At 41.2% G+C, this 88,139-nt stretch carries 80 protein-coding genes, 1 tRNA gene, 1 other RNA gene and 2 riboswitches; of the genes, 65 read left to right on the top strand and 17 right to left on the bottom strand.

All coding sequences use genetic code 11. The features are described from left to right. Positions 1–17 precede the first annotated feature (17 nt). The 6 genes from BM232_RS06660 to trxA form a co-directional block, all read right to left on the bottom strand. On the bottom strand, positions 18–887 hold the full coding sequence (locus BM232_RS06660; protein WP_091712640.1) for a DMT family transporter: 870 nt from the start codon (positions 885–887) through the stop codon (positions 18–20). Between the two features lie 2 nt (positions 888–889). Further along, positions 890–1,399, bottom strand: a complete 510-nt coding sequence (locus BM232_RS06665; RefSeq protein ID WP_091712643.1) for a DUF411 domain-containing protein — start codon at positions 1,397–1,399, stop codon at positions 890–892. Then, positions 1,400–1,651: a hypothetical protein gene (locus BM232_RS06670; RefSeq protein WP_091712646.1), complete on the bottom strand. Its 252-nt coding sequence runs from the start codon at positions 1,649–1,651 to the stop codon at positions 1,400–1,402. Further along, on the bottom strand, positions 1,648–2,757 hold the full coding sequence (locus BM232_RS06675; RefSeq protein ID WP_091712649.1) for a TRAP transporter substrate-binding protein: 1,110 nt from the start codon (positions 2,755–2,757) through the stop codon (positions 1,648–1,650). Before BM232_RS06675 ends, BM232_RS06670 begins: the two co-directional genes overlap by 4 nt. Before the next feature lie 16 nt (positions 2,758–2,773). Beyond that, on the bottom strand, positions 2,774–4,942 hold the full coding sequence (gene uvrD / locus BM232_RS06680; protein WP_091712852.1) for a DNA helicase II: 2,169 nt from the start codon (positions 4,940–4,942) through the stop codon (positions 2,774–2,776). A gap of 175 nt (positions 4,943–5,117) precedes the next feature. Continuing rightward, on the bottom strand, positions 5,118–5,444 hold the full coding sequence (trxA, locus tag BM232_RS06685) for a thioredoxin TrxA (protein WP_091712651.1): 327 nt from the start codon (positions 5,442–5,444) through the stop codon (positions 5,118–5,120). A gap of 98 nt (positions 5,445–5,542) precedes the next feature. Here trxA and rhlB point away from each other — a divergent pair, with 98 nt between their 5' ends. From rhlB to BM232_RS06700, 3 genes are read left to right on the top strand one after another with little or no spacing between them, the layout of a single operon-like run. Next, complete coding sequence (gene rhlB / locus BM232_RS06690; protein WP_091712653.1) at positions 5,543–6,847, top strand: ATP-dependent RNA helicase RhlB; 1,305 nt, start codon at positions 5,543–5,545, stop codon at positions 6,845–6,847. Next, positions 6,831–7,178 carry a hypothetical protein gene (locus BM232_RS06695; RefSeq protein ID WP_091712656.1) on the top strand — a complete coding sequence of 116 codons (348 nt, stop codon included), beginning with the start codon at positions 6,831–6,833 and terminating at the stop codon, positions 7,176–7,178. Before rhlB ends, BM232_RS06695 begins: the two co-directional genes overlap by 17 nt. Next, complete coding sequence (locus tag BM232_RS06700; protein ID WP_091712658.1) at positions 7,165–7,857, top strand: hypothetical protein; 693 nt, start codon at positions 7,165–7,167, stop codon at positions 7,855–7,857. The genes BM232_RS06695 and BM232_RS06700 overlap by 14 nt, the downstream gene beginning before the upstream one ends. On the opposite strand, the gene BM232_RS06705 is transcribed toward BM232_RS06700, so the two are convergent. From BM232_RS06705 to BM232_RS06725, 5 genes are all read right to left on the bottom strand, one after another. Next, positions 7,850–8,443 (bottom strand): DUF502 domain-containing protein, encoded by a 594-nt coding sequence (locus BM232_RS06705; protein ID WP_091712661.1) that lies wholly within the window; start codon positions 8,441–8,443, stop codon positions 7,850–7,852. The genes BM232_RS06700 and BM232_RS06705 overlap by 8 nt on opposite strands. Positions 8,444–8,508: 65 nt before the next feature. Then, the gene (locus BM232_RS06710; protein ID WP_091712664.1) at positions 8,509–9,723 is read right to left on the bottom strand and encodes a UbiH/UbiF/VisC/COQ6 family ubiquinone biosynthesis hydroxylase; all 1,215 of its coding nucleotides are present in this window, start codon (positions 9,721–9,723) and stop codon (positions 8,509–8,511) included. Then, positions 9,720–10,925 carry a 2-octaprenyl-6-methoxyphenyl hydroxylase gene (gene ubiH / locus BM232_RS06715; protein ID WP_091712666.1) on the bottom strand — a complete coding sequence of 402 codons (1,206 nt, stop codon included), beginning with the start codon at positions 10,923–10,925 and terminating at the stop codon, positions 9,720–9,722. The genes BM232_RS06710 and ubiH overlap by 4 nt, the downstream gene beginning before the upstream one ends. Before the next feature lie 4 nt (positions 10,926–10,929). Then, a complete protein-coding gene (gene pepP / locus BM232_RS06720; protein WP_091712668.1) occupies positions 10,930–12,240 on the bottom strand; it encodes a Xaa-Pro aminopeptidase in 1,311 nt (436 codons plus the stop codon). Further along, complete coding sequence (locus BM232_RS06725; RefSeq protein ID WP_091712672.1) at positions 12,240–12,788, bottom strand: UPF0149 family protein; 549 nt, start codon at positions 12,786–12,788, stop codon at positions 12,240–12,242. The genes pepP and BM232_RS06725 overlap by 1 nt, the downstream gene beginning before the upstream one ends. Before the next feature lie 152 nt (positions 12,789–12,940). On the opposite strand from BM232_RS06725, the gene BM232_RS06730 reads away from it, so the two are divergent. From BM232_RS06730 to BM232_RS06745, 4 genes are all read left to right on the top strand, one after another. Beyond that, the gene (locus BM232_RS06730) at positions 12,941–13,150 is read left to right on the top strand and encodes a TIGR02449 family protein (RefSeq protein WP_007146613.1); all 210 of its coding nucleotides are present in this window, start codon (positions 12,941–12,943) and stop codon (positions 13,148–13,150) included. Beyond that, complete coding sequence (locus BM232_RS06735; protein ID WP_091712675.1) at positions 13,147–13,452, top strand: cell division protein ZapA; 306 nt, start codon at positions 13,147–13,149, stop codon at positions 13,450–13,452. The genes BM232_RS06730 and BM232_RS06735 overlap by 4 nt, the downstream gene beginning before the upstream one ends. 42 nt (positions 13,453–13,494) lie before the next feature. Further along, a non-coding RNA gene (gene ssrS, locus BM232_RS06740) (6S RNA) lies at positions 13,495–13,677 on the top strand. Between the two features lie 206 nt (positions 13,678–13,883). Then, complete coding sequence (locus BM232_RS06745) at positions 13,884–15,623, top strand: OFA family MFS transporter (RefSeq protein ID WP_091712678.1); 1,740 nt, start codon at positions 13,884–13,886, stop codon at positions 15,621–15,623. A gap of 75 nt (positions 15,624–15,698) precedes the next feature. Here BM232_RS06745 and aroE read toward each other — a convergent pair whose 3' ends face one another. Both aroE and hemB read right to left on the bottom strand, forming a co-directional pair. Continuing rightward, positions 15,699–16,517 carry a shikimate dehydrogenase gene (gene aroE, locus BM232_RS06750; RefSeq protein ID WP_091712680.1) on the bottom strand — a complete coding sequence of 273 codons (819 nt, stop codon included), beginning with the start codon at positions 16,515–16,517 and terminating at the stop codon, positions 15,699–15,701. A 26-nt stretch (positions 16,518–16,543) separates the two neighbouring features. Continuing rightward, entirely contained in the window at positions 16,544–17,557 is a 1,014-nt protein-coding gene (gene hemB / locus BM232_RS06755; RefSeq protein WP_091712682.1) for a porphobilinogen synthase, read from the bottom strand. Positions 17,558–17,716: 159 nt separating this feature from the next. Here hemB and BM232_RS06760 point away from each other — a divergent pair, with 159 nt between their 5' ends. The 12 genes from BM232_RS06760 to BM232_RS06815 all read left to right on the top strand — a co-directional run bounded on the left by BM232_RS06760 (position 17,717) and on the right by BM232_RS06815 (position 30,103). Then, on the top strand, positions 17,717–18,529 hold the full coding sequence (locus tag BM232_RS06760; protein WP_091712684.1) for a carbon-nitrogen hydrolase family protein: 813 nt from the start codon (positions 17,717–17,719) through the stop codon (positions 18,527–18,529). 163 nt (positions 18,530–18,692) lie between these two features. Then, entirely contained in the window at positions 18,693–19,823 is a 1,131-nt protein-coding gene (gene carA, locus BM232_RS06765) for a glutamine-hydrolyzing carbamoyl-phosphate synthase small subunit (RefSeq protein WP_091712686.1), read from the top strand. A 6-nt stretch (positions 19,824–19,829) separates the two neighbouring features. Next, positions 19,830–23,048 carry a carbamoyl-phosphate synthase large subunit gene (gene carB, locus BM232_RS06770; protein WP_091712689.1) on the top strand — a complete coding sequence of 1,073 codons (3,219 nt, stop codon included), beginning with the start codon at positions 19,830–19,832 and terminating at the stop codon, positions 23,046–23,048. Beyond that, on the top strand, positions 23,048–23,524 hold the full coding sequence (gene greA, locus BM232_RS06775; protein WP_091712691.1) for a transcription elongation factor GreA: 477 nt from the start codon (positions 23,048–23,050) through the stop codon (positions 23,522–23,524). The genes carB and greA overlap by 1 nt, the downstream gene beginning before the upstream one ends. A gap of 1 nt (position 23,525) precedes the next feature. Next, positions 23,526–23,990 (top strand): DUF4149 domain-containing protein, encoded by a 465-nt coding sequence (locus BM232_RS06780; RefSeq protein ID WP_091712693.1) that lies wholly within the window; start codon positions 23,526–23,528, stop codon positions 23,988–23,990. Between the two features lies 1 nt (position 23,991). Next, a complete protein-coding gene (gene rlmE, locus BM232_RS06785; RefSeq protein WP_091712695.1) occupies positions 23,992–24,609 on the top strand; it encodes a 23S rRNA (uridine(2552)-2'-O)-methyltransferase RlmE in 618 nt (205 codons plus the stop codon). Between the two features lie 38 nt (positions 24,610–24,647). Then, positions 24,648–26,549, top strand: coding sequence for an ATP-dependent zinc metalloprotease FtsH (ftsH, locus tag BM232_RS06790; RefSeq protein ID WP_091712698.1), 1,902 nt, complete (start codon positions 24,648–24,650; stop codon positions 26,547–26,549). 17 nt (positions 26,550–26,566) lie between these two features. Then, positions 26,567–27,406, top strand: coding sequence for a dihydropteroate synthase (gene folP / locus BM232_RS06795; RefSeq protein WP_091712700.1), 840 nt, complete (start codon positions 26,567–26,569; stop codon positions 27,404–27,406). Beyond that, positions 27,399–28,745, top strand: coding sequence for a phosphoglucosamine mutase (glmM, locus tag BM232_RS06800; RefSeq protein WP_091712703.1), 1,347 nt, complete (start codon positions 27,399–27,401; stop codon positions 28,743–28,745). Before folP ends, glmM begins: the two co-directional genes overlap by 8 nt. 127 nt (positions 28,746–28,872) lie before the next feature. After that, positions 28,873–29,658: a triose-phosphate isomerase gene (gene tpiA, locus BM232_RS06805; protein WP_091712705.1), complete on the top strand. Its 786-nt coding sequence runs from the start codon at positions 28,873–28,875 to the stop codon at positions 29,656–29,658. 7 nt (positions 29,659–29,665) lie between these two features. Next, the gene (secG, locus tag BM232_RS06810) at positions 29,666–29,995 is read left to right on the top strand and encodes a preprotein translocase subunit SecG (RefSeq protein ID WP_091712708.1); all 330 of its coding nucleotides are present in this window, start codon (positions 29,666–29,668) and stop codon (positions 29,993–29,995) included. A gap of 23 nt (positions 29,996–30,018) precedes the next feature. Continuing rightward, positions 30,019–30,103 (top strand) — tRNA-Leu (locus tag BM232_RS06815). Positions 30,104–30,417: 314 nt separating this feature from the next. Here BM232_RS06815 and BM232_RS06820 read toward each other — a convergent pair. Continuing rightward, the gene (locus BM232_RS06820) at positions 30,418–31,455 is read right to left on the bottom strand and encodes an acyltransferase family protein (protein ID WP_091712710.1); all 1,038 of its coding nucleotides are present in this window, start codon (positions 31,453–31,455) and stop codon (positions 30,418–30,420) included. Positions 31,456–31,626: 171 nt separating this feature from the next. Here BM232_RS06820 and BM232_RS06825 point away from each other — a divergent pair, with 171 nt between their 5' ends. The 30 genes from BM232_RS06825 to BM232_RS06970 all read left to right on the top strand — a co-directional run bounded on the left by BM232_RS06825 (position 31,627) and on the right by BM232_RS06970 (position 67,964). Further along, positions 31,627–33,036 (top strand): undecaprenyl-phosphate glucose phosphotransferase, encoded by a 1,410-nt coding sequence (locus BM232_RS06825; RefSeq protein ID WP_091712712.1) that lies wholly within the window; start codon positions 31,627–31,629, stop codon positions 33,034–33,036. A gap of 232 nt (positions 33,037–33,268) precedes the next feature. Further along, positions 33,269–33,357, top strand: a riboswitch (cyclic di-GMP riboswitch). Between the two features lie 35 nt (positions 33,358–33,392). After that, positions 33,393–33,881: a hypothetical protein gene (locus BM232_RS06830; RefSeq protein WP_091712715.1), complete on the top strand. Its 489-nt coding sequence runs from the start codon at positions 33,393–33,395 to the stop codon at positions 33,879–33,881. A gap of 205 nt (positions 33,882–34,086) precedes the next feature. Next, positions 34,087–34,166: riboswitch (cyclic di-GMP riboswitch) on the top strand. Between the two features lie 33 nt (positions 34,167–34,199). Continuing rightward, complete coding sequence (locus tag BM232_RS06835; protein WP_091712718.1) at positions 34,200–34,709, top strand: hypothetical protein; 510 nt, start codon at positions 34,200–34,202, stop codon at positions 34,707–34,709. A gap of 124 nt (positions 34,710–34,833) precedes the next feature. Next, positions 34,834–35,385, top strand: a complete 552-nt coding sequence (locus BM232_RS06840; RefSeq protein ID WP_091712719.1) for a polysaccharide biosynthesis/export family protein — start codon at positions 34,834–34,836, stop codon at positions 35,383–35,385. A 24-nt stretch (positions 35,386–35,409) separates the two neighbouring features. Next, positions 35,410–36,597 (top strand): porin family protein, encoded by a 1,188-nt coding sequence (locus BM232_RS06845; protein ID WP_091712721.1) that lies wholly within the window; start codon positions 35,410–35,412, stop codon positions 36,595–36,597. 24 nt (positions 36,598–36,621) lie between these two features. Next, positions 36,622–38,382, top strand: coding sequence for a Wzz/FepE/Etk N-terminal domain-containing protein (locus tag BM232_RS06850; protein WP_091712723.1), 1,761 nt, complete (start codon positions 36,622–36,624; stop codon positions 38,380–38,382). 31 nt (positions 38,383–38,413) lie between these two features. Further along, complete coding sequence (locus tag BM232_RS06855; protein WP_091712725.1) at positions 38,414–39,256, top strand: CpsD/CapB family tyrosine-protein kinase; 843 nt, start codon at positions 38,414–38,416, stop codon at positions 39,254–39,256. Positions 39,257–39,259: 3 nt separating this feature from the next. Next, positions 39,260–40,150, top strand: a complete 891-nt coding sequence (locus tag BM232_RS06860) for an ExeA family protein (protein WP_091712728.1) — start codon at positions 39,260–39,262, stop codon at positions 40,148–40,150. 326 nt (positions 40,151–40,476) lie between these two features. Continuing rightward, positions 40,477–42,309 (top strand): right-handed parallel beta-helix repeat-containing protein, encoded by a 1,833-nt coding sequence (locus BM232_RS06865; RefSeq protein WP_143092268.1) that lies wholly within the window; start codon positions 40,477–40,479, stop codon positions 42,307–42,309. Between the two features lie 122 nt (positions 42,310–42,431). Next, entirely contained in the window at positions 42,432–43,325 is an 894-nt protein-coding gene (locus BM232_RS06870; protein WP_091712732.1) for a glycosyltransferase, read from the top strand. Positions 43,326–43,437: 112 nt separating this feature from the next. Next, entirely contained in the window at positions 43,438–45,012 is a 1,575-nt protein-coding gene (locus tag BM232_RS06875; protein ID WP_091712735.1) for a lipopolysaccharide biosynthesis protein, read from the top strand. A gap of 18 nt (positions 45,013–45,030) precedes the next feature. Further along, positions 45,031–46,176, top strand: coding sequence for a glycosyltransferase family 4 protein (locus BM232_RS06880; RefSeq protein WP_091712763.1), 1,146 nt, complete (start codon positions 45,031–45,033; stop codon positions 46,174–46,176). 2 nt (positions 46,177–46,178) lie between these two features. Continuing rightward, positions 46,179–47,078 carry an NAD-dependent epimerase/dehydratase family protein gene (locus BM232_RS06885; protein WP_091712765.1) on the top strand — a complete coding sequence of 300 codons (900 nt, stop codon included), beginning with the start codon at positions 46,179–46,181 and terminating at the stop codon, positions 47,076–47,078. A 3-nt stretch (positions 47,079–47,081) separates the two neighbouring features. Further along, complete coding sequence (locus BM232_RS06890; protein ID WP_177207275.1) at positions 47,082–48,485, top strand: hypothetical protein; 1,404 nt, start codon at positions 47,082–47,084, stop codon at positions 48,483–48,485. A 121-nt stretch (positions 48,486–48,606) separates the two neighbouring features. Further along, positions 48,607–49,761: a heparan-alpha-glucosaminide N-acetyltransferase domain-containing protein gene (locus BM232_RS06895; RefSeq protein WP_177207276.1), complete on the top strand. Its 1,155-nt coding sequence runs from the start codon at positions 48,607–48,609 to the stop codon at positions 49,759–49,761. Positions 49,762–49,832: 71 nt separating this feature from the next. Beyond that, the gene (locus BM232_RS06900) at positions 49,833–50,630 is read left to right on the top strand and encodes a 2OG-Fe(II) oxygenase (protein WP_091712770.1); all 798 of its coding nucleotides are present in this window, start codon (positions 49,833–49,835) and stop codon (positions 50,628–50,630) included. 105 nt (positions 50,631–50,735) lie between these two features. Beyond that, positions 50,736–51,725 (top strand): glycosyltransferase family 2 protein, encoded by a 990-nt coding sequence (locus tag BM232_RS06905; RefSeq protein WP_091712772.1) that lies wholly within the window; start codon positions 50,736–50,738, stop codon positions 51,723–51,725. A gap of 1 nt (position 51,726) precedes the next feature. Beyond that, complete coding sequence (locus BM232_RS06910) at positions 51,727–52,254, top strand: serine O-acetyltransferase (protein ID WP_091712774.1); 528 nt, start codon at positions 51,727–51,729, stop codon at positions 52,252–52,254. After that, the gene (locus BM232_RS06915) at positions 52,247–52,765 is read left to right on the top strand and encodes a serine O-acetyltransferase (RefSeq protein WP_091712776.1); all 519 of its coding nucleotides are present in this window, start codon (positions 52,247–52,249) and stop codon (positions 52,763–52,765) included. Before BM232_RS06910 ends, BM232_RS06915 begins: the two co-directional genes overlap by 8 nt. Positions 52,766–52,767: 2 nt before the next feature. Next, a complete protein-coding gene (locus BM232_RS06920) occupies positions 52,768–53,754 on the top strand; it encodes a glycosyltransferase family 2 protein (protein ID WP_177207277.1) in 987 nt (328 codons plus the stop codon). A 27-nt stretch (positions 53,755–53,781) separates the two neighbouring features. Next, complete coding sequence (locus BM232_RS06925; protein ID WP_091712778.1) at positions 53,782–56,382, top strand: AMP-binding protein; 2,601 nt, start codon at positions 53,782–53,784, stop codon at positions 56,380–56,382. 16 nt (positions 56,383–56,398) lie between these two features. Then, on the top strand, positions 56,399–57,328 hold the full coding sequence (locus BM232_RS06930) for a glycosyltransferase family 2 protein (protein WP_091712780.1): 930 nt from the start codon (positions 56,399–56,401) through the stop codon (positions 57,326–57,328). Positions 57,329–57,340: 12 nt separating this feature from the next. Further along, positions 57,341–58,570 carry a glycosyltransferase family 4 protein gene (locus tag BM232_RS06935; protein ID WP_091712782.1) on the top strand — a complete coding sequence of 410 codons (1,230 nt, stop codon included), beginning with the start codon at positions 57,341–57,343 and terminating at the stop codon, positions 58,568–58,570. Positions 58,571–58,666: 96 nt separating this feature from the next. Next, positions 58,667–59,293: a hypothetical protein gene (locus tag BM232_RS06940; protein ID WP_143092269.1), complete on the top strand. Its 627-nt coding sequence runs from the start codon at positions 58,667–58,669 to the stop codon at positions 59,291–59,293. 169 nt (positions 59,294–59,462) lie between these two features. Beyond that, complete coding sequence (locus BM232_RS15205; RefSeq protein ID WP_281248276.1) at positions 59,463–59,939, top strand: acyltransferase; 477 nt, start codon at positions 59,463–59,465, stop codon at positions 59,937–59,939. Positions 59,940–59,945: 6 nt separating this feature from the next. Next, positions 59,946–61,076 carry a WecB/TagA/CpsF family glycosyltransferase gene (locus BM232_RS06950; RefSeq protein ID WP_091712789.1) on the top strand — a complete coding sequence of 377 codons (1,131 nt, stop codon included), beginning with the start codon at positions 59,946–59,948 and terminating at the stop codon, positions 61,074–61,076. Between the two features lie 32 nt (positions 61,077–61,108). After that, complete coding sequence (gene xrtD / locus BM232_RS06955) at positions 61,109–62,638, top strand: VPLPA-CTERM-specific exosortase XrtD (RefSeq protein WP_245752830.1); 1,530 nt, start codon at positions 61,109–61,111, stop codon at positions 62,636–62,638. Positions 62,639–62,647: 9 nt separating this feature from the next. Beyond that, a complete protein-coding gene (locus BM232_RS06960; protein ID WP_091712794.1) occupies positions 62,648–65,038 on the top strand; it encodes a tetratricopeptide repeat protein in 2,391 nt (796 codons plus the stop codon). A gap of 31 nt (positions 65,039–65,069) precedes the next feature. Then, a complete protein-coding gene (locus BM232_RS06965; RefSeq protein WP_091712796.1) occupies positions 65,070–66,467 on the top strand; it encodes a mannose-1-phosphate guanylyltransferase/mannose-6-phosphate isomerase in 1,398 nt (465 codons plus the stop codon). Positions 66,468–66,476: 9 nt separating this feature from the next. Further along, positions 66,477–67,964, top strand: a complete 1,488-nt coding sequence (locus BM232_RS06970; protein ID WP_091712798.1) for a phosphomannomutase — start codon at positions 66,477–66,479, stop codon at positions 67,962–67,964. A 32-nt stretch (positions 67,965–67,996) separates the two neighbouring features. Here the strand turns inward: BM232_RS06970 and BM232_RS15075 are convergent, their stop codons facing one another. From BM232_RS15075 to BM232_RS15085, 3 genes are read right to left on the bottom strand one after another with little or no spacing between them, the layout of a single operon-like run. Continuing rightward, on the bottom strand, positions 67,997–68,707 hold the full coding sequence (locus tag BM232_RS15075; RefSeq protein ID WP_342708131.1) for an ATP-binding response regulator: 711 nt from the start codon (positions 68,705–68,707) through the stop codon (positions 67,997–67,999). Between the two features lie 13 nt (positions 68,708–68,720). Next, positions 68,721–69,653, bottom strand: a complete 933-nt coding sequence (locus tag BM232_RS15080; protein ID WP_245752831.1) for a PAS domain S-box protein — start codon at positions 69,651–69,653, stop codon at positions 68,721–68,723. 54 nt (positions 69,654–69,707) lie between these two features. After that, on the bottom strand, positions 69,708–70,637 hold the full coding sequence (locus tag BM232_RS15085; RefSeq protein WP_245752832.1) for a cache domain-containing protein: 930 nt from the start codon (positions 70,635–70,637) through the stop codon (positions 69,708–69,710). A 293-nt stretch (positions 70,638–70,930) separates the two neighbouring features. Here BM232_RS15085 and BM232_RS06980 point away from each other — a divergent pair, with 293 nt between their 5' ends. From BM232_RS06980 to fusA, 16 genes are all read left to right on the top strand, one after another. Next, positions 70,931–71,287 (top strand): NADH-quinone oxidoreductase subunit A, encoded by a 357-nt coding sequence (locus BM232_RS06980; RefSeq protein ID WP_091712800.1) that lies wholly within the window; start codon positions 70,931–70,933, stop codon positions 71,285–71,287. Further along, on the top strand, positions 71,278–71,760 hold the full coding sequence (locus BM232_RS06985) for a NuoB/complex I 20 kDa subunit family protein (RefSeq protein WP_007146560.1): 483 nt from the start codon (positions 71,278–71,280) through the stop codon (positions 71,758–71,760). Before BM232_RS06980 ends, BM232_RS06985 begins: the two co-directional genes overlap by 10 nt. A 14-nt stretch (positions 71,761–71,774) precedes the next feature. After that, positions 71,775–72,434 carry an NADH-quinone oxidoreductase subunit C gene (locus tag BM232_RS06990; protein ID WP_091712803.1) on the top strand — a complete coding sequence of 220 codons (660 nt, stop codon included), beginning with the start codon at positions 71,775–71,777 and terminating at the stop codon, positions 72,432–72,434. Continuing rightward, on the top strand, positions 72,434–73,687 hold the full coding sequence (locus BM232_RS06995) for an NADH-quinone oxidoreductase subunit D (protein ID WP_091712805.1): 1,254 nt from the start codon (positions 72,434–72,436) through the stop codon (positions 73,685–73,687). The genes BM232_RS06990 and BM232_RS06995 overlap by 1 nt, the downstream gene beginning before the upstream one ends. After that, positions 73,684–74,196, top strand: coding sequence for an NADH-quinone oxidoreductase subunit NuoE (gene nuoE, locus BM232_RS07000; protein ID WP_091712808.1), 513 nt, complete (start codon positions 73,684–73,686; stop codon positions 74,194–74,196). The genes BM232_RS06995 and nuoE overlap by 4 nt, the downstream gene beginning before the upstream one ends. Beyond that, on the top strand, positions 74,193–75,470 hold the full coding sequence (gene nuoF, locus BM232_RS07005) for an NADH-quinone oxidoreductase subunit NuoF (protein WP_091712811.1): 1,278 nt from the start codon (positions 74,193–74,195) through the stop codon (positions 75,468–75,470). Before nuoE ends, nuoF begins: the two co-directional genes overlap by 4 nt. A gap of 13 nt (positions 75,471–75,483) precedes the next feature. Further along, on the top strand, positions 75,484–77,829 hold the full coding sequence (gene nuoG, locus BM232_RS07010; RefSeq protein WP_091712813.1) for an NADH-quinone oxidoreductase subunit NuoG: 2,346 nt from the start codon (positions 75,484–75,486) through the stop codon (positions 77,827–77,829). Continuing rightward, positions 77,826–78,884: an NADH-quinone oxidoreductase subunit NuoH gene (gene nuoH, locus BM232_RS07015; protein ID WP_091712815.1), complete on the top strand. Its 1,059-nt coding sequence runs from the start codon at positions 77,826–77,828 to the stop codon at positions 78,882–78,884. Before nuoG ends, nuoH begins: the two co-directional genes overlap by 4 nt. After that, positions 78,881–79,372: an NADH-quinone oxidoreductase subunit NuoI gene (gene nuoI, locus BM232_RS07020; protein WP_218153307.1), complete on the top strand. Its 492-nt coding sequence runs from the start codon at positions 78,881–78,883 to the stop codon at positions 79,370–79,372. The genes nuoH and nuoI overlap by 4 nt, the downstream gene beginning before the upstream one ends. Positions 79,373–79,384: 12 nt before the next feature. Next, positions 79,385–79,984 carry an NADH-quinone oxidoreductase subunit J gene (locus BM232_RS07025; RefSeq protein WP_091712820.1) on the top strand — a complete coding sequence of 200 codons (600 nt, stop codon included), beginning with the start codon at positions 79,385–79,387 and terminating at the stop codon, positions 79,982–79,984. Then, positions 79,981–80,286: an NADH-quinone oxidoreductase subunit NuoK gene (gene nuoK, locus BM232_RS07030; protein ID WP_091712823.1), complete on the top strand. Its 306-nt coding sequence runs from the start codon at positions 79,981–79,983 to the stop codon at positions 80,284–80,286. The genes BM232_RS07025 and nuoK overlap by 4 nt, the downstream gene beginning before the upstream one ends. Before the next feature lie 3 nt (positions 80,287–80,289). Then, positions 80,290–82,236: an NADH-quinone oxidoreductase subunit L gene (gene nuoL / locus BM232_RS07035; RefSeq protein ID WP_091712826.1), complete on the top strand. Its 1,947-nt coding sequence runs from the start codon at positions 80,290–80,292 to the stop codon at positions 82,234–82,236. A 20-nt stretch (positions 82,237–82,256) separates the two neighbouring features. Next, positions 82,257–83,768: an NADH-quinone oxidoreductase subunit M gene (locus BM232_RS07040; protein WP_091712828.1), complete on the top strand. Its 1,512-nt coding sequence runs from the start codon at positions 82,257–82,259 to the stop codon at positions 83,766–83,768. Positions 83,769–83,783: 15 nt separating this feature from the next. After that, positions 83,784–85,217, top strand: a complete 1,434-nt coding sequence (gene nuoN / locus BM232_RS07045; RefSeq protein WP_091712831.1) for an NADH-quinone oxidoreductase subunit NuoN — start codon at positions 83,784–83,786, stop codon at positions 85,215–85,217. 8 nt (positions 85,218–85,225) lie between these two features. Further along, positions 85,226–85,528: a DUF2818 family protein gene (locus BM232_RS07050; RefSeq protein WP_091712833.1), complete on the top strand. Its 303-nt coding sequence runs from the start codon at positions 85,226–85,228 to the stop codon at positions 85,526–85,528. 195 nt (positions 85,529–85,723) lie between these two features. Then, entirely contained in the window at positions 85,724–87,814 is a 2,091-nt protein-coding gene (fusA, locus tag BM232_RS07055; RefSeq protein WP_091712835.1) for an elongation factor G, read from the top strand. Positions 87,815–88,139 lie beyond the last annotated feature (325 nt).

The raw sequence follows: 88,139 nt of genomic DNA on the forward strand, positions 1-88,139 counted from the left end.
GCGAAGACTGATCTCGCTCAAGCGTTTAAAACCAATAAACTACCAGCAACCATCACCAGACAGGCTGATAAACGTCGCCACACATGTTTTTCATTAAAAATACGGTAGCCCAGGAAAACATGTAACACCATACTTAATTGAAATAAGGCAAGGGAATAAGCCACCAGCAGCTGAGAAAATACCAGCATAGTCATGTATTGCATCAGAAAAATCAGACAGCCAAGATAAATAAATGGTCGGATATCATCCCGCGCTTTTATGAAGTTTTTCTGTATATTGCCTTTGATGAAAAACCACTGAGTCATCGCTGCCAGCGGTAGTCCAAAAAGACACCAGAATACGGTGGTCGCTAAGGCGCCACCAGCAATGACTGCTGTTTTAAGGGGCAGAGTGCCAATAGAAAAAAGTAAAATAGACAAAAACCGATATTGAACGCCTCTGTCTTTGAATAAGGTCCAGATACGACTCTGCTGAGCTGTTTTAGCTGGAAATAAAAAATAACTGCCGGCGACGATGACAGCGACGCCAAAGAAACCTTGAAGGTTAGGCACTTCACCAATAAAAATCATCGCCAGAATCATTGAAACGACAACCTTATAGGCATTTAAGGGCCCAAACACGGATAGATCTGTTTTAGACAGTGACATGACTAAAAACACCGTGCCTGCCATGTCCAGTAATGCAGCAAAAAAGATATTAGTCCAGAAGGACAGAGTTAATGAAGACGGATCAAACAAGTAAAGCAATGGCAAACAAATGACAGCCAGAACCAGATAGGAGCTAAAAACAATAAATAGGGATTCAAAGCCACGATGGCTCAGCTGTTTTTGAAAAACATTAGAATATGCTGAGAACAGTACTCTGCTCAGCACAACGAGCGCTTCCATGATTATTTCTCTGTTGTGCTGGCCTGGTAATGCTGGTTTTGATCAAGCTGATATGCCGTAAAAATTTTGTATTGTTGATGCTGATTAAATTCTACAACAGCGAAGTTATCTTTGCGTGGTCCCATTTCCATTCCAGGCGTACCGACAGGCATTTGAGGGACGGCGATACCGGTAACATCGGGTTTTTGTGTGAGTAAACGCAGAATATCATTTGCCGGTACATGGCCTTCAATGACATAACCATCAACTACCGCGGTGTGACAAGAGTGCATAGCACTGGGTACGCCGAGCTTTTCTTTTACAGCATCCAGATTATGTGTCGGTTTATCGATAACATGAAAGCCATGATTTTCAAGATAAGTAATCCATTTGTGGCAGCATTGACACCCAGGATCACGGTAAACAGTGATATCAAGCGGTTTATCCAAATGGAGATCTGAGGCAGCCCACTCCGAGTCAGCAAACGCAGGCAAAGCGAGCAAACAAAAGAGAACAAAAAGGATATTTTTCATTTATAAATATTCAACATAGATTTCATTATCACGACTATTTTTTTCAACGTGACTTAATGCGTTTATTACTGACTTCTCACTTGCCGGATCAGCATGCTCGGGTAAAAAATAATAATCACAGCCAGCGGCGGCGAGGTTCGGCAACTCAATGTGATTTTTTAAGTCAGGATTGAGCCAGACGCTAGCTTTCTCTGTTTGTATTTCCGGAGCGGCTTCTAATAAGCCCTCACTGGTAAATATCAGAAAAATCATTGTGCCGATTCAATGTTAAGATATTTCTGCTCAGAGATTTCAGACCAGGCGGCATCTTTCTTACGAAATTTCTGATAGGCATCATATACCCTTTTAAATTTGGGGTTTTTAGCTGCTTCTTCCTCTAATGTCTCTTCAGACAACGTTTTTAGACGTTGTAAAACATCATCAGGGAACGGTGCAATGGTGATGTCATCTCGGTCTTTCAGAATTTGTAATGCTTCCGCATTCTTCTGTTCCATCTCAGACAGCATAGCCAGGTTTTCGGCCTGAGCAGCATTGGTGACGATCGCTTGTAAATCTGCAGGCAAGCTATTCCACGCCCGCTCATTGATGGTTAACTCTAAAACGGTGCCTGGCTCATGCCAGCCCGGATAATAATAATGTTGTGCAGCACGATAAAGTCCTAAACGTTCATCGTGGTATGGACCAATCCATTCAGTTGCATCAATCGTATTACGTTCAAGCGCACTATAAACTTCACTACCGGCTAATAAAACAGGGTTGCCACCGGCTTTAGCTAAGACTTTTCCGCCTAAGCCCGGAATACGCATTTTTAAGCCTTGCAGATCATCTACAGAATTGATTTCTTTATTAAACCAGCCGCCCATTTGAACGCCAGTGTTACCAAGAGGGAAGGGGATAACATGAAACGGTTTATAGATTTCACGCCATAATTCGAGACCGCCACCATCGTATAACCATGAATTCATGCCTAAAGCTGTCATACCAAAAGGTACGGTAGAAAAGAACTGTGCTTCAGGCACTTTACCGGCCCAGTAATAGGCACTGCCATGACCCATTTCCACTGTACCTTGTGATACGGCTTCAAACACTTGTAATGCCGGAATCAATTCACCGCCCGCATACACTTTGATATCCAGACGTCCGTTTGACATGGCCTTGATATTGGCGGCGAAACGTTCTGCGCCTTCTTGTAAAACAGGAAACCCTGGCGGCCATGTTGTGACCATCTTCCAGCGGTAAGTTTTATTGTTCGTTGTATTATCAGTGACTGACTGAGATTGATCACTTTGTCCACATGAGGTCAACATAAGGGCGACAAGACCCACAATGAATGAACGTGATAAACATGATGCCAACATAGATAAATATCCCTGATTAAAGTATGTCTAATTTAGCATAAGCAAGAACTAACCACTTACTTCCTGCATGCTTAAAGTTGACTTGTACTCGTGCATTTTTACCAGAACCTTCAGTATCAACAACGATACCAGGGCCAAATTTCTGGTGATGCACTTGTTGTCCGGTTTTGATTCCGGTTTCATTTAATCCCTGACTTTCTCTACCTCGAACGCCATTAATGCTTGGACTGACATGATTATTACGTGCGCGGACTTCTTCAGTACAGTCACTGGGTAATTCACTCAGAAAACGGGAAGGGCGTTGCATCAGTTCTTGACCGTAGAGAAAACGCGACTCGGTGAATAAAAGGTATAGGGTTTTTCTTGCGCGTGTCATCCCGACATAACAAAGGCGTCTTTCTTCAGCGAGTCGTACAGGATCATCACTGGATTTCTGTCCAGGGAACAGGCCTTCTTCCATACCCACCATAAAGACAATAGGAAACTCCAGGCCTTTAGCTGAATGAAGTGTCATTAATTGCACACAGTCTTCCCAGCGATCGGCCTGATTTTCGCCCGCTTCCAGTGCAGCGTGAGCAAGAAAAGCATCCAGATCGGACATGTCTTCAGCTTCTTCAGGCTTGTGAAACTGTTTGGTGGCGGAGATTAATTCATCAAGGTTATCAATGCGACCTTGTCCTTTTTCTGTTTTATCTTTTGCAAAGTGTGCTTTTAAACCACTTTCATCGATAACCAGTTGGGTGAGTTCGTTTAAGGACATGACGGTGTCTTGTTCCGGCGTCAACGAATCAATCAAGGTGATAAAACCAGCTAGCGCATTACCAGCTCGGGCAGCAAAGGCTTTAGCATCGAGCATTTCTATGGCGCTATGCCACATTGATATTCCGCGCTCACGGGCATATTGACGTAATTGCGTTAAAGTCGCAGCGCCAATCCCACGGGTGGGTGTATTCACGATTCGTTCGAAAGCCGCATCATCGAGACGGTTTGAGACAAGACGTAAATAAGAAAGAACATCTTTGATCTCAGCCCGTTCAAAAAAGCGTAAGCCACCATAGACACGATATGGCATTGCAGCTTGTAATAAGGCTTCCTCTATTACCCGTGATTGGGCATTGGAGCGATACAGTACGGCTGCATCACTTCGTTTGCCACCGTTATCCACCCATTTGCGGATTTGTTCTACAAGGTAAGAGGCTTCATCACGTTCGTTATAGGCGTTATAAATCTGGATAAGATCGCCGTCATCATCTTCGGTCCACAACTCTTTACCTAGTCGTTCACTATTATTAGCGATAACCGCATTAGCTGCTTTGAGGATATTGCCGGTGGAACGATAGTTTTGTTCCAGACGAATGGTGCTGGCACCTTGGTAGTCTTTATCAAACTGTTGGATATTTTCTATACGAGCGCCACGCCAGCCATAAATGGACTGGTCATCATCACCAACAATAAAAAGGTGTCCGCTATTACCGGCTAATAGTCGTAACCAGGCATATTGCAGAGTATTGGTATCCTGAAATTCGTCGACTAAAATTTGTTTAAAACGCTGCTGATACTGCGCCAAAATATCGGGACGTTTTAACCAGAGTTCGTGGCTTCTGAGTAATATTTCACCAAAATCAATAACACCAGCGCGCTGACAAGCTTGTTCATAGGCAGCATATATGGCCAGCATATTTTTTGAGTAAGGATCATGGCCTGCTTGAATATCTTTGGCTCTGAGACCTTCATCTTTTTGTGCGTTGATATACCACTGAGCCTGTTTTGGTGGCCATTGGGCTTCATCAAGTTCCATAGCGCGGATGATACGTTTTAACATCCGAAGTTGGTCATCACTATCGAGAATCTGGAAGTTCTGTGGTAGTTCTGCTTCTTTCCAGTGGGATCGGAGTAGTCGGTGAGCCAGACCATGAAATGTACCGACCCACATACCGCCAGGCGGGTAGCCCAGAATATCTTCGATACGACCACGCATTTCAGCGGCGGCTTTGTTGGTAAAGGTAACAGCAAGAATATTACCGGCTGAGAAACCTTCAGCTTGAATCAGCCAGGCGATACGATGAACTAATACACGTGTTTTACCACTACCGGCACCCGCTAATATTCTGGCGTGACCCAACGGAGCAGCAACCGCTTCACGTTGTGGTTTATTTAGGTCATTTAAAAGTTCAGAGACATCCATTTTGTGATCATATAGTTCAGGCATAAAGAAACCAGCGCATTAACAGATGTGACTGAATGTACTGGTCGAGAGTGTTCATGCATTATCAGCCAGGCGGGGGGCTGAATAGCAGGCATAACACAGGTTTAAAAAGCAAACTCCCTGCTAAAGCTAATTAGCAGGGAGTTCATTTTTTTTAAATATTGCTGTCTAAAAACGCAGCCAATTGTGATTTTGTTAAAGCACCCACTTTTGTTGCTTCAACTTCACCATCTTTAAATAGCATCAATGTTGGGATACCACGGATACCGTAACGTGGTGGAGTGTCCTGGTTTTCGTCAATATTCAGTTTGCAAACTTTCAACTTACCAGCATACTCGGCCGCGATTTCATCCAATACGGGGGCGATCATTTTGCACGGACCACACCATTCAGCCCAGTAATCGACCAAAACAGGCAGGTCAGACTGCAGTACTTGACTATCAAAGTCGCCATCGGTCACGTGGGTGACGTTTTCGCTCATGTTTTATCTCCAGTGGTATATAAAGTATCGTGGGTCTATACTCCCATACGATATAGCCTAACATTTTTTCCTATCATAAAAGGTAATGCAAGTATTCTATGAGTGCACATCTAACCGAGCAGGCCTTCTCATCCTTGCCACTCCACGCTTCACTTAAAGCCGGACTGGCGAACGCCGGATTCGAATTTTGTACACCGATTCAGGCATCTGCGCTGCCTCTATTATTATCGGGACGCGATGTAGCCGGACAAGCGCAAACAGGAACAGGTAAAACGATTGCTTTTTTACTCGCAACTTTCCAATGTTTGATTGATAAAGCACCTGCAGAAAATTGGGATGGGAAACAACCCCGGGCATTAATTTTGGCACCAACGCGGGAATTGGCTATCCAGATTGCCAAAGATGCAGAAAAACTGAATGTCGAATCAAAATTACGTATAGGCATCGCTCATGGCGGCAAAGATTATCAGCGCCAGCGAGATGCGATTACCGATGGACTGGATATTTTGATTGGTACGCCTGGACGTTTATTGGATTATCAGAAACAACATGTTTTTAGCCTGAAGTTTATTGATGTGGTTGTGCTTGACGAAGCAGATCGTATGTTTGACCTTGGCTTTATTAAAGATGTGCGCTATTTCCTGCGGAGAATTCCCAAACCTGAACAACGTCTGGGCATGTTGTTTTCAGCAACATTGAGTTACAAAGTCAGTGAATTAGCCTACGAACATATGAATAACCCGGAAAAGGTTCAGGTAGAGCCTGAAAAAATGATGGGGGATCGTATCGAAGAATGGGTGTATTACCCGGCTAATGATGAAAAAATTCCATTGCTTCTGGCATTGATTGCACGTTTAAAACCAGAACGCGGCATTATTTTTGTAAATACCAAGCATGTGGCGGAAGTCGTATGGGGTTATTTAGAAGGGAATGGTCACAAAGCCTCGTTACTGTCTGGCGATGTTCCACAAAAAAAACGTGAAAGTTTGTTGCAGCATTTTCAGGATGGGGAATTTCCTTTTCTTGTCGCCACCGACGTCGCTGCGCGGGGCTTGCATATTCCTGAAGTTAGTCATGTGTTTAACTATGACTTACCTCAGGATGTGGAAGACTATGTACACCGGACGGGAAGAACAGCGCGTGCAGGGGCCAGTGGTGTAGCTATTAGTTTAGCTTGTGAAGAATATGTATTTTCATTACCGGATATTGAAGCTTATATTAAACATAAATTACCATTGGCTTCGACGTCTGATGAGCAGTTAGAAACACCTAAACCGCGGGTAAAAAGAGAGAAAGAAGCGATACCACAGCAGAAAAGAAATGACGCGAGTAAGTCAACAAAGCCCAGGCGCAGGCGGAATAAGCCGAGAAAGGGCGTAAATTCACATGCAGATAAACAATAACAGACAAGCTAATTTCTACCCGCTGGTTCCAGCTGAATCACGCAATAGCTCGCGCTTACCTGTTACTTTCGATTCCGCTGTTGAATATTCCGCCACAGTTGTTGATAAAGAACAAGCTGATACGACGAATGTGGTTACGCCCGTCGCATCAACGCAAGACAGTCAGCAAGCTCAGTTTGTTCGACAGTTTATTGGCAGTGAGCGTGAGCAGTCTCCGTCTGAATCACAAGCTAATTTATTACCAAAATCAGTACAGCAGTATCTTTATATTAAGGATATTAATAACACCACCAAGCCATCAGGAGGGCAAATAGTGGATGAGATGGTTTAGTGTTATATGGTTAATTTGCTTTTTAACAGGATGTGCAACAAGCGGAAATAATGGTCAGTCCGATCCGGGTGTCACCCGACTGGCTAAGAGTGATATTGACGAGGTGATAGAAGTTCACCAGCAAGCTGTTATCGCTCAGCTCAAAAGATTGATGTTGAAGCTTTATAAACGTAATCCAAACCTGCGTCACGACAGAGATATCAGAACCATAAAAGAAAGTGTGGAGAGAACCTTCTCCAGACAGGTCGATTTTATCTACCCCGAGTGGGCCATCATCAGAAAACCAACCGACATTATCCGACTTGCGTTGGATGAACGTTTTCAGGGCGATCGTGTGCTGGCCTATATTATCGGTTTAAGAAAAATGTTGATGGCGTCTTACGATGATCACAGCGAATTTTTTTATCTGACTTCTATCGATCAGCAAAAACTATATAACAGTGCTCGCAACATTGAGATTGCTGCCTGGTTACTGGCAAAAAAACGTGACCGTGATGGTAATTTACTGATACTTAGCGACAGTCTTTCAGGTGAAATACGTAATTTAAGTTATCAGCGACTATTTGGAAAAATGATAGCGACTCAAGATAATCTTGCTCAAATCATGGCCCAAAAAAATGGTCGTATTATCAAGACCTTCGTGGTCAGGGCTGCCACACTGGTTTTTCTACCTATTTAGGTTTTGTATGCCCGGCAACACCAGCGGTTAATACAAAACGCATTGCTTGTTCCATGGTCATATCGACAGGTTTCAGCATACGTCTTGGGATGATGACCGGATAACCACCGATGTTGTAACTCATGGGTAAATAAACGAGCACACGTTCTTCATCACCTTGTGTGGGTAAAAGCTCAACACTATCCACTGTGATAAAACCAATCATTTCCATACCATTATCAAGTTTAACGGAAACAACCTGCTCAAATTCTGTTTCTCGCCCTGGCGTAAAGTAATGAAAGAAGTCATGCATGCTGCCATATATCGATTTGATAACCGGTAAGTGATAAAGCAAGCTTTCCGCCCATTTGAATAAGCGTTTAAAAACATAGAGTCGCATCATGATGCCGAGTGAAAAAATCAAGGCAATAGCGGCGAGAAACCCCATGCCCGGCCAATACATATAATCTGGCAGGATAAATTTGATCACATGACTTAGTGCCTGTTCAGTCGATGTTATAACCCAGTAAAGCAGATAGAGCGTAATGGTAATAGGCAGTATTGTGATAAGACCTGTCAGAAACTGACGGGTAAGAAATCGAAACATACACGGCTCCGTGGAGTAAGGTTAAGTCATCTAAAACAGACAGGTCTGTCAGAATTATTTTTCAATTAATGATGATCACGAACGCGTTGAGCTAATTTGGGAGTAGCAAAGGACCGACTTGCTGCCTGCTGCATAAACAGGTTTTTCAATAAACGACTTTTATTAACATGACGTAAACCAAATTGACGTAGCCATTTTACCGGCGTCAGAGAGTTGGTGAAGACACGCTTAAACATATCCATGCTCATTTGCATTAATAGATTATCTGCATGTCGTTGCCGTTGATATTTTTGTAATGTATGTAACTGACCAATGTCCCGGCCTTGTTGTGCTGCATTAATAATGACTTCAGCCAGGACTGCCGCATCCAACAGACCAATATTAACACCTTGTCCGGCCAGAGGATGAATTGTATGAGCGGCGTCACCCACAAGGACTAAGCCGGGTTTGATATAGGTTTCAGCATGGCGTAGCTGTAAAGGAAAAGCATTACGATGACTGATTTTGATGACTTTACCAAGGCGCTCTTCAAAAGCTGTATTAAGCTCGTTGATAAATTCATCATCAGACAGTGCTAATAAACGATCAGCATTATCAGTACTTAATGTCCAGACGATAGAGCATTGGTGACTATCGGCAAGGGGTAGAAAAGCAAGAGGACCTTCCGGTAAAAAGCGTTGCCATGCCGTCTGCTGGTGTGGGGATGTTGTGGTGACATTACACACCAAGCCTTTTTGTTGGTATGACCAGCCTTTAGTTTCAATATTGGCAAACTCTTTTATGGCGGAATGTGCGCCGTCAGCAGCAATGATCAGTTTTGTTTTTAGTGTGTGTTCATTGTCGAGATGCAGTTGCTGATTTTCAATAGCGACTGGTTTTGCTGGGGTAATCACATCAATATTGGGCTGCTGCTGACATAAAGAAAAACTGGTTTGTTGCAGTTGTCGGTTTTCGATAATGTGTCCGAGGTTAGCAGCCCCCATATCCGCACTATTAAAATGTAGTTCACTGTCGGCATTTTCCCAGACCTTCATATCAGAAAATGCCGATAACCGCGACTGCGGTAGCATTGACCAGGCATTAAGCGCTTTTAAAATGTTCTCACTGCCCTTGGTTAAGGCGCTCACCCGGATATCAAAAGGGGCCGCTTCAGCTAAAGGTTCAAATGTTTGTGCTTCAACCAGGGCAATATTAAAGGCACTGTGGCGTGATAATGCTAAGGCCAGACATGAACCGACCATTCCGCCGCCCACAATCGCAATGTCATATTCTTGTTTCATGTTAATGGAACACCTCTGGCTAATTTTGGCTGTGCCTGTGCCAATCCCATACTTTTTGTGGCAAGCCAGTGTTTCATCACTGGCATAGCATCAACAAATGTCAGGCCAGCACCACGTATATGTCCTAAGACTGGGATATCGTTACTGAATAATTTGACTAACTGATCGGTGGATTTGACCACTTGATCCTGATCTTGCTGGCGTTGGTCCTGATAATTTTTGAGAAGTTCAGCATCACCACTGTCTTTACTGTTAAACAGATGTTCTGCTAACACGGCAACATCACGCAGTCCGAGGTTAAACCCCTGTCCGGCAATTGGATGCAGGCTGTGAGCGGCATTACCAATAAAAACAATCCGTGGTTGTACAGGCATATCTGCTTGCATCAGAATTAAGGGATGACTGTTTCGCTGACCAACACGAGTGAAGCGACCAGCGCGATAGCCAAACTCTCTCTGTAACTGTTTCAGAAATTCCTGCTCTGACATGGCCAGCAGCGCTTTGTGCTCACCGCCCTTAACAGTCCATACCAGACTGCTTCGTTTGTCTGTCATTGGTAATAAGGCCATAGGACCAGAGGTCGTGAAACGTTCGTAAGCCCATCCTAGGTGAGGTTTATCGGTGGAGATATTGGCTGTGACCGCAACCTGATTGTAATCTTGTTCCCATGCACCTAGTTTTAAACAATGGCGGATGGTGGACTCCCGTCCATCAGCAGCAACAATCAGTTTTGCTGTGAGCGTGTCGTCATTATCTAAAGTTACCTGCACATGTTCGGTTTCTGCGACTACTGTGCTCACAGTTCTGGGACAAAATAATGTCAAATTATCAAGTTGTTGCAGTTGACGATTGAGAGCTTGACCTAAATATCTGGCCGTAATTACCTGTCCGAGAGCAGGTACGTTTTCCTGCTCAGCAGATAAGCGTGTTACGCCAAAGCGGCCGCGTTCAGAGACATGAATGTGCTGAATAGGACTGGCGTGCTGAGCAATCTGAGACCAGATACCCATGGTTTCAAATATGCGCTGTGAGCCATAACTGAGGGCGATACCACGATCATCGTAACTGGGTTGTGAGTCCGTCTTTAATGATTTAGCTTCTATAAGTCCAATTTTTAACTGACTATTTTTTAACGCGATAGCAAGGCTGGCTCCTGCCATGCCACCACCCACAATGAGCACATCAAACACGCTGTGATTCACGTTTCTATATTGCCTCTGCCATTAATGCTTCAATTTCATCAATTTCTTTGGGTGCGGCTTCAGTTAATACTTCGCAGCCGTCTTTTGTCACCAACACATCATCTTCAATACGGATACCAATGAAGTGCCATTTTTTATCAACATGGGCTTGATCTCGAATGTACAGACCAGGTTCAACTGTCAGTACCATGCCCGGTTCAAGTAGTCGCCATTCGCCACCCACTTTATAATCACCGACATCATGTACATCCATGCCTAACCAATGACCAGTGCGATGCATATAAAATTCTCGATAGGCACCATCTTCAATAAGTTGTGCGACATTACCTTTGAGGATACCGAGATCGACCAAGCCTTGTGTCAGCACTGCCACTGCCACTTCATGAGGCTGATTCCAGTGATTGCCAGGTTTAACAGCGGCAATGGCCGCTTTTTGTGCATCTAATACTACTTGGTAGATAGCTGCCTGAGCGGAACTAAATTTGCCATTGACAGGGAATGTGCGAGTAATGTCGCCTGCGTAACATTCAAACTCAGCCCCTGCGTCTATTAACAGTAAGTCATTATTTTTCAGTTTGGCGTTATTTTCAATGTAGTGAAGAATACAACCATTTTCACCACCACCAACGATTGATGGATAAGCAGGAGAGCGGCAGCCATTTTTCATAAACTCATGAATAATCTCGGCCTCGACTTCATATTCCCATTTGCCTGGTTTAGTAAATTGCATTGCACGAATATGCGCCTGAACCGAGGCTTTTGCTGCCTGTTTCATGGCTTTGATTTCTTGTCGACTTTTGAACAGGCGCAGCTCATTGAGGCAATGCTCTAGTTCAATAATCTCTGTCGGCGAATGCTTACCTGAGCGTGAAGCCTGTCGCAGATGATTCAGCCATGACACCATATGTTGATCAAAGCTAGGTTGGTTACCCATGGTGTAATAGACTTTTTCTTTGTCTTCTAACAAGCCCGGTAAAATATCATCGAGATCACTGATAGGGTAGGAGTCGTCTGCACCAAAGTTACTTATTGCGCCATCCTGACCAGCACGATAACCATCCCAGATTTCCTTATCCAGATCTCGTTCACGGCAAAACAAGATATATTCGCCATGCTCACGGCCAGGAATCAGTACAAGCACCGATTCAGGTTCATCGAAGCCTGTAAGGTAATGAAAATTACTGTCACTGCGATAAGGATAGTCAACGTCACGATTACGGTTGGCGACAGGAGCATTAGGCAGCACAGCTACTGTGTCTGGCCCCATGATATCCATAAGGTATTGACGGCGTTTAGCGAATTCTTTCTTTTGCATTAGTGTTCAATAGCTTCGTCTGTAGGATCGGCGGGTTGTAACTCGCCATATAATAAAAAGAGTCCCATGCGGATGTATTCAACTAACTCTTCAAAGTTAGCACGTTCTTCTTCCGTATCTTCTACATTATCAAAATTGACCTGACTGATTTTGATGACATCGGTCACGTATTCCTGACAATCATCTGATAATTCTGTCTCATTGGTCATCCCTGATGTACCCAGGCCATAGACCAGTCCCTGACACCAATCGGCCATCGCAGATAAGCGCGAGACGATCGGCGCATTATCATCTGGCAGTTCCATCTGAAAATCGAAGTCGAGACTATTTAAAGATTGAATCGTATCATCGAATAAATGCGTTAAATCTTGTTTTTCTTCTTCGGCCGGCGAAAAATCATCAAACAACTGTACATACCAGTTTTTTCGATCAGCTAAAGCATCCATACACAGCAAACCACACAATGCGCCCTGGAGTTCTGCCAGGCTTGCTGGGCCATCACCTGTCTGATTATCGGGAGATAAGGATGGAAAATAGAGTTGTGACATAAAGTTAAAACCTGAATAATGACTAAAAAGATATCTTGTTCAATGTTATGCATTGGAACACAAATTGTTCCTATTATGACAGTTGTTGACCGAGTCGGCAGCGCACGTCTATAGTTAGGCTTTATTCTCGCACAGCGAAAGAACTCATATTAATGGATAAAAACGCGATACAACAATTGGAACAACAAGTGGATGAGCTACTTCGTACCAGTCGTCGATTGCGGGAAGAAAACATGTTGTTACGCTCGCAGCAAACGGCATGGCTTTCAGAACGTACGCAACTGATCGAAAAAACTGATGTTGCTCGAAGCCGAATTGAGAAAATGGTTAGTCGTTTGAGAGAATTGGATAGCGAATTATGAGTTCACCGGTAACTGTCACCATTCTGGGTAAGGAATATCAAATTGCCTGTCCGGAAGACCAAAAAGAAGCGCTGATTGCTTCTGCAAAAATGGTTCATGACAATATGGAAAAAATCCGTCAGACCGGAAAAGTGGTAGGCGTTGATCGTATTGCTGTCATGGCAGCATTAAATTTAGCGCATGAGTTGCTTATTTTTAAACATGACGAAGGTCATGATATGGAAAAAGTTAATAACAAAATTCTGCAGTTGAAAGAGCGTGTTAGCGCTTTTCTGGAAGAAGATAGACAGCTCGAGCTCTGAAAAAACTTGAGCTAAGCCAACTGATTTTGCGTATCATAAGTTATGTCCCTGCGGTGCTCGATAGCGACAAGTGTGTCTTGAGCCGATAAGCAAATGCTTAAGGAAACTGAAAATTAGAAGTTGAAAAACAAGCCCGCTTGACGGGAAGTTTGCCATCTTCATGAAGTTTCCCTCTTGAATCTCATGGTTCAAGAACCCCCGTCGCACCGACACTGTGGGGCTCAATTTCCCCTTCATCCTCACCTGATCCTAATCATAAAAAGAAGCCGATCTCATTGGTGGGGATGTTTTTAGTATCCGTTTGTACGCCACGAACAATATTCACTAAGCCGCTTTTTTCGGCTTTTTTTTTATGGCAGTTCCGTCTTTACGAATAGTTGTGATATGTTGCTGGAAAACATAATAACTATATCTAGAGAGGAATATTACTGATGTCATTGTTCGATAACCTAGTCGCCCGGCTATCCAAGAAACATATCATCGCCAAACCTGGGTTTAATCGCTGGTTAATTGCGCCAGCTTCTGTTGCAATCCATTTGTGTATCGGTTCAGTTTATGCCTGGAGTATTTTTAATCCTGCGTTAACAAAACAGTTTGGTGTGGTAGCAAGTGCCGCTGAGGACTGGAGTTTTTCCTCCGTGGTATGGATCTTCTCAACGGCCATTGTTTTCTTGGGATTAGCTGCTGCCATTGGTGGTAAATGGTTGGAAGAAGTCGGCCCAAGAGCTACCGGATTTCTTGCTGCCTGCTTATGGGGTGGTGGTTTTCTTGTCGGTAGTATCGGTATTGCCACACACGAACTTTGGCTTATCTATTTAGGTTATGGTGCTATTGGTGGCTGCGGATTGGGGCTGGCTTATGTCACACCGGTGAGTACTTTGATTAGGTGGTTCCCTGACCGACGAGGTATGGCAACGGGGATTGCTATTATGGGATTCGGCGGGGGTGCGATGATAGGGGCGCCACTGATAACTTATCTTTTAAGCTTGTATTATCAAATGCCGGAGTATTTAGGCAAAGTCACCGACGTTAACCTGATAACTGAGGCAGGAAGACGGTATGCAGAAGTGGCTGGACAGCAAGTTGAAGTAGTTATTGCTTCTGCAGCAGATATGTTAAAAACCCCTGTTCCCGGACCTGAAGGGGTTTATGTTGTTGGTACTGGTGATACAGGCGCAACCAGCGTATTTATTACTCTGGGCATTGTTTACTTCATCGTGATGACAATCGCAGCATTCAGTTTCCGTGTACCAGCAAAAGACTGGAAACCTAGTAACTGGACACCTCCGACCAAGAATGAGTCTGCAAAGAATCGTCTTATTACCGATAATCATGTTCATATAGATCAAGCTTTAAAAACGCCTCAGTTTTATCAGCTATGGATCGTATTATGCTTTAACGTGACTGCGGGGATCGGCGTAATTGGTGTAGCAAAAACGATGATTACCGATATTTTTAGCCCAAGTTTACCCAGTATTGTAGATGCCAGTTTTGCTGCCACCTATGTCTTAATGATTAGTGTTTTTAATATGTCAGGACGTTTTTTGTGGTCAACAGCTTCTGACTATATTGGGCGTAAGAATACCTACCATTGCTTCTTTATTTTAGGCGCTATGCTATATCTATCCATTCCTTTTATCGCCACACAAGCAAGCGTAAGCCCGAGTGTGATGGCATTAGTGATGTTTTATGCCGTGACCATGATCATATTCACAATGTATGGCGGTGGCTTTGCGACCATTCCTGCTTATCTGGCCGATATTTTTGGGACCATGCATGTCGGCGGTATCCATGGAAGACTATTAACTGCTTGGAGTACTGCAGGTATTTTAGGGCCTTATGTCATCACGCATTTACGTGAACATTCACTAAATAAAGTTCTGCATGACTTAGCTGCCAAAGTTGACCCAGCAGCTTTTCTACAAAAGTTTGGGGCGAGTATTGATCATCTGGATCAACTTATTGCTGCAAAAACGGTGTCGATTTCACAGTTAATGGAGATTGCGCCTGCTGGCACCTTGGATCCAACCCCTAGTTTATATAACTCAACCATGTTCGCTATGGCAGGATTATTGATTGTGGCATTTCTGGCGAATTTATCTATTCGTCCAGTGAAAGATAAACATCATGTTCACAATACGCATCCAGAATTAGCGCAAGAGCATAAATAGTGTTGAGTGATTTCAGAATAACTAAAGCCTGCTTTTGCAGGCTTTAGTTTTTAGAGTAGGGCATACTCAGTTTGATTACATATTGTCCCGAAGCTTTTGCATGACTGAATGGGTATCAGGTCTGACTTTTCGCCATAGATAAAAAGCTTCAGCTGCCTGTTCGACCAGCATGCCCAAGCCATCTACTGTTTTGCTGACATTCTGTTTTTTTGCCCATTCAATGAAAGCCGTGTCAGTATCGGCATACATCATGTCGTAACAACAGGATTGATTAGTAAAAATGCTGGTGGGTAAATCTGGGATTTCGCCATGTAAGCTTGCTGCTGTGGCATTAATGATCACATCAAAATGGCCGTCTACATCTGTGAGCCCACCGCCTTGTACCTCACCTAAATCAGAAAATAGTTCAGCCAGATTATTAGCTTTGCTGGCCGTTCTGTTGGCAATAAAAAGCTCAGCGGGCTGATATGCCATTAACGGGGAAATGACCCCTCGAGCTGCACCACCCGCACCTATCAATAAAATCCGTTTATCTTTTAATACAATGTCATGATTTTCCAGGTCACGGCATAAGCCAATACCATCGGTATTGTCACCAGACATCGTACCGTCTTGTTCAAAAATTAAGGTATTAATCGCACCGGCTCGACGAGCACGATCCGATAAGTTATCTGCCAGTTCCCATGCTTGTTCTTTAAAAGGAACGGTAATGTTAATGCCTTTTAACTTGAGGACATCTCGAAGCTGTTGAAGGCTCGAAGCCAAGGCATCAAGCGGCACTTCGATGGCGGTGTATTCAATATCCTGCTGACACTGCCTAGCAAATTCAGCATGAATAAAGGGCGATTTACTATGTTTAATCGGGTGGCCAATAACGGCATATTTATCAGTCATAAAATACAGCTAAACGTTTCTTAAATTTAGATTCCAGCTTTGAGCTGCTGAGCAACATCCTTGGCAAAGTAGGTTAGAATGCCATCGGCACCAGCGCGTTTGAAGGCAAGAAGACTTTCCATAACCACTGATTCAGCTAACCAACCATTTTCGATAGCAGCTTTTAGCATAGCGTACTCACCACTGACCTGGTAAGCATAGGTCGGTTTTTTGAAAGTGTTTTTTATACGATATAAAACATCAAGATAGGGCATACCAGGTTTTACCATCACCATATCAGCCCCTTCCTGAATATCTAATGCCACCTCGTGCAGAGCTTCATCTGTATTTGCCGGATCCATCTGGTAAGTAAACTTGTTACCGCTACCCAAGTTACCTGCGGTGCCTAAGGCATCACGAAATGGTCCATAAAAGCTGGAAGCATATTTGGCTGAGTAAGCCATGATGCGAGTATGAATATGACTATTAAATTCCAGTGCGTCGCGAATGGCGCCGATTCTGCCATCCATCATATCTGAAGGGGCGACAATTTGAGCGCCGGCTTCGGCATGCGATAAAGCTTGTTTAATCAACACATCAACGGTCTGATCGTTGACGATGTATCCATTGTCATCGAGTAAACCGTCTTGACCATGAGTAGTGAAAGGATCTAAAGCTACATCGGTCATAATGCCTAACTCAGGAAATTCTTGTCGTAATGCACGAACGGCTTGTTGAATAAGACCGTCGGGATTATAGGCTTCACGCGCATCTTCTGTTTTTTTCTCAACAGGCGTTACAGGGAATAAGGCCATCACTGGTACACCAAGTCTATGAATGGTTTCAGCTTCTTTTAGAAGTAGGTCGATACTTAATCGTTCTACACCAGGCATAGAGCTTACCTGCTGACGATGATCTGAGCCTTCAAGCACAAAACAGGGGTAGATTAAATCATTCACAGTCAGCACATTTTCACGCATTAGACGTCGCGAAAAGTTATCTTTACGCATTCTTCTTGGACGTTGGTTGGGGAAACCACTATTGATTATTGATTGTGTCATGGCTGACCTCATTGATTACACATTAAACAGTTCAATATACCCAAGCATCGCTAATGTCACCAGTGATTTTCTAATGTGTCTTGCATGAGTTTGTGTACAGCGTTTTTTTGTTATATTTTCGCTAGAAGTGATTAAGCACAAAAAAAGTAAGGTGATGTGATGGTAATCGATGTTGGCATCGTACAGATGAATTCGTCTGAAAGTTACGAGGATAATTTGGCTTTTTCCGAGCAGATGGTTGCGGAAGCGGCTGAACGGAAGCTTAATCTTTTAGCCTTTCCTGAAACTTTTCTCTATGTTGGTAATGATCATTCAGCCAAGCATGGTGTTGCTGAGAAACTGGAAACGGATATCCTGCCTCGCTTTAGTCAGCTTGCCAAACAGAGCAATTGTGCCTTGTTACTAGGCAGTGTCTATGAGACTACTGATGAAAATAGTGGGCGTTTATTCAATACATCTATCTTCATTGACCGTGATGGTAAAGAAAAAGCTCGCTATCGAAAAATTCATATGTGCGATGCTGTTCCACTTGGTTATCTGGAATCTGCCGGTATAAAGCCGGGTAGTGAAACCGTTGTATTAGATCATGAGCTGGGTCGACTTGGTTTTAGTATTTGTTATGACTTACGTTTTCCGGATCTGTTCAGATCTCTCTCGGATAAAGGCGCTGAGATTATTTTTGTTCCAGCGGCATTTTTCCTCCATACCGGTAAACATCATTGGCTACCACTGTTGATTGCACGTGCTATTGAAAATCAGGTCTATATCGTTGCGCCAAATCAGTGGGGTAAACATTATGGAGATCGAATTTCATATGGCAGCAGTGTAATTATTGATCCTTGGGGAAGTATCCTCTGTTGCGCACCAGAAAGAGTCGGTTTAACTTTGAGCCGAATTGATATTGATTATTTACGTCAGGTTCGGTCAAACATGCCGCTACACACTCATCGCAGACCCGAACTTTATGTATAAATGGTGCTGTTCTCTTCAACAAATTGAAACAGTTACCACAAGCGCTACACCATAATCGTTTTTAGCGTGGACTCGACCGGCTGTTTTGCGATAAAATTGCAAAGATTTTGTCTGGGGAGAACGTCATGTTTGCCCCATTATTTTTATCTGGTGGAGGTTTCCCTTGCGAACGAGTGCGTTACTTGCTCTTGAAGACGGCACGGTTTATCACGGCGAATCGATTGGAGCCATTGGCCAGTCAGTCGGTGAAGTTGTTTTTAACACGTCTATGACTGGCTATCAGGAAATCCTGACCGATCCTTCTTATTGTCGACAAATAGTCACATTAACCTATCCTCATATCGGAAACACCGGTGTTAATGACGAGGATGAAGAATCTGACAATGTTTACGCAAGTGGACTGATTATCCGAGAACTTTCTCCTGTGGTAAGCAGCTGGAGAAGTGAACAAGCATTGGATGCTTATCTGGTCAAACATAATATCGTTGGTCTGGCTGGTATTGATACCCGCTCATTAACACGTTTGATTCGTGAAAAAGGGGCCATGAAAGGATGTATCGTCGCCGGTGATGATATTGATGTTGAGGCGGCTATCGTCGCTGCAAAAGGGTTTCAGGGCTTAAAAGGACTGGACCTTGCTAAAGAAGTCAGCACAAAAGAACCTTATGTTTGGGATGAGGCCTGCTGGCATATTGACGGACAGTCAAAAGCAGCTGAACCGAAATATCATGTGGTTGCTTACGACTATGGTGCCAAAAAGAATATTCTCAGAATGCTGGTGGAACGTGGTTGTAAACTTACCGTTGTGCCAGCACAAACTCCGGTTGAAGAAGTATTAGCACTTAATCCGGATGGTGTATTTCTTTCGAATGGTCCTGGCGATCCTGAACCCTGTGACTATGCAATTAGCGCTATCCAAACTTTGCTGGAAAAAAATATCCCAACCTTTGGTATTTGCCTTGGTCATCAATTGTTAGGTCTCGCTTGTGGTGCAAAAACAGTAAAAATGAAGTTTGGTCACCACGGTGCTAATCATCCGGTGCAGGAACTGCTGGCGGGATTGGTTATGATTACCAGTCAGAACCATGGCTTTGCCGTTGATGAAGAAACTCTGCCGGACACATTAAATGCAACGCATAGATCTTTATTCGATGGGACTTTGCAAGGCATTCACCATGTCAGCAAGCCAGCATTTAGTTTCCAGGGGCATCCGGAAGCAAGTCCTGGTCCGCAAGACGCAGCTCCACTTTTTGATCACTTCATCGATCTACTTGAACAAGCAACGGGTAAATAACACACGATGGCTAAACGTACTGATATTCAAAGTATTCTGATTCTGGGTGCAGGGCCGATTGTTATCGGCCAGGCCTGTGAATTCGATTATTCTGGGGCACAAGCGTGTAAAGCGCTCCGAGAAGAAGGTTATCGTGTCATTTTGGTCAATTCCAATCCCGCCACGATAATGACTGATCCTAATATGGCTGATGCTACTTACATTGAGCCTGTCACCTGGCAAGCTGTTAGTAAAGTCATTGAAGTAGAACGTCCAGATGCCATTTTGCCCACCATGGGCGGACAGACGGCTCTGAACTGTGCACTGGATCTTGAAAAACACGGCATTCTAGAACAATTTGGTGTCGAAATGATCGGTGCCGACAGTGAAGCCATCAACAAAGCTGAAGACCGTGATTTATTCCGTGAAGCCATGCGCAAAATCGGTCTGGATATGCCGCAGTCTGATATTGCTCACACGTTAGATGAAGCATTAAACGTTCAAGAAAAATTTGGTTTCCCGGTGATTATTCGTCCATCTTTCACGATGGGTGGCAGTGGTGGTGGTATCGCCTACAATAAACAAGATTTTATTGAAATCTGTCAGCGTGGTTTATACCTCAGCCCAACGTCTGAATTACTTATTGAAGAGTCAATCATTGGCTGGAAAGAGTATGAAATGGAAGTGGTGCGTGATCGTAAAGATAACGCCATCATTATCTGTTCTATTGAAAACCTGGATCCGATGGGGGTACATACAGGTGACTCTATTACAGTTGCACCAGCCCAAACTCTGACAGATAAAGAATACCAAATCATGCGTAATGCCTCTCTGGCAGTATTGCGTGAAATAGGTGTTGATACAGGTGGTTCAAACGTACAGTTTGCTGTTAATCCTGAAACAGGACGACTGATCATCATTGAGATGAATCCGCGGGTATCACGTTCTTCTGCTCTGGCTTCTAAAGCAACTGGTTTTCCTATCGCGAAAGTCGCAGCAAAGCTGGCGGTGGGTTATACGCTGGACGAATTACAAAACGAAATTACCGGTAATGCGACACCTGCTTCGTTTGAACCAACAATCGATTACGTGGTGACAAAAGTCCCGCGGTTTACCTTTGAAAAATTCCCACAGGCTGATAATCGTCTAAGTACGCAGATGAAGTCTGTTGGTGAGGTAATGGCGATTGGGCGTAATTTCCAGGAATCATTACAAAAGGCTTTACGTGGCCTGGAAATAGATCGTGATGGCCTGACAGAAGTTATTGAACTGAATGAAGAAAATACTGCAGAGACATTACGTCGTGAGTTGAGTTTACCTGGTTCGGATCGTTTATGGTTCGTAGCAGACGCCTTCCGTTATGGTTTCAGTTTTGATGAAATTCAAAAACTGACTCATATCGACCCATGGTTCCTGATTCAAATCGAAGAGTTGGTGACAATAGAAAATCAACTCAAAGAACGCTCGCTCAATGATATTGACCAGCAAGAAATGTATGCCTTAAAACGTAAAGGTTTCTCTGATTCACGTCTGGCGAAGCTGTTACAGAAAACAGAAAAACAGATCCGAGAATATCGTCAGGCGATGCAAGTACGTCCCGTTTATAAGCGAGTGGATACCTGTGGTGCTGAGTTTGCTACTGGTACGGCGTATATGTATTCAACTTACGATATGGAATGTGAAGCCAACCCGAGTGATCGTGACAAGATTATGATTCTGGGTGGTGGTCCTAACCGTATCGGTCAGGGTATTGAGTTTGACTACTGCTGTGTTCATGCGGCATTGGCTTTACGTGAAGATGGTTACGAAACCATTATGGTTAACTGTAACCCTGAAACGGTTTCAACCGATTACGACACCTCAGATCGTTTGTATTTCGAATCATTAACACTGGAAGATGTCTTAGAAATCGTCGAACTGGAAAAACCGAAAGGGGTCATCGTACAGTTTGGTGGTCAAACACCATTGAAACTGGCGCGTGCACTAGAAGCTGCCGGTGTGCCTATTATTGGTACCTCACCAGATGCCATTGATCATGCTGAAGACCGCGAGCGATTCCAGCAAATGGTTGAAAAACTGAATTTGTTACAACCACCTAATAGACTGGCACATTCTGTTGACACCGCTGTATCACTTGCTTCAGAGATCGGTTACCCACTAGTGGTACGTCCGTCGTATGTTCTTGGTGGGCGCGCGATGGAAATCGTTTATAACGAAGATGAATTACAACGTTATATGCTCAATGCGGTGAAAGTATCGAATGAGTCACCAGTATTATTAGACCGTTTCCTTGACGATGCTATTGAAGTGGATGTGGATGCCATCTGTGATGGTAAAGATGTACTGATTGGTGGCATTATGGAACACATTGAACAGGCTGGCGTTCACTCTGGTGACTCTGCCTGTGCCTTACCGCCATATAGTTTAAGCCAGGCGACACAAGATCAGTTGCGTGAACAAGTACGTCAAATGGCGCTGGAACTGGGTGTAAAAGGTTTAATGAATACACAGTTTGCCATCAAGGGTGAGCAAATCTACATTCTTGAAGTCAATCCACGCGCGTCCCGTACTGTGCCTTATGTGTCGAAATCCATTGGTGTACCTTTAGCCAAGATTGCTGCGAGAGCCATGGCGGGTCGTTCACTAGTGGACCAGGAAGTAACGAAAGAGGTCATTCCTTCTTATTACTCTGTTAAAGAAGCTGTATTCCCATTTATTAAATTCCAGGGTGTCGATCCTATTCTTGGCCCGGAAATGAAATCGACAGGTGAAGTCATGGGGGTTGGCAGAACATTTGGTGAAGCTTTTGCAAAATCACAGTTAGCAGCATCAGTTGTGCTGCCTACTGGAGGTAAGGCCTTTATCAGTGTGCGTGAGGCTGATAAGGTAGCTGTTATACAAATTGCGAAAGACCTGTCTTCACTCGGTTTTGCATTACTTGCTACGCGAGGCACACAGCGTGTATTAGAAGAAGCTGGTGTGAGTTGTGAGCCTGTAAACAAAGTCGCGGAAGGTCAACCTCATATTGTCGATATGATTAAAAATGATGAAATTAACTTGATTGTGAACACGACTGAAGGTCGTCAATCTGTTGCCGATTCAAGAGAAATTCGTCGTGCAGCACTACAGCATCAAGTCAACTATACGACAACATTGGCAGCTGCTAGAGCCACTGTTCAAGCATTAAATAGCGAAGATATTGGCTCAGTAAACAGGCTGCAATCTTTGCATGGAGAGTTAAATTAATGGCTGTACCTATTACTTCACGTGGTGCTGAAGCACTTAAAGAAGAATTAAAACACCTTAAAATGGTTGCCAGGCCTGAAGTTGTTGCGGCTATTTCAGAAGCCCGCGCACATGGTGATTTAAAAGAAAATGCGGAGTACCACGCAGCAAAAGAGCAGCAAAGCTTCATTGAAGGGCGTATTCAGGAGTTGGAGTCTGTCCTATCTAATGCTCAGATTATCGATCCCGCGACGTTACCCAAAGAAGGGCGCGTGGTGTTCGGTGTCTCAGTCACGCTGTTAAATATTGATACTGATCAGGAAGTGCAGTATCAAATCGTCGGTGACTATGAATCTGATATTAAATTAAATCGTATTTCTGTATCTTCGCCTATTGCTCGTGCACTCATTGGTAAAGAAATTGATGATGTTGCAACCGTGCAAGCGCCTGGTGGTAATATCGAATATGAAATTATTGATATAGGTTACGAGGCGTAGGATGTTGTCTGGCTATTCCGGTGAACGATTGCTTTTGACCTTATGGATTGGTTCATTGTGGTCGATAGGCTATCTAGCAGTGCCGATGGCCTTTGCAAATTTAGATACAATAGTTGCCGGTGATTATGCCGGCAAACTGTTTTATGCAGTCAACATTATCGGTCTTATCAGTGCCATTATTTTATTGGTAAGTCGACTATTTATTTTTGGTGCTGCTTCATTTCATCGTTATTGGCGAAGCTGGCTTATTTTAGCCATGCTAATAATGAGTGTTGGCTTTCTGATTTTTATCCAGCCAGAGATGGCATCAATAAAATTATTAGATTGGCGTGCAGATCCTAACTTAACAGAACGATTTAATATTTTGCATAAACTAAGTGAAAGTATGTATATGCTAATGAGCTTACTTGGTTTATTGTTAGTGTTAACGACTGATAAACGTTCTGAAGCTGAACAAGTATCCTGATATGGCCAAAAGTAAATCAAGTCAAAGCTGGTTGAAAGAACATTTTGATGATCAGTATGTCAAACAGGCTCAGAAAGAAGGTCATCGTTCACGTGCGACATACAAGTTAAAAGAAATTGATGATAAGGATAAACTCATTCGTCATGGTATGAGTGTGGTTGATCTTGGTTCTGCACCAGGTGGTTGGTCTGACTATGCGCTTGGGAAAGTCGGCGATGCGGGCAAAGTCATTGCTTTGGATATATTAGAAATGACACCATTAACGGGTGTACATTTTATTCAAGGTGACTTTCGTGAAGACGATGTACTGGATAAACTGAATAAAGTTTTGGATGGTCGACAAATAGACCTTGTATTATCGGATATGGCCCCCAATATGACAGGTGTAGGGTCAATAGATCAGCCTTCAAGTATGCACTTGGTTGAGTTGGCTTTAGATTTTGCAGTGAATAATTTAAGTAAAAGCGGTTGCTTTCTTGTCAAAGTATTTCAAGGCGAAGGATTCGAAGCTTTTTTAAAAGAAATGAGAGACAATTTCACAAAAGTTGTTACCCGTAAGCCGGGGGCTTCTCGTGCGAGAAGTCGTGAAGTTTATTTATTGGGGCGTGGTCTCAAATAACATTTAATGGTAACCAGAGGTACCTTACATTGAATGACATGATGAAAAATATTGTTTTGTGGGTAGTCATAGCCGTTGTGCTAATGTCTGTTTTTAATAATTTTGGACCACAAAGTAATGATTCAGGCAGCATGGATTACTCCAGCTTTATCAGCAATGTGAAAAATGGCGCTGTGGCTAAAGTCGATATCCAAGGCAGAACAATTACAGGTGAGATGACGGATGGTAATAAGTTTACAACTTATACTCCTGATTATGACCCTGGTTTGATTGGTGACCTATTAGATAATGGTGTGACCATCAAAGCTGAGCCTGCAGAAAAAACTAGCCTGTTAATGCAGATCTTTATTTCATGGTTCCCAATGCTTTTATTGATTGGCGTCTGGATTTTCTTTATGCGACAAATGCAAGGTGGCGGTGGTAAAAACCCTATGTCATTTGGTAAAAGCAAAGCGCGCATGCTTAATGAAGATCAAGTTAAAGTTACCTTTAAAGATGTTGCGGGTGTAGAAGAAGCGAAAGAAGAAGTTGCTGAACTTGTTGATTTTCTTCGTGATCCAAGTAAATTCCAGAAATTAGGTGGTCGTATCCCTCGTGGTATCTTGATGGCAGGCTCACCTGGTACGGGTAAGACCTTACTGGCTAAAGCGATTGCTGGTGAAGCTAAAGTACCGTTTTTCTCTATTTCTGGTTCTGACTTCGTTGAAATGTTCGTTGGTGTGGGTGCATCACGTGTTCGCGATATGTTCGAGCAAGCTAAAAAACATGCCCCATGTATCATTTTTATCGATGAAATTGATGCTGTAGGTCGTCATCGTGGTGCCGGTATGGGCGGTGGTAATGATGAACGTGAACAAACACTTAATCAGTTATTGGTAGAAATGGATGGTTTTGAAGGTAATGAAGGCGTCATCGTCATTGCGGCAACTAACCGTCCTGACGTTCTTGACCCTGCCTTATTACGTCCTGGTCGTTTTGACCGTCAAGTAGTGGTACCACTTCCTGATATTCGTGGTCGTGAACAGATTCTTAATGTACATCTGCGTAAAGTACCAGCATCTGATGATGTTGATGCAAGAGTAATTGCTCGTGGCACACCAGGATTTTCTGGTGCTGACTTAGCCAACCTTGTTAACGAAGCTGCATTATTTGCTGCTCGTGGTAATAAACGTCTGGTTGGCATGGAACAACTAGAGCTTGCGAAAGATAAAATCATGATGGGTGCAGAACGTCGCTCCATGGTGATGAATGAAAAAGAGAAAGAGTTAACGGCTTATCATGAAGCTGGTCATGCGATCATTGGTCGTCTGGTTCCTGGTCATGATCCTGTTTACAAAGTCAGTATTATTCCAAGAGGTAGAGCATTAGGTGTGACTATGTTCTTACCTACAGAAGACAAATACAGTTACAGTAAACAAACTTTAGAAAGCCAAATCTCAAGTTTGTATGGTGGTCGTTTGGCTGAAGAACTTATCTTTGGTGAAGAAGCGGTCACAACTGGTGCGTCAAATGACATCCAGCGTGCAACAGAGCTTGCTCATAATATGGTTACCAAATGGGGGCTTTCAGATAATATGGGACCCCTGTCTTATGGTGAAGATGAAGGCGAAGTCTTCTTGGGACGCAGTGTAACTCAGCACAAAGCTGTATCTGATTTGACAGCTAAACAGATCGATGAAGATGTAAGACGTGTTATCAACCGTAACTATGACCGTGCAAAACAATTGCTGATTGATAATATGGACAAGCTACACATTATGTCTAAATTATTGATGAAATATGAAACCATTGATAGCGATCAGATTGACGCTATTATGGAAGGTCGTGAACCAGGTGAACCAAAAGACTGGACTGATCGTTCGTCTACACCACCATCTGGTAATACTGAATCTGACTCTTCAGAAACGCCTTCTGGCAAACCAGCTGATCAGCTCCATTAAAATCAGGAAATAACTACGTGATTTTTGATTGTGCGGGCAAGTCCTTGGACTTGTCCGCTCCTCGTATTATGGGCATCGTAAATGTCACCCCTGATTCATTTTCAGATGGTGGCAAATTTCTTAATCATGATGCAGCACTGAAACAAGCTGAAAAACTTATTGCTGAAGGTGCTGATATTCTGGATATCGGCGGTGAGTCTACACGGCCTGGTTCAGACATCGTGGCGGAGCAGGAAGAAATCGAAAGGGTTGCTCCTGTCATTGAATTGATAAGTGCGGAATTCGATATTCCTATTTCTATCGATACAATGAAGCCTGGAGTCATGAGAGCAGCGGTCAAGGCGGGAGCTGGCCTTATAAATGATGTCAATGCTTTACGAACTGAAGGTGCATTGGCAGCTGCTGTAGAGTTGAATGTGCCAGTGTGTTTGATGCATATGCAAGGCACTCCTCAAACCATGCAAAATGAACCCCACTACGACGATGTGGTTGCTGAAGTGAAAGCGTTCTTATTGGAACGCGTAGATACCTGTATAAAGGCAGGCATTAAATCAGAACAAATCATGCTTGATCCCGGCTTTGGTTTTGGTAAACGAGCTCGCCATAATCTTAGGTTGATGAAACATTTATCGAGTCTGACCGAGTTACCATATCCAGTTTTAGTTGGTGTTTCACGTAAGTCTATTATTGGCGATATGTTAAAAGTGACCGTAGATGAACGTTTAGCAGGAAGTTTGTCTCTCGCTGCTATCTCAACATGGTTAGGAGCAAAGCTTATCAGAACACATGATGTGAAAGAGACTCATCAAGCAGTAAAATTAAGTCAGGCAGTTATGCAGGTAGAAGATTTTGACTAAACAAAGACGTTATTTTGGTACAGATGGTATTCGCGGCCATGTTGGTGATGGTGCCGTTACTCCAGATTTTGTATTAAAACTCGGTTGGGCGGTTGGTAGAGTTTTGGCAAAAGAACGTAATAGCAGGGTCATCATTGGTAAAGATACTCGAATTTCGGGTTATATGTTTGAGTCTGCCTTACAGGCTGGATTATCTGCTGCAGGTGTAGATATATATCTGTTAGGGCCAATGCCTACCCCAGCAGTTGCTTATCTAACACGTACTTTTCATGCTCAAGCTGGTATTGTTATCAGTGCTTCTCATAATCCTTACCATGATAATGGAATCAAGTTCTTCTCGGCGCAGGGGACAAAATTACCTGATGAAATAGAGCTGGAAATTGAAGCTATGCTCGAACAACCATTAAAAACGGTTGATTCTACCCGCTTGGGTAAAGCACATCGTATCGGCGATGCAGCAGGTCGATATATTGAGTTTTGTAAGAGCACCATACCGACTGGTATAGATTTAAATGGACTGAAAATCGTTGTTGATTGTGCACATGGTGCTACTTATCACGTTGCTCCGGATGTCTTTAGAGAGTTGGGGGCTAATGTCATTGTTATGGGGGCCGAGCCTGACGGCTTCAATATCAATTTAAACTGTGGCTCCACTGAACCGCGACTTTTACAACAGGCTGTGCTTGAGAATAAAGCAGATCTGGGCCTCGCATTAGATGGCGATGGCGATCGTATTATTATGGTTGATCACCGAGGTGAAATTGTCGATGGTGATGAATTATTATTTATCATCGCCAGAGCAAGACAACGCATGGGGGCAAGTATGCCTGACGTTGTTGGTACTCAGATGTCAAACCTTGGGTTGGAACATGCGCTGGCTAAATTTGACATGTCGCTTCATCGTGCAAAAGTTGGTGATCGTTATGTCATGGAAAAATTGCAACAAGTCGGTAGCCTTCTAGGCGGTGAAGCATCAGGTCACATTATTTGTCTCGATAAAACATCAACAGGTGATGGTATTGTTGCAGCGCTTCAAGTAGTTGCAGAAATTCAGCAAACCAATAATAGCCTGCATGAATTACGCTCAGTGGTAACAAAATATCCTCAACATCTAATTAATGTCAAAGTAAATAAAGTGATCGATCTCAATGAGAATGCTGAGATTAATCATGCCATTTTATCGGTAGAAAAAAGACTGGGTGACGAGGGACGAGTATTGCTTAGAGCCTCAGGAACTGAACCTGTTATCCGGGTCATGGTCGAAGGTATTGATGCAACATTAACCAAACAGTTGGCTGAGGAGCTTGCTTCTGTAATAGAGCAGGAATTGAAAAATTAAACGAGCTGTTTTGATATTAGCTCAGCCTGCCTCTGGTAATTGTTTAACCAGAAGTATTTCATACATTGCATTATCCATAGTGGGTATGTAGTCTGATGTTTCATTTTATATTGAAAGAGAGTGTTAAGTGCGAAAACCACTAGTCGCTGGAAACTGGAAAATGAACGGCTCTAGTGAGAGTAATAAAGCACTACTTGAAGGAATACTCGCTAAAGCCGATACCTTTTCGGATATTGAAGTTGCATTATTTCCACCGTCTGTTTACCTGCAACAAGTACAGTCTGCGCTCACCGGTACAGGTTTAGGCTGGGGTACGCAGAACCTGTCCCAGTTTGAGAAAGGAGCATACACAGGGGAAATTTCGGCTAGCATGCTGGTAGATTTTGGATGCCAGTATGTGTTGATCGGTCATTCAGAAAGACGTTGTTTATATGCTGAGTTGGATCTGGATCAGTGTCTGCTTGATCGTATTATCGCGGAAAAGTATGAAATGGCAGTTAGGGCTGGTATCACGCCAATTATCTGCATTGGAGAAAGTCCGGATGAACACGCGGTCGGTCGCACAGAAGAAGTGGTGTTGAGATTACTTGATACAGTGATTGCGCATCAGGGGGTTGAAGGGCTCGCTCATACCGTTTTAGCATATGAACCTGTATGGGCTATAGGTACAGGACGCTCAGCCACGCCAGAATGGGCTCAAGACGTCCATAGCTTTATGCGTCAACGTGTAGCAAAACACGATAAAGAGATAGCAAAAAATATAAGAATACTTTACGGAGGCAGCATAAAAGGTAATAATGCTGCGCCATTGTTTCTACAACCTGATATTGATGGTGGACTTGTTGGTGGCGGATCACTCGACGCTGATGAATTTGTTAAAATATGTCAGGCCGCAGTTTTAAAATTAGGTTAACAACAACATGCACGCGATTATTCTCACAGTTCATATTATTGCCTGTCTTCTGCTGATTGGGTTTGTTCTGATTCAGCACGGTAAAGGCGCAGATGCAGGTGCTGCATTTGGTGGAGGTGGCGGTGGCGCCTCAGGTAGTCTATTTGGTAGTCAGGGCTCAGCTTCATTTTTAAGCCGTGCCAGCGCGATACTAGCAGCTATCTTTTTTATCACCAGTCTAACATTAGCCTATTTTTCTGTGGATAAACCAGGAAAAGTAAAAAGCGTGACTGAGTCTGTGCCAACAACACAACAAAAAGTCGATAAAACACCTGCAGATTTGCCTGAATTACCGTAGAATACGCAACCTTGATTACCCTTGCCGACGTGGTGGAATTGGTAGACACGCTATCTTGAGGGGGTAGTGCCTTAGGGTGTGCCGGTTCGACTCCGGCCGTCGGTACCAAATTAAAGAACCTGACTAGTGTCAGGTTTTTTTTTGCCTTTTAGGTTTTTATCCTGCAAACAACATATTTCTACAATAATAAAGCTAGGGTAATTGCTAACCTCGGCAATATCTATTTCAATTATAGTGTGTGTGAGTAACGGCAAAATGTCATGAAGGAGCTGATGATATTTTTAGTCAGTTTTATGGCTGATAGGAAGCGATGAGTAGATTGAAATTAAATTTATGAAGTAAGGAGGGCTGTCAATATTCATTTCTTTTTTGTTTAAATATACGGTAGGTCAGAAAAGATTAGATGGTTGAAGGGTATAGCTTCACCAGACAAATATACCAAAACTCAAACCAATCACTATCATGAGATAAGCACTAATGGTTACCCATACTCCTCCTGCATAGGAGTAAAATTTTGATCTATGTTTTAAACATTGTTTATCTATCAACAGATACATTGTTGCACTAAGTAAATAACCAATTATTATCGCTAGAACTATACTGTAAAATGTACCTCTGAATCCGAAAATACCCGAGATACTGTTAGCGGCAAAGACACCTATCCAATGGTTTAGATATAGGGGGTAGGATATCCCACCTAAGAATTCTCCGAAATTACTTTTTTCACCTTTAATTGCTAATAATAAAACAATGGATATAGAAAACGCTGGAGAAAAATATTGATAATTACTATAAATTATTCCGAAAGTACTAGTTATTAAAATAACAAAAAGGATAACTTTTACGAGTGGTTTTTCATAGAAATCACCATATTTGAATGCACAAATTGCAGCGAATACACCTAAAAAAATGGGTGCATAGAGATGTTGATGCCAAGCAATTACTGATAACAGTGCCCAAGTAATGGGATTACGACCAAATTTGCCAAGAAGGACTAATAAAACTGGTGCAAATAAATAGAACTGTTCTTCCGCATTAACACTCCAAAAATGATTTCCAGTTCCATCCAGAGGCATCATATCTTTGTATTCGAGTAGTTGTGGCGGGCCGAAGATATTATAGACAAAGGTGAGTTTGTAAAGAATGAACTCAAACCATTTAAGATTAATTGGATCTTTTAATAAACTGACGACAACTACTAACGCTAGTGCAGCGAAATAAGGAATCCATATCCTGACTGCTCTGTTGAAATAAAACCGTGGTAAATCTTCTTTTCTACTCCTGACTAGAATCCCCCCTATCAACCAGCCACTTAACGCAAAAAAGACATCAACGGCAATACTTCCACTTGGTTCCCACTTGATTAAACCGTCATGGTAGAACATAACGATACTGGCAGCGATAAATCTTACATAATCAAAATAGGGATAATAGGTTTTAAGTTTGGGATTTGTTCTCATTTATATAAATTCTTTATACTGAGGGCGTAAAAATAACTTATCTGGTTAATTGAATAATCAATTAGATGATACGACAAGTCTTTAACAAAAAGAGATTGACTATTTTCATATCAATACTCTGGTGTAATTACTGTATTATTGCCAGAAACAGTTGAAATTGGAAAGGAACAGATGGCTCAAGGCAGGATCAGACAATACGATGCAAAAATTAATGCTATATCACGACTGATTGATAGTGGCATAATCCTGCTAACATTTTTAGCTCTATTCGATATTTTCAATGCAACATGGGATGTGCTCTATATATGGAGTCTTTTGTTCGCTATTGTATTGTTTAACTTCTTTGCTGAGTCACAGGACGCCTACCGCTCTTGGCGTGGTACAGCTCTAAGAGAAGAAGTCTCTGCAGTTATGTTTTCCTGGTTTACCAGTGTTTTTATTCTGGTAATGATTGATATCTTTTTTATTCACTCAGGCTCTTATCTCGATAGTTTTGTTTTTTTATGGTTTTTGTTGACCCCTATCGAGTTAATTTCCTGGCATGCGATTGTGAGAACATCATTAGCTATTCTTCGTGCGCGAGGTGTTAACACCAGAAACGTCGCTATTGTTGGGGAAACAACGCTAGGCAAACGACTGGAACGAGCATTTAATGAAATGGACTGGTCAGGGTTCAGACTGGTTGGTTATTATGATGACCGATCACAAAAACGTGTCGAAACAGAACCTAACTTAGTCGTCACGCATAAAAAAGTAGGTGATTTCAATCAACTGATTGAAGATTGTAAGGCTGGTAAAGTGGATACGGTTTATATCACCCTTGCCATGTCTGCTGAGCATAGAATACGACATATAACTGAGCTATTGGCTGATAGCACTGCCTCGGTGTACTTAGTACCAGACTTGTTCACATTTAATCTTCTTAATTCACGTTGGGTTGACTATCAAGGCATTACGGCTATTTCGGTATATGAAACGCCATTTGCTGGTATCGATAGTATGTTGAAACGATTAGAGGATATTATCCTCAGTTTCGTTATTCTGATGATTATTGCTATACCAATGCTAATAATTGCAGCAGGGATAAAATTTACATCTAAAGGTCCGGTCTTTTTCAAACAAACACGTTACGGTGTAGATGGTGAAAAGATTAAAGTATGGAAATTCCGCACGATGACGGTAACAGAAGATGGAGATACTGTCACACAGGCACAAAAGAATGATAGCCGTATAACACCATTTGGCGGTTTTTTGAGAAGAACATCATTGGATGAGTTACCTCAATTCTTTAATTCATTGGGCGGAAGCATGTCGATTGTAGGCCCAAGACCTCATGCTGTAGCCCATAACGAACAATACCGTGCTCAGATCCAAGGGTACATGCTAAGACATAAAGTCAAACCTGGTATTACTGGATTAGCACAGATTAACGGGTTTAGAGGTGAAACAGATACGTTGGATAAAATGCAAGGGCGTGTGCACTACGATTTGAAATATATACAGAACTGGTCATTATTATTAGATATCGAGATCATTTTCTTAACCATATTCAAAGGATTCGTTGGCAAAAATGCCTACTGAGATTTTCGCTGTAATAATTAGTAGTTTTACTTAACCTAATAAACTTGTTACCTGACATTAGACACGGTATCATATGGCTTCTATTGAAATAGAAGCATCAAGCATTGATGCCAGATAACACTCGTTATCGTCATTATTTTCAATAGCAATCAGAACAATAGACATCAACGGTGATGGCTTTGTAGCAAGATCATTCGCTTGATCTTACACAACGTCAGCGGGTTAGATGTTGTGTAATTAAAGCCAAACTCGCTGTGAGGCGGGGTCGGAAAGCCACAGATCTTTAAATAAAAACATTTTAAAGATGGCTGGGTTGCATTGCTTGTTTTTTCAACTTATGCATAAGGAAGTTTATTATGAAAAAAGCGATGCTATTTGTCGTAGCTTTATTGTTTTCAGTAAGTGTTAACGCCGCAACGTTATCTCTGACTGAAGTTGGTTCAACTATCGCAAGTCAAAGTGCTGATGTCACATCTGGTTCAGTTGTATTAGGTAGTGGTACGGTTTCTACTGGTGGTACTTGGAGTTCTGAGTTTGCATTAACAACAGACGAAGACACACCTGTTGTGATTGCATGGTCATTCAACCCAGCTATTATCGGTGCAACACTAGTTTTTGGTACATTGGGTGATACGGTATCATACGCGATCACTGAAGACTTTAGCTTCACAGCTATGTTGACTGCGGGCGCAGACTATATCTTGAGCATAATTGATGCGACATCAAGTGTAGTTAAATATGATGTATCAGTATCAGCAGTACCTGTACCAGCCGCATTATTCTTGTTTGCCCCTGCCTTATTAGGCTTTTTGGGCATGCGTAGAAAAGCAGCTGTGGCAGCGTAGTTCAAACGAAATAGAAAATAAAAAAGGGAGCTTAAGCTCCCTTTTTTATTGACGTAATGATATTGTAGATTATGCCAGTCAAATTCGGTGTGAAATTAATTGTATCCATTGTACCAAGGTACAATAGACACGACCTAAACGAGACTCGTAAGATGGAAACATCTGAAAAAGTCAGATAGGTAATTATCAAATTAATGATTTGATAATTGATTAAAGCCAAACTCGTCGTGAGGCGGGGTCGGAAAGCCACAGATCTTCAATGAAGAAGATGGCTGGGCTGCATTGCTTGTTTTTAACTTATGCATAAGGAAGTTTATTATGAAAAAAGCGATGCTATTTGTAGTAGCTCTCATGTTCTCTGTTAGTGTCAGTGCAGCGACTCTAACACTCGATGGATTCTCATCATTCAATGCTTCGCAAGAGGTGAGTGTTTCAAGTGGTTCAACCGTTTTAGGCGGTGGCTATGTAACTGAGGGACCTGGCACATGGAATTCGTTATTCAATTTAAGTAGTAATGAAGACACATATGCCAAAATTGAATGGTCATTTAATCCGGAGTCGAACTTCACTAACGCTCAACTTGGATTTACAGCTGAAGGTGATTACCCAGTTTATACAACGCTTCTGAATATTATGGGTGACTATTCTTTCGTCGTATTTTTAGAGGCTGGCGTAGAGTACGCTGTTGATATTATCAATGCTAGTCGTAACGTATTCAAATACGATGTTTCAGTATCAGCCGTACCAGTACCAGCAGCTGTATTCTTATTTGCGCCAGCCTTATTAGGCTTCTTAGGGCTGAGAAGAAAATCAGCAGTTGCTGCATAATAATAAATTAACAGTAATTATTTAACTGTTACAATCTGAAAGGGGGCTAATGCTCCCTTTTTTTTTGAAAAATAGAGTGTTAATATCAATTTTGAATGTTATTTATAGATAAGGATTTTCCATTATGTCAAAGCGTTTCCTTTTGTTCTTTATCGTTGTTGTTTCTCTGTTTTCTTCAACTGTATTTGCTGCCGAACGCTATTTATTAAATTCAGGTGACGTCTTAGACATATCAGTATGGAATGAAGAGTCTTTACAAAAGCAAGTAACCGTCTTACCTGATGGTGTTATTACCTTTCCTTTAGCTGGAGAAGTTGTCGCTAAAGATAAAACGGTGGCAGAGGTTGAAGAAGAATTAACAAAAAAACTCAGCGAATATCTAGCTGATCCTGTTGTTACAGTCTCTGTAACAAGCGTTGACGGTAACAGAGTCCATATCCTGGGAAAAGTACTTAATCCCGGTTCATTTGTGATGAATCAACCTCTAGATGCTATGCAAGCCTTAAGTTTAGCGGGCGGTTTATCTCCTTATGCAGAAGAAAATAATATTATTGTGCTGCGCAGAGATGGGACTAAACAACAAGTACTACCTGTCAAATATGCTGAGATAAAAAAAGGTAAAGCATTAAATACCAATATTACATTGGAGAGTGGTGACGTGATTATCGTACCCTAAGCAAAATAGCTGAGACCCGTGTCCATGAGAAAATATATTCCGCTATTAGTGCCTATTGTGCTGATAAACACCGCATCAGCAGCAGAATGGGTATTTAATGCACAGGCAGACCCTAAATTTAAATATGATGATAACGAATTACTTCGAGAAGATAAGTTGGACGATTTCAGTCTCAATATCGACCCGACTTTATCATTAAGCAGATCACTTGAAAACTCAAGCTCAGAAATACGTTTGGGATATAGAATCAGTAGATACAAAGATTTAAAGGAACTGGATAAAGAAAACCCGTTTGCCAGTTTCAGTACGTCTTATGCTACAGAGAGAAGTACTTACGGATTGAAATTAGACTATGCCGAACGTGAGTCTCGAAGTATTGCTGAAGAAGATACCGCTGACTTTAGTAATATTTCGACAACGATTACAAAAAGTATTTCACCATCTTATAGTTATAGATTGACGGAGTTAGATACGATAAGCACGAGTTTATCCTATCAAACGCGAAAGCAATCTGACGATTCACGAAATAATAACTCGGTTTTTGGTTCATCATCGAATTTAACAGATAATGAAACAGCTAGTCTGAACCTTGCGTGGCAGCATCAATACACAGAAAGGTTAAATGGTGGCTTATCGTTTACGTATGTTAATTATCAAGCCGAATCTGACAGTTTAGACAATGAATACGATTCGTATTCATTAGGGCTGACAAGCGAATATCAATTATCTGAACTGTGGTCTGTCAATGGTTTGCTTGGTGCTCGTTATTTGGATAGTGAAAATAACCCAGTAGTCGGTTCACAGACTTCGGATCAAAGCACAGGTTTAGATTATTCGATAAGCACAACCAGAGAAGATGAATTAAATAGTTATACCTTATCAGCAAGTCGATCCTTACTACCTTCGAGTGAAGGTGATGTCAATGAACAGGATGCTTACACCATTACTTACCGTAGAAACCTGACCGAAAAACTCACCGGTAATTTGTCAGCGAGTTATCGTAAATATCGCAGTGCGGATGATTTAGATAGCACAGAAACAAAATATATTGATTTTTCACCTAGTCTATCGTGGAAATTGGCTGAGGACTGGTCACTTGTTTTTGCGTACAGATATCGTAGTGTTGATGAGTCTGATGGTAAAAATGTTGATGGCAATGCGCTGACGTTCAACATCGATTACAATTGGCATGGAATTCGTTTTTCTCGCTAAATCACAGCAAAGAGCAAATAATAAATGGAAGAAGAAGTAAAGGGCTTAGGAGACTATCTTAATATTCTCTGGCGGAGGAAGGTGTGGATTATTGTCCCTGCTGTGTTATTAGCCATAGCGACAGTAGTAGTAGTCTTTTCTTTACCGGCTACCTACAAATCTCAAGGCACAATACTGATTGAGTCACAAGAAATTCCAAATGACTTAGTCCGTTCAACAGTAACCAGTTATGCTGACCAACGAATCGAAGTCATCAAACAACGCCTAATGACCACATCCAGAGTCATGGAGATGGTCAGAAAATATGATCTTTACCGTACAGAACGTCAAAAAATGGCAGCTACTTCAACCATAGTAGAGTTATTTAAGTCTAATGTAAGTGTGGACTTAGTTCAGGCGAACGTGACGGATCCAGTTAGTGGTCGTGCTAAACGAGCTAGTATTGCTTTTACCGTCTCTTTTATGGATAAATCGCCTCAAAAAGCACAACAGGTGGCTAATGAGCTCGTAACCGAATTCTTGAATGAAAACGTCAAAGCCCGTACTGACCGGGCCGCAGAAACTAAAGACTTCCTCAAAGAAGAGGGTGATAAGTTTCAGGCAAAAGTTCGTGAACTGGAAAAACAAATTGCTGAGTTCAAAGACCGTTATAGTGGTAGCTTACCTGAGTTATTACAGTACAACCTTTCAATGATCGAAAGACTGGGTGACGAGCAAAATACGAATCAAAACGAAATTTTATTACTAAAAGATCAAATCACTACATTAAGTCTCCAGCTTTCAACTATCCCAATGTATTTACCATTAGGTGTGACGGCGAGTACTGGAAATGAAACCAGTACTTCAGAAGTGCGACTGGAGCAATTGAGAATTGAATACAGTACTCTATTATCAAAATACGAACCAACGCATCCTGATGTGGTAAGAGTGAAACGACAAATTGATGCCTTAGAAAAAGAGCTGGGTGTCACAGGGAATGATGCTCAAGTCATTCAAGCTGAATTAGACCAGGCAAAGACAGAGTTAAACACGCTGAGTGAAAAATATGCTGATAATCACCCAGACATAAAAGCACAAAAAAATAAGATTGCCGGCCTGGAAAAACGCCTGGAAAACGCTGATAGTCAACCAGCTGAAACAACGACATCATCCGAACGATTGAATCCCGCTTATGTGCAACTCAAATCCAAAATAGACTCAACGGAAAATGAAGTGTCTCGCTTAAGAGTTCGTCAGGAAGAGATTAAAACAAAACTTGCTGAATTTGAACGCCGTGTTTCGGAAACATACCAAGTTCAGCGGGCATATGATGAGTTGACACGTGATCACGAAAATACAGTAGCCAAATATCGTGAATTACGTGCTAAGCAATTACAAGCTGAACTGGCACAGAATTTGGAGTCAGAGAACAAAGGTGAAAGCTTTACTTTAATCGAACCGCCAGCAGTGCCTTCAAAAGCAGAGAAACCTAACAGACCTAAATTGCTCGTTCTTGGCTTAGGTGCATCGATGGGAGCAGGATTAGGCTTAGCTCTTTTGGTTGAGATGTTCTTTGGTGGCGTAAGAGGGTATACACAAGTTGCTCATATCGTTGGTAAATCACCGCTGGTTGTTATCCCTGTTATCACAACAACACGAGAACTGGCTCGCAGAAAAACATTAAGAAACCGCTGGATCATTATTGCTATTCTGTTAGCTATTGCATCAGTGATAGCAGTACACTTTTACGTGATCAATCTCGAAGTGCTGTGGTATCGATTAATGCGAAAAGTAAGTTTGCTTTAACTGTACCTGATTCTTTGAGTAGGAAATAAGAATGGATAGAATTCAAAAAGCCTTAGACAAAGCAAAGCAAAAGCATGCTGGGATCGAGGGTGAGCCAGAAAATACAACTGTATCTACGAAAATTGATATAAATACCTCTTTTCCTGAAGACCCATTAGCGCCACCGTTACAGAATATTGAATATACACAAACAAAAGTCGTTAAAACACCACCCAGTGTTCTGGAAAACAACCGTGTTATTGCCGGTCATTACAATAATCCGCAATCAGCAGTATTTCGTATGTTGCGAACACAAGTTCTGCAGAAAATGCGGCAAAATGACTGGCAGACTTTGGCCATTACATCGCCCACAGCAGGCGAAGGTAAATCTTTGGTATCGTCTAATCTAGCCGTAGCGATTGCTATGGAACTCAATCAGACAGTGCTTTTGGTTGATATGGATTTAAGAAATCCTTCGATTGCCAGTTACTTTGGATTAAATGTAGAAGGGGGGTTGAAAGAATATCTTGAAGAAGATTTATATCTTCACCATGTTCTAGTAAACCCTGGCGTAGAAAGACTGGTTATCCTACCGGGAAAGGGGAGAGCTGAAGATTCAGCCGAGTTACTCTCAAGTCCAAAAATGGCATCATTAGTGAAAGATATTAAATCGCAATACAACTCGCGGTTGATTATTTTTGATGTACCACCTTTATTACAGACCGATGATGTTTTGATGTCTTCCAATTATTTTGACTGTACTTTACTGGTGCTGGAAGATGGAAAAAATAATGAAGAGAACATTAAAAAGTCGTTACAACTATTAGAAGGTTCACATCTCGTCGGAACTGTGCTTAACAAAGCAGAAAGACATCCAACCCATCAGAATTATTAATTCATGTATACAGAACATTTTGGTCTGAATTTCAAGCCGTTTAACCTGGTTCCTGATCCTAAGTTTTTATACCTTAGCCCTGTACATAAAAAAGCCTTAACCATGCTCGAATATGGCTTAATGAGTCAGGCGGGCTTTACTGTCGTTACCGGAGAGATTGGTGCGGGTAAAACAACATTAATTCGGTCCCTGTTAAAAAAACTGGATGATGAATACCTGATCGGATTGATTAACAACACCAGTGAATCCTTTGGCGAATTAATGGAGTGGGTACTTGATGCACTCGAAATCCCATCATCAGCCACTGATAACGCGGGTCGCTATCGTGATTATGTTGATTTTGTTGTTGAACAACATGCGAAAGGTAAAAAAATCGTTCTGATTGTAGACGAAGCTCAAAACTTATCCGTTAAGGCTTTGGAAGAGTTAAGACTACTTTCAAATGTCAATATTGATGCAGATATCTTTATGCAATTAGTATTAACTGGCCAGCCTGAACTCAGTGATAAACTTAATTTACCGGAGCTTGAACAGTTTGCTCAGCGTATTGGAGTTGAATATCACTTAAAAGCATTGAGCTATCCAGAAACACAAAAATACATTGAACACCGAATGGAAGTTGCCGGTGCAGACCATAAGATTTTTACCAATGAAGCATGCGCTGCTATCTTCTGCTATAGCGAAGGCGTACCAAGACGTATTAATAACCTATGTGACTTTGCTCTAGTATATGCTTTTGCTGATGATTCGAAAGAGGTCAATGTCAATACGGTAATTGACATGATTAAAGACAAACGCTCATCTACCATTATTAGAACAAAAGACAGTCAAAACCCTGATGTTAAGCGTGTAAGAAGCTGGTTGTTAGAGCTTTATAATATTCATTTAGTTTGAGATAACTTTTCAAAATTTCTGACAATGTGATTTCGTTCACGATTCATTATTTGTCTGAAAGGTAAATTATCACTGCAGTTCTAAAAACTTTCTGCCCCCCAGAGAGTTTTTGAGCCCAGTGGATGACACTGGGCTTTTTTTGAACCATATCTCAGTGACTTTGACTAAAGTAATTAGAAACTCAAGTCGTTATACTGTTTGTAAGTTCACAAAAATATAAAAAAAGATTTTTCAGTTTAAATTGTGTGAGAGAAATCACTAATACAACTGTGAATCAAGCATATTATTAATCTGTGTCATCTTATTATCACGGGGGGGGGATGGACATGAAAAAAGTAATCAAATTATTTATTGCAATCGCATTTTTTATTAACTGTACAGCAGTTTTTTCTTCAGAATACTACTTTTGTGACACGGGTGATGACAATAACCCTGGTACTGTAGACAAGCCAATGCAAACTTATGCTAAAGCTACAACATTATTTAACACGATGCTTCCTGGAAGCAGCATTAACTTTTGTCGTGGAGGACAGTTTGTAGTTGACAGCACTCCTAGATTCTATAATTCATCATGTCACAAAGATGCTGTTTGTGAAATAAAGGACTATGGCGATTCGAATAAACCAATGCCAGTCATATTATCACTAAACGGCTCTAGTCCATTTAATTTTGAGGATGGTGGACCATCGAATGCAGATGGCGGCTATGTTGTACGTAATATCAGTCTCATATCATCAGGTGGTGGTGTAGGTGTTAGGCTCTCCAATGAAGTGAACGATACATTGATTGATAACGTTTATATTGATGGGTTTGATATCGGAGTATATTTCGCTGGCGCGAATAAGCCTGCTAATAAGCTTTCTAATGGTTCAAATGACAGAATTAAATTAATCAACTCAAGAATTATCAATAGCAGTAAAATTGGTTTCTTAGGGACGTGTAACGATTGCCTCATAGAAAAGAATACTTTTGAACGTAATGGTAGCCATGGGATATTGGACCACAATATATATCTGAGTAGTGCCTCTAAAGCTTCAACAGGTATAACAATAAGAGATAACTTTCTATACAAGTCCTCAATTGTGGATGGCAAATGCAATGGAGTATCGCTTGTTGCTCATGGAGTTTTCCATGATTTAGTCATCACTAACAACACCGTGAAAGAGGACGCAGGAAAAGTTTCTTTGGCTTGTTGGGGGATAAGTGTTGATACGGGCTACCAGCAATACGAAGAATATTTCAAGAATGTCAAAATTACGAACAATACATTAATTAATGTCGGTGGAACAGCAATCGGTTGTGCATCATGTGATGGGCTTGAAATTACCGGAAATAAGATAATTGATGAAGGAGGGATTCTAATTACTGGTATTAGCGTTCCTGTGAGGGATGAAGACAGTTTTAAATCAAGCAATGTGTTAATACGTAACAATAAGATTGTCAGTACAACTCCAAAATTCTCTGGTATTAAGATTGGCGGTGATAACCCCTATGAGGTAAGCAATAATCAGATATGGCAACCAGAGAACACCACTGTTGAATGCATAATAAGAAAACTGGTGAACACCAATACAGATATAAGCCAGAATGACTGTGAGTATCATAATGGTTTAAAACTTGATAAATTGTTAGTTGATACTGTTGAAATTATACATGTAGCTGATGAAGGTAATTTAGATTCGTACTCCATAAAAAATGAATCTGATAATGCTACCTACAATCAACCGGAAACTATAATTGATACAAAACCAAGTCGACTGACAAATAAAACCATTGATATTGAGGCTAATACAGAACAAAATGCCCATGCTCCGACAGGAGGTGGCTCATCTCATTCTAGCTCACCTTCTAGCTCTGGAACTTCATCTGGACGAAACATAAACATTCCAAAAGATGAAACAACTACTAAATTGAGTAATGATACTAGTGAAAAATCAAGATTCACTTCACCCTTGTCTACTACAGTAATACAAGAGGATAGTAAGAGTCTAGACAACACTCCAACACCTACTAATGCAGTAAAAGAGAATGTTAGAAAGCCAAGCTCGATTAGGAGTATTACTATTAAAGATGTAATAGATGCTTCACGAGAGGATTATAAAGAGGTTAATGCATCTACATGCAGGGCTTATTCTAGAGATGTTTGTTTAATGCGTTAGTGTCAAAAACTGCCTTTTGGTTGTATAGTCACGTTGATGCCTACACTGTGTGTGGGCATTTTTTTAGAGTAATATAGATAGTATCTTTTAGTTAGGGTAATAATTAATCTTCAAGGGATGATATGACTAAAAAAAAAGCAGTGTATGTTTTAGTGAGTGATGAAAATGATCACTATACTGAGATGGCAATATTGTCTGCTAGCTGCCTGAGAAAATTCTCACCATCACTCGCTATTGAATTGGTGATTGATAAAAAAACATTCACAGGTTTATCTAATTATAGAAAAAAAATACTCGATTTAGTGGATCTAGTAAATGTCGTTGATTGTCTAGGTGAAAATAATGCATTCACGAGTCGTATAATAAAAACACAGCTTAGGAAGTTCGTAACTGGTGATTATGTTTACATAGATATTGATGCTGTACCTGTCGCCGACATCAGTTCAGTTTTCGAATGTAATACCGATCTAGCAATGGTATATGATCATAATGTAAAAAAACCAAAGGATTTCGTGTTTTATGATTACGAACGTAAAACTTTTGATGACATGAGTTGGGAGTTACCAAAAGAATATTTTAACTCTGGTGTTATGTTTGTGAAGGACTCATTAAGGGTAACTAGATTCTTTGAAGTCTGGCATAATCTTTGGCTTCAGAATAGTGCACTTGGTTTACATAAAGACCAACCACCAATGCATGAGGCTATAAAAAAAACAAAGATAGACGTAGAGCCACTTGAGCCTTGCTGGAATCTTTTAATTGGATTGCAAAAAGGTATTTGTGCAAAAAAACCAAAAATATACCACTACAGTACCATAAGATTTGATTCTAGAAGTGATACATGGTTTCATCAAATCGTAAAAGATATGAAAAAAAACAGCACAATGGATGAGAAGTTTTTATATGAAATAATCTCTACAAAATATCCATGGACAAATAAAAACTCTATTCGATTAAATTTTGCTGTTGGCAACTATCATCGTTTACCTCTACTAATATTTAATAAACTCTTTTAGTCACTCCCACAGATTGCCTGAGTTGAAGCTTCTCTCCACCTTTAATTTTAGCAACAGTTAATTGACTAATATTTAGTAACTTCAACACTAACATTTAGGTAATTTCTAATTTATGTCTGGAATTGAAATAAGTAAGAAAATTATACTGATCAATTCTTTAAGTTCAGCTATATCTCTCCTTTTAAGTATGTCTGTTCTTGTATGGTTGCAGCAATACCTCCTCAAACATATATCTGCAAGCGAATACAGTCTTATACCTATCGTCTTATCCGCAATGGCATTTGCTCCGTTAATGACAACTGTGCTCACCGGTGGTTTATCTAGATTCGTTACAGTTGCTTATGCAAAGAATGACCTAGAACAAATAAATACCATTTGTTCAACAATGTTTCCCATATTATTTTTAGCGGGAATAGTTTTTCTCATAGTGGGGTGGTGGATTGCTTGGAATATAGATACCTTTCTAGTTATAGCACCTCAATACCTTTTAGATGCCAAAATTATGCTCGCACTTATGGTGTTTTCAACTGCGGTAAGACTACCTTTGACTGTATTTTTGTCAGGCTTTATGGTGAGACAAAAACTAGTTTGGCAAGATCTAATTGACATTACATGTAATCTATTTCGAATTGCTTTACTATTTTGTTTATTATTTGGGCTTAGCGCCAAAGCCCTTTGGGTCACTGTTGCATTAGTTTGTAGTGAGCTATTAAATTTGGCTATTTCAACACCTATATCATTAAAACTATTACCTGCACAGAAAGTTTCATTTAGAAAGTTTAAGAAAACATTAGCAAAAGAGATTACAGCATTTGGCAGTTGGTGGTTTGTAGGCAGTCTGGCCGATGTAATTAAAAAAGCTATGGATCCCCTAATCCTTAATCGTTTTTCAACTGCATTTGAAGTCACTGTCTTTTATGTGTCAGACCTAGTGCCTAGAACAATGATTCAGATTCTCATGCCTATCAGTAAGCCATTCTTTCCTATTTTAGCTGGTATGGTTGCAACTCAAGACAATGTACGATTGAGAAACACATACACCAGAACAGCTCGGTATCATACTTGGATAGTGCTTATGATAGCTGTCCCTGTTGTATGTTTTAGTACGGAACTGATGCATCTTTATCTGAACGGGCAATATGACAAAGCTGGTGGCGTAATGGCCATTCTAATGGGCGTAACTATTATGAACGCTCTGAATGCCCTCGGGGCAGCTGTGGCATTAGCATCTGGTGATATGAGGGGACTCTCCTTACGTGTAATATTTATTCAAATAACAAACTTGCTCTTAACCTTTCTCTTTGTTGTTCGCTATGAACAAGGGGCCTATGGTTCAGCTTATGCATCAATAATTGCGGTCGTTATCTTAGATGTTACGTTAAAATGGCCATTTTGTAGGAGGCTTGCACATACACCTTTCATTTATTGGTTTAAAGAGTGTCTTATCCCAACATTTATTCCAGCACTTCCAGCTCTGTTATTCTGCTTATTTGTTAAATCAGAATATGATATCGATAGCTGGGTTAAACTCATATCTGTTTCAGCACTTAGTGCATTCGTATACATTGTATTTATTGTGAAATTTGGGTTAAGGACTCAAGATAAGATGGATCTGATGAGAATGTCTCAGATTGATAAGGTCCCTGAGCCTATGAAAAAAGTCCTGAAGCTTCTTGCTAAGTCATAACTATTCGAAGAGCTATTTATGGAAATAAAAAAAAATGTCCTAGCCTACTTACCTCACCATATAAAACCTTATGGTATTGGTTATGCAGCTCACTCTCTTGCAATGGGAATGAATAATCACTTATTGGTTTCTGAGCTTTTATCTCTCAAATCTGACTTCGCGAAAGGTGAAAATCACGTAAAAGAAACATATCCGACAGATTGGATTTATAGAGTAGCTTCTCGCTTTAAGGGCGAGCATCACATGATAAAAAAAGCAGAAATGAAGTTAAGAGTAATTTCAGAACGCTATGAGGTTGTTCATTTATGGCCTGGGTGCTCTATAGACACCGTTAAGTATATTAAAAATACTGGAGCTAAAATAATAATTGAGAATATTAACTGCCACCATAAAACCTCAATTTCTATATTAAATGAAGAATATAAACGGATAGGGTTGGATGATAGCTATAATATTCCTGAGTCGAAATTAATAGCTGAAAACGCTATTTTAGAGTATGCAAACTTTATTTTTAGCCCAAGCCCACAAGTAACAAACTCTCTTGCAGGGGCCGGTATTTCTCATGAAAAGATATTAAATACTTCTTATGGTCTTGATACTGATGATTTAATATCAACTGCTCGAATAGAGGGTAAGAGTCATAATGAATTCACAGCGCTGTTTGTTGGTAGTGTTATTCCCAGGAAAGGGGTGCACCTTCTTCTCGAATACTGGCAAGCTTCCAAGATTAAAGGAAAATTAAAGATTATTGGTAAAGTTGATAGTGTTATGAAGGCTGTCCTTGCAAAATATGAAGCTGACCCATCAATAGAGTTTATATCTTTTACTAACGATTTAAACTCTCATTACTCAACTGCTGATGTTTTTCTTATGCCAAGCTTAGAAGAAGGAAGCCCGCTCGTAACTTATTTAGCTATAGGGGCTGGTTTACCTTGCTTAGTTTCACCGATGGCTGGCGATGGTATTATTAGAGAAAACATCGAAGGTTATATTATTGAGCCTCATAATAAGCTAGGGTGGATAGATAAGTTGCAAACGATCTATGAAAATAGACAATTAAGAATGGCCCTTGCATTAGCGTCTAGACAGCGGGCTGAAGAGTTTTTATGGAACAATGTCGCAACGAAGAGAGCTCAGCAAATTCTGACTAAAGTGATAAGTTAATTGTGAATGTTTTAATATTAGGTGGAACAGGTTTTCTTGGGAACCATGTAACAGATGTTATCGTTGCCAAAGGACATAACGTCCGTATATTTGATAAGTCAGTTGTTGAACGCAGTGATGTAGAGTTTATTAACGCTGACTTCTCAGATAGGATGGCATTATCAGGAGCATTGATAGGTATTGATGTTGTCATTCATATGATAAGCACATCTGTGCCAAGTACATCTAATCATGATCCAATTAGTGATATAAATGGTAATTTAGTAAATACTATAAATCTTTTGGATTTGATGCGACAGGCAAATGTCTCAAATCTTGTATATTTCTCTTCCGGCGGAACCGTTTATGGCATTCCTGATTATTCACCTATGGATGAGAATCATAAAACTAATCCAATCTGTAGCTATGGGATTGTTAAACTGGCCATAGAAAAATATCTACACATGTACCATTCTTTGTATGGAATAAGCTCTACTATTTTAAGGCCATCTAATCCATATGGACCGGGGCAAAAGCGTATGGGAGTGCAAGGATTTATAGGTACTTGCCTTCACGCAGCAGTTAAAAACTCAAAGTTAACTGTATGGGGGGACGGTAGTGTTATTCGTGATTATATTTACGTCTCGGATATGGTAAATGCAACCATTAAAGCAATGGAACTGTTACCTCAGGGAGTCTTTAACATCAGTAGTGGGAAGGGATATTCACTCAATGAAATTATTTTGACCATTGAGATGTTAACAAATAAAAAAATAAACGTTGAATATCGAGAACAACGAAACTTTGATGTGCCAGAAATGATTCTTGATAACACTAAGGCCTTAAAAAAATTAGCTTGGGAACCGTTGATCAGCCTTGATGCTGGGTTGAAGCAATCGTTGAGCTTTTTTGAAGATTACTAACTCATGCCTAATTTTTTTGCTTATCTTGTTATCTGTTTTTGGCCTTTATTCGTTATTTTTCTGATTCGACGATATGGGCATGGAATAGGTAGTTTCTTGAGTTATTTATTGGCGTATATGTTCTTGCCTGCATCTTTTGCCATTAACCTGCCTGGAGTCCCTGCGCTTGATAAATTTACCATAACCAGTATCACGATTATTCTCTATTTTTTAGTAAGCGGAAAGCGAATCGGCTTTCAACATTTAACTAAACCAATGATGGTAGTTTTTTTTAGCTTTATGGCTGCTCCATTTTTGACTTCACTCACCAATAAGTCTCCTTATTTATTTATGCCAGGCTTGTCTCTGTATGATGGCTTAAGTCAATCAATAACGGGGTTCTTGTATTTTTTTCCTTTTTTTATTGGAATAAGCTTTTTTCGTGATGAAATGAATCAAATAAAGTTATTTCAGTATTTAAGCATAGCAGCCTTTTTTTATGCGTTTTTAGCCTTGTATGAGATAAGAATGAGTCCACAATTACATGTGGACTTATATGGTTATTTTCCACATTCATTTCTACAGCAATATCGTGAGGGCGGCTTCAGGGCTGTTTTATTTATGGGGCATGGGCTTTTAGTAGCCATGTTTTTGGCTCTTGGGTTTGGAACAATGGGGATTCTGAGAAAAGCCAAAATTAGAATCTTTAACTTTAGTACAAACTTTGCGATAGCATTACTTTTTATTACTTTAATTTTATCCAAAAGCTATGCGTCATTTGTTTTTGCATTATTTGTCTATCTATCAATTCACTTTATTAATACAAAATGGATACATCGTGCATCAGCAATGATTGCAATTATGTTTATTACCTATCCATTCTTAAGTACGGTGAATTTATTTCCTCATAATGGAATCGTTAAATTCTCGGAATATTTTAGTGAAGAGCGAGCACAGTCTTTAGATTTTCGCTTCAAGAACGAACAAGCTTTACTGGCACACGCTAACGAAAAATCCTGGTTTGGTTGGGGGGGCTGGGGGCGAAATAGGATTTATGATGAAGAATCTGGAAAAGACATAAGTGTCACAGATGGTACATGGATTATTACACTAGGTACATACGGTTGGTTAGGTTTTTTATCTCGTTTTTTATTTATCGTCGTGCCATTATTATATGCATATAGAGAGCAGCGACGAATTCAAAATATTACTGAACAAGAGAAGCTTCTCCTTGCAGGACATTCTCTACTTGTGTCAATTATTTTATTAGATCAAATTCCTAATTCCTCACTAAATTCACTTTACTGGCTTATCATTGGTAGTTTGTTCGGGCGGGTCCAGTCTTTATCCCAGAGGTCAAAAAGTTTTGATTTAACTGTGAAAAAAACAAATTTTGTGGATACAAAAAGCAAGAAATATATAAACTAATGAAAAAATTATAAAATACATAGTGATGAATACTGGCCGGTAAAAAATGGTTTGGCTTAATTTTATAAACTATCTGGTCAGGAAGATGTTAATTATTTATGGAAGCTGGGGAGGGGCGAGAATGAAAAGATGGCAGTCACTAGATCTTTTAAGAGGGGTTGCTGTCATTTTTATGTTGGTTAATCACTCGCTAGTACAATGGTTAAATAAATCTGATTTTCATTATGAGTATATAACTAGTATTAGCTTTATTAGTAGTTTCGCTCCTGTTTTATTTTTCTTTGCAACTGGTGTGGGGTTTGGTCTTGCTCATGAGCAAGGACGGCCAGCTGTAATACGGCCGCTTTTGATTAAAGTCATTATTCTGATTGTGGCAGATATTTTTATGCGAGGCGGTAACTTCCATTCTTTTGGATGGGATTTCCTAGCATTTATTGCATTTTCTATGCTTTTTCTTCATTTCTTTCGTGGCAGAAATAATGCCATAACTAAGGCTTTTATCTCCATATTAATCTTATTTATTATCCGGTATGGTGTGGGAGGCTATTATGGTGGGCATTATAGCAATAACGATTGGATAGCCGTTATCCTTGGAATAAAAGCTATAGATGGTGTCTCCTATTGGTTAACACCTTGGTTAATATACCCTTTGATAGGCTTTATTTTCGGGGCGATATATAAATCCCATAATGAAAAATATAAACAGTTATTGTTACCATTAATTTCATTAATGCTACTGTCTGGACTGATAATTAGCTTCATTAGTTTTGTAATGAGTAATCATGGTGCTATCTATTTCAGATGGGGTACCGTATCTGTTAATTTCTTTATAGCTAGCATTGCTTGTCTCTTATTTTGCGTAGCCTTCGCTAATATAATTAGCGAGTTGTTCGCTATGAAATTTATTTCAGCCAGTTTGTCTATGCAAGGAGTAAGTAGTTTAGCTATTGTCCCTATTCATTATCTATTTCTAAACATCACAAATATCCTAGATGTGACAATGAGTGCCGAGATATATTTATTTTCTCTTGCTCCGTGGTTACTCGTTTGTTTTTATATTGCAAAGCGTACAGATTCTTTTGCAATGTATTTGGCTTTGAAGCAGAACAATACATATTTATTCCTCTTTTGTTTATGTATTGTTATTTTCGCTATCCTTTGTAATACGTATCCAGACTTTAAGGGAGTATTTTTACTAACGTTTTTAGCACAATATTTATTATGCTTGATGTTGGCATTTTCTTATTCAAGAAAATACTCGAATAACACTAGGTGAAATTATTTTTTTAGAGTGATACATTTAAGATTCCATGGCGTAGCTGTTTTGAATTTTGATAAGGATTTTATATGTGGGAATTGGTTAACCTGATTAATGTTGAAGAATTCAAAAATAGGGTACAAAATGCACCGGAATTTCCCCATTTTTGTTTAGATGACTTTCTCAAGGAAGAGTTTGCTGAAGCAATATTTGAATCTTTCCCCGATTATGAGTACGCACAAAAAGTTGGTTTTGAATTTAAAGCAGTTAATGAGAAGAAAAAAGTTCAAATAACAGACTCTAAGTTATTTCCCCCGCCGATTAAACAATTGAATGATCTTTTAGCATCTGCTGAATTTGTCGAAATGCTGAGCTACGTTTTTGATATTGACTCACTTCAATCTGATCCGACCTTAATTGGTGGGGGCATACATCAAACTGACTCCGGAGGTCGCTTGGATGTTCATGTCGATTTTAACTTTGTTGAAAAGAATCAAATGCATAGAAGGCTCAATCTTTTACTCTATTTTAATAAAAATTGGAAAGAAGAATATGGTGGATATCTTGACCTATGGGATAAAGATGTAAAAAATAGAATAGGTTACTTTGAACCAAAATTTAATCGCTTATGTGGCTTTGTAACGAGTGACATTAGTTTTCATGGAGTAACTCCAATTCATTGTCCTAAAGGTGTTGTAAGACAATCGTTTGCTACATACTATTACACAAAAGATGCACCAGAAGGGTGGGATGGTAAAAAGCATTCAACAATCTTTAAGCCAAGACCAGATGAATTTCTCAGAGGGCATGTTTCTATGCCTATCGAAAAACTGGGCAAACGCTTTAAAAAAATCATCAATGCCATTAAATATAAACTTATTAGCTAGCTATATTAGTATTTTCTTCTGATTATTTTTAAACTTATGCCTGGAAATTTAATGCATTTAACACAGGCTGTCATTGCACTCTAAACTTTAGGCTGATAGTTAAAAATGGAAAGCAATTTAGAAACGTTTCGATTAGCCGTAAGTATTGTTAACTATAAATCATCGCAGCTAGTATGTAATCTTCTACCAACACTTATCTCTCAACTTGATCTTGATACTGACAGAATTATTATTATTGATAATAAGTCACCAGATAACTCTGTATCTGAAATACAAAGTCTTATAGACAGAAGTAATTGGCAGGAATTTGTGAAGCTTATTCCTGCTGAAGTGAATGGTGGATTTTCTTATGGAAATAACCTTGCTATCGGGCATGCAATAGAATCTTATGGCAAAAAACCGCAATATGTCTGGCTTGTAAATCCTGATACGCAGATGAAAACAAATGCTTTGGATGCTTTATTAATGTTTATGGATTCAAATTCTCAAGCTGGAATTTTAGGAAGTAGACTTGAGGCGCCAAATGGACAACCCCAATGCTCAGCATTCAGGTTTCATACTATAGGGAGTGAATTACTATCTGCTCTACGTCTTGGCATACTCGATAAACTTTTCCAAAGCAAACTCGTCTCTCCCTCGTCTATACCATTAAATAGCGAACAATGTGATTGGGTTGCTGGCGCAAGCATGTTTATACGTTACAAAGCCATTGATAATATTGGTATGATGGATGAAACGTATTTCCTTTACTTCGAAGAAACAGACTTTTGTTTACAAGCAAAACGTCAAGGATGGGAGTGTTGGTATGTACCAGAGAGTCGTGTTGTGCATTACGTCGGGCAAAGCACTGGAGTTGTAAGTGGAGATGTTCAAAGAAGAAGACGTCCTAAGTATTGGTTCCAGTCAAGACAGCATTATTTCAAAAAAAATTATGGTGTCATTTACACTATGTTGGCAGACTTAGCTTGGGGGCTAGGGTTTAGCTTATTGAAACTCCGCTATTTGATACAGCGGAAGAAAGGAACTGATCCCGAATACATGCTTAGAGATTTTTGGCGAAATAGTATTTTTTTGTCATGGTTAGATAGGTTCTAACATGTTTTTTTCCAATATAAGGGATGACCGTAAAGCGAATAATAAAACGATTAACCTTGCTGGTTTTAGAACATTGACTGTTTATCGCTTTGGTCGTTGGCGAATGTCTGTTCAACCTCGCTTTTTAAGGGCAGGGTTGAGTCTGATATATCGGATGATGGAGAGGCATGTTCGCTTCAAGTATGGCATCGAACTTCCCTACACAGTTCAGCTAGGGAAAGGCGTTGTTTTTGAACACCAACATGGCATTGTGATTCATGGTAATACCAAGATTGGTGATGGATGTATTATTCGGCAAGGTGTCACTATTGGAAATAAAAGTCTCGACTCACCTTTTGATGCGCCGGTTATCGGCAATTATGTCAATATTGGTGCTGGAGCCAAAATACTCGGTAAAGTGACGATTGGTCATCATGCCAGTATTGGAGCCAATGCTGTTGTAATACATGACATACCTGATTATGCAGTTGCTGTTGGTATTCCAGCGAAGGTAATAAAAATAAAATCAGAAGTGAGGATAAATGAATAAGATCTCAGCTGAAATACCTGACTGGACACGTGAACAGAATGAATGTTTTTGGTCACCTTCCAAAAAATTACTATCTGCCATACGGGACTACCAGAGATATACAGCTAAAGTAAGCTTCTTGAATAAGCTATTAAAGAAACTAGCTGTTTTACGCTACAGGTTCTGGACTGTGATTACTGGAGCTGATATTCCCTTGAACTGTCAGATAGATGGTGGTGTGTTGATGCCCCATCCCAATGGGATTGTTATTCACTCTGCGGCTATAATTGGGCCTAATTGCCTGATTCATCAACAAGTCACGATTGGTGTTAAGTCCAGCAATGACGGTGCACCTAAAATTGCAGGGCATGTAGATATTGGGGCAGGTGCAAAAATAATCGGGCACATCGCCATTGGCAAGCATGCTCAGATTGGTGCTAATGCGGTCGTGACAAAAGATGTTCCAGACTTTGCTATTGTTGCAGGCGTCCCTGCGAAAGTCATTGGTTCGACAAAAGAAATGGATAGTTGATTTTGAATAACAATTCGATAGGTGCTGTTGTTATTGGTCGAAATGAAGGCGAGCGCCTGAGAGTTTGTCTCGAATCAATTAGAGAGCAGTTGAAATATGTGATCTATGTAGATTCTGGTTCTACAGACTCTAGTATCGAATTAGCCGAGTCATTAGGCGTTTATGTAGTTAATCTTGACCTGAGTATTCCATTTACCGCAGCACGAGCTCGTAATGAGGGGGCAAAAGCTTTGCTAAACCTCAACCCGCAAGTCGAGTATATTCAATTTGTTGATGGTGACTGTGAAGTCCAAGCCGGTTGGTTAGAGAAAGCCTATGCTTTTCTTAAGGAGTCTGATGCTTATGCTGTCGTTTGTGGAAGACGTCGGGAACGCTATCCAGATACTTCAGTATTTAACCAACTTTGTGATATCGAGTGGAATACGCCTGTTGGTGAGGCAAAATCATGCGGTGGCGATGCTCTTGTACGAGTAGAAGCATTCCAGCAAGTCAATGGTTATCGTGAAAGTTTGATTGCGGGTGAAGAGCCTGAAATGTGCTTTCGTATGCGAGAGCAAGGCTGGAGAATTATGCGACTGGATGCTGAGATGACTTTGCATGACGCTGCTATGACAAAAATATCACAATGGTGGAAACGACATAAACGAGCAGGGCATGCGTATGCTGAGTCTTATGAGTTGCATGGTGAGTCTGAAGAGCAGTTCAGAAAGTCGGATTGTATGAGAATAGTATTTTGGGCTGCTGGACTACCACTTATCATTGCTTTTCTATGTTTCTTCCATCTCATGTTTGCTTGTTTACTATTTGTATATCCATTTCAGATTATACGGTTGACTTTAAAATATTTTCGTCAGTTCAGACGATTTAGACCAAGCTTTTTTTATGCACTTTCTAATGTGGCGTCCAAATTCCCCCAATGTGGTGGTTTATTTTCTTTCTATATAAATAAACTTCGTGGTAAGACAAACACCATTATTGAGTATAAGTAATTAACATCTGAACGAGGTTACTAAAAGATGACGTTAAGTGATAAGCAGATAACAGGGATTGTTTCGAAGAACTCGATTGCTTATGTCAAAGCTATCTTTCAGTGCTATTCAGAAAATGAAACAGTTGTTTTACTCCGTGATGAAAACGATAAACGTATTGAGCTGACAGGTGTATCCAAAGTGATTAATCCAGCCACAGAAGCTGGATGGTTTAATGAACATATTCAATTCATAAATGATGATGTTTTAGCCCAAATTGCATTTACTTCAGGCACGGAGGGGGAGCCCAAAGGTGTTTTGTTAACACATGAAGCATTGGATGATGTCACAACACGATTGAACTCTATCATGGAAGTAGATTCCTCAATCAAGGAATATGTTGGTATTCCTGCCAATTTTTCTTTTGGTCTAGGCCGCTTTAGAGCGGTGGCCGCGGTTGGAGGCATGGCATATTTGCCTGAGAAGGGTTTCGATCCCTTAGAGATAAGAGATATGCTCAGTGCTGAACAAATTAATGCTGTTTCTGCTGTTCCCAGTCTCTGGCGTGTTTTATTGAAAAATAAACAGATATTTGGTGATGAACGTTATCAATTAAAGTGGATCGAGATTGGCAGCCAGTACATGAGCCGTGCTGAGAAAGAAGAGCTAGTTGAGCTATTTCCTAAAGCAAAAATTGCACAGCATTATGGTTTAACGGAAGCATCGCGTAGCAGCTTCTTACGACTCGATCAAACTTCGGGAGATGCCCTGGAATCTGTCGGTCGGGCTTATGGTAAAACGGAGTTTAAAATTTCTGAATCAGACCGTATTTGTATTCGGGGGCCACATGTTGCTAAAACATTACTTAAATCAGGTGAGTATGTTTCTAATATAGATGATGACGGTTGGTTTCATACAAGTGATTTAGGCGTTCTGGACGATGGTTATCTTTATTACAAAGGTCGTGCTGATGATCTCATCAATTGTGGTGGTATTAAATTATCACCGGACGCTCTTGAAAGGGAAGTGCGTGAACTAACAGGATTAAAAGAAGGAATCGCTATCTGTGCAGTTCCTGATGAATTAACTGGGCACGCCGTTTTATTAGCTTATCGTGATGATCTTGAGCTAAGTGCAAGTGTATTGAGTAGTGCGTTATCCTCTGTACTCAAAAAGTTTGGTATCAATAATAAAAATGTTATTAAGCTTGTAGCTCTTGGAGAGTTTCCTGTTACTTCTACCAACAAAGTACAACGTAAGGAACTGGCAAAACTATACGAGTCCTCGACTGATAACGAGCTGGTTACGGATAGTAATACAACTTTCTATCATGAGATGAACTCCGAAGAAGCTGATATTGCACAAATCTGGGCTGAAGTATTGAAACTTGAGAGTGTGAACCCAGATTGTAACTTTTATGACTTAGGCGGTGACTCTTTGTCAGCCATTGGTGCTCTGGTAGCTATGGAGTCAAAGGGTGTTCCTAAAGAGATATCTAAAGGGATGTTACAAGGGTTAACCGTACGTGAAATTGCTAAAAAAATGTCTGACACTGACAGTGAAAGTTCTTTTCACACTATACGTTCTGATTCGATCAAAAATACAATGACTATTAGTATTGTCAGAGGGCTGATGGTCTTAATTGTTATTTTTGCTCACTGGCATCAAGGATTATTAGAAAAAATATTCGGTAATGTCGAGCAGTTCACGGCAATGGCAGGTCCACTATTGTCAATGGGGACACCTGGGTTTGCAGTAATCTATGGTGTTGGTGCAGGTTATTCTTTATATCCACTTTTAGAGAGAGACCCTCATAGGTTAAAGGGGATTTTCCGTAAGACGGCAGTACTATTGGGAACAGGAATAATTATATTAGCATTGATAAAGTTCTGGTCGATATCGGTGATTAGCTCCAGAGTTTTGACTTTTACTGATTTTACAAATTCGTTTTACTCTGTTCTGACGTTTTATTTTTTCGCATCATTAACGCTGTATTACTGGTTTACATTAATCAGAAAAACTAACTATCCGATTGAATTTTCATTAGTACTGTCAATAATGCTTTATTTATTCCATTACGGTGCTGTGACGCATCTTGCAGACGTACACACTTATGGGATCGCTGAATTTATTAAATTAATTTTAACTGGGAAATATGCTTATTTCTTAATGATGTCTGGTGCACTGATAGGTGTTGTTATTGGCTTATTATTAAATAAAATTCCACTAAGGACTGGTACACGACAACCATACTTTTACGCAGGCCTTGCTGTATTGTTATTGGGAATAAGTACTTGGTCCTATGTATACAATATAGATATGTGGAATCATTGGCCTGTTAGAGAAAACTATCTTTGGCGATGGATTTCTTACAGTGGTGTTATTATTTTGTTGCTTGTACTGGTTTCTTATGCCCTTGTTACATATGACCAATCTTCAAAAATAAAACGGTATTTTATGCAGTTGTTATCTGTCACTGGCATTTTAGCATTCCCTCTCTTTGTACTTCACGAGGTGGTCATGCCGTTCAAAGATATTCTTATTGCTTATGGTATAAGCAATGGCATCGCACTTGTAGTTCCTATGCTGAGTTTTTTGTTACTGAGTTACTTGTTGTATAGAAAGCTGCATAGTATTAGTTTCCAGTAAAGGTCAGGATGAAATAATGAACAATAATTATCTTTTAGTTTCACCTTGTCGCAACGAATCTGACTACATGCGAATAACACTGGATAGTGTTGTGAATCAGACCATTCAGCCTGACTTATGGGTAATTGTTGATGATGGTTCAACGGATGCTACACCACAAATTCTGGCTGAGTATGCTGCTAAATACTCTTTTATTAAAGTGATTACACGTGAGAACCGAGGGCATCGTAGCGTCGGTCCTGGTGTGATTGAAGCGTTTTATTATGGCTATGATCAGGTAGATGTCAGTCAGTTTGATTTTGTCTGTAAGTTTGATCTGGATTTAGATTTACCATCACGTTATTTTGAGATTTTGATTGATCGCATGAATCAGAATCCACGGATTGGTACATGCAGTGGCAAAGCCTATTTCAGAGATAAAACTTCAGGTCAGCTTATCAGTGAAAAGTGCGGTGATGAGATGTCCGTTGGCATGACAAAGTTTTATCGCCGAAAGTGTTTTGAGGAAATCGGTGGATTTGTTCGCCAGGTGATGTGGGATGGCATCGATTGCCATAAGTGTCGTCAACTAGGTTGGATAGCGGTTAGCTGGGATGAGCCTGATTTACAGTTTATTCACCTGAGACCGATGGGGTCTAGTCAGAAAGGCATATTCACCGGACGTATGCGTCATGGTTTTGGTCAGTATTTTATGGGGACCGGGCTGATTTATATGACGGCTTCCTCAATCTTCCGTATGTTGCATCCTCCTTATTTTCTTGGTGGTGCGGCGATGTGGTGGGGATATGTGAAAAGTATGTTGACCCGTCAACCAAGATTCGCTGATAAGCCACTGGTTGCGTTTATTCGTCATTACCAATGGCAGTGCCTTATTAAAGGGAAAGCTGAAGCAACTCGACAGTTAAACGAACAACAAACAGTTGTTTGGCAACAATCTCACGGCTAGAAGGGAATACGTTTGAAACTGGCATATCTGGCACCTGAGATTCCTGCGTTATCTGCCACATTTGTATATAACGAAATTCTGGCGTTGACTGAACTAGGCCACGAGATAATACCGTTCTCTGTGCATAAACCGATCATGCCAGCCACTGTTCAAGACCTTGATGAATTGAGGTCGAAGGTTATATACCTTTATGCGACTTCAAAAAAGAAGGTGCTTTTTAGTCACCTGAAATTACTGGCTAAAAAGCCTTTTCATTACATAAAAGCCCTTGGTGAATGTGTGAAAGACATGTTCCAAGTGAACATTATGTCTCGAGATGCAAGAGGTTTACTTTATCGGTTCATCTATGCAGCTAAGCTGGCGCAAGATTTAGTAGAGAATGACATTCAGCATCTACATGTACATTTTGCACATGTACCTACTGATATTGCGATGTATGCCAGTATGCTGTCTGGAATTACTTTCAGTGTAACCGCTCATGCTAATGATATATTTGAACGTGGTTTATTGTTAGACAAAAAGGTGAAAAGGTCAGTTTTTTTTGCCACGATTTCTGATTTTAACCGTCACTATATTCAGCAGACCTATCAGGTTGAACCTGAAAAATTAGAAATTATTCGTTGTGGCGTAGATAGTCGCGTATTCACTTGTAAGTCTTCAACAGCATTATCAAGTCCTGTTCGTATAGGTGTCGTCGGTAGATTGGTAGAGAAAAAGGGCATTGATACGCTTATTTCTGCTTTAGTTATCATGCGGACTCAATTTTCTGATTTCATTGTCGAGATTGCCGGTTCAGGGCCACTAGAAGAGGAATTAAAACAGCAAGTCAAACAACTTGAACTGACAGAAAAAGTCATATTTCTTGGGCCTTTACCACATGATCAGGTGGTGAAATTTGTCACTGAACTGGATCTGTTTGTCTTACCGTGTAAAAAAGATAAGCAAGGAGATATGGATGGTATCCCTGTCGTGTTGATGGAAGCCATGATGGTAGGTACGGCCGTTATATCCTCAAAGATTTCAGGAATTCCAGAGCTGGTCGTTGATGAAGAAACGGGTAAGTTAATTGAGCCTGGTAATAGTGAACAATTAGCTGCAGCGATGTTTGAGTTGATAAATGACGAAGCTTTACGGGAGCAACTCATCAGTAATGCTGAGAAAAAAGTGCAACAGGAATTTGCACAAGATATCAATGCCAAGCGGTTACAGACATTATTTACTGAAACAATTGGCCGTTTTTAAATGCAGAAACAAGGATTTTTTTTCAGAAGGCGAAATATTCTTGTTCCTACTATTTGGACTGTGATGTTCAGCCTATTGCTTGTGTTGGGAATAGCATTGTTTTTGATAAAAAATGTTGCATTCTTTTTAGCAAAACAGGAGCCTGTTTCAGCCAATATTCTAGTCGTAGAAGGTTGGCTTGAGTCTTCTGCACTGAGTCAGGCTTATGCTGAATTTAGAACCGGGCATTATGACTTGGTGATTACCACAGGGGGCCCTGAAGCAAAAAACTTTACAGATCAGTTTGATTCTTATGCAGAACAAGCCGCATATCAGTTGACGTTATTGGGGCTTAGTGCGAAAAGGCTTAAGGTCATTCCAACCCCAGCTTCTGCTCAGGATAGAACATATTTAAGTGCTGTTATGGTAAGAAAGTTTATTGAATCATCGCCTATTAGAGATGAGATGAAAGGTATAAACGTATTTTCTGGGGATGTTCATAGCCGCAGAACACAGTTTTTATATCAACAAGCTTTTCTGGCTTTACCTATGCCAATAGGTATTATTAGCGCTTCTCCTGAGGAGTTCAGTTTAGGGCATTGGTGGCAAACCAGTGTGGGAGCTAAGAGGGTATTGGTTGAGCTTATCGGTTGGATTTATGCACATTGTTGTTTTGATTTGCCAGTAGTGAGCTCGCACCAGGAAATGTGGGGTACGATAAATGAAACAGAAAATTTACGATGATGTTTTAGTTCTTTTTGTTTGACTTTTGGGGATAGGATTCATGCTTCGTAAGCTAATTAAGACCATAGCGTTTAAAACAGGTAGACTAAAAAGTCTATATCTAAAGGTATGTAAGCCTTCAGCTGTAGAGTATTCAGAATACATAAGGATCTGGGGAAATTTGTACCATATGGGAAAAGATGTTGTGTTGTGGCCATATACAAATATTACAGATCCAGAGTATACATCTATTGGTGATAATGTAATGCTTACAAACTGTACAATCCTCGGTCATGATGGTTCGATAGCTGTATTAAATAGAGCTTTTAATAAAAAGCTGGACTCAGTCGGTAAAGTTGACATCAAAGATAATGTTTTTATAGGCCATGGAGCAATAGTATTACCGGGAGTTACTATTGGACCTAATGTTGTGGTTGGGGCTGGAGCTGTTGTAACTAGAGATATTGAAGAGGACTCTGTTGTTGTTGGTGTTCCAGCAAAAAAAATATCAACATTAGAGCAATTTGTAGAAAAGCTGGAGAAACAAACAGATAGCTATCCGTGGAATGATTTAATTCAGATGCGAGATGGTGATTATGATTTATCTATAGAGCCAAAACTCAAAAAAATGAGACAGGAATTCTTTTTTTCCTCAACAACCAAATAGTTAACTATGGAAATTGGGGATAAAACAGTCAATATTGAAGGCTTACCAAGGCGGAAAGTGCAGCATGTTTTGCTAGGCTTACCTTTCGACCTTGTCACTATTGTTGAGTCTGCAACATTGATTGAACAAGCTATTTCATCCAAAAAACGTTGTTTTCTTTCCACGCCTAATATTAACTTCACTATCGCGGCTCATGAGGATAATGCCTTTTATCAATCAGTCGCTATTAGTGATTTATCAGTAATTGACGGTATGCCATTAGTTTGGTTAGCTAAATTAATGGGATTCCCTGTTAAGGAACGTGTAGCGGGGTCAGATTTATTCCAGTTTTTATCTGAAAAACATAGAGATAAACCGATTAAAGTGTTTTTCTTTGGTGGTGAAAGTGGCGTTGCCGAAAAAGCACACGAACAACTCAACACACATTCTAAAGGTATGGTGAGTGTTGGTTTCTACGATCCTGGTTTTGTCAGTATTGAAGATATGAGCAAAGATGAGATTATTCAGAAAATTAATGATGCCGAAGCTGATTTTCTGCTTGTCGCACTGGGTGCAAAAAAAGGCCAAGCCTGGATTATGAATAATCTTACCAAGCTAAACGTTCCGGTGATTAGCCATCTGGGAGCGGTGATTAACTTTGTTGCCGGCTCAGTTGTCAGGGCCCCTGAAAAATGGCGTAAATTGGGGCTGGAATGGCTATGGCGAATAAAACAAGAACCGAACTTGTGGAAACGGTATTTAAAAGATGGCTGGAGTTTGAGCTGGTTATTACTGACCAAACAACTTCCCTACTATTTTGTGAATAAAAAATATAAGCGTGATGCGAGCCAGAATAATGCCGTCAACTGGCAACCTAACACGGATACCTTATTTTTAGCCGGATGTTTCCATGCTAATAATCTTGAGAAACTAGATGCATTGATAAGCTCGACCTTGTTAACAATGCGTCCTCAGTTGAAGATAGATATGAGAGGGCTGAATTACATTGACGGTACATTTATGGCGAGGCTATTGATACTTCAAGGTCATCTTTCTGTGTTGGGTTGTGAAGTTGTTATTTTGAACCTTGAACAGAAAATCAAACGATTAATGTCATTAGCTGGTGTTTTAAAACGATTCAAGGTAATCTCAGGTTAATTTTTCATAAGAAAAGGCAAGGAGCAGGCACAGTGTTGAGCTATCAGAAAGCAGGTGTATTTATTGTCACGCTTGTGTTGGCTTTTATCACCTATTGGGGGGGGATTGCTGAGGCATACGCGCGGTGGAACACACAGGAAGAGTACAGCCACGGATTTCTTATACCATTAGTGAGCCTCTACATTCTTTGGGAGAAAAAGAACCTGATTCTCTCATCGGTCAGCCGCCCTATGTGGAGTGGCTATATTATTGTTTTATTGTCATTGCTCGTATACATACTCGGTGAATTAAGCGCCTTATTTATTCTAATTCAATATTCCTTTGTTTTGACTCTGGTTGGTTTGTCTATGATTTTTCTTGGCAAAGCCAGCCGATATACACTTGCTCCGCTATTATTACTGTTATTTGCTATACCTTTACCCTACGTTATTGAGGTTGTTCTAACTGCCAAATTGCAGTTGGTGTCATCCTGGTTAGGGGTTCAGGTTATCCGTCTATTTGATATTCCTGTTTACCTTGAAGGCAATATCATTGATCTTGGGGTATACAAACTCCAGGTGGTTGAGGCCTGTAGTGGTTTACGTTACTTATTCCCGTTAATGAGCTTGGGCTTTATTGCTGCATATTTCTACCGTGCCAGCTTTTGGAAAAAAGCTGTGGTTTTTCTGGCAACTATTCCCATCACTATTTTGATGAACAGTTTCCGAATTGGTGTGATTGGTGTCTTGGTAGATAACTGGGGCATTGCCCAAGCTGAAGGCTTTTTACATGACTTTGAAGGTTGGATTATCTTCATGGCCTGTGCCGGTTTGCTTGCATTACTGATTTGGCTAATGGAAAAGCTGACAACGGGATATTCATTTTCTGATGTTTTTGGGGTAGAGCAATATAACAAAACAAAACCAATATTCTATGAAAATAATTCATCAGCATCGGGAAATCTGCTGATTTTTGGTTTGACTATACTCACCCTTATATCAAGCTATGGTGTAACGCACTATATTGATAATCGTCAGGAAATTATTCCAGAGCATAAAGCTTTGGTTAATTTTCCGATGAAGCTGGATGAGTGGACAGGATATCAAATGCCTTTGGATGACCGAGTTGAATCCAAATTGGCGATGACGGATTATTTATTAGCCAACTATCAAAATAAGCAGAAGCAAACGGTTAACTTTTATGTGGCTTATTATGAAACGCAACGTAAAGGTGAGTCACCGCATTCACCGCGAGTATGTATTCCTGGTGGAGGTTGGGAGATAGCTGCATTTGACCGAATTGAAGCGAATGGTCATCCTGCCAATCGTGTCATTATTAAAAAAGGCACACAAGAACAGCTGGTTTATTACTGGTTTCAGGGGCATGGTCGTATTGTTGCGAATGAGTACATTAACAAGTGGTACTTATTACAGGATTCAATCATAAAAAACAGAACAGATGGTTCACTGGTGAGAATGGTCACCATGGTGGCGGATAATGAAACAGTGGCTCAAGCAGAACAACGAATATTGTCCTTCATGAAGGTCGCTGAGCCAAAGTTAAAACAATATATTGCTGAATAAGGTAGGGATATGAAAGCGAGTAAAGGTTTATTACTGGTATTGATGCTGGGGATGGCGGCGGGCTGTGGAAGCTCTGCTGATACTGCAGCGGATTATGTTGAAAGTGGTAACGAGTTTTTTGATAACGGAAATTATGACAAAGCTCGGCTGGAATATAAAAATGCTATTCAGATTGATCCCAGACAAGCAGAACCCTACTATCGATTAGCCTTGTTGGATGAGCAAAGCAAAAACTGGAAACAGATGTTTGCTAATCTGACCACGGTTGAACAATTGGATCCCAATCATGTTGATGCTCAAATTAAATTGGGACGTCTCTATCTGTTAGGCGGTAAGCTTGATGAAGCGATGACCAGAGCCGATAAGGCATTGTCTTTAAAACCTGAAAGTTTTGATGGTCGAATTCTCAAAGCCTCAATTCTGGCTAAAGAGCAGAAGTTTGACGAAGCATCCAAACTGCTTGCTGAAATATCAAAAGATTATCCTGATCATAAAGACATTCTGTCCTTAGAAGTTTTAATCCTGAAAGATAAAGGTCAATTACCAGCGGCACTTGCAAAAGCACAAGAAGCTGTTGAGAAATATCCTGAAGATATGTCGCTACGATTGATCGAGTTAAGCCTTTATAACGAAATGAAAGACTATAAAGGTATGGCTAATGTCTATAAAGAGATTCTGGAGCGTAAGCCTGATGAACGTGAAGTGGTATTGTCTTACGCTAAACTTTTAGTCTCAAAGCTGGATAGATACGATGATGCGTTAAACATTCTACAATCTTTCCTGAAAAAACATCCTGATGATCCCGAAGCACAGCAGTTTTTATTAGGATTAATTAATCAGAAAAATCCACAAGAGGCATTAAGCAAACTGGATGAAATGATTAAAGCAGCACCTGATAATTATGAGTTACGTTTTGCTAAAGCGGCTTTGTTAGATAAAAATGGCGATGTTGATGGTTCAGTTAATGAATTGAACAGTATCGTTAAAGAAGATCCGCAGGGTATTAACGGAAATAAGGCGCGTGTGATGTTAGCGTCTTACTATGCATCAAAACAGGATTTCAACAAAGCCCGTGAGTTAGCCCAATCGGTTCTTGATGTTGCTCCTGAGGAAAGTGGTGCATTATTGGTCAGAGCAAAACTTGATTTAATCGATCAAAAATATGATCAGGCCGTCACGGATTTAAGGACTGTACTAAGAAACTCACCAGATTCTGATGAAGCCATGATATTACTGGCACAAGCCTATCAGAAACAGGGTTCAGATGCCTTGGCAGAAGACAGTTTCCGACAAGCTTTAGCTGCCAATCCTTATAATGCAACTGCTGCATTAACTGTGGCGAGTATGTTGGTTAAGGAAAGTAATTACGATAAAGCTGAACAAGTTTTGGTGACGGCCTTAGAAAAAAATTCGACCAATACCAACTTATTGCAACAACTGACAGAGATCAGAATCCTGAAAAAAGATTGGAAAGCAGGGATTGAAACTATTGACCTGCTTAAAGATCAACAAGGTGATACCTTACTTTCTCATTTATTGTCTGGACAGTTATATGAGGGGCAGGGTGACTATGCGCTTGCAAAGGCCGAGTATGAGGCCGCGCTTGAACTGGATCCTAATTCAAGTCGTGCAATGCAGGGCTTGGCTACCAGTATGGAAGCATTGGATGAAAATGAACAATTAGAAAACTATTTGAACAATTTCAACCAGAAATATCCGCAGTCAATGAATGGTTTCGCTACCCTGGCCATTCATTATTTCCGGATCGATAAAACTGAGCAAGCAATCAATATTCTTGAGAAGAAGCTTGCAGAAGATAAAAAGTGGACTTTAGGTTATTCGCTCCTGACCGATTATTACTTGCGTAATGACAAGCTCACTGAAGCGGCAAAAATATTGAAACAAGCTGTTGATAATATTGACGACAATATCCGTTTTTCATTACAGCTGGCATCTATTGAAGAGTCTCGCGGTAATTATGGTGAAGCTCGTAATTTATATGATGCGATCCTGAAAAAGAATAATAATATTGATATCGCTGCCAATAATTTGGCCAGCTTATTAACAGATCGGTTTGAGTCGCCAGAAAACTTAAATCGTGCATTGGAAATTACTAAACGCTTTAAGTCTTCAACTCAGCCTTATTTCCTGGATAGTTATGGTTGGGTCAATGTGAAACTGAATAATCTTGATGAAGCAAAACCCGTACTGGAACAAGCTGTTTCATTAGATCCAAATGTGGCGGTATTCAACTATCATCTCGGTGTTTTACATGCGAAGCAAGGCAATAGTGAATTAGCCAGACAATATCTAAACACGGCAAAGCAACAAGCATCACAAGATAATGATAGCGCTTTAATCGCCGAGATTGACACGGCATTGAGCTCACTGGACAACTAATAGCTGACAACTTGTTAGAACGGAATTTTAAATGATACCTGTTGTAATGTCTGGCGGAAGTGGTACACGTTTGTGGCCACTTTCGCGTAAACATAAACCAAAACAATTTTTAAATTTGTTTGGTGATGATTCAATGTTTCAACAAACTATACTCAGACTGAAAGGTTTGGATAGTGCATCTCCTATCGTTGTTTGTAATGAGAGTCACCGGTTTATGGTGGCAGAGCAATTATTAGAAATTGATATTGAGTCTCCTAGTATTGTCTTGGAGCCAGTAGGTAGAAATACTGCGCCTGCAATTGTTAGTGCTGCATTTCAGGCGCTTTCACGTGAGCAGGATCCTGTACTGTTAGTGTTGGCTGCTGATCATGTCATTGCTGATAATAAAGCCTTTCATCAGGCAATTAATCTTGCCGAACAGCAGGCAATGGCCGGGAATCTGGTCACGTTTGGTATCGTGCCAAGCTGTGCTCATACTGGATATGGCTATATTCAGGCTGAAGAAAAAGACACTATTTCTGCGGTTAAGCAATTTGTAGAAAAGCCTGATTTAGCCACTGCTGAACAATATCTGAGTTCTGGTGAATATTACTGGAACAGTGGGATGTTTATGTTTAAAGCTTCAGTATTGATTGAAGAAATGAACAAATTTAATCCTGATATCGTTGAACAATGCCGTCTAGCCGTAGCAAAAAGTGAACAGGATTTAGATTTTGTTCGTTTATATAAAGCCGCTTTCGAAGCATGTCCATCAGACTCTATTGATTATGCTTTGATGGAGAAAACTAAAAAGGCCGTTGTCGTGCCTCTTGATGCCGGATGGAATGATGTCGGATCCTGGTCATCGTTGTGGGAGTGTTCACAACAGGATGAGAATAATAATGTTCTCAAAGGTGATGTCGAAATACAGAATGTAAAAAACGCTTATATTCATAGCGAGCACCGACTTGTCTCGGCAATTGGCGTTGAAGATCTAGTGATTGTCGAGACAGCAGATGCCGTGATGGTTGCCAGCAAAGCCCAGGCACAAGACATCAAAGATATCGTTGCCAAACTTAAGGCGCAGTCACGACCTGAAGCAGAAAATCATCGTCTTTGTTACCGTCCATGGGGATATTATGATTCTATCGATCTTGGCGAACGGTTTCAGGTCAAACGTATCAGGGTAAAACCAGGTGCGTCACTATCTTTGCAAATGCATCATCACCGTGCTGAACATTGGGTAGTGGTTCAGGGTACTGCTGAGGTAACTAGAGAAGATGAGGTCTTTTTACTCTCAGAAAACGAATCGACCTTTATTCCTGTTGGACAAAAGCACCGTCTACATAACCCGGGACGAGTGCCTTTAGAAATTATCGAAATTCAATCTGGTGGCTATCTTGGTGAAGATGATATTGTCCGCTTCCAGGATAATTACCATCGTCATTAAACTATTCAGATGAAAATTCATATTGAACAATTGATGTCAGATTCTGGCGTCAAATTCGGTACTAGTGGTACACGTGGCCTTGTCACTGATATGACAGATCGTGTTTGTTTTGCCTATACCGCTGCATTTTTGCAGCATCTGATAGCTGGCAAGCAGATACAGAAAGGCGATAGAGTTGGTATTGGTGGTGATCTTCGGCAAAGCACTCCACGGATTATGAATGCCGTGGCCACAGCCTGTCAGCATTATGGTTTACAGCCTGTTAACTTAGGATTTATTCCGTCTCCAGCCGTTGCTTTGTATGGCATCCAATATAAAATGGCGAGCATTATGGTGACGGGAAGTCATATCCCCGATGATCGCAATGGCATGAAGTTTAATCTGCCAATAGGCGAAATACTTCAGGCGGATGAACAAGCTATAAAACAGCAGTTTGTTGATTTACCAGATGAGTTATTTAATAACGATGGTCAGTTTGTTAAGCAAGATAATATACTTGCGAAGCCATCATTATTAGCTGAAACACTCTATATAGAACGTTTCTCCGAGTTTTTCCCTGAAAACTGCTTGTCAGGAATGACTATTGGTATTTACCAGCATTCTGCTGTGGCTAGAGATCTGCTTCAACAAATCTTGTCTAGCCTTGGTGCAAACACTATCTGTTTAGGTCGAAGTGAGCAGTTTGTATCAGTAGATACTGAGGCAATTCGCCCTGAAGATGTCAAACTCGCACAACAATGGGCTGCTGAAAATAAGCTGGATGCGATTGTATCTACGGATGGTGATAGTGACCGACCACTGCTCAGCGATGAAAATGGACGTTGGCTCAGAGGCGATATAGTTGGGTTATTGACTGCGATTTATCTTGCTGCTGATATCGTGGTGACTCCTGTCAGCAGTAATTCTTCTGTGAATGCGGACTTTTTTGAACAGGTCATACGTACCCGAATAGGTTCACCGTACGTCATCTCAGCAATGCAGAATGCGGCGAGTGACTCAGAAAAGAGTGTGGTGGGTTATGAAGCAAATGGCGGTTTTCTACAGCAATCAGTGATTGCATTAGCAGGAAATACATTAAGTCCTTTGCCTACACGTGACGCTGTGATTGTTATTTTAAGTGTGTTGTTATTAGCTAAACAAAGACAACAGACCGTGTCTGAACTGAACTCTTCCATGCCAGCAATTTATACCAGTAGTGATCGCCTGAAAAACTTCGCACTGGAAAAAAGTCGATTATTACTTGAAATTTTATTACCTGATAATCATCTGAATCGAGAGCTGGTTAAACAACTGTTTCCTTTCATGGATGAGGTTAATGCTGTCGATACAACTGATGGTATCAGAATGTCATTTGCTGACGATGAAATTATCCATATCAGACCTTCTGGTAATGCGCCTGAACTACGCTGTTATACTGAAGCCAGTGATGAACATCGTGCAGTAACGTTAAATCAGCAGGTATTAGACGCCATACAATGCTGGGCTAACTCAGCTTGACATAAAGTCCGTTTATGGAGTCTCCCCCAAGCTTAGCGTTTGATAGGTTTTTCTATAGCTCGGCTGATAGTTTCAATTAACAGATTAAAGTTAAGCGGTTTGGTCAGATAATAATCAAAACCTGCTTTCAGGCCTTTATCAATATCTATTGGCATGGCGTTAGCACTTAAGGCAATCGTTTTAATATCACGGGTGATGGCAGAACGCTTAAGGTCTTTTAATGCCTCAAAGCCATTTTTGCCTGGTAAGTTAATGTCCATCAGAATGACTTCAGGCTCAAATTGTCTGGCCAGCTCTAAGCCTGCTTCAGCATCGGCCGCTGTTATCAGATCAAATTGCGGGTATTGTTTAAAAACTCGTTGCATCAGGTTCAGGTTAGTTGGGTTATCTTCTATGCATAAAATTTTGATATGTTTAATCTGAGCGCCATCCATTTGATCAGGCTGACTATCTGCAGGGGATAAAACTGAGCTATTGTTAACCGATGAGCGTTGAAGTTCTATCCAGAATGTCGAGCCTTTATCGCGCTCGCTTTCAAAGCCAAAACTGCCATTCATCAACTTAATCAGTTCACGACTAATGACAAGCCCTATGCCGGTTCCTTGTATATCGGAGGCATCTTTATCAAGACGATCAAAAGGTTCGAATAATCGTTGCTGTAAATTTTCATCAATACCATAGCCAGTATCTCTGATAGCAATACGAATTGAGTCACTATCCGGAAGGCTAACAATAATTTCTATACTGCCTTGGGGCTTATTGTATTTTGCCGCATTGGATAATTAAGTTAAGTAATACCTGTTTTAATTTAATGTGGTCAGCACGGACAAAGAGCGATGGGACTTGTCGGGGATAACTTTCTGTAATACTTAAATTAAGCGCCTTAAGTTGAGTGTGTATAAAAGGCAGAATATGGTCGATGAGTGGTTTTAATTCGACATCTTCAACAGACACTGACATATGGCCACTTTCAATACGTGACAGGTCAAGTACCTCATTAATCAATGACAGCAAATGATTACCTGAACTTTCAATCATGCTGACAGACTCACGCTGGTCATCATTTAACTTATCCATCAGTAATAGCTGAGAGAAACCGATGATGGCATTGAGCGGTGTTCTTAGTTCGTGACTCATCTTGGCAAGAAATTCACTTTTAGCCTGATTAGCATGCTCAGCCTGTTTCATTGCTCTGATTAATTCTTGCTGATATTGATATCTTTCTGAGATATCACGAATAACGCCAATATAAAATTTACGATGGCCAAACAGCATAGGGCTGATATTTAATTCAATCGGAAATTGACTGCCATCTTTTCTGGTCGCTGATAATGAGCGGGTTCGATGAACAATTTTAGGTTCATGTATATCCGCTTGTTTCAAATAATTATCATGTTTATGTCGTTGATCTTCATCTATCAAAATAGATACAGGTTGACCAATTAATTCGGCTTCCCGATAACCAAATAGAAGACTGATGGCGGGATTGACCATGGTGATTTTCCCCCGGTCATCAATAGTGACAAAACCATCATCGGTTTGTTTAATAATGGCATCCCGTTGCTGCAATGAAACAATCCGTTGCTGGGTGGAACGACGGTAGAAATAGGTACCAAAAGCCGTCATAAAAATGATAAATACAATACTGACAATCACACTGAATAACAGTGATCGATAAAGTTTGTACACTTCGGAAACCTCTGTTTCCGTGACAATCCCCATATTGAGCTGGTCATCCCAGCGCTAGCTACCAATAACTTTGACGCCACGATAATCACGATAGCCTTTTAGATTGACCCCACTTTTATGTTGAGTCAAAGACTTAGCCATGAGTGTCAGCGGCGTAGGGCTTTTCACTTTTTTATCGGGTGACTCTAGTAAATTAAACCCTGGATCACGGACTTCCAGTGTTAATTCACTAAGTGGGTTGGAAGCATCAATTAATCCGGCACGTATTAATTGGTTTGTAAATTTACTTTGGGTAAGCATCCGTCCTTGTTCATCTATTGCGTAGGCTTGCCCGGTTTGTCCCACTTGGTTTTCATGAAAAGCGGGGTTAAACAGCTTGTCAGGGTTAATTTCAAACGCAAAAAAAGCCACTGTTTTACCAGCCCAGTCATGAACTGGTGCAATAAATAACATGGTTGGTAACGGATATTTATGTCGTAACGTCGATTGCCATGCTGAGGAAGGCATAAACGGGTGAGAGGTGTAGACAGCTTTTTTTGATAATTCAGCGAGAATGTCGTCTGGCAGGGTAATATTCTGATCAGGCTTAGCGAAGCCACTGATGCCTGACAAAATCAATTCGCCATTAACATTAAATAATTTGTAGTCGCGATAACCTTCATTGGTGAGTGTCGCTTTCAGACTGCCATCAACGAGTTTATATAAATCTTGTTGCATGGCTCTGTTTTCGTGCTTATTGGCTAACAAAGCAATTTGCTGAATAACAGTATTCTCTGACCAATAAATATTATTGCGCTGATGATTGGTGAAAGATTGTTTGACTCTGTTGATAGAGGTAACCAATGCTGTATTCAGGCGTGACGTGACATCCTCCTGAATCAGTGAGAACAAATGTGAAGCTGCTACGCCAGCTGTTATGAAAGCCGCTAATAATATGACGATGGCTACCACTACAGGTGTACTTAACCACTTATTCTTATTCACCCGAAATGATGCACCTTATTGTTTTTTTTATCAGAAATATTCGTTTAATGGGTATTGAGCATTGCTTAAATTAATGCAAGGCATATTCGAGCATAATACATTGAGTTCTGTCTAGTCTGGATAAGCTTGGTAAAAATCATTATTTATCAAATATTGTGACTTCTCATCAGCGTTTTTAGTGTGTAGTATCAATCCTGATGATTGCGGTCATAGTAGAAATTGCAATCAGGGGCATGAGGTAGTGACGCGAGTCCCTCATGCTGAATTGTCGAGACATCCGAAGGAAGCACAGCATGCTGGAGAATTATCTCCCGATTTTGTTGTTTATCATCATCGGCATCGGTTTTGGTGTTCTGCCATTGCTGGCCGGCTTTGTATTGGGACCTCGGCATCCTGACAGTGAAAAACGATCAGCCTATGAATGTGGATTCGAGCCTTTTGAAGATGCCCACATGAAGTTTGATGTTCGTTATTATCTTGTTGCTATTCTTTTCATCATTTTCGATTTAGAAATTGCATTCCTTTTCCCATGGGCCATTGTTTTAGATGAGATCGGTGTGTTTGGACTACTCGCCATGTTTTTATTTCTGGGTATTCTGGTAGTTGGCTTTATCTATGAATGGAAGAAAGGAGCACTGGAGTGGGAATAGAAGGTGTTCTAGAAAAAGGCGTTGTCACTACGTCTGCGGATAAGTTGATTAATTGGGCAAGAACCGGATCCTTATGGCCTATGACATTCGGTTTGGCCTGTTGTGCTGTAGAAATGATGCATGCAGGTGCCGCACGCTATGATCTGGATCGATTTGGCATTGTATTCAGAGCCAGTCCTCGTCAATCTGATGTGATGATAGTTGCCGGAACCTTAGTCAATAAAATGGCCCCCGCGCTACGTAAAGTCTATGACCAGATGTCTGAGCCGCGCTGGGTTATTTCAATGGGCTCCTGTGCCAACGGCGGTGGTTATTACCATTATTCCTATTCTGTTGTCCGTGGTTGTGATCGGATTGTGCCAGTCGACATTTATGTTCCTGGCTGCCCACCTACGGCCGAAGCCTTACTGTACGGAATATTACAACTGCAGAAAAAAATTCATCGTACTAATACCATAGCCAGACAACCCTGATAGCGACCTGTTTTATGATGCAAACTCTAAAAGCCAAACTTGAACAGGATTTTTCAGATGCCTTACTCGACTGTGAACTGGTTCGCAATGAAATCACTTTGCATGTGGCTGCTGAACAAATTATCGACGTTTGCATAAAATTACGCGATGACTATCAATTTGAGCAATTGATGGATTTGGCCGGAGTAGATTATTCCGAGTATGGCGGTAGTAGCTGGGAAACAAAACAGTCGACAGAGTTTGGCTTTAGTCGGGCTGTAGATGGATTGGGGCATGCAGAACCCGTGACAGATGGATACCGATTTGCTGTCACCTATCATTTACAGTCAATTAAACATAATCAACGCTTACGCTTAAAAGTCAGGCTGGCTGCCGAGCAGCCAATCGTCGACAGTGTAACAATTGTCTGGGCCAGTGCTGATTGGTATGAACGTGAAGCCTTTGATATGTTCGGCATTCTATTTGAGGGGCATCCCGATTTACGGCGAATCTTGACCGACTACGGCTTTGTCGGTCATCCATTTCGCAAAGATTTCCCACTTATTGGCAATGTCGAGATGCGCTACGATGAAGACAAGAAACGCGTGGTGTATGAACCTGTCAGCATTGAACCGAGAACGCTTGTACCCAGAGTGATTCGTGACGATAACCGTTATCTCCGGGATGAGAAATAATGGCCGAGATAAAAAACTTTACACTGAATTTTGGTCCACAACATCCAGCTGCACATGGTGTACTTCGCCTTATTCTGGAAATGGATGGCGAAGTGATTGTCAGAGCCGATCCCCATGTTGGTCTGCTGCATCGGGGCACTGAAAAATTAGCTGAATCCAAGCCGTTTAATCAAAGCATTGGTTATATGGACCGTCTCGACTATGTGTCGATGATGTGTAACGAACACGCCTATGTGATGGCCATTGAAAAACTGATTGGTATTGATGTACCCGTTAGAGCGCAATACATTCGGGTCATGTTTGATGAGATTACCCGGGTGTTAAACCATTTGATGTGGCTAGGATCGCATGGTCTTGATATTGGTGCGATGACCATTTTTCTCTATTGCTTTCGTGAGCGTGAGGATTTGATGGATTGTTACGAGGCGGTATCGGGGGCGAGGATGCATGCTACCTATTACCGGCCTGGCGGTGTTTATCGTGATTTACCCGATAAGATGCCTCAGTACCAGGCATCTAAATGGCACAACGAAAAAGAAATAAAGAAAAAGAATCAAAACCGTGACGGCAGTTTACTCGACTTTATTGAAGATTTTACACAGCGCTTTCCTCACTGTGTCGATGAGTATGAGACTTTATTAACTGACAACCGTATCTGGAAACAGCGCACAGTAGGTATCGGTGTTGTGAGTCCGGAGCGAGCATTGCAACTCGGGTTTTCAGGACCGATGTTAAGAGGTTCAGGGGTTGAGTGGGATTTACGACGTAAACAACCTTATGAAGTCTACGATCAGCTGGCGTTTGATATTCCGGTGGGTAAGGAGGGCGACTGTTACGATCGCTACTTAGTCCGTGTAGCCGAGATGCGTGAATCTAATCGTATTATCAAGCAATGTGTTGATTGGCTCAGAGCGAATCCGGGCCCGGTCATTATTGATGATACAAAAGTCGCTCCGCCTAAACGCAGTACGATGAAAAATGATATGGAAGCCTTGATTCATCACTTCAAGTTATTTACCGAAGGCTATTGTGTACCAGAAGGTGAAGTTTACAGTGCGATTGAACATCCAAAAGGTGAGTTTGGGATTTATATGATTTCGGATGGAGCCAATAAACCCTATCGCGTGAAAATCCGCGCACCAGGTTTTCCACATCTGGCTGCTATGGATGAAATGGCAAAAGGCCATATGCTGGCGGATGTCGTTGCCATTATCGGTACGATGGATATTGTGTTTGGTGAGATTGACCGATGACAGAAATGGTATTAACCGGACCTAAACAGACTTTATTTACTGAGCAATTGCGTTTGGCCTTAGATAAGTGGATAGCCAAATATCCGAGAGGCCGTGCTCAGTCGGCGGTCATTCCATGCCTACATATTTTGCAAGAAGCTAATGGTGGCTGGCTTTCCAGAGCCATTATGGATGCTTTGGCAGAATATTTATCGATTTCAAGCATCAGTGTCTACGAGGTGGCAACCTTTTACAGTATGTTTGAGCTGGAACCGGTTGGTAAACATAAGATCAGTCTATGTACCAATATCTCCTGCATGTTGTGCGGCTCTGAAGAAATCCTTGAACATCTACAGCAGCGTTTAGCCATTAAGCCGGGTGAAACAACCGCAGATGGGCTGTTTACGCTTAAAGAGGTGGAATGTCTTGGTGCTTGTGTTGGTGCACCGATGCTGCTGATGGACAAGCAATACCATGAGTATCTCACCAAAGAAAAAATTGATGCCCTGATTGATGAGGTTCAGTCATGAAGCTGGATCAAGTGTGTTTTCGTACAAACCATCTTTCGCCCTCATGGACTTTAGATGCCTATCGTCAGGTTGGTGGCTATCAGGTACTTGAAAATATCTTGAATAATAAGCTTAAACCCGAATCCATTATTGAGCAGATTAAAAACTCGGCATTACGTGGTCGCGGTGGCGCCGGTTTCCCTACCGGTCTGAAATGGAGCTTTATGCCAAGGCGTTTGCCCGGCGATAAATATATTGTCTGTAACTCTGATGAAGGCGAGCCTGGTACCTGCAAAGATCGCGATATCCTTCGGTTTAACCCGCATCAAGTGATAGAAGGCATGATCATCGCTGGTTACACAATTGGTGCACAAACCGGTTATAACTACATCCGCGGTGAATTTTTCGAACCTATAGAACGCTTTGAGGCAGCATTGGAAGAAGCCAGAGAAGCAGGTTATTTAGGCAAGGATCTTCTGGGTAGTGGTTTTAACTTTCAACTTCATACCCATGTTGGTGCTGGTGCCTATATTTGCGGTGAAGAAACCGCCTTACTCGAATCTCTGGAAGGTAAAAAAGGTCAGCCACGTTATAAACCGCCTTTTCCTGCTGGCTATGGTTTATATGGCAGGCCGACAACGATTAATAATACTGAAAGTTTGGCGTCTATTCCGGTGATTTTGCAGCATGGTGCTGATTGGTTTCATGAATTGGGCACACCGAATAATGGCGGTAGTAAGATTTTTTGTATGACCGGTCACGTTAATAAACCCGGAAATTATGAAGTGCCTCTGGGGACGCCATTTGCTGAATTGTTGGAATTAGCAGGTGGCGTCCGGAACGGTCATCAGTTAAAAGCGGTGATTCCGGGGGGATCGTCGACGCCTGTGGTGCCTGCTGAGATTATGATGGGACTCGATATGAGTTATGACGGCATAGCCAAAGCACGTTCCATGCTGGGGGCGGGGTCAGTGATTGTCATGGATGATTCAACCTGTATGGTGAAAGCGCTGCAACGAATCGCCTATTTTTATTATGAAGAGTCATGTGGGCAGTGTACGCCTTGCCGTGAAGGCACTGGCTGGTTATATCGTGTTGTTAAACGCATTGAAGATGGACAGGGTAAACAAGAAGATTTAGACCGGTTGGTAGATGTTGCTGAAAATATTAATGGCAATACGATTTGTGCTCTCGGCGATGCTGCAGCAGCACCTGTAGTCAGTTTCATCAAACATTTTCGTGATGAATTTCAATACCACATCGATCATGGTCGGTGTATGGATAACACAGCGTGAAGGCTGAGTAGACATGGTTAATATCGAAATCGACGGTATTCCGCTGAAAGTGGACTCATCAAAAATGATTATTCAGGCTGCTGATGAGGCAGGTATTGATATTCCACGTTTTTGTTACCACAAAAAACTGTCGATAGCGGCCAATTGCCGGATGTGTCTTGTTGAAGTAGATAAGTCTCGTAAAGCACTACCAGCGTGTGCGACGCCTGTCACTGAAGGCATGAAAGTGTTCACTCATTCTAAAGTAGCCATTAATGCCCAGCGTAGTGTGATGGAGTTTTTGCTGATTAATCACCCACTGGATTGTCCGATTTGTGATCAGGGTGGGGAATGCGAATTGCAGGATCTTTCCATGGGGTATGGCGAAGGTGTCAGTCGCTTTACCGAGGGTAAGCGTGTTGTAAAAGATAAAGATATTGGACCTTTAATTCGTACTGATATGACGCGCTGCATTCATTGCACAAGATGCGTGCGCTTTGGTGTGGAAATCGCTGGAGTTAAAGAACTAGGTGCAACCGGGCGTGGCGAACATATGGAAATTGGTACTTATGTTGAGCATAGTCTGGTTTCTGAGTTGTCCGGTAATATTATCGATCTGTGTCCTGTTGGGGCGTTAACCTCAAAACCTTTCCGCTACAAAGCCCGTGCCTGGGAGATGAAAGCCCATCCATCTATCGCACCTCATGATGCCATTGGTTCCAATATTGAGCTGCATGTCAGACAAAATGATGTGATGCGTGTGGTGCCGAGAGATAACGAATCTATCAATGAGGCCTGGTTATCGGATCGCGACAGGTTCTCATACCAAGCTCTGGCTCATCCAAAACGACTCACTGATCCCATGATTAAGGTGGATGATGACTGGCAGGTAGTTGATTGGCAAACTGCGTTGGAAACAGCGATAAAAGGTTTACAAACCATTATCAATAAACATGGTGCCGAAGAAGTGGGTGGCTTGATTTCACCTACAACGACCTTGGAAGAAGCGTTTCTATTTCAGAAATGGTTACGAGGTTTGGGCGTTGAAAATATTGACCATCGCCTTCGTCAGCAAGATTTCTCAGATCATCCGCAACAATATCCTCTGGATAATTGGACATTGGGAGACGTACAGGAAAGTGATGCTATTGTCCTGATAGGCAGTCATATTCGGGCTGAGCAACCTATTCTTGCTCATCGTATAAGGCAAGCGGCGATGATGGGTGCCGCAGTAAGTAATATCAATTTTTTCCTGACAGATTTGTTGATGCCAATTGAGTACGAAATGGCTGTCGATATCAATACTATGCTCACAACGTTAGCAGGTATTGCCAAAGTATTATCGACACTTATGAATGACAGTGATAATGATGACGAATGGCAAGCTTTATATCCGGAACGCACGCCCACCGCGTTTGAGCAAAATGTGGCAATGCAGTTATCCAATGCCGCTAGCGCAACACTTATCGTAGGCGATTTAGCTAATCATCATCCTGATGCCGCAAAAATACGTGCTCTAGTACATAAAATTGCTGAGTTATCAGGTAGTCGCTGTATTGTGGTGCCTTCGGCCAATAGTCATGCTCATGTCATTGCCAATACCTTACCTGGCAAAGAGGCTAAGAACAGTCTGCAAATGTGGCAACAAAGTCTGCGGGCTTATGTGTTGATGGGCTTTGATGCTTTGCATGATACCGCGGTGCCGGTGATTGCTAAGCAAGCATTAAAACGCGCTAGTTTTGTAGTGGCGTTGCATAGTTTTGATAGTGAGTTTTTAAGACAAACGGCTGATGTGATTTTACCCATGGCCTGTTTTACTGAAACATCAGGTACTTTTGTCGGCATAGATAAACAATGGCAGCAGTTTGCTGGTGCGGTAGCACCCAGAGGTGATAGTCGGCCTGCTTGGAAGATTCTGCGCGTACTGGGTAATGTCAGCCATGTAGAAGGCTTTGACTATATTTCGTCACAGGATGTTGTCGATGAAGTTCGGCAAATACAGGCTGAGAGACATGACAAACCGATTCCGCCTTATATCCCGGATTCGCTTACTGTCGAGTCAGACTTGATGATGATTTCTGAAGTACCGATGTACCGGACAGATGCGTTATTGCGACACAGTGAAGCGCTGCAAAAAACACCGGAGACTCAGCGAATACAGTTTGCACGTATCAATAGAAAAGAAGCAGAAAAACATGGCTTAAACCATCAAACACCGTTGACGCTGACACAACAAGATAGTGTGGTTCGCTTACCATTAGAGATTGATGACAGTATTGCTGATGGTTGTGTTTATGTTGCTACAACTACTGATGCTGCTAGCCGCTTAGTCAGCCTGTTTGGTCAGGTCTCTGTTTCTCAAAGCGAGGCAGCCACATGATCGATATGTTTTTACAGGATATCCTGCCAAATGTGCTGAAGATCCTATTAATTGTTGTTCCTTTGATGCTGTCAGTTGCATATCTGACTTATGCTGAGCGAAAAGTCATTGGTTATATACAGGTCCGTATTGGACCCAATAGAGTCGGTCTCTGGGGATTATTACAACCGATAGCGGATGCCCTGAAACTACTGCTTAAAGAAGTTATCTTCCCGGCAAAATCCAATTTGTATTTGTTTTTGGTAGCTCCTGTTCTGGCGATTGGGCCTGCATTGGCCGCCTGGGCGGTAATGCCCTTTGATGATGGCATGGTACTGGCAAATATTGATGCTGGTCTTTTGTACATCCTGGCGATCACGTCCATGAGTGTGTATGGCGTGGTGATAGCTGGTTGGGCGTCTAATTCCCGTTATGCCTTTTTAGGGGCATTACGTAGTGCTGCACAAGTGGTGTCATACGAAATTGCCATGGGCTTTGCTTTGGTTGGTGTACTGATTGCGGCTGGTAGCTTGAATCTTGGCGAAATTGTATTAGCTCAACAAGGTGGTTTCTGGCACTGGTATTTCATACCACTGTTTCCTTTATTTATTGTTTATTTTATTTCTGGGGTGGCTGAAACAAACCGAGCACCGTTTGATATTGCGGAAGGGGAATCAGAAATCGTCGCCGGTTTTCATGTGGAATATTCCGGTATGGCGTTTGCCATTTTTTTCCTGGCTGAATATGCCGACATGATTCTGATATCGATGCTGGCAGCGACTCTATTTATGGGCGGTTGGTTATCGCCATTTGATGGTATACCTGTGTTGGAAAGCTTCTTTTCATGGGTGCCTGGATTAGTCTGGTTGCTGGGCAAAACAGCTATCTTTTTGTTCCTGTATTTATGGTTCCGGGCGACATTTCCCCGGTATCGTTATGACCAGATCATGCGCCTGGGTTGGAAAGTATTTATTCCGGTCACCTTAGTTTGGTTAGTGATTGTATCGACGGCTCAGGTATTTGATATTGGGCCTTGGTTTACAGAAAGTGCAGTCATTACTGCGGGAGGGGGATGATGTCAGGTCTCCGTCATTTTTTTAAAAGCTTTTTACTGTGGGAGCTGATTCAGGGGCTACGTTTAACTGGGCGTTATTTATTCGCCGGTAAAGTCACAGTGCAATATCCAGAGGAAAAAACGCCACAGTCACCAAGATTCCGTGGACTTCACGCTTTAAGGCGTTACCCGAATGGGGAAGAGCGTTGTATTGGTTGTAAATTATGTGAAGCAGTCTGTCCTGCCCTTGCTATTACTATCGAAACTGAACCCAGAGATGATGGCAGTCGTCGTACCACTCGTTATGATATTGATTTGTTTAAATGTATTTATTGCGGCTTTTGTGAAGAGTCCTGTCCGGTAGATTCGATTGTAGAAACGCGTCATTTTGAGTTTCATTTTGAAAATCGTGGTGAACAAATCATGACCAAAGATAAATTACTGGCAATAGGGGATAAATATGAGCCAGAGATTGCTGCTGATCGTGCAGCTGATGAACCATATCGCTAAGGTGGTTGACTAGTGGAAAGCGTTATTTTTTATATCTTTGCCGCCATTTTACTGTTTGCCGCAACCATGGTTATCACAGTGCGTAATCCTGTGCGTGCCGCTTTATTTCTGGTGTTAGCTTTTTTCACCAGTGCCGGCATCTGGTTAATGCTGGAAGCCGAGTTTCTCGCCATTAGTTTGGTACTTGTCTATGTGGGAGCCGTGTTAGTACTGTTTTTATTTGTGGTGATGATGCTGGATATTGATCTGGCACCGCTGAAAGAAGGATTCACGCGTTATTTACCACTAGGCATTATTGTGGCCGCTTTGATTGTGGTGGAGATGATTGCTGTATTGAATGCACCACAATTTGATATCAGCGCTGCACAAGCAACGGACGGCAGTAACACTAAAATGTTAGGACGTTTGCTGTATACCGTTTATGTTTATCCATTCGAAATTGCCTCAGTCATCTTAACCGTAGCCATTGTTGCAGCTATCACGCTGACATTACGTGAGCATCATCGTAAGTTACAGGACCCAGCTAAACAGGTGATGGTTAAGTCGGCAGATAGGCTTAGAATGGTCGATCTTCGCAGCAAAAAACAAGATGGAGAGGGCTCTGAATCATGATTGTTTTATCTGACTATCTCATTCTCGCCGCCATACTGTTCAGTTTATCTTTAGCGGGTATCTTTTTGAACCGTAAAAATATCATCATCTTATTGATGTGTATTGAGTTAATGCTGTTGGCGGTTAACCTCAATTTTATTGCTTTTTCACACTTTTTGGGAGATCCCGCTGGTCAGGTGTTTGTGTTCTTTATACTAACAGTGGCGGCAGCTGAAGCGGCTATTGGGCTTGCCATTCTGGTAGTTCTCTTCCGTAATCTCAGCACCATTAATGTGTCTGACCTGGATAGGTTAAAGGGGTAACTGATGCCACAGAGCTTACTGCTAGCCATCGTTATCGCACCTCTGTTTGGCAGTATTGCTGCAGGTTTATTTGGTCGTCATTTGGGGCGTTGTTGGACGCATCGCATTACAATCTTTTCAGTCGGTGTGGCTTTTTTCCTGTCCGCCTGGGTATTAAAGCTGGTGACAGTGGATGGATTGAGCTATAACGGAACGGTCTATCACTGGTTGCAAGCAGGATCATTGCAGCTTGAAGTTGGCTTTATGATTGATGCTTTAAGTGCGGTCATGATGACGGTAGTGACCTTTGTTTCCTTAATGGTACATATCTATACCATCGGTTATATGCATGATGACGATGGCTATTGTCGTTTCTTTAGTTATATTTCTTTATTTACCTTTGCCATGCTGATGTTAGTGATGGCGAATAACTTCATGCAGTTATTTTTTGGTTGGGAAGCCGTTGGCCTGGTGTCTTATCTGTTGATTGGTTTCTGGTATAAAAAACCAACGGCGATTTACGCTAATTTGAAAGCCTTCCTGGTCAACAGAGTAGGGGACTTTGGTTTTTTACTGGGTATCGCTGCTGTGCTGATGTATGCCGGCAGTCTGGATTATCTGGCAGTGTTTCAGCAAGCGCCATATATGGCAGAACAAACTATCAGTATATTTCCTGATACAAGCTGGTCGGTGATGACGCTGACCTGCATTCTGTTATTTATTGGTGCCATGGGTAAATCGGCACAGGTGCCTTTACATGTGTGGTTGCCTGATTCAATGGAAGGCCCGACACCTATCTCCGCTTTGATTCATGCTGCCACCATGGTCACCGCCGGTATTTTTATGGTGGCACGTATGTCACCGTTGTTTGAGCTTTCTGAAACGGCATTATCATTTGTGTTGATCATCGGCGCCATTACCGCCTTATTTATGGGGCTGCTTGGTCTGGTACAAAATGATATTAAACGTGTTATCGCTTATTCGACCTTATCACAGCTAGGTTATATGACGGTTGCCTTGGGCGTCTCAGCTTATGCCGCCGGTGTTTTTCATCTACTGACACATGCCTTTTTCAAAGCCTTACTTTTTTTAGCGGCTGGTTCGGTCATTATCGCTATGCATCATGAGCAGGATATGCGAAAAATGGGCGGCCTTAAAAAGTATATGCCCATCACCTATTGGACAAGTCTGATCGGTTCTTTGGCGCTGATAGGCTTTCCTGGTTTTGCCGGTTTTTTCTCTAAGGATGCCATCATAGAAGCAGTTCATGCTTCCAATATACCCGGTCATGGTTTTGCTTATTTTTCTGTACTATCGGGTGTGTTGATCACGGCTTTATATAGCTTCCGCTTATTTTTTATGGTGTTTCACGGAGAGCCGCGATTCAACACAGACCATGGCCATCAGCCTAAAGAATCACCATGGGTGGTGACATTACCTCTTATTCTGCTAGCCATTCCTTCAGTCATTGCTGGTTACTGGATTGGCAGTGTGGTCTACGGTGAGTTCTTTGCTCAAGCCATTTATGTGTCATCAACACATGATGTGTTGGCTGAGCAGGCAACTGAGTTTCATGGTGTATTGAGCTTTATATTACATGGACTGACAGCACTTCCTTTCTGGCTGGCAATATCAGGCATTGTCATAACCTGGTTTTTATATTTAAGGCGGCCTGATTTGCCTGCGGTGTTACAGGAAAAAGGGCAGTTTATTTATCGGATCCTTATTAATAAATATGGCTTTGACGATTTTAATCAAACAGTGATTGCTGGTGGCTCGCGATATTTAGGCCAGTTTTTGTGGCGAGTAGGGGATCGCTTTTTGATTGATGGAGCTTTGGTAAATGGTACAGCGAAGACAGTGGCTTTGTGCTCACGATTAGCCAGACAGTTACAAACCGGTTATTTGTATCACTACGCTTTTGCCATGATTATTGGGGTGGGGCTGCTACTCACCTTTTTCGTAGTGTGACAAGGACGGAATAGGACACCATGCTGGCACAACTCCCATTGTTAAGTCTGATTATCTGGTTACCCATTCTGGTAGGGGGGATCAGCATATTCCTGAACGATCGTCCCTGTTTAAGTAAGTGGCTGGCATTAATAACGACACTTTTGACGTTTTTACTGTCGATCGGACTCTATCTGGGTTTTGATAATGCATCAGCACAAATGCAGTTTGTGGAAAAGTATCCTTGGGTCGAGACGTTCGGTATTTATTATTATCTGGGTATTGATGGTTTTTCACTGCCATTGATGATGCTGACAACGATATCGACGATATTGGTTGTTGTCGCTGGTTGGCGCATTATCGAATATCGTTTGAATCACTATCTTGCTGCTTTCTTGATTATGGAAGGCCTGATGCTGGCGGTTTTTGCCTCGCTCGATGCTATTTTATTTTATGTGTTTTTTGAAGCGATGCTGATTCCGTTGTTTTTGGTTATTGGCATCTGGGGTGGCCCAAATCGTGTCTATGCCACGATAAAATTCTTTTTGTACACGTTTTTTGGTTCGGTCTTTTTATTGATCGCTTTGCTGTATTTGCATCATGTCGCAGGCAGTTTTTCATTGCTTGATTATCATGCTGTGAATTTGTCCATGGCTGAACAAACCTGGCTGTTTTTTGCTTTTCTCATTGCCTTTGCCGTCAAAGTCCCTATGTGGCCAGTCCACACCTGGTTACCTGACGCACATGTGGAAGCACCGACTGGTGGTTCCGTTATCCTAGCGGCCATCACTTTAAAAATCGGTGGTTATGGCTTTATTCGTTTTGCTCTGCCTATTGCGCCTGATGCCAGTATGGCATTTGATTGGTTATTAATCAGTTTGTCACTGATTGCAGTGGTTTATATAGGCTTTGTTGCATTGGTACAGTCAGATCTGAAAAAGCTGATTGCCTATTCAAGTATTGCTCATATGGGTTTTGTCACCTTAGGTTTATTTATTGTTTTCAGAATATTCTTTAATTCATCAACAGGCAGTGGAACCGTGTTAGCGGTGGAAGGTGCTATGGTGCAGATGATTTCACATGGCTTTATTTCAGCAGCGATGTTCCTGTCAGTTGGTGTGTTATATGACCGTATGCATACTCGTGAAATTAGCGCTTATGGTGGCGTGATTAACACCATGCCGACGTGTACCGCGTTTGCCGTGTTTTTTGCGATGGCCAATGCGGGTTTACCTGGTACATCGGGGTTTGTCGGTGAGTTTATGGTGATTCTCGCTGCATTTCAGGCGAATTTCTGGTTTGCTTTTTTAGCGGCAACAACGCTCATTCTCGGTGCTGCCTACACTTTGTGGATGGTCAAGCGGGTATTTTTTGGGGAAGTCAGCAATCAGCATGTGGCTGAGTTACAAGATATTAATTCACGTGAATTTATGCTGTTAGCCAGTTTAGCTGTCATTATCTTATTGTTGGGCCTATGGCCTGATCCGTTATTAGATGTGATGCATGCTTCTGTTGAAAATTTATTGACTCAAGTTGCTCAATCCAAGCTATAGAAAGGACAACTGATAATGAATTACCAAGTGCCAAATATGTTGTTTGCATTGCCTGAAATGGTCATGCTGGCAATGGCCTGTGTTGTCTTGTTATTTGTGGCTTTTACCGGAAACAGAAAAATTCAATGGAGCTATGGGCTTAGTCAACTAAGCTTATTTGCTGTATTGATGACAGTGATTTTCTCATGGGGCGATACTGGAACCACTTTCTCCGCTACCTATATCAAAGACAGCCTTAGCGATATATTAAAAATTGCTATCTGTTTGATTAATATGTGTGTTTTATTATATTCGGTTGAGTATTTACGGGCACGCCAGTTACTGCAGGGGGAATTTTATGTCTTAGCTCTATTCGCTACCCTGGGCATGTTGATTATGGTGTCAGCGAATCATTTCCTAACCTTATATTTAGGCCTTGAGCTGTTATCACTCTGTTTGTATGCGATGGTAGCGATGCATCGGGACTCTGTTATCGCCACAGAAGCGGCAATGAAATATTTTATTCTCGGCGCGATTGCTTCTGGCATGTTGTTATATGGCATGTCGATTATTTATGGCATAACAGGTAGCTTGATGTTGCAGGAGGTCGCTGCCGCGGTGTATTCATCATCTAGTAGCGACACGATTCTGAGCTTTGCTCTTGTGTTTATTATTATTGGTATCGGCTTTAAGTTTGGTGCCGTGCCTTTTCATATGTGGCTGCCGGATGTGTATCACGGTGCGCCGACAGCGATAACCTTGTTTATTGCTGCTGCTCCAAAAGTCGCTGCCTTTGCTTTATTGATTCGATTATTAGTGGATGGACTGATAGACTTACAAACCTATTGGCAACCGATGCTGATGCTGATGGCTGTTTTATCGATGATAATCGGTAATGTCGTGGCTATCGCTCAAACCAATATTAAACGCATGCTGGCTTACTCGACCATCTCTCATGTTGGCTTTTTGTTGATGGGGGTGTTGTCAGGTACCGACGCTGGCTATGCGGCCTCTCTGTTTTATACGTTAATATATGCGTTGATGACATTAGCGACTTTTGGTGTGATTTTACTGATGAGTCGTTATGGTTTTGAAGCAGATAATATTGATGACTATAAAGGGCTTAGTTCTCAGCATCCCTGGTTGGCTCTGCTGATGATGATCCTTATGTTTTCAATGGCAGGTATACCGCCATTAGCTGGATTTTACGCTAAGTTAGGCGTCATTAAAGCGGTCGTTGATGTTGATATGATGGCTGTGGCTTTAATCGCGGTGGTGATGTCAGTCATTGGTGCTTTTTATTACTTACGGGTAATAAAAGTGATGTATTTCGACAAAACTGAAGAGAAATGTGAGTTTACTTATTCAGGTCCTGCAGCCTTTGTATTGAGTATAAATACATTATTGGTGCTGGCATTGGGGATTTTTCCAGGATTGTTAATGTCGATTTGTTCAACGGTTTTTTCTTAAGGAATGACATGTCTATTTGGCTGATGTTAGGGCTGTTTTTTATATTGGCAAATTTACCGTGGATTGGTGATCGTGTGTTTTTTGTTTATGCGTTGGAGCGCAAATCAAACTGGATACGACTATTTGAATTAATCGTGTATTTCTTCATTAGTCTCGGTATTGGTATGGCTTTTGAAACCCGGTTCTCTGGTGATATTTACACGCAAGGTTGGGAATTTTTTGTGACAGTATTCAGTTTATTTCTGGTGCTATCCGTCCCTGGTGTCGTTTATCGATATCAATGGTTACCAATGCAGCATAGATTCAAATAGACCTTACAGATTCCGCAAACGGTATAACAATAAGCTGTCATTAACAGCATGTAGATTTATCGAATGGCGACATAGCAGTCTTTGTCGCCTTTTTACTTATAAATGTGTGCATATATAAAGATTCTAGTTTAGAATTGGCGGGTTTAACTCCGTGTAAATGCACGAATTGTTCATTTAAATAATAGAGACAGGATTATGGCTTCTGATTTATCCAAGTACAGAAATATAGGTATCTTCGCCCACGTTGATGCGGGTAAAACCACAACAACCGAGCGTATCCTGAAACTGACCGGTAAAATTCATAAAACTGGTGAGGTTCACGAAGGTGAATCGACTATGGACTTCATGGATCAGGAAGCTGAACGTGGTATTACCATTCAGTCTGCTGCTACCACGTGTGCATGGAAAGGTTACCGTTTAAATGTTATCGATACACCGGGACACGTTGACTTCACCATCGAAGTATATCGTTCATTAAAAGTACTTGACGGTGGTATTGGTGTTTTCTGTGGTAGTGGTGGTGTTGAGCCTCAATCAGAAACTAACTGGCGTTATGCTAACGAATCAGAAGTATCTCGTCTGATCTACGTTAACAAACTTGACCGTATGGGCGCAGACTTCTACCGCGTTGTTAAGCAAGTAGAAGATGTACTTGCAGCTACACCTCTGGTTATGGTGCTGCCAATCGGTATCGAAGACGAGTTTAAAGGTGTTGTTGACCTGTTAACACGTAAAGCATGGTACTGGCCTGACGAAAAAGATCCTGAAAACTACAACATCGAAGAGCCACCTGCAGAGATGGCTGACCAGATCGAAGAATGGCGCGAAAAACTTATCGAAACTGCGGTTGAGCAGGACGATGATTTGATGGAAAAATACCTGGAAGGTGAAGAGCCATCTATCGATGACCTGAAAACATGCATCCGTAAAGGTACATTAGAATTAGCATTCTTCCCAACTTACTGTGGTAGCTCATTCAAAAACAAAGGTCTTCAATTAGTATTGGATGCGGTTGTTGATTACTTACCTGATCCAACACAAGTTGATCCACAACCAGAAGTTGATTTAGAAGGTAATGAAACAGGTAAAGTAGCAACTGTTGATATCAATGGTCCGTTACGTGCACTGGCATTCAAAATTATGGATGACCGTTTTGGTGCGTTGACATTCGTTCGTGTTTACTCAGGTGAATTACGTAAAGGCGATACTGTCTTGAACACCTTTACAGGTAAGACTGAACGTGTTGGTCGTATGGTGGAAATGCATGCCGATGATCGTAACGAATTAGATTACGCCCATGCGGGTGATATTATCGCTATCGTGGGTATGAAAGACGTTCAAACGGGTCACACATTATGTGATCCTAAAAATCCAGCAACACTTGAACCAATGGTCTTCCCAGATCCCGTTATCTCGATTGCGATTGCACCGAAAGATAAAGGTGCCTCTGAAAAAATGGGTATCGCATTGGGTAAAATGATTAAAGAAGATCCTTCATTCCGTGTTGAAACTGACCAGGATAGTGGCGAAACCATTATGAAAGGTATGGGTGAGCTGCATTTGGATATTAAAGTCGATATCCTGAAGCGTACACATGGTGTAGACGTTATCGTTGGTGAACCACAAGTGGCTTACCGTGAAACGATTACACAACGTGTTGAAGATAGCTACACACACAAGAAACAATCAGGTGGTTCTGGTCAGTTCGGTCGTATCGACTACATCATTGAACCAGGTGAGCCAGGCAGTGGTTTCACATTTGAATCAACTGTAACAGGTGGTACCGTTCCTCGTGAATTCTGGCCAGCAGTTGAAGGTGGTTTCAAGAAGATGATGGGCAAAGGTGTATTGGCTGGCTTCCCATTATTAGATGTTAAAGTGAACTTGTTTGATGGTGCTTTCCATGCCGTTGACTCCTCTGCGATTGCGTTCGAATTAGCGGCAATGGGTGCTTACCGTCAATCTATTCCTAAAGCGGGTCCACAACTGTTGGAACCGATTATGAAAGTAGACGTGTTTACACCTGAAGACCATGTTGGTGATGTTATTGGTGATTTAAACCGTCGCCGTGGCATGATCAAGTCTCAAGATGCAGGCCCAACTGGTGTTCGAATCAAGGCTGATGTGCCATTGAGTGAAATGTTTGGTTACATCGGTTCACTGCGTACAATGACATCAGGTCGTGGTCAGTTCTCGATGGAGTTCTTACAATACAACCCATGCCCACGTAATGTGTCGGATGAAGTTATTAAGGAAGTTCAAGAGCGTGAAGCTGCTAAGAAATAAGCGATTATTTCTATAGTATAGAAAATAAAAAAGGGCTGATTTATCAGCCCTTTTTTTATGAATAATATTTAAATATACAGGAGTATTGAAATGAGGGACCACCGAATTGACTTACTTAGATTCATTGGCCTTTCAATGATAATTTTTGCTCATGTTGGTCCGCCAAGTATCTTATTTCAATTAAGAAATTTTGATGTTCCGCTCATGGTACTAATTTCAGGTATGTCATACTGTAGTGGTTTAATGATCCCGGACACCATTTAAGGAGGTAATATGTCCTCCAAAGAGGTGTTCAATGACAAAACAAAGAAGAAGTTTTACTCCT

This window comes from Methylophaga sulfidovorans (genome assembly GCF_900114205.1).
Lineage (GTDB): Bacteria > Pseudomonadota > Gammaproteobacteria > Nitrosococcales > Methylophagaceae > Methylophaga > Methylophaga sulfidovorans.

Bases quoted from the DNA above. Each gene is read 5' to 3' on its own strand.
- BM232_RS06870 (WP_091712732.1), top strand. From the start codon at position 42,432: ATGACTAAAAAAAAAGCAGTGTATGTTTTAGTGAGTGATGAAAATGAT.
- BM232_RS06865 (WP_143092268.1), top strand. From the start codon at position 40,477: ATGAAAAAAGTAATCAAATTATTTATTGCAATCGCATTTTTTATTAAC.
- fusA (WP_091712835.1), top strand. From the start codon at position 85,724: ATGGCTTCTGATTTATCCAAGTACAGAAATATAGGTATCTTCGCCCAC.
- BM232_RS15205 (WP_281248276.1), top strand. From the start codon at position 59,463: ATGGGAAAAGATGTTGTGTTGTGGCCATATACAAATATTACAGATCCA.
- BM232_RS07050 (WP_091712833.1), top strand. From the start codon at position 85,226: ATGTCTATTTGGCTGATGTTAGGGCTGTTTTTTATATTGGCAAATTTA.
- BM232_RS06925 (WP_091712778.1), top strand. From the start codon at position 53,782: ATGACGTTAAGTGATAAGCAGATAACAGGGATTGTTTCGAAGAACTCG.
- BM232_RS06780 (WP_091712693.1), top strand. From the start codon at position 23,526: ATGTTGTCTGGCTATTCCGGTGAACGATTGCTTTTGACCTTATGGATT.
- BM232_RS06745 (WP_091712678.1), top strand. From the start codon at position 13,884: ATGTCATTGTTCGATAACCTAGTCGCCCGGCTATCCAAGAAACATATC.
- nuoL (WP_091712826.1), top strand. From the start codon at position 80,290: ATGCCACAGAGCTTACTGCTAGCCATCGTTATCGCACCTCTGTTTGGC.
- BM232_RS06695 (WP_091712656.1), top strand. From the start codon at position 6,831: ATGCAGATAAACAATAACAGACAAGCTAATTTCTACCCGCTGGTTCCA.
- nuoE (WP_091712808.1), top strand. From the start codon at position 73,684: ATGACAGAAATGGTATTAACCGGACCTAAACAGACTTTATTTACTGAG.
- BM232_RS06915 (WP_091712776.1), top strand. From the start codon at position 52,247: ATGAATAAGATCTCAGCTGAAATACCTGACTGGACACGTGAACAGAAT.
- BM232_RS06730 (WP_007146613.1), top strand. From the start codon at position 12,941: ATGGATAAAAACGCGATACAACAATTGGAACAACAAGTGGATGAGCTA.
- BM232_RS06710 (WP_091712664.1), bottom strand. From the start codon at position 9,723: ATGAAACAAGAATATGACATTGCGATTGTGGGCGGCGGAATGGTCGGT.
- BM232_RS06840 (WP_091712719.1), top strand. From the start codon at position 34,834: ATGTCAAAGCGTTTCCTTTTGTTCTTTATCGTTGTTGTTTCTCTGTTT.
- BM232_RS06950 (WP_091712789.1), top strand. From the start codon at position 59,946: ATGGAAATTGGGGATAAAACAGTCAATATTGAAGGCTTACCAAGGCGG.
- BM232_RS06980 (WP_091712800.1), top strand. From the start codon at position 70,931: ATGCTGGAGAATTATCTCCCGATTTTGTTGTTTATCATCATCGGCATC.
- BM232_RS06845 (WP_091712721.1), top strand. From the start codon at position 35,410: ATGAGAAAATATATTCCGCTATTAGTGCCTATTGTGCTGATAAACACC.
- BM232_RS06700 (WP_091712658.1), top strand. From the start codon at position 7,165: ATGAGATGGTTTAGTGTTATATGGTTAATTTGCTTTTTAACAGGATGT.
- ftsH (WP_091712698.1), top strand. From the start codon at position 24,648: ATGATGAAAAATATTGTTTTGTGGGTAGTCATAGCCGTTGTGCTAATG.
- BM232_RS06830 (WP_091712715.1), top strand. From the start codon at position 33,393: ATGAAAAAAGCGATGCTATTTGTCGTAGCTTTATTGTTTTCAGTAAGT.
- nuoI (WP_218153307.1), top strand. From the start codon at position 78,881: ATGATGTCAGGTCTCCGTCATTTTTTTAAAAGCTTTTTACTGTGGGAG.
- BM232_RS06900 (WP_091712770.1), top strand. From the start codon at position 49,833: ATGTGGGAATTGGTTAACCTGATTAATGTTGAAGAATTCAAAAATAGG.
- BM232_RS06705 (WP_091712661.1), bottom strand. From the start codon at position 8,443: ATGTTTCGATTTCTTACCCGTCAGTTTCTGACAGGTCTTATCACAATA.
- BM232_RS06855 (WP_091712725.1), top strand. From the start codon at position 38,414: ATGGATAGAATTCAAAAAGCCTTAGACAAAGCAAAGCAAAAGCATGCT.
- BM232_RS06835 (WP_091712718.1), top strand. From the start codon at position 34,200: ATGAAAAAAGCGATGCTATTTGTAGTAGCTCTCATGTTCTCTGTTAGT.
- BM232_RS06735 (WP_091712675.1), top strand. From the start codon at position 13,147: ATGAGTTCACCGGTAACTGTCACCATTCTGGGTAAGGAATATCAAATT.
- BM232_RS06665 (WP_091712643.1), bottom strand. From the start codon at position 1,399: ATGAAAAATATCCTTTTTGTTCTCTTTTGTTTGCTCGCTTTGCCTGCG.
- BM232_RS06725 (WP_091712672.1), bottom strand. From the start codon at position 12,788: ATGTCACAACTCTATTTTCCATCCTTATCTCCCGATAATCAGACAGGT.
- BM232_RS06990 (WP_091712803.1), top strand. From the start codon at position 71,775: ATGATGCAAACTCTAAAAGCCAAACTTGAACAGGATTTTTCAGATGCC.
- rlmE (WP_091712695.1), top strand. From the start codon at position 23,992: ATGGCCAAAAGTAAATCAAGTCAAAGCTGGTTGAAAGAACATTTTGAT.
- greA (WP_091712691.1), top strand. From the start codon at position 23,048: ATGGCTGTACCTATTACTTCACGTGGTGCTGAAGCACTTAAAGAAGAA.
- BM232_RS06825 (WP_091712712.1), top strand. From the start codon at position 31,627: ATGGCTCAAGGCAGGATCAGACAATACGATGCAAAAATTAATGCTATA.
- uvrD (WP_091712852.1), bottom strand. From the start codon at position 4,942: ATGGATGTCTCTGAACTTTTAAATGACCTAAATAAACCACAACGTGAA.
- pepP (WP_091712668.1), bottom strand. From the start codon at position 12,240: ATGCAAAAGAAAGAATTCGCTAAACGCCGTCAATACCTTATGGATATC.
- nuoH (WP_091712815.1), top strand. From the start codon at position 77,826: ATGATCGATATGTTTTTACAGGATATCCTGCCAAATGTGCTGAAGATC.
- BM232_RS06890 (WP_177207275.1), top strand. From the start codon at position 47,082: ATGCCTAATTTTTTTGCTTATCTTGTTATCTGTTTTTGGCCTTTATTC.
- hemB (WP_091712682.1), bottom strand. From the start codon at position 17,557: ATGACACAATCAATAATCAATAGTGGTTTCCCCAACCAACGTCCAAGA.
- BM232_RS06960 (WP_091712794.1), top strand. From the start codon at position 62,648: ATGAAAGCGAGTAAAGGTTTATTACTGGTATTGATGCTGGGGATGGCG.
- BM232_RS06880 (WP_091712763.1), top strand. From the start codon at position 45,031: ATGGAAATAAAAAAAAATGTCCTAGCCTACTTACCTCACCATATAAAA.
- BM232_RS06965 (WP_091712796.1), top strand. From the start codon at position 65,070: ATGATACCTGTTGTAATGTCTGGCGGAAGTGGTACACGTTTGTGGCCA.
- nuoN (WP_091712831.1), top strand. From the start codon at position 83,784: ATGAATTACCAAGTGCCAAATATGTTGTTTGCATTGCCTGAAATGGTC.
- BM232_RS06995 (WP_091712805.1), top strand. From the start codon at position 72,434: ATGGCCGAGATAAAAAACTTTACACTGAATTTTGGTCCACAACATCCA.
- BM232_RS06675 (WP_091712649.1), bottom strand. From the start codon at position 2,757: ATGTTGGCATCATGTTTATCACGTTCATTCATTGTGGGTCTTGTCGCC.
- BM232_RS06875 (WP_091712735.1), top strand. From the start codon at position 43,438: ATGTCTGGAATTGAAATAAGTAAGAAAATTATACTGATCAATTCTTTA.
- nuoF (WP_091712811.1), top strand. From the start codon at position 74,193: ATGAAGCTGGATCAAGTGTGTTTTCGTACAAACCATCTTTCGCCCTCA.
- BM232_RS06905 (WP_091712772.1), top strand. From the start codon at position 50,736: ATGGAAAGCAATTTAGAAACGTTTCGATTAGCCGTAAGTATTGTTAAC.
- BM232_RS06930 (WP_091712780.1), top strand. From the start codon at position 56,399: ATGAACAATAATTATCTTTTAGTTTCACCTTGTCGCAACGAATCTGAC.
- BM232_RS06760 (WP_091712684.1), top strand. From the start codon at position 17,717: ATGGTAATCGATGTTGGCATCGTACAGATGAATTCGTCTGAAAGTTAC.
- BM232_RS07040 (WP_091712828.1), top strand. From the start codon at position 82,257: ATGCTGGCACAACTCCCATTGTTAAGTCTGATTATCTGGTTACCCATT.
- rhlB (WP_091712653.1), top strand. From the start codon at position 5,543: ATGAGTGCACATCTAACCGAGCAGGCCTTCTCATCCTTGCCACTCCAC.
- BM232_RS06895 (WP_177207276.1), top strand. From the start codon at position 48,607: ATGAAAAGATGGCAGTCACTAGATCTTTTAAGAGGGGTTGCTGTCATT.
- nuoK (WP_091712823.1), top strand. From the start codon at position 79,981: ATGATTGTTTTATCTGACTATCTCATTCTCGCCGCCATACTGTTCAGT.
- aroE (WP_091712680.1), bottom strand. From the start codon at position 16,517: ATGACTGATAAATATGCCGTTATTGGCCACCCGATTAAACATAGTAAA.
- BM232_RS06660 (WP_091712640.1), bottom strand. From the start codon at position 887: ATGGAAGCGCTCGTTGTGCTGAGCAGAGTACTGTTCTCAGCATATTCT.
- BM232_RS06970 (WP_091712798.1), top strand. From the start codon at position 66,477: ATGAAAATTCATATTGAACAATTGATGTCAGATTCTGGCGTCAAATTC.
- BM232_RS06860 (WP_091712728.1), top strand. From the start codon at position 39,260: ATGTATACAGAACATTTTGGTCTGAATTTCAAGCCGTTTAACCTGGTT.
- BM232_RS06910 (WP_091712774.1), top strand. From the start codon at position 51,727: ATGTTTTTTTCCAATATAAGGGATGACCGTAAAGCGAATAATAAAACG.
- carB (WP_091712689.1), top strand. From the start codon at position 19,830: ATGGCTAAACGTACTGATATTCAAAGTATTCTGATTCTGGGTGCAGGG.
- secG (WP_091712708.1), top strand. From the start codon at position 29,666: ATGCACGCGATTATTCTCACAGTTCATATTATTGCCTGTCTTCTGCTG.
- BM232_RS06820 (WP_091712710.1), bottom strand. From the start codon at position 31,455: ATGAGAACAAATCCCAAACTTAAAACCTATTATCCCTATTTTGATTAT.
- BM232_RS06850 (WP_091712723.1), top strand. From the start codon at position 36,622: ATGGAAGAAGAAGTAAAGGGCTTAGGAGACTATCTTAATATTCTCTGG.
- BM232_RS06670 (WP_091712646.1), bottom strand. From the start codon at position 1,651: ATGATTTTTCTGATATTTACCAGTGAGGGCTTATTAGAAGCCGCTCCG.
- nuoG (WP_091712813.1), top strand. From the start codon at position 75,484: ATGGTTAATATCGAAATCGACGGTATTCCGCTGAAAGTGGACTCATCA.
- trxA (WP_091712651.1), bottom strand. From the start codon at position 5,444: ATGAGCGAAAACGTCACCCACGTGACCGATGGCGACTTTGATAGTCAA.